Annotated in this window: 105 protein-coding genes (2 of these 105 only partly in view); 64 read left to right on the forward strand and 41 right to left on the reverse strand. The window is 42.7% G+C overall.

Annotation, left to right across the window (positions count from 1 at the left end; all coding sequences use genetic code 11):
* The 5 genes from N477_RS02540 to rph form a co-directional block, all read right to left on the reverse strand.
* Positions 1 to 42 carry the 5' portion of an ABC transporter ATP-binding protein gene (locus N477_RS02540; protein WP_063361042.1) on the reverse strand. Its footprint begins 879 nt before the window's first position, so the window shows 42 of its 921 coding nt (coding positions 1-42); the start codon lies at positions 40 to 42; its stop codon lies off the left edge, out of view.
* A 42-nt stretch (positions 43 to 84) separates the two neighbouring features.
* Positions 85 to 702, reverse strand: coding sequence for a flavin prenyltransferase UbiX (locus tag N477_RS02545; protein WP_063361043.1), 618 nt, complete (start codon positions 700 to 702; stop codon positions 85 to 87).
* Positions 703 to 706: 4 nt separating this feature from the next.
* On the reverse strand, positions 707 to 2,056 hold the full coding sequence (gene mpl, locus N477_RS02550; RefSeq protein WP_063361044.1) for a UDP-N-acetylmuramate:L-alanyl-gamma-D-glutamyl-meso-diaminopimelate ligase: 1,350 nt from the start codon (positions 2,054 to 2,056) through the stop codon (positions 707 to 709).
* Between the two features lie 146 nt (positions 2,057 to 2,202).
* On the reverse strand, positions 2,203 to 2,847 hold the full coding sequence (gene pyrE / locus N477_RS02555; RefSeq protein WP_046354198.1) for an orotate phosphoribosyltransferase: 645 nt from the start codon (positions 2,845 to 2,847) through the stop codon (positions 2,203 to 2,205).
* 14 nt (positions 2,848 to 2,861) lie between these two features.
* Positions 2,862 to 3,575: a ribonuclease PH gene (rph, locus tag N477_RS02560; protein WP_023399777.1), complete on the reverse strand. Its 714-nt coding sequence runs from the start codon at positions 3,573 to 3,575 to the stop codon at positions 2,862 to 2,864.
* A 153-nt stretch (positions 3,576 to 3,728) separates the two neighbouring features.
* On the opposite strand from rph, the gene N477_RS02565 reads away from it, so the two are divergent.
* From N477_RS02565 to N477_RS02600, 8 genes are all read left to right on the forward strand, one after another.
* Complete coding sequence (locus tag N477_RS02565; protein WP_039611914.1) at positions 3,729 to 4,589, forward strand: YicC/YloC family endoribonuclease; 861 nt, start codon at positions 3,729 to 3,731, stop codon at positions 4,587 to 4,589.
* 567 nt (positions 4,590 to 5,156) lie between these two features.
* A complete protein-coding gene (locus N477_RS02570) occupies positions 5,157 to 5,807 on the forward strand; it encodes a hypothetical protein (RefSeq protein ID WP_063361045.1) in 651 nt (216 codons plus the stop codon).
* Positions 5,808 to 6,345: 538 nt separating this feature from the next.
* Positions 6,346 to 8,358, forward strand: a complete 2,013-nt coding sequence (locus tag N477_RS02575; protein ID WP_063361046.1) for a methyl-accepting chemotaxis protein — start codon at positions 6,346 to 6,348, stop codon at positions 8,356 to 8,358.
* 99 nt (positions 8,359 to 8,457) lie between these two features.
* A complete protein-coding gene (gene gmk, locus N477_RS02580) occupies positions 8,458 to 9,081 on the forward strand; it encodes a guanylate kinase (RefSeq protein WP_063361047.1) in 624 nt (207 codons plus the stop codon).
* A 122-nt stretch (positions 9,082 to 9,203) separates the two neighbouring features.
* On the forward strand, positions 9,204 to 9,479 hold the full coding sequence (gene rpoZ / locus N477_RS02585; protein ID WP_063361048.1) for a DNA-directed RNA polymerase subunit omega: 276 nt from the start codon (positions 9,204 to 9,206) through the stop codon (positions 9,477 to 9,479).
* Between the two features lie 181 nt (positions 9,480 to 9,660).
* Positions 9,661 to 11,763 (forward strand): bifunctional GTP diphosphokinase/guanosine-3',5'-bis pyrophosphate 3'-pyrophosphohydrolase, encoded by a 2,103-nt coding sequence (spoT, locus tag N477_RS02590; protein ID WP_063361049.1) that lies wholly within the window; start codon positions 9,661 to 9,663, stop codon positions 11,761 to 11,763.
* A 10-nt stretch (positions 11,764 to 11,773) separates the two neighbouring features.
* On the forward strand, positions 11,774 to 12,166 hold the full coding sequence (locus N477_RS02595; RefSeq protein WP_063361050.1) for a RidA family protein: 393 nt from the start codon (positions 11,774 to 11,776) through the stop codon (positions 12,164 to 12,166).
* Between the two features lie 368 nt (positions 12,167 to 12,534).
* Positions 12,535 to 14,145 (forward strand): DUF342 domain-containing protein, encoded by a 1,611-nt coding sequence (locus tag N477_RS02600; RefSeq protein WP_063361051.1) that lies wholly within the window; start codon positions 12,535 to 12,537, stop codon positions 14,143 to 14,145.
* 26 nt (positions 14,146 to 14,171) lie between these two features.
* Here the strand turns inward: N477_RS02600 and asnA are convergent, their stop codons facing one another.
* Positions 14,172 to 15,167 (reverse strand): aspartate--ammonia ligase, encoded by a 996-nt coding sequence (gene asnA, locus N477_RS02605; protein WP_063361052.1) that lies wholly within the window; start codon positions 15,165 to 15,167, stop codon positions 14,172 to 14,174.
* A gap of 176 nt (positions 15,168 to 15,343) precedes the next feature.
* Here asnA and asnC point away from each other — a divergent pair, with 176 nt between their 5' ends.
* The 3 genes from asnC to recG all read left to right on the forward strand — a co-directional run bounded on the left by asnC (position 15,344) and on the right by recG (position 18,684).
* Positions 15,344 to 15,802, forward strand: a complete 459-nt coding sequence (gene asnC / locus N477_RS02610) for a transcriptional regulator AsnC (protein ID WP_063361053.1) — start codon at positions 15,344 to 15,346, stop codon at positions 15,800 to 15,802.
* Between the two features lie 93 nt (positions 15,803 to 15,895).
* On the forward strand, positions 15,896 to 16,591 hold the full coding sequence (gene trmH / locus N477_RS02615; RefSeq protein ID WP_063361054.1) for a tRNA (guanosine(18)-2'-O)-methyltransferase TrmH: 696 nt from the start codon (positions 15,896 to 15,898) through the stop codon (positions 16,589 to 16,591).
* 8 nt (positions 16,592 to 16,599) lie between these two features.
* Complete coding sequence (gene recG / locus N477_RS02620; protein WP_063361055.1) at positions 16,600 to 18,684, forward strand: ATP-dependent DNA helicase RecG; 2,085 nt, start codon at positions 16,600 to 16,602, stop codon at positions 18,682 to 18,684.
* Here recG and N477_RS02625 read toward each other — a convergent pair.
* Positions 18,681 to 19,076, reverse strand: a complete 396-nt coding sequence (locus N477_RS02625; RefSeq protein WP_063361056.1) for a VOC family protein — start codon at positions 19,074 to 19,076, stop codon at positions 18,681 to 18,683. The two genes, recG and N477_RS02625, sit on opposite strands and share 4 nt — an antisense overlap.
* A gap of 14 nt (positions 19,077 to 19,090) precedes the next feature.
* On the opposite strand from N477_RS02625, the gene N477_RS02630 reads away from it, so the two are divergent.
* Both N477_RS02630 and N477_RS02635 read left to right on the forward strand, forming a co-directional pair.
* Positions 19,091 to 19,357 carry a ribbon-helix-helix domain-containing protein gene (locus N477_RS02630; RefSeq protein WP_063379437.1) on the forward strand — a complete coding sequence of 89 codons (267 nt, stop codon included), beginning with the start codon at positions 19,091 to 19,093 and terminating at the stop codon, positions 19,355 to 19,357.
* A 126-nt stretch (positions 19,358 to 19,483) separates the two neighbouring features.
* On the forward strand, positions 19,484 to 20,161 hold the full coding sequence (locus tag N477_RS02635) for a hypothetical protein (protein ID WP_063361057.1): 678 nt from the start codon (positions 19,484 to 19,486) through the stop codon (positions 20,159 to 20,161).
* 52 nt (positions 20,162 to 20,213) lie between these two features.
* Here N477_RS02635 and galU read toward each other — a convergent pair whose 3' ends face one another.
* The 7 genes from galU to rplU form a co-directional block, all read right to left on the reverse strand.
* A complete protein-coding gene (gene galU, locus N477_RS02640; RefSeq protein ID WP_063361058.1) occupies positions 20,214 to 21,089 on the reverse strand; it encodes a UTP--glucose-1-phosphate uridylyltransferase GalU in 876 nt (291 codons plus the stop codon).
* Positions 21,090 to 21,228: 139 nt separating this feature from the next.
* Positions 21,229 to 21,585 (reverse strand): ribosome hibernation-promoting factor, HPF/YfiA family, encoded by a 357-nt coding sequence (gene hpf / locus N477_RS02645; RefSeq protein WP_063361059.1) that lies wholly within the window; start codon positions 21,583 to 21,585, stop codon positions 21,229 to 21,231.
* Between the two features lie 224 nt (positions 21,586 to 21,809).
* Positions 21,810 to 22,184, reverse strand: a complete 375-nt coding sequence (locus N477_RS02650; RefSeq protein ID WP_063361060.1) for a DUF3718 domain-containing protein — start codon at positions 22,182 to 22,184, stop codon at positions 21,810 to 21,812.
* Between the two features lie 78 nt (positions 22,185 to 22,262).
* On the reverse strand, positions 22,263 to 22,754 hold the full coding sequence (gene folA, locus N477_RS02655) for a type 3 dihydrofolate reductase (RefSeq protein WP_063361061.1): 492 nt from the start codon (positions 22,752 to 22,754) through the stop codon (positions 22,263 to 22,265).
* 51 nt (positions 22,755 to 22,805) lie between these two features.
* The gene (cgtA, locus tag N477_RS02660) at positions 22,806 to 23,951 is read right to left on the reverse strand and encodes an Obg family GTPase CgtA (protein WP_063361062.1); all 1,146 of its coding nucleotides are present in this window, start codon (positions 23,949 to 23,951) and stop codon (positions 22,806 to 22,808) included.
* A 129-nt stretch (positions 23,952 to 24,080) separates the two neighbouring features.
* Complete coding sequence (gene rpmA, locus N477_RS02665) at positions 24,081 to 24,338, reverse strand: 50S ribosomal protein L27 (RefSeq protein ID WP_063361063.1); 258 nt, start codon at positions 24,336 to 24,338, stop codon at positions 24,081 to 24,083.
* 19 nt (positions 24,339 to 24,357) lie between these two features.
* Positions 24,358 to 24,669 carry a 50S ribosomal protein L21 gene (gene rplU, locus N477_RS02670; RefSeq protein WP_023399739.1) on the reverse strand — a complete coding sequence of 104 codons (312 nt, stop codon included), beginning with the start codon at positions 24,667 to 24,669 and terminating at the stop codon, positions 24,358 to 24,360.
* Positions 24,670 to 25,048: 379 nt separating this feature from the next.
* On the opposite strand from rplU, the gene ispB reads away from it, so the two are divergent.
* Positions 25,049 to 26,023 carry an octaprenyl diphosphate synthase gene (gene ispB, locus N477_RS02675; RefSeq protein WP_063361064.1) on the forward strand — a complete coding sequence of 325 codons (975 nt, stop codon included), beginning with the start codon at positions 25,049 to 25,051 and terminating at the stop codon, positions 26,021 to 26,023.
* Positions 26,024 to 26,057: 34 nt separating this feature from the next.
* Here the strand turns inward: ispB and N477_RS02680 are convergent, their stop codons facing one another.
* Entirely contained in the window at positions 26,058 to 26,330 is a 273-nt protein-coding gene (locus N477_RS02680) for an oxidative damage protection protein (RefSeq protein ID WP_046356858.1), read from the reverse strand.
* A 37-nt stretch (positions 26,331 to 26,367) separates the two neighbouring features.
* Entirely contained in the window at positions 26,368 to 27,426 is a 1,059-nt protein-coding gene (gene mutY, locus N477_RS02685) for an A/G-specific adenine glycosylase (RefSeq protein ID WP_063361065.1), read from the reverse strand.
* A gap of 125 nt (positions 27,427 to 27,551) precedes the next feature.
* Here mutY and trmB point away from each other — a divergent pair, with 125 nt between their 5' ends.
* The 5 genes from trmB to arcA all read left to right on the forward strand — a co-directional run bounded on the left by trmB (position 27,552) and on the right by arcA (position 32,511).
* On the forward strand, positions 27,552 to 28,277 hold the full coding sequence (gene trmB / locus N477_RS02690; RefSeq protein WP_063361160.1) for a tRNA (guanosine(46)-N7)-methyltransferase TrmB: 726 nt from the start codon (positions 27,552 to 27,554) through the stop codon (positions 28,275 to 28,277).
* Between the two features lie 71 nt (positions 28,278 to 28,348).
* The gene (locus N477_RS02695; protein ID WP_063361066.1) at positions 28,349 to 29,386 is read left to right on the forward strand and encodes a methyltransferase; all 1,038 of its coding nucleotides are present in this window, start codon (positions 28,349 to 28,351) and stop codon (positions 29,384 to 29,386) included.
* Positions 29,387 to 29,531: 145 nt separating this feature from the next.
* On the forward strand, positions 29,532 to 31,151 hold the full coding sequence (locus N477_RS02700; protein WP_063361067.1) for a sensor histidine kinase: 1,620 nt from the start codon (positions 29,532 to 29,534) through the stop codon (positions 31,149 to 31,151).
* Positions 31,151 to 31,678 carry a YfiR family protein gene (locus tag N477_RS02705; RefSeq protein WP_063361068.1) on the forward strand — a complete coding sequence of 176 codons (528 nt, stop codon included), beginning with the start codon at positions 31,151 to 31,153 and terminating at the stop codon, positions 31,676 to 31,678. The genes N477_RS02700 and N477_RS02705 overlap by 1 nt, the downstream gene beginning before the upstream one ends.
* A 107-nt stretch (positions 31,679 to 31,785) precedes the next feature.
* Positions 31,786 to 32,511, forward strand: a complete 726-nt coding sequence (arcA, locus tag N477_RS02710) for a two-component system response regulator ArcA (protein WP_063361069.1) — start codon at positions 31,786 to 31,788, stop codon at positions 32,509 to 32,511.
* A gap of 4 nt (positions 32,512 to 32,515) precedes the next feature.
* Here arcA and arcB read toward each other — a convergent pair whose 3' ends face one another.
* Positions 32,516 to 34,843: an aerobic respiration two-component sensor histidine kinase ArcB gene (gene arcB / locus N477_RS02715; protein WP_063361070.1), complete on the reverse strand. Its 2,328-nt coding sequence runs from the start codon at positions 34,841 to 34,843 to the stop codon at positions 32,516 to 32,518.
* A 262-nt stretch (positions 34,844 to 35,105) separates the two neighbouring features.
* On the opposite strand from arcB, the gene folE2 reads away from it, so the two are divergent.
* The 4 genes from folE2 to N477_RS02735 all read left to right on the forward strand — a co-directional run bounded on the left by folE2 (position 35,106) and on the right by N477_RS02735 (position 38,491).
* Positions 35,106 to 36,026 (forward strand): GTP cyclohydrolase FolE2, encoded by a 921-nt coding sequence (gene folE2 / locus N477_RS02720; RefSeq protein ID WP_063361071.1) that lies wholly within the window; start codon positions 35,106 to 35,108, stop codon positions 36,024 to 36,026.
* Between the two features lie 104 nt (positions 36,027 to 36,130).
* On the forward strand, positions 36,131 to 36,721 hold the full coding sequence (locus N477_RS02725) for a DUF2726 domain-containing protein (RefSeq protein WP_063361072.1): 591 nt from the start codon (positions 36,131 to 36,133) through the stop codon (positions 36,719 to 36,721).
* Between the two features lie 117 nt (positions 36,722 to 36,838).
* On the forward strand, positions 36,839 to 37,546 hold the full coding sequence (gene mtnN / locus N477_RS02730) for a 5'-methylthioadenosine/S-adenosylhomocysteine nucleosidase (protein ID WP_063361073.1): 708 nt from the start codon (positions 36,839 to 36,841) through the stop codon (positions 37,544 to 37,546).
* Entirely contained in the window at positions 37,547 to 38,491 is a 945-nt protein-coding gene (locus tag N477_RS02735; RefSeq protein WP_063361074.1) for a cobalamin biosynthesis protein CobD/CbiB, read from the forward strand.
* 38 nt (positions 38,492 to 38,529) lie between these two features.
* Here N477_RS02735 and tyrS read toward each other — a convergent pair whose 3' ends face one another.
* The gene (tyrS, locus tag N477_RS02740) at positions 38,530 to 39,729 is read right to left on the reverse strand and encodes a tyrosine--tRNA ligase (RefSeq protein ID WP_063361161.1); all 1,200 of its coding nucleotides are present in this window, start codon (positions 39,727 to 39,729) and stop codon (positions 38,530 to 38,532) included.
* A gap of 151 nt (positions 39,730 to 39,880) precedes the next feature.
* Between tyrS and N477_RS02745 the strand changes: the two genes are divergently transcribed.
* On the forward strand, positions 39,881 to 41,218 hold the full coding sequence (locus N477_RS02745; protein ID WP_063361075.1) for a peptidoglycan DD-metalloendopeptidase family protein: 1,338 nt from the start codon (positions 39,881 to 39,883) through the stop codon (positions 41,216 to 41,218).
* A gap of 59 nt (positions 41,219 to 41,277) precedes the next feature.
* Here N477_RS02745 and N477_RS02750 read toward each other — a convergent pair whose 3' ends face one another.
* Positions 41,278 to 42,201, reverse strand: a complete 924-nt coding sequence (locus N477_RS02750) for a hypothetical protein (RefSeq protein WP_063361076.1) — start codon at positions 42,199 to 42,201, stop codon at positions 41,278 to 41,280.
* A 9-nt stretch (positions 42,202 to 42,210) separates the two neighbouring features.
* Positions 42,211 to 43,581 carry a DNA repair protein RadA gene (gene radA / locus N477_RS02755; RefSeq protein WP_039611945.1) on the reverse strand — a complete coding sequence of 457 codons (1,371 nt, stop codon included), beginning with the start codon at positions 43,579 to 43,581 and terminating at the stop codon, positions 42,211 to 42,213.
* A 140-nt stretch (positions 43,582 to 43,721) separates the two neighbouring features.
* Between radA and N477_RS02760 the strand changes: the two genes are divergently transcribed.
* Entirely contained in the window at positions 43,722 to 46,220 is a 2,499-nt protein-coding gene (locus N477_RS02760) for a PilZ domain-containing protein (protein WP_063361077.1), read from the forward strand.
* A 17-nt stretch (positions 46,221 to 46,237) separates the two neighbouring features.
* On the opposite strand, the gene ampE is transcribed toward N477_RS02760, so the two are convergent.
* Complete coding sequence (ampE, locus tag N477_RS02765; protein WP_063361078.1) at positions 46,238 to 47,122, reverse strand: beta-lactamase regulator AmpE; 885 nt, start codon at positions 47,120 to 47,122, stop codon at positions 46,238 to 46,240.
* Between the two features lie 5 nt (positions 47,123 to 47,127).
* Positions 47,128 to 47,715, reverse strand: a complete 588-nt coding sequence (gene ampD / locus N477_RS02770; protein WP_081216396.1) for a 1,6-anhydro-N-acetylmuramyl-L-alanine amidase AmpD — start codon at positions 47,713 to 47,715, stop codon at positions 47,128 to 47,130.
* Positions 47,716 to 47,857: 142 nt separating this feature from the next.
* On the opposite strand from ampD, the gene nadC reads away from it, so the two are divergent.
* From nadC to yacG, 7 genes are all read left to right on the forward strand, one after another.
* The gene (gene nadC, locus N477_RS02775) at positions 47,858 to 48,697 is read left to right on the forward strand and encodes a carboxylating nicotinate-nucleotide diphosphorylase (RefSeq protein ID WP_063361079.1); all 840 of its coding nucleotides are present in this window, start codon (positions 47,858 to 47,860) and stop codon (positions 48,695 to 48,697) included.
* 253 nt (positions 48,698 to 48,950) lie between these two features.
* Positions 48,951 to 49,424, forward strand: coding sequence for a pilin (locus tag N477_RS02780; protein WP_063361080.1), 474 nt, complete (start codon positions 48,951 to 48,953; stop codon positions 49,422 to 49,424).
* 82 nt (positions 49,425 to 49,506) lie between these two features.
* A complete protein-coding gene (locus tag N477_RS02785) occupies positions 49,507 to 50,742 on the forward strand; it encodes a type II secretion system F family protein (protein ID WP_063361081.1) in 1,236 nt (411 codons plus the stop codon).
* Positions 50,743 to 50,778: 36 nt separating this feature from the next.
* Positions 50,779 to 51,669 carry a prepilin peptidase gene (locus tag N477_RS02790; protein WP_063361082.1) on the forward strand — a complete coding sequence of 297 codons (891 nt, stop codon included), beginning with the start codon at positions 50,779 to 50,781 and terminating at the stop codon, positions 51,667 to 51,669.
* Between the two features lies 1 nt (position 51,670).
* Entirely contained in the window at positions 51,671 to 52,276 is a 606-nt protein-coding gene (gene coaE, locus N477_RS02795; protein WP_063361083.1) for a dephospho-CoA kinase, read from the forward strand.
* 123 nt (positions 52,277 to 52,399) lie between these two features.
* Positions 52,400 to 54,076 carry a type IV-A pilus assembly ATPase PilB gene (gene pilB, locus N477_RS02800; protein ID WP_063361084.1) on the forward strand — a complete coding sequence of 559 codons (1,677 nt, stop codon included), beginning with the start codon at positions 52,400 to 52,402 and terminating at the stop codon, positions 54,074 to 54,076.
* A gap of 76 nt (positions 54,077 to 54,152) precedes the next feature.
* Positions 54,153 to 54,392, forward strand: a complete 240-nt coding sequence (gene yacG / locus N477_RS02805) for a DNA gyrase inhibitor YacG (protein ID WP_063361085.1) — start codon at positions 54,153 to 54,155, stop codon at positions 54,390 to 54,392.
* A 4-nt stretch (positions 54,393 to 54,396) separates the two neighbouring features.
* On the opposite strand, the gene N477_RS02810 is transcribed toward yacG, so the two are convergent.
* A complete protein-coding gene (locus N477_RS02810; RefSeq protein ID WP_063361086.1) occupies positions 54,397 to 55,269 on the reverse strand; it encodes a LysR family transcriptional regulator in 873 nt (290 codons plus the stop codon).
* A 103-nt stretch (positions 55,270 to 55,372) separates the two neighbouring features.
* Here N477_RS02810 and N477_RS02815 point away from each other — a divergent pair, with 103 nt between their 5' ends.
* The 7 genes from N477_RS02815 to N477_RS02845 all read left to right on the forward strand — a co-directional run bounded on the left by N477_RS02815 (position 55,373) and on the right by N477_RS02845 (position 66,240).
* A complete protein-coding gene (locus N477_RS02815; RefSeq protein WP_063361087.1) occupies positions 55,373 to 56,425 on the forward strand; it encodes an alpha/beta hydrolase in 1,053 nt (350 codons plus the stop codon).
* Positions 56,426 to 56,573: 148 nt separating this feature from the next.
* Entirely contained in the window at positions 56,574 to 57,449 is an 876-nt protein-coding gene (locus tag N477_RS02820) for an AraC family transcriptional regulator (RefSeq protein WP_063361088.1), read from the forward strand.
* Between the two features lie 236 nt (positions 57,450 to 57,685).
* Positions 57,686 to 62,215, forward strand: a complete 4,530-nt coding sequence (locus tag N477_RS02825) for an alpha-2-macroglobulin family protein (RefSeq protein WP_063361089.1) — start codon at positions 57,686 to 57,688, stop codon at positions 62,213 to 62,215.
* Between the two features lie 50 nt (positions 62,216 to 62,265).
* Complete coding sequence (pbpC, locus tag N477_RS02830; RefSeq protein WP_231098072.1) at positions 62,266 to 64,422, forward strand: penicillin-binding protein 1C; 2,157 nt, start codon at positions 62,266 to 62,268, stop codon at positions 64,420 to 64,422.
* A 161-nt stretch (positions 64,423 to 64,583) separates the two neighbouring features.
* Positions 64,584 to 65,213, forward strand: a complete 630-nt coding sequence (locus N477_RS02835; protein ID WP_063361090.1) for a hypothetical protein — start codon at positions 64,584 to 64,586, stop codon at positions 65,211 to 65,213.
* 220 nt (positions 65,214 to 65,433) lie between these two features.
* Complete coding sequence (locus tag N477_RS02840; RefSeq protein WP_063361091.1) at positions 65,434 to 65,649, forward strand: hypothetical protein; 216 nt, start codon at positions 65,434 to 65,436, stop codon at positions 65,647 to 65,649.
* 234 nt (positions 65,650 to 65,883) lie between these two features.
* Complete coding sequence (locus N477_RS02845; RefSeq protein WP_063361092.1) at positions 65,884 to 66,240, forward strand: RidA family protein; 357 nt, start codon at positions 65,884 to 65,886, stop codon at positions 66,238 to 66,240.
* 34 nt (positions 66,241 to 66,274) lie between these two features.
* On the opposite strand, the gene N477_RS02850 is transcribed toward N477_RS02845, so the two are convergent.
* Positions 66,275 to 67,660 carry a PLP-dependent aminotransferase family protein gene (locus N477_RS02850; protein WP_063361093.1) on the reverse strand — a complete coding sequence of 462 codons (1,386 nt, stop codon included), beginning with the start codon at positions 67,658 to 67,660 and terminating at the stop codon, positions 66,275 to 66,277.
* A 100-nt stretch (positions 67,661 to 67,760) separates the two neighbouring features.
* On the opposite strand from N477_RS02850, the gene N477_RS02855 reads away from it, so the two are divergent.
* Complete coding sequence (locus N477_RS02855; RefSeq protein ID WP_081216385.1) at positions 67,761 to 68,381, forward strand: LysE family translocator; 621 nt, start codon at positions 67,761 to 67,763, stop codon at positions 68,379 to 68,381.
* A gap of 10 nt (positions 68,382 to 68,391) precedes the next feature.
* Positions 68,392 to 68,814 (forward strand): GNAT family N-acetyltransferase, encoded by a 423-nt coding sequence (locus N477_RS02860; protein ID WP_063361095.1) that lies wholly within the window; start codon positions 68,392 to 68,394, stop codon positions 68,812 to 68,814.
* A gap of 25 nt (positions 68,815 to 68,839) precedes the next feature.
* On the opposite strand, the gene N477_RS02865 is transcribed toward N477_RS02860, so the two are convergent.
* Complete coding sequence (locus N477_RS02865) at positions 68,840 to 69,064, reverse strand: hypothetical protein (protein ID WP_063361096.1); 225 nt, start codon at positions 69,062 to 69,064, stop codon at positions 68,840 to 68,842.
* 161 nt (positions 69,065 to 69,225) lie between these two features.
* On the opposite strand from N477_RS02865, the gene N477_RS02870 reads away from it, so the two are divergent.
* Positions 69,226 to 69,846 (forward strand): LysE family translocator, encoded by a 621-nt coding sequence (locus N477_RS02870; protein ID WP_081216386.1) that lies wholly within the window; start codon positions 69,226 to 69,228, stop codon positions 69,844 to 69,846.
* Between the two features lie 10 nt (positions 69,847 to 69,856).
* On the forward strand, positions 69,857 to 70,285 hold the full coding sequence (locus N477_RS02875) for a GNAT family N-acetyltransferase (RefSeq protein ID WP_063361098.1): 429 nt from the start codon (positions 69,857 to 69,859) through the stop codon (positions 70,283 to 70,285).
* A gap of 82 nt (positions 70,286 to 70,367) precedes the next feature.
* On the opposite strand, the gene N477_RS25870 is transcribed toward N477_RS02875, so the two are convergent.
* Complete coding sequence (locus N477_RS25870; protein WP_155731771.1) at positions 70,368 to 70,511, reverse strand: hypothetical protein; 144 nt, start codon at positions 70,509 to 70,511, stop codon at positions 70,368 to 70,370.
* Between the two features lie 396 nt (positions 70,512 to 70,907).
* On the opposite strand from N477_RS25870, the gene N477_RS02880 reads away from it, so the two are divergent.
* The gene (locus N477_RS02880) at positions 70,908 to 72,944 is read left to right on the forward strand and encodes an alpha/beta hydrolase family protein (protein WP_063361099.1); all 2,037 of its coding nucleotides are present in this window, start codon (positions 70,908 to 70,910) and stop codon (positions 72,942 to 72,944) included.
* A 131-nt stretch (positions 72,945 to 73,075) separates the two neighbouring features.
* The gene (locus N477_RS02885; protein WP_081216387.1) at positions 73,076 to 73,645 is read left to right on the forward strand and encodes a hypothetical protein; all 570 of its coding nucleotides are present in this window, start codon (positions 73,076 to 73,078) and stop codon (positions 73,643 to 73,645) included.
* Between the two features lie 76 nt (positions 73,646 to 73,721).
* Here N477_RS02885 and N477_RS02890 read toward each other — a convergent pair whose 3' ends face one another.
* The gene (locus N477_RS02890; RefSeq protein ID WP_063361100.1) at positions 73,722 to 74,828 is read right to left on the reverse strand and encodes a LamG-like jellyroll fold domain-containing protein; all 1,107 of its coding nucleotides are present in this window, start codon (positions 74,826 to 74,828) and stop codon (positions 73,722 to 73,724) included.
* A 177-nt stretch (positions 74,829 to 75,005) separates the two neighbouring features.
* On the opposite strand from N477_RS02890, the gene N477_RS02895 reads away from it, so the two are divergent.
* Positions 75,006 to 76,241: a right-handed parallel beta-helix repeat-containing protein gene (locus N477_RS02895; RefSeq protein ID WP_063361101.1), complete on the forward strand. Its 1,236-nt coding sequence runs from the start codon at positions 75,006 to 75,008 to the stop codon at positions 76,239 to 76,241.
* Positions 76,242 to 76,700: 459 nt separating this feature from the next.
* Here N477_RS02895 and N477_RS02900 read toward each other — a convergent pair whose 3' ends face one another.
* The gene (locus tag N477_RS02900; protein ID WP_063361102.1) at positions 76,701 to 82,235 is read right to left on the reverse strand and encodes a two-component regulator propeller domain-containing protein; all 5,535 of its coding nucleotides are present in this window, start codon (positions 82,233 to 82,235) and stop codon (positions 76,701 to 76,703) included.
* Between the two features lie 244 nt (positions 82,236 to 82,479).
* On the opposite strand from N477_RS02900, the gene N477_RS02905 reads away from it, so the two are divergent.
* Positions 82,480 to 84,000 (forward strand): response regulator, encoded by a 1,521-nt coding sequence (locus N477_RS02905; RefSeq protein ID WP_063361103.1) that lies wholly within the window; start codon positions 82,480 to 82,482, stop codon positions 83,998 to 84,000.
* A 4-nt stretch (positions 84,001 to 84,004) separates the two neighbouring features.
* On the opposite strand, the gene N477_RS02910 is transcribed toward N477_RS02905, so the two are convergent.
* Positions 84,005 to 85,735 carry a CocE/NonD family hydrolase gene (locus tag N477_RS02910; RefSeq protein WP_063361104.1) on the reverse strand — a complete coding sequence of 577 codons (1,731 nt, stop codon included), beginning with the start codon at positions 85,733 to 85,735 and terminating at the stop codon, positions 84,005 to 84,007.
* 208 nt (positions 85,736 to 85,943) lie between these two features.
* Here N477_RS02910 and N477_RS02915 point away from each other — a divergent pair, with 208 nt between their 5' ends.
* A complete protein-coding gene (locus N477_RS02915) occupies positions 85,944 to 88,058 on the forward strand; it encodes an alpha-amylase family glycosyl hydrolase (RefSeq protein WP_063361105.1) in 2,115 nt (704 codons plus the stop codon).
* An 18-nt stretch (positions 88,059 to 88,076) separates the two neighbouring features.
* Here N477_RS02915 and N477_RS02920 read toward each other — a convergent pair whose 3' ends face one another.
* Positions 88,077 to 88,946 carry a LysR family transcriptional regulator gene (locus tag N477_RS02920; protein WP_063361106.1) on the reverse strand — a complete coding sequence of 290 codons (870 nt, stop codon included), beginning with the start codon at positions 88,944 to 88,946 and terminating at the stop codon, positions 88,077 to 88,079.
* 101 nt (positions 88,947 to 89,047) lie between these two features.
* Between N477_RS02920 and N477_RS02925 the strand changes: the two genes are divergently transcribed.
* The gene (locus N477_RS02925) at positions 89,048 to 89,425 is read left to right on the forward strand and encodes a YybH family protein (RefSeq protein WP_063361107.1); all 378 of its coding nucleotides are present in this window, start codon (positions 89,048 to 89,050) and stop codon (positions 89,423 to 89,425) included.
* Positions 89,426 to 89,467: 42 nt separating this feature from the next.
* On the opposite strand, the gene N477_RS02930 is transcribed toward N477_RS02925, so the two are convergent.
* The gene (locus tag N477_RS02930) at positions 89,468 to 89,932 is read right to left on the reverse strand and encodes a CreA family protein (protein WP_063361108.1); all 465 of its coding nucleotides are present in this window, start codon (positions 89,930 to 89,932) and stop codon (positions 89,468 to 89,470) included.
* Positions 89,933 to 90,130: 198 nt separating this feature from the next.
* Here N477_RS02930 and N477_RS02935 point away from each other — a divergent pair, with 198 nt between their 5' ends.
* Complete coding sequence (locus N477_RS02935; RefSeq protein WP_063361109.1) at positions 90,131 to 90,883, forward strand: hypothetical protein; 753 nt, start codon at positions 90,131 to 90,133, stop codon at positions 90,881 to 90,883.
* Here the strand turns inward: N477_RS02935 and N477_RS25875 are convergent.
* Positions 90,880 to 91,032, reverse strand: coding sequence for a hypothetical protein (locus tag N477_RS25875; RefSeq protein WP_155731772.1), 153 nt, complete (start codon positions 91,030 to 91,032; stop codon positions 90,880 to 90,882). The genes N477_RS02935 and N477_RS25875 overlap by 4 nt on opposite strands.
* 152 nt (positions 91,033 to 91,184) lie before the next feature.
* Between N477_RS25875 and N477_RS02940 the strand changes: the two genes are divergently transcribed.
* Positions 91,185 to 91,940 (forward strand): hypothetical protein, encoded by a 756-nt coding sequence (locus N477_RS02940; protein ID WP_063361110.1) that lies wholly within the window; start codon positions 91,185 to 91,187, stop codon positions 91,938 to 91,940.
* Here N477_RS02940 and N477_RS02945 read toward each other — a convergent pair.
* Positions 91,937 to 93,730, reverse strand: coding sequence for an ABC transporter transmembrane domain-containing protein (locus N477_RS02945; protein WP_063361111.1), 1,794 nt, complete (start codon positions 93,728 to 93,730; stop codon positions 91,937 to 91,939). The genes N477_RS02940 and N477_RS02945 overlap by 4 nt on opposite strands.
* 265 nt (positions 93,731 to 93,995) lie before the next feature.
* Between N477_RS02945 and N477_RS02950 the strand changes: the two genes are divergently transcribed.
* Positions 93,996 to 95,042 carry a PLP-dependent cysteine synthase family protein gene (locus N477_RS02950; RefSeq protein WP_063361112.1) on the forward strand — a complete coding sequence of 349 codons (1,047 nt, stop codon included), beginning with the start codon at positions 93,996 to 93,998 and terminating at the stop codon, positions 95,040 to 95,042.
* A gap of 82 nt (positions 95,043 to 95,124) precedes the next feature.
* On the opposite strand, the gene N477_RS02955 is transcribed toward N477_RS02950, so the two are convergent.
* On the reverse strand, positions 95,125 to 96,531 hold the full coding sequence (locus tag N477_RS02955; RefSeq protein WP_063361113.1) for an alanine/glycine:cation symporter family protein: 1,407 nt from the start codon (positions 96,529 to 96,531) through the stop codon (positions 95,125 to 95,127).
* A 202-nt stretch (positions 96,532 to 96,733) separates the two neighbouring features.
* Here N477_RS02955 and N477_RS02960 point away from each other — a divergent pair, with 202 nt between their 5' ends.
* Positions 96,734 to 97,681, forward strand: a complete 948-nt coding sequence (locus N477_RS02960; RefSeq protein ID WP_063361114.1) for a bile acid:sodium symporter family protein — start codon at positions 96,734 to 96,736, stop codon at positions 97,679 to 97,681.
* On the opposite strand, the gene N477_RS02965 is transcribed toward N477_RS02960, so the two are convergent.
* Both N477_RS02965 and N477_RS02970 read right to left on the reverse strand, forming a co-directional pair.
* Entirely contained in the window at positions 97,678 to 98,112 is a 435-nt protein-coding gene (locus N477_RS02965) for a hypothetical protein (RefSeq protein WP_063361115.1), read from the reverse strand. The two genes, N477_RS02960 and N477_RS02965, sit on opposite strands and share 4 nt — an antisense overlap.
* A gap of 67 nt (positions 98,113 to 98,179) precedes the next feature.
* Positions 98,180 to 98,362, reverse strand: a complete 183-nt coding sequence (locus N477_RS02970; protein ID WP_063361116.1) for an alternative ribosome-rescue factor A — start codon at positions 98,360 to 98,362, stop codon at positions 98,180 to 98,182.
* A 190-nt stretch (positions 98,363 to 98,552) separates the two neighbouring features.
* On the opposite strand from N477_RS02970, the gene N477_RS02975 reads away from it, so the two are divergent.
* The 6 genes from N477_RS02975 to N477_RS03000 all read left to right on the forward strand — a co-directional run bounded on the left by N477_RS02975 (position 98,553) and on the right by N477_RS03000 (position 104,067).
* Positions 98,553 to 99,509 (forward strand): alpha/beta fold hydrolase, encoded by a 957-nt coding sequence (locus N477_RS02975; protein WP_063361117.1) that lies wholly within the window; start codon positions 98,553 to 98,555, stop codon positions 99,507 to 99,509.
* Positions 99,510 to 99,749: 240 nt separating this feature from the next.
* Complete coding sequence (locus N477_RS02980) at positions 99,750 to 100,658, forward strand: LysR family transcriptional regulator (RefSeq protein ID WP_063361118.1); 909 nt, start codon at positions 99,750 to 99,752, stop codon at positions 100,656 to 100,658.
* A gap of 66 nt (positions 100,659 to 100,724) precedes the next feature.
* Positions 100,725 to 101,495, forward strand: a complete 771-nt coding sequence (locus tag N477_RS02985; protein ID WP_063361119.1) for a lipoate--protein ligase family protein — start codon at positions 100,725 to 100,727, stop codon at positions 101,493 to 101,495.
* A gap of 84 nt (positions 101,496 to 101,579) precedes the next feature.
* Positions 101,580 to 102,287 carry a hypothetical protein gene (locus tag N477_RS02990; protein WP_063361120.1) on the forward strand — a complete coding sequence of 236 codons (708 nt, stop codon included), beginning with the start codon at positions 101,580 to 101,582 and terminating at the stop codon, positions 102,285 to 102,287.
* 213 nt (positions 102,288 to 102,500) lie between these two features.
* The gene (locus tag N477_RS02995) at positions 102,501 to 103,136 is read left to right on the forward strand and encodes a protocatechuate 3,4-dioxygenase (protein ID WP_063361121.1); all 636 of its coding nucleotides are present in this window, start codon (positions 102,501 to 102,503) and stop codon (positions 103,134 to 103,136) included.
* A gap of 145 nt (positions 103,137 to 103,281) precedes the next feature.
* On the forward strand, positions 103,282 to 104,067 hold the full coding sequence (locus tag N477_RS03000; RefSeq protein WP_063361122.1) for an ABC transporter permease: 786 nt from the start codon (positions 103,282 to 103,284) through the stop codon (positions 104,065 to 104,067).
* Positions 104,068 to 104,105: 38 nt separating this feature from the next.
* Here the strand turns inward: N477_RS03000 and N477_RS03005 are convergent, their stop codons facing one another.
* Positions 104,106 to 106,163, reverse strand: coding sequence for a S9 family peptidase (locus N477_RS03005; protein WP_063361123.1), 2,058 nt, complete (start codon positions 106,161 to 106,163; stop codon positions 104,106 to 104,108).
* Between the two features lie 329 nt (positions 106,164 to 106,492).
* On the opposite strand from N477_RS03005, the gene N477_RS03010 reads away from it, so the two are divergent.
* Entirely contained in the window at positions 106,493 to 106,699 is a 207-nt protein-coding gene (locus N477_RS03010) for a hypothetical protein (protein WP_063361124.1), read from the forward strand.
* An 87-nt stretch (positions 106,700 to 106,786) separates the two neighbouring features.
* Here the strand turns inward: N477_RS03010 and N477_RS03015 are convergent, their stop codons facing one another.
* The 4 genes from N477_RS03015 to N477_RS03030 form a co-directional block, all read right to left on the reverse strand.
* Positions 106,787 to 107,788: a tetratricopeptide repeat protein gene (locus N477_RS03015; protein ID WP_081216390.1), complete on the reverse strand. Its 1,002-nt coding sequence runs from the start codon at positions 107,786 to 107,788 to the stop codon at positions 106,787 to 106,789.
* A gap of 90 nt (positions 107,789 to 107,878) precedes the next feature.
* The gene (locus tag N477_RS03020) at positions 107,879 to 108,259 is read right to left on the reverse strand and encodes a DoxX-like family protein (protein ID WP_063361166.1); all 381 of its coding nucleotides are present in this window, start codon (positions 108,257 to 108,259) and stop codon (positions 107,879 to 107,881) included.
* 8 nt (positions 108,260 to 108,267) lie between these two features.
* A complete protein-coding gene (locus N477_RS03025) occupies positions 108,268 to 108,741 on the reverse strand; it encodes a DUF2269 family protein (RefSeq protein ID WP_063361125.1) in 474 nt (157 codons plus the stop codon).
* Positions 108,741 to 109,862, reverse strand: a complete 1,122-nt coding sequence (locus N477_RS03030; protein ID WP_063361167.1) for a saccharopine dehydrogenase family protein — start codon at positions 109,860 to 109,862, stop codon at positions 108,741 to 108,743. The genes N477_RS03025 and N477_RS03030 overlap by 1 nt, the downstream gene beginning before the upstream one ends.
* A 250-nt stretch (positions 109,863 to 110,112) precedes the next feature.
* Here N477_RS03030 and N477_RS03035 point away from each other — a divergent pair, with 250 nt between their 5' ends.
* From N477_RS03035 to N477_RS03050, 4 genes are all read left to right on the forward strand, one after another.
* Positions 110,113 to 110,808, forward strand: a complete 696-nt coding sequence (locus N477_RS03035; RefSeq protein ID WP_063361126.1) for a LipL32 family surface lipoprotein — start codon at positions 110,113 to 110,115, stop codon at positions 110,806 to 110,808.
* 199 nt (positions 110,809 to 111,007) lie between these two features.
* Positions 111,008 to 111,445, forward strand: a complete 438-nt coding sequence (locus N477_RS03040; RefSeq protein ID WP_063361127.1) for a nuclear transport factor 2 family protein — start codon at positions 111,008 to 111,010, stop codon at positions 111,443 to 111,445.
* Positions 111,446 to 111,997: 552 nt separating this feature from the next.
* Positions 111,998 to 114,037, forward strand: coding sequence for a bifunctional 2',3'-cyclic-nucleotide 2'-phosphodiesterase/3'-nucleotidase (locus N477_RS03045; protein ID WP_063361128.1), 2,040 nt, complete (start codon positions 111,998 to 112,000; stop codon positions 114,035 to 114,037).
* A gap of 111 nt (positions 114,038 to 114,148) precedes the next feature.
* Positions 114,149 to 115,343: the 5' portion of a DUF6359 domain-containing protein gene (locus N477_RS03050; protein WP_063361129.1), read on the forward strand. It continues 983 nt past the right edge of the window; 1,195 of the gene's 2,178 nt are visible here — the first part of the coding sequence; its start codon is at positions 114,149 to 114,151; the stop codon falls past the right edge of the window.

A 115,343-nucleotide genomic window follows, 5' to 3' on the forward strand; every position in this document is an offset into this window, starting at 1 on the left:
ATAGACTTTCTTTAAGCCTTTTATACTTAATGCAGTTGTCATGTATTTCGGATCCCCAATCCCCATAATGTGTTTTCAAACAATTTAGTCGCCATATCCCCAGCGTTTTGCCAGATTATGTTCAATGTTTAGATGGTCTAAAATCCGTGCCACCATAAAATCTACCAAATCCTCGATGGACTGTGGTTGATGATAAAATCCCGGCGCAGCAGGCATAATCGTGACGCCTAATTGACTCAGCTTGAGCATATTTTCCAAATGAATTGGGCTAAATGGCGTCTCTCGTGGCACTAATATTAACTGCCCACGCTCTTTGATCACCACGTCCGCTGCACGCTCAAGCAAGTTATCTGATGCCCCCAGTGCAATCGCTGAGACACTTCCTGCACTACACGGACACACCACCATTTTTTTCGGTGCGGCAGAACCAGATGCAACAGGACTAAACCAGTTGTCTTTCCCAAAGACTTGAATTTGACCTTCTTTGGCTTTGCATAACGCACTGAGCTGTTCAGTGGCTTTGGCTTCATTACCAGAGAGTTTAACGTTGGACTCAGTATCCAGTACAACGCGCGCGGCGCTGGAGATAAGCACAAAGACTTGATAATCCAGTGCAACCAAAACTTCTAACAAACGTAGGCCATATGGCGCACCCGATGCGCCACTAAATGCTAACGTAATTGGATCTTTAAATTGTGACATAGGTTTATGACATTACCTTTTTAAGCTCGGCAGTAAGGGCATCATGAATGCCATTAAAACCACCGTTACTCATAATTAAAATATGCTGATTTGGTTTGGCCTGCGAAGTGACGTACTTAATAATATCATCTGTACTCGCAAAACATTGGCGACCCGCTTTTTGCGCCGCTTCTTTTAAAGACCACGAAAGGCCTTGTGGCTCATAGACTAAAGCTTCATCAGCGGCGCCAAGCGCATTCATTAACGTATCTTGGTGCACGCCCATTTTCATGGTATTTGAACGCGGCTCCAAAATAGCAATAATTTCATCACTACCCACTTTGGCACGAAGCCCAGCAAGCGTCGTTTCAATCGCAGTTGGATGATGTGCAAAGTCATCATATACACTCACACCGCCAATTTCGGCTTTGAGTTCCATGCGACGTTTTGGCGACTTGAAAGTTTGCAGTGCTTCAATGCTTACCTCAACCGGGATCCCGACATGACGCGCGGCAGCAATGGCCATAATGGCGTTTTTCACATTGTGCTCACCAATGGCAGACCAGTTTACCTCACCAACTTCTTCGCCCTGCAGCAGCACGTTAAAGCGGCTGCCATCTGGCGCGATTAATTGATACGACCAATCCCCACCAAGCGATTCTTTTTGACTCCAAAAACCACGCGCTAACACCTCATTTATTGCACTATCTTGTGCTGGATAAATTGCTTTCCCCTGCCCTGGCAGGGTTCTGATCAAATGGTGGAACTGGGTCTGGATGGCATTTAAATCAGCAAAAATGTCTGCATGATCAAACTCGAGGTTATTCAAAATTAAAGTACGTGGTAAATAGTGAACAAACTTGCTGCGCTTATCAAAAAATGCGGTGTCATATTCATCGGCTTCGATAACAAAGAATGGCGTATCGGTAACCCGAGCGGATAAACCAAAATTTTGCACAATCCCACCGATTAAAAAGCCAGGTTTAAGACCTGCATATTCTAGCAACCAAGCTAACATACTGGCTGTGGTGGTTTTGCCATGTGTGCCAGCAACAGCGAGTACCCAAGCATCTTGCAATACATGCTGTTTTAACCACTCAGGTCCAGATGTATACGGCAGGCCTTTCTCTAACACATACTCTACACAGGGGTTGCCGCGACTCATTGCATTGCCTATCACAACCACATCCGGCCTTGGCTCCAACTGAGCGGGATCATAACCTTGCGTTAATTCAATACCCAAAGACTCAAGTTGGGTACTCATTGGCGGGTAAACGTTTTGGTCTGAGCCCGTGACTTTATGGCCCAAAGATTGTGCGATGGCTGCAATGCCCCCCATAAAGGTGCCGCAGATCCCAAGAATATGAATATGCATAAGTTCAGCTAGTTATGAAAATTGCCCCTAGAGTAACATACTCCAATGAGCCTAGGCTGACTTTGTACGCAAAACACTTTTGCACAGACAAAAAAATACCAGCCTGTTGGCTGGTATTTTTAATAAGTACTTAATTCAGTCACAACTTAAGCAACACCGTATTGGTCACGGTACGCTTTAACTGCAGCTAGATGCTCAGAAGCGCTACCTTGTTGCTCTAGGTAAGTAATTAGATCAGCAAGCTTAACAATCGACACCACTTCTGTGCCAAAGTCACGCTCTACTTCTTGAATTGCAGAAAGCTCACCTTTACCTTTTTCCTGGCGATCAAGGGCAATCAATACACCAGCTAAGTCTGCTTCATTCGCCTTAATAATTTCCATCGACTCACGGATTGCTGTACCAGCTGTGATCACATCATCAACCAGCATAATACGGCCTTTAAGCTCTGAACCAACGAGGTTTCCGCCTTCACCGTGCTGCTTTTTTTCTTTACGATTAAAGCAGTAAGGTACGTCTTTGTCATGGTGATCAGCCAGTGCAACCGCAGTTGTCGTCGCAATTGGAATGCCTTTATAGGCTGGGCCAAATAACACATCATAAGCAATGCCCGCATCTTCTAGTGCTGCAGCATAAAAACGACCTAAACGCGCAAGGTCACGACCCGTGTTAAATAAGCCAGCATTAAAGAAGTAAGGGCTAGTACGACCTGATTTAAGCGTAAACTCACCAAACTTTAGTACCTGCTTTTCCAGCGCAAATTCAATAAAATCTTTTTGATACTGTTTCATAACTCACCTACTGTTTACGCTAATGCTTGTTTTTGAATATCGATGATCTCGCGAATTGAATGCTTAGCGAGTGCCAGCAACTCATCAAGCTCTTCGAATGAGAAAGGTTCGCCTTCAGCAGTACCTTGCACTTCAATCAGCTTACCTGTTTCTGTCATGATCACATTCATGTCAGTTTCTGCTTCTGAGTCTTCAAGGTACTCTAAGTCACTGATCGCTTCACCGTTGTATACACCAACAGATATCGCGGCAATCATGAACTTAAGTGGATTTGCATTGATCATGCCTTTAGCACGCATGTGCGTCAGTGCGTCAACCAAAGCCACACATGCACCACTGATTGATGCTGTACGTGTACCACCATCCGCTTGCAGCACATCGCAGTCAATTGTAATGGTGTTTTCACCTAACGCAGATAGATCAACCGCAGCACGTAAAGCGCGTGCGATAAGGCGTTGAATTTCCATCGTACGACCACCTTGCTTGCCTTTTGCTGCTTCGCGGCCATTACGGGTGTGAGTAGAGCGAGGAAGCATGCCATACTCTGCAGTGATCCAACCTTTACCTTGTCCTTTCATAAAACGCGGTACGCCCGCTTCCACAGTCGCTGTACACAGCACTTTTGTATTGCCAAACTCTACAAGCACTGAACCTTCAGCATGCATTGTATAGTTACGGGTAAATGTTACAGGTCTAATCTGATTTGCAGTTCTTTCGCTTGGACGCATCCACGTTCCCCTATCATCAAAGTTTCGCAATATTATAAAGGGATCCTTTGCGCTATGCCACGCAATACCAAAAGAAATCTTAGCTTTACCTATCGAGCAGCGTTTTTCTTAGGCTATAATGGCCACGCAAACTTAATTAAATAGGAACTTTATATGATCCATAGTATGACCGCCTACGCTCGAAAAGAGGTAAAAGGCGATTGGGGCACTGGGGTTTGGGAGATCCGCTCAGTCAATCAACGTTATCTCGAAACATTTATCCGCGCGCCGGAGCAATTCAGGGCATTAGAGCCAGTAGTACGTGAACGCCTTCGTAAGCAACTACAACGAGGCAAAGTAGAAGTCTATTTAAAATTTGCAGCAAATCCAGCTCACGTTGGTCAGCTGTCTATTAACGAAACCCTAGCCAAACAAATCTTAGAAAACGCTAAATGGGTGCAATCTATCAGCGGTGGTGATATCAACCCAACTGAAATCCTGCGTTGGCCAGGCGTTATGGAAGCTGAAGAAGTCGATTTAGATGAAGTAAACAGTGCATTACTTGCCGGTTTTGACGAAGTCGTACAAGACTTTAAAGCAGCAAGAGCCTCTGAAGGTGCAAACCTTGAAAGCATGATCACCACACGCCTAGACAGTATTCTTGAACAAGTAGCCGTTGTTGAAGGCCATATGCCTGAAGTAACAAAATGGCAGCGTGACAAGCTCACACAAAAACTAGAAGAGCTGCAAACGGACATCGATGAATCGCGCTTAGAGCAAGAGCTGATTTACCTTGCACAAAAGCAAGATGTTGCAGAAGAGCTAGACCGCTTAAAATCTCACGTCAAAGAGACGCATAAAATCTTGAAAAAAGGTGGCGCATGCGGCCGTCGTTTGGACTTTATGATGCAAGAGTTTAATCGTGAGTCGAACACACTTGCCTCTAAGTCTATCAATGCAGAGATCACCAATGCCGCGGTAGAACTAAAAGTTCTGATAGAGCAAATGCGTGAGCAGATCCAGAATATTGAGTAATAATTAGGTAAATCCAAATTATTGACAAGCGCCCAGCATTGCTGGGCTTTTTTATGTAAATACAAACCAAAATACATGCATGAACCTGTGACGCAGCCTGTCTAATAGCTCAATTTAAACTCAAAATAAGCCTGATGTTTAGAGTGTTATCATCAAAAAAGCATATAAATATTTAAATTGAGAAAATATACAGCTGACAAAACTTAAGCAATCGAATAAAAACAGATACTTAAAGTTTAAAATTTTGCAGCTATCTGCCAATACGTTCTACAAACTACTCAACTGATAAAATAGTTAATAAAAGAGCTTTTAAATCATATGTTTATTCAACTCCATTCAATTGCGAAATTAAGCTGCTTGAACAACATTTAAAAAGCAATTTAATAAGGAGATATTGTTATGAAAAAAGAGCTATTTAATTCCTCTTTCCTCACTCTATTGTTACTATGTTTTATCAATATAAAAGCCCATGCTGACAGCTACATAACCTGTTCAAGTTGTTCATCGGTGACATCTATGCAGAGCAAGGCAAGGTCCTATATTTTTGACAGAACAAATGGAGACAGTATGTCGTCTGCATACACTGTTCACCTTGTTAGCATTCCGCATGGAATAGCAGGGTCATTTCACGTTACTTCCAGACCACAATTAGACCGGTTTGGCGAACTTGAAACCATTGTCATTGCCAGAAGGTCTTCGACTCCACAAAGTTTGATCGATAAAGCGAAACGTGCCCAGTCTTATATGCACTTAGCCAAGAAAACGCGTGTGCCTAGCAGTAGTGGTTATACTTCAGCTTGGGAGTTGGCCCAAAATAGTAGCAGTAGAGATAGGCTCGATGATTGGGCTGAGCAAAACGACTCTCTAACATACTGGTCAACTCAAATTATCTCAATCTTTGGCGGTTTATTCTATGACCCACTTGCAGGAATTGAGCTATTATTTGAGTTTGATGATGGCTCGCAATTAGTTATGAAAGCAGCCACTTTGAGGTCAGGGACCAAACTGCGCTTAACGTATACAAGACATAGTGCAATAGACTCTGAAGGAAACCGGATCCCAGATGCAGGATCCTCAATTCACGGTACTTATCAGTTTTCTTCACAATACAAGCTAGAGCAGTACATACAAAAAGCAGCAGAGTATGGTATTCGATTAAGAGTTATACAAACAGGAGTGAGGGGAAGAGTAATCATTACCCCAATTGACAGGACTTAAAATATGATAGAAATGCTTAGAAATGGTGAGCTACACCTTATATCCGTCGCTTTTTTTGTGCAAGTTTTTGTTTGCCTTGTAATAAACTACTTCGTCGCACACAAATATCGATATAGCAAAGTATTAGCTGTTATCACAGCAATGCTGCCACTGATCAACACCTATGCGACTTGTGTATATATCGCGTTAGTTATATTCCATTCTAGGCACCCTAGGGTGACAAACAGCGAAAGTTAGTTCACTGTACATCGCCAAGCCTAATTCAGGCTTGGCTTTTTACCAAACCTGAAAATTACTTCACAACAACAAGCATCTCACCACTTACTATCAAAAGCGAGAAAACCCAGTTTACTTTTTGAACAAGTAAACAATAGCTTGCTTTACCCGAAGTGCTTTTATGAACCTTTTTATGTCGATATAACAAACAATCAGGAAATTAATTCATAAATTCGCAATTTTCTTGTCCTTAATTAATAATTTGAAAAGGCAAATTTGATATTCCAGGGAATCGGAGTACACAACTTTCTTGGGTAACAATATGAACTTGAGTAAAAAGCTTTATTTATCCTTTGGTTGCCTCATCGCACTGATGGTTTTTTCCAGTACCGTTGTTTGGTTTAAAGTCTCCACCGAGACTGCAAGAGCTTTTGAAGTTAAAGGTGATGACCTACCCGGTATGATCTTATATAACCGCCTTCTTCATTTAGAGTATCAGCTCAATAATATTGCGCTTGAATATCTCAATGGCGATGTCAGTAAAGTGGGACAATTTAATCAGTTGTTCGAACGTTTCAAGTCCACTCAAAAAGAGCTTTACGGCTATGAGTCTGCGAAGCAATCTGACAGAGACAAAATGGCGCGTATCATGGAGTTGGCAGAGAAATTCCACCGCGATGTAAATAACGAGATTTTTGCCAAATATGACCCTCGCGCTTACGAACAAGTTAAGCAACGCGTTGATAAATTAGATCGTGACGTAGGCCAACCATTGGAAGATTTATTAGATGATTTAAAAGAGCAAGAATTTAATGGTGCCCTAAAATCAACCGATCTACAGGAATCAATAAACGATGACTTACCGGGTGTCAGATATTATTTAGAGCTAGTTGATGAGGGTGGTGACATGATCGCAGCCATCATTTCTCACACCACGGGTGCCCCAGCCGCTGAAGCGGATTTTAACGATGATGCACAAAGCTTCAGACATTACTTAGATTTATTAAAACCTTTAGAGCAAAAACCTAATGAAGTTCGTGATATTGCACGCATTGAAGAGATGTTCGCAACCATTCAATCAGAAGCACAAGAAGTCTTTCGCTCCTATGACTCAACAGCTTACGTTACTGCACAAAAAAAATTAGCTGAGCTTACAACTAACCAAATGATTGAGCTATCCGAGATTCTTGAAGTCTCTAGTGAAGAAGAAAAAGATGATGCCACTAAAGCGCTGGATTTATTGGTTGAGGGGCTTAATACCACACTTGTGATCATTATCCTCATCACGCTTGTCGCAGCCATTATCGCTATCGCCGTCGCATTTGTGATCAGTCGCTCGATTGTAACTCGTTTAAGTCAAGTACTCACCATTGCCGAGGGGATCAGTGAAGGAGATATCTCAAGACCGCTGCTGACCCATGAAGGCAAAGATGAAATTGACAGCCTCGCAGAAGCCACTAATAAGATGTCAAACTCACTCAACTCTCTACTACAAGCTATTAGTAATGTGGTGAATGATGTTAAAACATCCAGTGATGATATTGCTGAGACAAACAATCAAATTGCTTCTCGCAGCCAAGCATCCGCCGACCAATCCACACAGGTCGCCACAGCCATAGAGCAAATGAGTGCCACAGTGTCAGAGGTGGCATCTCAAAGTCAGGTTGCCGCAAGCCATGCCGACGGCGCACGAAACCTTGCATCAGAGGGCGGCTCAACAGTAACAGCCACCGTTGATAAAATTAAATCTGCTTCAAATGAGGTACAGGATACCGCTGAAAATGTCACACACCTTGGCGAGCTAAGTAGTCAAATTGGCAATGTGATTGGCGTGATTGGCAGTATTGCAGAACAAACCAACTTACTGGCGCTTAACGCCGCAATTGAAGCCGCACGAGCAGGCGAACAAGGGCGTGGTTTTGCCGTGGTTGCAGATGAAGTAAGAACACTGGCTGAGCGCACATCCAAAGCCACTGAAGAAGTTGTAAGTACCGTACAATCAATTCAATCTCAGACAGAACATGCGGTTAAATCCATGGAAAACAGCGTATCGCAAGTTAACCACAGCGTGTCTATGGCTGAAGATGCGGGTACACAACTTGAAGGGATCGTCACCGGTGCCAGTGAAATCGCGACGATGATCCAATCAATTGCCACCGCCACTGAAGAGCAATCAGTCGTAGCCAGTGAAATGGCCAGAGATATTTCACAAATTGAGCAATCGAGCCAGAGCTCTTTGCAAGATACACAAGTCGCCGCACATTCAGCACAAGAGCTGAACAAACAAGCGGAAGAGCTGGCCGTGTTGGTGAGCCGATTTAGATTACGTGGCTAGCCAAAACTGGTAAGTAGACGCACAAAGATTTAAAATAGCGCTTTTTACGGGAGTAATAAGCGCTCATACTCCCTTTTGCGTACACAAAGGTTTTTCACTATGACAATGACTCGCGGTAACTTGTTTATCTTATCTGCGCCTTCTGGGGCTGGTAAATCAAGCTTGATCAAAGCTTTATTGGACAAACAAGCCAATATTAAAGTTTCAGTATCACATACAACACGTTCACCCCGTCCTGGGGAAAACAATGGTGAGCATTATCACTTTGTTTCCGTTGATGAATTCAAAGCACTGATCGATAAAGGTGATTTTTTTGAATGGGCGCAAGTCTTTGAGAATTACTATGGTACGTCAAAGCAAGCGATTGAAGATCAGTTAAACAAGGGCATCGATGTCTTTTTAGATATAGATTGGCAGGGTGCAAGGCAAGTCAGAGCGTTAATGCCTGAAGTCAAAACCGTGTTTATCTTACCGCCTTCGCAAAGCGAATTAGAGCAGCGCTTAAATAACCGTGGCCAAGACTCACAAGAAGTGATTGCAGCTAGAATGGCTGAAGCTAAATCAGAAAGTAGCCATTACGATGAATTTGATTACGTCATAGTGAATGATAATTTTGATACTGCGCTGTGTGAATTAGAGCACATTGTTGTCGCAGCGAGATTGCAAATCAAAGCGCAGCAAACTCGTCACAAAGCACTTATCGCAGATCTACTCGCTGATTAAACACGTTAAATCTTGGATGAGATTGACATACTCGCGATAAATTTTAACCATTCACTTGGCGAACAGGGCTGATTGAAGTAAACTAGCCCTTTGCTAAATGTATAATTTTTTGGAGTGCTTCGATGGCTCGCGTAACTGTAGAAGATGCAGTAGATAAAATTGGTAACCGTTTCGATTTAATCCTTGTTGCAGCGCGTCGCGCTCGTCAGATTTCTGTTGGTGGCAAAGACCCTATGGTTGAGGCTGAAAATGACAAGCCAACCGTTATCGCGCTACGTGAAATCGAAGAAGGTCTTGTAACAACAGACTCTCTTGACGTGATCGACCGTGAAGAGCAGCAAAACCAAGAAGCAGCAGAGCTTGCAGCAGTTGCAGCTATTGTTGGTGGTAACCGCTAAATAAACTTCTAGACGGCTTAAAATGCCCTGTCTAAGTAAAGTTTTATATAACGCCAGCTCAAAGCTGGCGTTTTTTTTCATTATTTGCAAAAGCATCACGCCTTTGCGTTGGCTTCCGAGCCAATTCATCGTATATTCAATAATAACTATCTATTAACTTCACTGGAACATTGGAGTGTGAATGTATCTATTTGAAGGCCTCAAGAAAAAAATCTCAGAGTACCTAGCACCTGAAGATGTGGAATTGGTGCAAAAAGCCTATGTTGTTGCGCGCGAAGCGCACGAAGGGCAAACGCGCTCAAGTGGTGAACCCTATATCACTCACCCTGTTGAAGTGACGCAGATACTTGCCAGCATGAAGTTAGACCATGAGACGCTCATGGCTGCATTAATGCATGACGTCATTGAAGATACTGATTTTAGTCAGGCAGATCTGGCTGAAATCTTCGGTGAAACCGTTGCCGAACTTGTTGCGGGTGTAAGTAAATTAGATAAGCTCGACTTTAAAGACAAAAAAGAATTTCAAGCTGAAAACTATCGCAAAATGATCATGGCAATGACACAGGATATTCGCGTCATTCTTATCAAGCTTGCGGACAGAACACATAATATGCGCACGTTAGGGTTTTTAAGACCTGAAAAACGCCGCAGAATTGCAAGAGAGACGCTTGAAATATTCGCGCCAATTGCCAATCGCTTAGGTATCCATGACATCAAGAATGAGCTAGAGGACTTAGGTTTTCAAGCGCTCTACCCGATGCGCCACCGCGCACTTAAGTCAGAAGTCGCCAAAGCGCGTGGTAACCGCAAAGAAGTGATCAGTAATATTCAGACTGAGATAGAGTCTCGCTTAGAAGAAAGCGGGATCGCCGCTTCCGTTAAGGGACGTGAAAAGCACTTATATAGTATTTATAAAAAAATGCTCAACAAAGAGCTGTTATTCAATGAAGTCATGGATATCTATGCATTTCGCATTAATGTCGATAATATCGATACCTGTTACCGAGTCCTTGGCGTTGCGCATAACCTATACAAGCCAATTGAAACCCGCTTTAAAGACTACATCGCCGTCCCTAAAACCAATGGTTACCAATCACTACACACCTCTCTAGTCGGCCCGCACGGTATCCCTGTCGAAATTCAAATTAGAACACATGACATGGACCATATGGCAGACAAAGGGGTTGCTGCACATTGGATGTATAAAAAATCAGGTGATAGTGCAGGTCATACTGCGCAGCAACGTGCACGCCAATGGATGCAGAGCTTACTTGAACTGCAACAAAGTGCAGGCTCTTCTTTTGAGTTTGTTGAAAATGTAAAAACAGAACTTTTCCCAGAAGAAATCTATGTATTTACTCCTGATGGTCGCATCGTTGAGCTACCAATGGGCGCAACGGCTGTTGATTTTGCCTATGCCGTACATACCGATGTGGGCAACACTTGCGTCGGAGCTAGGGTAAACCGTAAACCATATCCATTAAGTAAAGCATTAGATACCGGGCAGACCGTTGAAGTTATCACCAGCTCTGGGGCACACCCGAATGCCACTTGGCTTAACTTTATTGTGACAGGTAAGGCGCGTTTAGGCGTTCGCAATTACCTCAAGAGCCAGCACCAAGAAGAGTCTATTCAATTGGGTAGGCGCTTGCTTGACTCAGCACTGGGTGAGCAAAAACTCGATGACATTCCAACCGAGCAGATTGAACGTGTTCTAGAAGAGCATAATCTTAATACACTACTAGAGCTGCTTGTGGAAATAGGTAATGGCAATATCATGAGTGTATTAATTGCCAAACGTTTACTTCAGGCTGATGACGGACTTGAAAGCCTTGCCAAGCAAGCCAAAGCTGCGATTATTGGTACTGAAGGTATGCTAGTGACTTACGCTAAGTGTTGCCGACCTGTGCCAGGTGATGCAATTGCAGCCTATGTCAGTCAAGGTAAAGGCTTGATGGTGCATAGACAAGAGTGCCGTAATATCAAAGGCTGGGAAGGTGAACGTGCGAAGTACTGCGTTGTAAAATGGGAAGACAATCCCGAGAAAGAGTACATAGCAGCACTGAGAGTAGAGATCATCAACCACCAAGGTGCGCTTGCCAAATTAACCAATGTGGTTGCCAGTGCACAAGCTAATATTGTTGAGATAGCCACAGAAGAAAAAGAAAGTAATTTATATATTATTGATTTGGGCGTGACAGTAAAAGATAGAATTCACGTCGCCAATATTATGCGCAAGATCCGCGTTATGCCTGATGTGCAGCGTGTATATAGAAAGCGCTAAGGAAGTTATTATGAATAAAGCAATTATTTCAACCGATCAGGCACCTGCTGCGATCGGTACATACAACCAAGCAATCAAAGTAGGTACTGCGGTATACCTATCGGGCCAGATCCCGCTGGTGCCAGATACAATGGAAGTTATCTCTGAAAATTTTGCAGAGCAAACACATCAGGTGTTTAAAAACTTAACCGCAGTATGTGAAGCGGCAGGCGGACAGTTGCAAGATATGGTGAAAGTGAATATTTTCATGACGGACTTAAGCAATTTTGCCACCGTAAATGAAATTATGAGTCAGTACTTCAAAACACCTTATCCTGCCAGAGCTGCTATTGGTGTGAAAGAGTTACCAAAAAATGTACAAATTGAAATTGACGGTATTATGGAGTTACCATCAATGAATTAACGGTGACTTATCACCCGCTAAAAGGCCTAACCCATTAGGCCTTTTTCATTTGCGTACAACTTATATAACGCCATACATTGAAAAATCTTCTAAAAATAGCCCATCAACTTTGATCTTAACAGCTTGACTACATAATATTAATTAAGCAAGCTGATAACGCGAACAGCAAAAATAAAATGCTTTGGGTCAGCCTAATTATAAGAAATGATGACATAAAATGGACGTTCGGAATTTATTGAACTTTTGATTGTCATACTAATACTAACTAATTCATTGCTCATAAGCGCACATGCGCTGCAATCACAGCGCAAAGGGTAAGTTTAAGTGTGAGCTCAGTTTTGAGCCGCTCGGTCTATAAGGAATAGTCTGTGTTTAAAGTCACTAAAAATGGCCAAATATTAATGGACGTTGCTTCTGCAACACCACCCAGTCAGGCATTCATTGTCGAAGCGCTTGAGTGTTCTCCCTATGCCGATTGTGAAGTCGATCATGATTCAATAGCAGCTTACTTTCAAAGTGAAGTAGCAGAGCAGCAGCTGTTAGTCGCAAAACAAAAGCACGCGCAGTTAAAAATTTCAATTTCCGAAGATAAAATGCAAGCCTCCGCCACCATTACAACGGCACAAGGCGGTAGCCTTATCAGTCTAGAGCAAGCTAAGAAAATAATTGTTAAAGCTGGGGTTTGTAGAGGGTACAAGCAAGCTTTTTTAGAAAAGCTACTCGCAAAGCAATTTGACGCACCCCCAGGTACAGAACATAGCGGTATTATTGCCCAAGGTCGTCCTCCTGAAAATGGCCTACCAGCCAAGCTAATATCACACGTTTTAACACTAAAAGAGCGTTTAAAGCAGCCCAAATTAAGAGAGGACGGTACTGTAGACATGCGAGACTTTGGCGCGCTCTCAAGTGTCTCACCTGGAACATTACTCATTACTCAGCGTCCAGCTACCCCCGGCAAAGAGGGGTTCACAGTAACAGGGGATAGCATTACACCAGTGCCTGGTGAATCGTTTCAACTGGTTGCAGGTGAAGGCACTGAAATCTCACCAACCAATCCACTCGAGCTAATTTCAACCATTGCTGGCTGCCCCTCAGATATTCAAAACGGTATGCGAGTCGACGACATATTTACCATTGCAGATGTGAATGTGAAATCTGGCCATATTGAATTTAGCGGCAGCGTCATTGTCACCCATAACGTCGAACCCGGTATGAAAGTCAAAGCCAGCGGTGACATTACTATCATGGGCACAGTCGAGTCCGGTGAAATTATCAGCGAAGGAAATATAGAAGTACGCGGCGGTGTCATTGGTCACCTTGATCACAGCGACAATGATCAAAGCTTAACCTGCAAACTCATCGCCAAAGGTAATATCAATATAGTCCACGGCCAATACACTTATTTAGAAGCCCGTAATATCTATATTCAAAAACAAGCAAACCACTGTGATATCAAGGCACTCAGAACAGTTCGTGTTGGCTTAGAAGACAATCCTCGGGGTAAATTAATTGGCGGAACCGTATTTGATGCGCAATCTGTCACAGCGGGCGAAATAGGTAGTCCTTCTGGGGCGACTATGTCCGTATACCTTGCCAATTCAGGCGTCGAAATTACCAATAAAACCGACCAATGTATACGCGACTTAGGCGACACAGACGAGCAATTAGAAAATTTACAAAAAGCGGTCGAAAAAGCCGAACAACTCAAAGATATCGAAAAAAAGAAAATGCTCATGGCCAAAATCAGTGCTACGCAAATCCATTATTGTCAGCAAGCTGAAGCACTTGAAAATAAACTCAGTGAGTTGGATCATACGCTTCATGAATTACTTGAAGGTACAGAGTTACAAGCGACGTCTGCACTACATTCCGGTGTTGAAATTCATATTTTTGACAAAACCTATACCACCAACCGGAGTTACCCACCTTGCACAGCAAAATTGGCAGATGGGCAAATAGAGATAGAATTTAAAATTTAGAGGGGAGCCCTCCCCTCTTAAGTCAATTAAAGTACGCCTTCAATATCTTGCTTAAGCGCTTCTGGCCATACACCAACTTGAACTTGCGCAATGTGCTGCTTTTGCAATAACAGCATCACTAAACGAGATTGACCTATACCACCGCCAATGGTCTGAGGTAGCTCACCTGCAAGTAGCGCTTTGTGCCAATCAAATTCAAGTCTCTCTTGCGCATCACTTATCTCTAACTGGTGTGCCAGAGAATCAGGTGACACTCTGATACCCATTGATGAAATCTCAAAAGCATCTTCAAGAACCGGGTTCCAAACAATAATATCACCGTTTAGACCTTGGTATTTTTCACATGTTGCCGTTGACCAATCGTCATAGTCCGGCGCGCGTACATCATGGATTTTACCATCACCTAGCTCGCCACCAATACCAATTAAAAATACCGCGCCATATTCTTGAGCAATCGCTTTTTCTCGCTGCTTTGCTGTAAAGTCAGGGTACATAGCTCTTAGCTCTTCGGCATGAACAAATGTGATTTTCTCAGGTAAAAACACGTCTGTACCAAACTCTTGAGAAATGCTTTTCTCAGTATGCTTGATGCACTGATACAGTGTTTGAACAGTCTCTTTCAGTGTAACAAGGTTACGTTGTGAATCACCGCAAATGACTTTTTCCCAATCCCATTGATCAACAAAAACTGAATGAATAGGCGATAAACGGTCCTCATCTGGGCGCAGTGCTTTCATGTGAGTGTATAAACCCTCACCCACCTCAAAACCATAATCTCCCAACGTTTTACGCTTCCATTTAGCTAAAGAATGAACAACTTCAAACTCACTATCAGCGAGCGTTTTCACTTTCACTGATACCGCTTTTTCTGTGCCGCTTAAGTTGTCTTGAATACCGTCCCCTACCTTTGCCAGTATCGGTGCTTGTACTTCGACTAAACCTAATTGCTCAGTTAACTGTGCTGAAAAAACGCTTTTTACGCGAGCGATTTGCTGCTGTGTTTTTAAGTATTGTGCTTTCATATTGATCCCCATTCCAAATTTTTGATGATTCTGTGTATTAATTATCTGATATATCCATCGTCAACAAATTTTAGATAAAATTCAATATTCAAAAACAAAAATACTGAAACGCAACTTCAATCAATAAAAAAAGTGATGTATATTTATTGAATCAACAATTATAGATAACAATAACCATGGAAAATTATCAGATCGATAATCTCGATAAATCTATTTTGCATGCACTAATGAATGACGCCAGAACTCCCTATGCTGAATTGGCCAAACGTTTTGCTGTGAGTGCGGGTACAATTCACGTTCGTGTCGAAAAGATGAAGCAAGCTGGGATCATCACAGGGACTAAAGTCTGCATCAATGCAAAAAAACTTGGCTATGATGTGTGTTGCTTTATCGGTATTAACCTCAAGCACGCAAGAGATTACCAAGATACCATCGCGCAGTTAGAAAGTTTTGAGGAAGTTGTCGAAGCCTATTATACAACCGGTAATTACAGTATTTTTATCAAGGTTTTAAGTCAATCTATGGACCATTTACATGATGTACTTGTCAATAAAATACAATCGATTGAGGCCATTCAATCGACCGAGACCTTGATTTCTTTGCAAGCACCCATTATGCGTGAAATCCAGCCATAAACTTTAGTCAGTTTTGAGGCCAAATAGGTGTGTACTTATACAGTAATTATTTTGGTATAATAGCCACAATATTGTATTTAAGAGCAGTCCTTGATGAAAGAAAATCGCTTTCAGCGCGTAAAACGAATATTGGAACAACGACAAACGGATTTGACTGTGTGCCTCGATGAAGTGCACAAGCACCATAACCTATCCGCTATCGTACGCACAGCTGATGCTGTTGGCTGTCACTATGTTCACGCCGTATGGCCGCAAGATCAAAGACGCTTAACCAACAACACTTCTGGTGGCAGCAAAAATTGGGTCGATACACAAATGCATGATGATATTGACCAAGCTGTTGCCAAAATCAGAGAGCAAAACCCAGGGATCCAATTACTTGCTACCAATTTAAGTGATACCGCCGTCGACTTTAGAGAAATTGACTACACCAAACCAACTGCTGTGATTGTTGGTCAAGAGCGTTTAGGTATATCCGATAGGGCGCTTGAGCATGCTGACCAGCATATCGTCATTCCAATGGCAGGCATGGTGCAGTCATTAAATGTATCTGTTGCAGCAGCGCTCATTCTCTACGAAGCGCAAAGGCAACGCGAGGAAGCCGGTATGTACCAACGTAAAGACATGTTGGACCCGAAAGTAAAGCACACGCTCCTTTTTGAAGGGTGCCACCCAATTATTGCAAACCGCTGTAATGAAAAAGGCCTTCCCTACCCTGAGTTAGATGAAGATGGCGAAATTGTCGCTGATGATGCATTTTGGAATACGCTCAAATTTAGTAAAAAGTAAGGAAACTCATGTCTGCTCCTAATTTAGCTAATTACCCCATTACAGATCTAAAAGGTGTTGGTCCTAAAGCTGCTGAGAAGTTAGCTAAATTAGGTATAGCAAGTGTTCAAGATATGTTATTTCACTTGCCATTACGATACGAAGATAGAGCGAAAACCTACTCCATCGCGACATTAATGCCGCATATGCACGTCAGTGTAGAAGGAGAAATTGAGCAAGCAAACATCACTTTTGGTAAACGCCGTATGCTTGTGTGCCAAATTAACGATGGTACAGGCAGGCTCACTCTGCGCTTTTTCAATTTCTCCGCGGCACAAAAAAATGCCATGCAACCTGGTAAAATCATGCGCTGCTTTGGTGAGGCTCGCCGTGGTCGAGTTGGCCTTGAAATGGCACACCCTGAGTATAGTATCAAGGATACACTGCAAGATAATAACGCAGCCGATGATACACTCACCCCAGTCTATCCTACGACTGAAGGGCTTAAGCAGCTCAGCATACGAGCAATTGCAGAGCAAGCAGTAAAATTACTGCAAAAATACGATATAGAAGACCATTTACCAGCTCAATTCAGACCAAATCAATTAAGCCTCAAAGAAGCGTTACTGTTATTACACTCGCCTTCACACGACGTTGATTTAAGCCAATTGGAATTAGGGCAGCACCCTGCACAGCAGCGTCTTGCTTTTGAAGAACTACTGGCACAAAACTTAAGTTTATTAAAACTCAGGAAAAAAAGCCAAGCCGTCAAAGCAATTGCACTGCCGCCTACTAACCCACTAGAAACTGAGTTTTTGGCCCAACTTCCATTTAAGCCAACCAATGCGCAAAGCAGAGTTGTTAGTGAGATAAAACAGGATTTACAAAAACCAGAGCCAATGCTTCGCTTAGTACAAGGTGATGTAGGTTCAGGTAAAACCTTAGTCGCAGCGCTCAGCGCTTTAACGGCAATATCTAAAGGCTTTCAAGTTGCATTGATGGCGCCTACAGAGATCCTATCAGAGCAACACGCGCTCAACTTCACAAACTGGTTTACTGCATTAGGCGTTGAAACATGCTGGCTGGGTGGAAAAACCAAAGGGAAAGAACGCAAAGAAACACTTGAAAAAATCGCCTCTGGACAAGCTCAAATGGTCGTAGGCACACACGCCCTATTTCAAGAACAGGTGATATTCTCAAATCTTGCGCTTATCATTATTGATGAGCAACACAGATTTGGTGTACATCAACGTCTATCTCTTAGAGAAAAAGGCAAATTTGGCGATTGCTATCCACACCAGCTGGTGATGACGGCGACACCTATCCCCCGTACGCTAGCTATGACTGCGTATGCAGACTTGGAAACTTCAGTTATAGATGAACTCCCTCCTGGTAGAACGCCTATTACAACCGTAGCAGTACCTGATACTCGCCGTGATGAAGTAATTAAACGTGTCAAAAGCGCATGTATCGAACAAAATCGGCAAGTGTATTGGGTATGCACACTTATTGATGAGTCTGAAGTACTGCAATGCCAAGCCGCGGAAGATACTGCTGAGCAGTTGACCAAATTACTGCCAGAGCTGAAAATAGCACTTGTCCACGGCCGTATGAAAGCCCAAGAAAAACAACAAATCATGGCAGACTTTAAAGCGGGTACGTATCATGTACTCGTTGCCACAACCGTGATAGAAGTGGGCGTTGATGTCCCAAATGCCAGCCTAATAATTATTGAAAACCCAGAACGACTTGGACTTGCTCAACTGCACCAACTTAGAGGTCGGGTCGGACGTGGCGATATAGCTTCTCATTGCCTACTGCTATATCACGCGCCACTGTCTAACACAGCTCAGAAAAGACTGGGCGTACTGAGAGATAGCAATGATGGGTTTGTCATTGCTGAAAAAGATTTAGAAATAAGAGGGCCTGGTGAAGTACTTGGTACCAAGCAAACAGGACTTGTTGATCTTAAAATTGCAGATTTAACTCGTGATAAACATATGCTGCCCAGTATTCGTGCACTTGCATTTTCATTACTCAATCAATACCAAGATTCTGTAGACCCTTTGATCCTGCGCTGGATGGGTAATCGAGGGGAGTTCGCGATGGCTTAAAAATATGTTTCGTTTCTTTCAATGATTTCGACTTGATAGCCATCGGGATCTGCAACAAAAAAGAATCGCGCCACTAATTTGTCCTTATGATGCAGCGATTTAATGTCTGAAGGAGCGTAGTTATGTAAACTTGCGATGCGCCATATTGACTCAATATCCTCAGTACTAAAAGCTAAATGACCATACCCATTACCCAGTTCATATGATTTTTCGTTATCATAATTATATGTTAGCTCAAGCTCAAAGCTGGTCTCTTTATTAGCTAAATAAGTGAGCGAAAAGCCTTCAAAATCTACCTGCCTTTTTACCTCTAAATCAAAAAGTTCGTGATAAAATTGTACAGATTGTGATAAGTCTCGTACTCGGATCATTGAATGTATCATTTTAGCCATGGGAGCTTCCTAATATGTGCGAACTATACGCATCTCAAACACCTGAATTATATCAAGTCACTAAAAAGTCTATTCGTATACAAGGGGTTGTCACGAGCTTAGCGCTTGAAAATAAGGTTTGGCGGATACTCGAAAAAATCGCAGCACAGGAACACACCACGCTTGCCCAATTTATTTCCACTTTGTATCAGGAATCTATTGAAAGACACGGGACAGTAACTAATCTCGCTTCGTTATTGCGAATATCTTGCCTTACCTACTTAGAAAATTGTACAGAATAGATAGGGAGCTGTGGTAGTAACCCACTACTACAGAAGGATTTACAAATAATTTTTATAGTCCTTTCACATTGCAATTAAACGCTATAGACTTGTCTACCAAATATTTAATAGCTAAAGCACTGACTTATGAAATCTCAGTTTGGCAGACGCGCCTTTACCCACATGGAACTGTATAGTCTGTTTAATGGCTATATTTACGGCGACGAAAAGCTCAAACGAGAACAGCCTAAACATTGGCATTTTTGGCTTCCATTACTCGCTTACTATACTGGCGCTTATAGCGATGAGCTCGGTAATCTCACTTTGAGTGACATAGACACCATAGAGTCAATCCACACTTTTAAATTTCATACACATGGAAAGATCCAGCCTAGAGTAGTGCCAATCCATAGTGCATTATGGCACGCGGGGCTGGAGCACTATATTCAACTTGTTAAAGAGTTAGGGCATGATAGGTTACTATTCGATCTACCATCTAAGTCAAATCGTTATAGTGAAAAAGTTCGGATTTGGTTTTCTGGGGAAGGCGAGCGTTTAGGTTACTTGCAAAAATGCGGTCTACCAAATATTGATCAACAAGGTCTTAAAACTGCAATTAGTAGCTTGAGGTTGAACTTTGAGCAACAGATATATATTTCTGCGATTCAGCTGGGAAATCGTTCTGCTATGAGCTATTTACTTGGTTTAAAAGAAAATGGGGATGTCGTTGATATACCAAGTATTGACTTGCTAGCCAAAGTCGTAAAACCCGTTAGAGTGTTAAACAGCAACATAACCTGGAAAAGGTTTACCGAACGCCACTAGCCGCAAAATGTCGTATCAAGCAGACTCTATAAGAGCCTGCTTACTTTATCATTTATAATGATTTGATGTACTGAGTGAATTCATTACCAAGCGTTTCATCTTTCATAGCATACTGAACAATCGCCTTCAGATAGCCTAACTTGTCACCACAATCGTGAGATACGCCACTCATATGAAATGCCTCAACCGTTTCAGTTTCCATTAACATATCGATGGCATCTGTAAGCTGGATCTCACTTCCTGCACCTACAGGCGTCTTCTTCAATAGCGGCCAAATTTTACTAGATAGGACATAACGCCCAACTACAGCCAAGTTTGATGGCGCGTTTTCTTGATTTGGCTTCTCAACCATGGACTTAATAGCTGTGCTTTGCCCCGGCGACAAATCAACACCATTGATATCTGCAATACCATACTTGCTGACATCTTCATGCGGAACTGGCTCTAACATAATTTGGCTACTGCCATTTTCTTGGAAGCGTTTAACCATTGCAGCTAAGTTTTCGCTTCTCTGATCAGCACTGTACTCATCTAAAATGACATCAGGAAGCACAACGATAAAATCATCATCCCCAACTATTGGTTTTGCACACAAGACTGCATGTCCAAGCCCTTTGGCCTCGCCTTGTCTTACATGCATTATTGTCACGTCTTCAGGACAAATTGAGCGGATTTCATCTAACAGTTTTCTCTTAACTCGCTTTTCTAGCGTAGCTTCCAACTCAAAGCTTGTATCAAAGTGGTTTTCAATTGCATTTTTAGAAGAGTGAGTTACCAAGACAATTTCTTTTACACCAGCAGATACACACTCCTTGACGATATATTGAATAAGTGGCTTATCTACAACCGGTAACATTTCCTTTGGGATTGCCTTTGTTGCTGGCAACATGCGGGTTCCTAAACCCGCAACAGGTATAACTGCTTTCATATGTGTTCGCTATCGAGTTCTATTTTTTAAGGTAAAACCTAATTCTATCTTACATAGCAATTGTGTGAAATGTTTTAAGTAAAATAAAAATTCTCTCAAATTACTATTGTAAAAAAGGGGTCTGTCGACCCCATATAAATCAGTTTAAGTTCATTTCTTGTATTATTTCATGTGCTATGGGCGGCGTCGTGCTCACCGGTTTTTCATGTTTATTGGCTTTTAACTGTCCTTTTCTGTGCTTCAATGATGCGTCTAGTTTTTTTGCAGCATTTGCAATGGCTGGATACATCACGTCATTTTCACCCTTTACTGAAATCCGTGAGCCAGCATAGTTTGTACTTATTTCCGTATAAAACTTTTTATGTTCTTTGCTGATTATTATATCTAGTGACAACAACGAAGGAAAATGATTGGCAATTTTAGAAAATTTTTCTTGTACGTGTTGTTTCACTGCATCTGTCATATCTACGTGATGACCAGAAAGATTAATCTTCATAGGATCTTCCTTTTTTTATTTACCCTATAAATAAGTATTGGAGCAGACCCTCCAATTCTCAAGGTCTAATTTAAGAAAAATGTCATGATGTAGTTATCTATTTGATTTAGGTCATATTAGAATTGTGGTATTCAACACTCATAGATCGTGAGATTTGAGAGGAGTTGCATATACTAAAAAAGCCCCCAAAGTGGGAGCTTTTTCACGTAAGAACAGATGTTAAATTATAAACCCGCTCTTTTCTTAATTTCTGCAATTAGCGGTGATGAACCATGTCCATTGCTTTCAGCCCAAGCAATGTCAGCACCGTCTGAAAGCGCGCTTTTAGGTAAACCTTTAACAATTAGTTTGCCAGTCTCAACTGCATTACTTGCAATTGCGTGGCGAAGAATGTTATTTCCGTTACATTGGATTGAACCAAAAATGTTACGTACTTTTACACGTGAACTTTTCAAAGCTTTACGAACACGACCTTTATCATCAACAGCGATGTACTCGCATAATGTAACAGCCAATTGATCGTTTGCTTTAGTCTCAGAACTAAAAGAAAACGCGCCCAAACCAATACAAACACTTAACAAAACAGGTACAAATTTCATTGCCAATTCACCTAGCACTTTTTTATTACATAAGGACAAACACTATTGTAGCAACACACACAACTGTTAGCAACAAAGTCATAATCCTTTATTCAAAGTTACGAACTTATAACGATATTTATTTCTATCATCAGGCTCGTGAACTTCACTTTCGACTTCCATCCAATTGCCCGAAGAGGTGTGATCAGGAAATCGAGTGTCTCCCTCAACATCCAAATCAATGTATGTCAAATACAGCTTTGTACATAATGGTAGAAACTGTTTGTAAATATTTCCACCTCCAATAATCATAACCTCGTCTATTTTATCTACCAAAGCAAGTGCTTCTTCAGTTGAAGATGCTGTTTCTATACCTTCAGCTTGATACTGAGCATTTCTGGTAATCACAATATTTCTTCTGCCAGGCAACGGGCGACCAATCGATTCAAATGTCTTACGCCCCATAATCACAGGTTTACCTAACGTAATTTTTTTAAAGTGCTGCAGATCTGCTGGTAGATGCCAAGGCATTTTATTGTCATCACCTATTATTCGATCCTTTGCCATAGCCGCTATCATTGATATAACCACAATATACTCCAATAATAATTTTGTATTAAAAAAGGGCCAAACGGCCCTTTATTATCTTTCGTAGATAACTTCTACATCATAGTCATCTTCATCCCAATCATCCCAGTCATCATTCTCTTGGGTTGCCTGACGATGATAAGTATCCCACTTGAATTCAACTTCTTCTTGCTGTTCCTCATCAAATTTATCTCTTGGTAAGGTATCCAACAAGCCTTGAATATCGTAACACAATTGCTGAGTGTTAAATTTATTTGCCGCAGAAATACGGTAGACTTCACTCGCATCAAGCTCTTGAGCGATGCGTTCACACACCTCTTCCAGCTCATCTTCAGCTAGTAAGTCAATTTTGTTAAGTACCAACCAACGAGGCTTTTCTGCAAGCTTGGGGCTATATTGATGCAACTCATTGATAATCGCAAATGCATTATCAACAGGGTCGGTCCCATCTATTGGCATCACATCTACAACGTGTAATAAGACTCTACAACGCTCCAAATGTTTTAAGAACCGAATACCCAAACCAGCTCCATCTGAAGCACCTTCGATCAGTCCCGGAATATCAGCAATAACAAACGATTTATTGGCTTCAGGTCTCACAACGCCAAGATTTGGAACTAACGTCGTAAATGGATAATCCGCAACTTTTGGTTTAGCCGCAGATACGCTACGGATAAAAGTTGATTTACCCGCGTTTGGCAAGCCAAGTAGCCCAACATCAGCTAACAGCATCAGCTCTAGTTTTAGGTTTCTGACTTCGCCTGGTGTGCCCAATGTTTTTTGTCTTGGTGCTCGGTTCGTACTTGATTTGAAACGCGTATTACCTAGACCGTGATAGCCGCCTTTAGCAACAAGTAACTTTTGTCCATGACGAGTTAGATCACCCAAACTTTCTTGCGTGTCCACATCAGTAACTCGAGTGCCCACTGGCACTTTCAATACTAAATCAGTGCCTTTTTTACCAGTACAGTTACGACCTTGCCCATTTGTTCCACGTTCTGCACGGTGGAAGCGCTCAAACTGGTAGTCAATTAAAGTATTGAGGTTTTCATCGGCTTCTAAAAATACACTGCCGCCGTCGCCACCATCACCGCCATCTGGACCACCATCTGGGACAAACTTCTCTCGACGGAACGAAACAACACCGCTTCCGCCATCACCGGCTTCAGCACGGATCTCTACTTCATCGACAAACTTCATGGTTACTCTCTTACTGGATTGGAATAGCAACAGCTATTATAGCAAGGTACGCTTAGCTGCTGATAAATAATATGTAGCTATAAAAACAAAAAACCCCGCCTAAGCGGGGTTTTTATAAATCTTTACCGATTACTCAGCAACGATGCTAACGTATTTACGGTTTAAAGGACCTTTAGTTTCGAAAACTACTTTACCATCTGCTTTTGCAAAGATAGTGTGGTCTTTACCGATACCTGCGTTAGAACCAGCGTGGAATCTAGTACCACGTTGACGAACGATGATGTTACCCGCTAAAACTGATTCGCCACCGAAACGCTTAACACCTAGGCGTTTACTTTCTGAATCGCGACCGTTACGAGTACTACCAGCTGCCTTCTTATGTGCCATCTTTCTGTACCTCTAAAAATTAAGCGCTAATGCCAGTGATTTTAACTTCAGTGAACCACTGACGGTGGCCCATCTGCTTACGAGAATGCTTACGACGTCTGAACTTAACAATCTTAATTTTCTCGCCACGACCGTGAGAAACAACTTCAGCTGTTACCTTACCGCCATTTACGAATGGTGCACCGATCTCGATCTTTTCACCATCAGCAACTAGAAGTACTGAATCAAATTCAATTGATGCACCAGTCTCAACGTCTAATTTTTCTAGACGAATTGTTTGACCTTCAGTCACACGGTGCTGTTTACCACCACTTTGGAAAACCGCGTACATAATTAACTCCGTTGTGCGCCCTCAAATCGACGCAACTTAATATTCTTCAATAGGGCGCGAAGTTTACGCTAATGTCGAACTCCACGCAATACCCTAAAGACAAAATAATGAATAAAAATTGGCTTGTTTGAGAGCATTAATTCATTTTTGCCTATTCTAGCTAAAAAGTTTGCGTTGCTAAACTATTTTTTTCTGTAAAAACTTTTAATCAAAACACTTGACAGATCATATCCGTACATAGAACACACTCAAAAATGCCCAATATTTAGACCACCTTCTATTTTTTTACCTATCAATACGCATAAAATTCGAGTCGACTGAAATTTTAATGTACAATCTGCGGCGTTTATCTCTAACTGGGGCTTTAGCACGGTATACTATGGATATTAAGACTATCCAATCACTGATTGAGCAGGATATGCTCTCTGTGAATAAACTTATTTTCGAACAAATGCAGTCTGATGTTGCGTTAGTAAATCAATTGGGTCTTTACATTGTTAACAGCGGTGGAAAACGCATTAGACCAATGTTGACTTTATTGGTTGCTAAGGCACTAGCAGCTGAAGCCCAGAATAAGCATATTACTTTAGCTACCATCATAGAGTTTATCCATACTGCAACTTTGTTACATGATGACGTCGTCGATGAATCAAATTTAAGACGCGGCGAGCCAACAGCAAACGCCGAGTTTGGTAATGCTGCAAGTGTACTTGTTGGAGACTTTATATATACGCGCTCCTTTCAGTTAATGGTTGGCCTTAACAACATGGAAGTAATGCAAATATTGGCCGATGCGACCAATATTATTGCTGAAGGTGAGGTACTGCAATTAATGAATTGCAACGACCCTGACACCACTGAGCAAAGCTATATGCAGGTAATTTATAGTAAAACTGCTAAATTATTCGAAGCTGCGACTATGCTACCCGCCGTTGTATCTGAGCAGCCACAAACTGTTAAAGATGCTTTAAAACTGTACGGGATGCATTTAGGAACGGCATTTCAATTAGTTGATGACATACTGGACTATAGTGCAAACGCTGAGCAACTGGGCAAAAATATTGGTGACGATTTAGCTGAAGGCAAACCGACACTCCCGCTTATTTATGCCATGAAATCAGGCTCAGAATCTCAGGTAGCTCAGATAAGAGAAGCGATTGAGTCAGGAAATGGCATCGACAACTTACCTGATATCTTAAACACTCTTGAAGAAACCCAAGCGCTGCAAAAGACCATGTCAAAAGCGCAACAAGAGTCGGAAAAAGCAATAGCACAACTAAATGTTTTAGCAGACTCTCAATTTAAAGATGCGCTCATTGCATTAGCAAAGCTTTCTGTAGATAGAGAGTATTAACCGCAAAATAAAAAAGCTGCCGAGGCAGCTTTTTTTACTTCTCTGGAGGCCTATAACCTTCAATTTCCACTTCTTTATTTTCAAACAAAAAGCCGACCATTTGCTCTTCTAAAAGTTGACGGTGATCAGGGTCCATCATATTCAAATGCTTTTCATTAATTAGCATTGTTTGCTTGTGTTGCCACTGCTGCCAAGCTTCTTTAGAAATATTATTGAAGATACGCTCGCCCACTTCACCTGGATATAATTGAAAATCCAAACCTGGCGCTTCTTTGTTTAATTTCTGACAAAAAACTGTACGTGCCATTTTCTCACCTATTCTCTTTCTTTTTGATGAGAACAGTTTACCCCATTGCCTTTAATACTTTAACTAACTTTTTCGTTGGTGCCGCCAGCCCTACCTCAGGAGGATGATTAACATCATACCAAAGCAATTGATTATCATGGACACAATCAGGAATTTGTTGAAGCTCAACACAAATAGGGTTTATTGTTAGCTCAAAGTGAGTAAAAATATGAACGAATGGTTCTAAAGTGCGCGTTGTCACATCAATCCCTTGCTGAATTAAAAACGCCTCCAACTCGGTTAAATCATTAAATTCAAAGAACCCAAATAACCCACCCCAAATACCACTATTAGGACGTTTTTCCATCAATACTTTATCACCGACTTTGACCATCAAATGATAAGCTGTTTTTTTAGGTTTTTCTTTTTTAGGCTTAGAATTAGGGAACTCTTTTACCCGGTTGCTTTTGTGAGCCATGCACCTATCGACCAACGGGCACTGTTCACATTGAAACCTAGAGCGAGAACAAAGGCTTGCTCCCAAGTCCATCATCGCTTGGTTAAACTCACGAACATCACCAGAGGGCGTAACCGCGTTGGTCAGATCCCATAAGTGGTTCTCAACCTTCTTAACCCCGTACCAACCTTCTACCATAAAAAAGCGTGCTAATACCCTTTTGACATTGCCATCTAATATAGAGTGATGCTGTCCCAAAGCAAGCGACAATATGGCCCCTGCAGTTGAACGTCCAATACCTGGCAAGTCTACAACTTGCTCAAAAGTTTCAGGAAACTTACCCTGATATTTATCGCGAATAATTTTAGCTGTTTTGTGTAAATTCCTAGCTCTCGCGTAATACCCCAAGCCAGTCCAATGATGCAATACTTCATCTTCATCTGCATCAGCCAAGTCAATCACTGTCGGAAACCTTGACATAAAACGTTCAAAATAGGGGATCACAGTTACAACCTGTGTTTGCTGTAACATAACTTCAGACACCCATACTTTATAAGGGGTTTTATCTATTTGCCACGGCAATGTTTTTCTGCCATGGACGTGGTACCAATCTACAACTTGTGTTGCAAACCAATTTGCTGTTTGACGGTCAACGGGCATCTTTATTCTCAATCTACTTGCTTCACGCGCCAGTGTAAGAAGGTTTTTAAAAACGTCAAGCACTTGTACTTATCGGCGTGAACAGGGATAATGTGCGCCCAATTTTTACACCGCAGATGATGACAATGAACGAATCGAGTAAACAAGCACTAGAGCAGGCTGAGCAAGAAGGTAAATACATCCGTAAAGTGCGCAGCTTTGTAAAACGTGAAGGTCGCCTAACTAAAGGTCAAGCAGCAGCGCTAGAAAAGTGCTGGCCAACTCTTGGACTTGAGCACAGCCAAGGCCTACTCAACTTCAGTGAAATATTTGGCAACGACAATGATGTAGTTGTAGAAATTGGCTTTGGTATGGGTAAATCACTAGTTGAGATGGCTAAAAATAACCCTGACCAAAACTTTATTGGTATTGAAGTTCACCGCCCAGGCGTTGGCGCTTGTCTAATGGAAGCCGATGAACATGGCCTAACTAATCTACGTGTTTATGAACACGATGCAGTAGAAGTGCTGGCTGATTGCATCCCTGATAGCAGCTTGAGTAAATTACAGCTCTTCTTCCCAGATCCTTGGCATAAAAAGCGTCACCACAAACGTCGTATTGTACAAACCGAATTTGCACAGAAGATCAGAGCTAAATTAAAAGTAGGCGGCGTCTTTCATATGGCAACTGATTGGGAAAACTATGCAGAGCATATGTTGGAAGTCATGCAACAAGCAGAAGGTTATAGTAACCAGTCTGAAAACAATGACTATGTACCTAGACCAGACTTTAGACCACTTACAAAGTTTGAACAACGCGGCCATCGACTGGGCCACGGAGTATGGGACCTAATGTTTGAGCGCACAGCCTAATAATGTTCTTCAAGGGGCTGTATTGCCCCTTTCATTTCATATCGATACTAGATAATTACCTGAGATACATAATGCAAAAACTATCAAACCCTAGCCTACTTTTACTTCGCAATGAAGAGGAACTCCATGGCGAAAAAGTTCTAGTTATTAATCATAACGATGATGGTTTTTTGTCTGAATTAGCCAAGGTCAATCCAACAGCGCAAATTTACGCTTTTAGTTATAACTTCGCCGATCACCTTGCTGCCACCAAATATCAAAACGTGACCAGCTTTGTTAACCATAGCTTGCCTAATATAGATAACTTAGATTTGGTGATTTATTACTATCCAAAATCTAAGCCTGAGGCAAATATGATGTTAACTAACATTAGGGCCAACCTTGGGAAAGCGACTCGGTTACTCGTTGTTGGAGAAAATAAAGGCGGTGTTAAATCGGTTGAAAAGCAACTTAAACCATATGCACAAGCTAGTTATAAATTAGACAGCGCTAAACATTGTATCTTATACGAATTCAACGATCTTATAGCAGAAGACAGCTTTGATATTGCCAATTACCACCATACTTTCAACGTTAAAGTAGCAGAGCAAAACTTTGATGCTATTAGCGTGCCTGGCGTCTTTAATCATGGCAAGCTTGATATTGGTACAGAGTTACTGCTTAACCATTTAACAATACCAAACAAAGGTGATGTACTCGATTTTGGCTGTGGCGCTGGTTTGATAGCAACCTTCATGTTAAATGCGCAACCCAATTTATCCCTGTACTGCTTAGATGTCAGTGCACTGGCACTTTATGCCAGTGAGCAAACTCTAAAACTAAATGGGCACAATGGACAGTTCATCCTGAGCGATGGACTAACGCAAGTAACAACTAAATTTGATATGATTGTCAGCAATCCTCCATTTCACACTGGCCTGAGCACAGATTACAGCATCGCTGAGACGTTTTTAGCAAATGCAAAGCATATGATGAAAAAAGGCGCTAATTTACAGATCGTTGCCAATAGTTTTTTAAAATATCCCCCTATCATAGAGCAGCACTTTGCGCACTTTAAAACAGAAATTAAAAATACCAAGTTCGCGGTATATCAGGCACAGAAAGTATAAAACTCTGCTATATCTGCTAACCAAATGTGCCTTCAATTTAAATGTTAGCGATAAGTTCAAGGGAATTGTCTGCTTTTTTGTTAACTTACTTAACTAAGCTGCTAAACTAAGGTTAGCTGTTAAGAGGTCCACTTATGAGCGCACAATGGGAAAACACGCAACAAAAACAAGTATAAGAAAAGTTTTGATAAGTGCTGTTATGTTAGTAACAGCTTTGTCGCTCTCACTCTCCATATCTATTTCAACCTACCTAGATGTTAAAGAGCAAAAAAAGCTGATCGTAAATAAGCTGCAAATGATTGCTGAAATCATCGCTTTTAACGCCCAGATCACCCTTATTTTTGATGACAGAAAGACAGAAGAAAAACGCCTCAAATCCTTTAACAAAGTTGAATTGGTTAAAAACATTCATATTTATGCAATTGATGATGTGACCAACAAGCCAGTCTTTTTTACCAGTTACAATGCGAGTAAAACACCACCAGTACCACTGAAAGTAAACGAAATTGAAGCATTAAAAGAGCCGAAGGTATCGACAGACTACGTTGAGCTGATCATTCCTGTTGAATACGAAGGAAAAGTCGAGGGGTATGTCTACGTAAGAGGCGGCTTGGAGCGACTATCACAATATATAAATCAAAAGATACTCGTCGACATTGCGTTAACTCTCATCGTACTCATATTGGTATTATTCGTTGCACGTGCAATCCAAAAGCGCATTGCCAATCCAATAGACTCGCTATCGATAATGCTGCAAGACGTTTCTAAAAACCATAATTATTCAGCAAGGGCAACAAAAAGCGATATTGAAGAGGTTAACATGTTGGCAAATAACCTCAATATTATGCTCGCGCGGACACAAAACCAACTTGCACGTCATCAAGCTGACAAGCTTGAAATAAAGCAGCTCAATCAAAACTTAGAAGAAAAGGTTAATCAACGGACTATCGCCCTCAGAGAGGCAAACCAAGAGCTTCTGAATACATTAGAGCGAATGCATCAGTATCAAAATCAAATTGTTGAAAATGAAAAAATGGCTTCGCTTGGCCAAATGGTCGCAGGCGTTGCCCACGAGGTAAATACGCCTATTGGCCTAGGAGTCACTGGCTCAACACTACTACGAGATAAGCTTGCGGATATAAATGCAGCTTTTGAGCAAAAAACCTTAACATCAAAGCAATTAGAACGTTTTATTCATGATGGTATTGAGAATTTAGATTTAATCTACCGTAATTTAAATCGCGCTGCAGAACTTATCTCAAGCTTTAAAAAGGTTGCGGTCAGCCAAGATGTAGAAGTCAGTTCAGAAGTTAATATCAACAAACTTTTCCAGGCTATTGTGAGCAGCATGCGCGCAGAAATCGACATAAAAAATGTCACTTGGCAACTCTCTTGCTCTGAAAAACTGACCGTTAGAACCAAAGCTGGTTTGCTGCAACAGGTTTTTGAGCAACTATTATCTAACTCACTTATTCATGGTTTTTTAGATTTAAAAGACAACCAAATTCACATTTATGTTGAGCAACATAGCCAATCTTTAGAAATTATCTACCAAGATAATGGCGTTGGCGTATCTAACGCAGTAAAAAAACGTATCTTCGATCCATTTGTCACCACCAAACGTGGAGAAGGCGGCAGTGGGTTGGGCATGCACCTAGTTTATAATTTAATCACGCAAGCTTTAGGTGGAACTATAACCCTTTCTGATGATATTAAAAAAGGTACTAAGTTTATTATAACCCTGCCTCTAAAAGGGGTAATTTAATGAAATTAATGTACCTAATAGCTACATTTATTTTTATTTTTTGTAGTTTAAATGTTGACGCAAAATCACCTCATGAAATTCGTTCAGCTTTTTTATATCAAATGGCAAAGTTAATCGATTTTCCAGAACAAAAAAATAAGCAAGTAACCCGATTTTGCTTTTATGATTTAACTCATGGACCAGGTGCTATTTTAAATAAAAATAATAACTTAAAAATACGTGGTAAACCGATAGATATAATAAAAGTTAATATTTCCGACCCGTTTAGGGAACTTTCCAAGCGCTGCGATATCACATACATTGATGAAACAATGGAAGATGATATACTATCCACTTGGACCGATACAATTACCTTAAATATGGTGACTGTAGGCGAAAGTATCGAATTTTTAGAAGGGGGTGGGATTGCTTCCTTGGTCCAAGAAGGGAGTAAAATTCGGTTATATATTAACAGGCAAGAAGTTGCACAACACAATTTTAAAGTGCTCTCTCGACTACTCGCAGTTTCTAAGTTCTATCCTAACTGATTTTACTTGTTAACAATTGAATATACTCCTATAATCGTTAACATTCGGTTTTATTATATAACACCGAAGTTTTTGTAAATAAAACATTCCGAAAAGGTTAATTAATAATGCAAACGCCAGTCATTCTAATTGTTGAGGATGAAGACGTAACTCGACTGAACCTCGTTAGTTTATTTGAAGCCGAAGGTCATAAGGTAATTGAAGCCATTGATGGCGATGATATGCATGAAAAATTGACAGCAAACGACGATGTCAACTGTGTAATCATGGATATAAACCTTCCTGGTAGAAACGGCTTAATCTTAGCTCGTGAGTTACGCCAGAAAAAAAATGTAGGCTTAATTTTCTTAACAGGTCGTGATAACGATGTCGATAGAATCTTAGGTTTAGAGATCGGTGCTGATGACTACGTCACAAAACCGTTCAACCCTCGTGAACTAACTATTCGTGTACGTAACTTAATTTCACGTACAGGTTCAACACCAGAAGAGTCGGCTATCGACAGCAATGGTGTTATCACTTTCAACGGGTGGGAACTTGATGAAAACAGTCGCTGTTTGACTTCACCAACAGGTGAATCTAAGCGCCTACCAAAAGGTGAGTATAGAGCTCTTCGCTTAATGCTTGACTCTCCGGGTCGCATTTTCAGCCGCGAACAGCTTATCAAGCACATGACAGGGCGTGAGCTACGTGCAAACGATCGTACTGTTGATGTTACTATTCGTCGTATTCGTAAGCACTTCGAAACTGACAGTAACACACCTGAGCTTATCAGCACAATTCATGGTGAAGGCTACCGTTTCATCGGTAAAATCGATAGCACTCAACCATAGTTCGCTAAGAGTTTTCAGCGAGTTTTGCAATTAATGAGTGAAGGGCAGCCTGCCCTTCTCTTATTAATTCTTCCAATTCTTCTACCCAAAGTTCACGTACTTCACCAGCCACAGCTTCACATTCAGTCTCCATGACCTTGGCATGTTGTTGAACAGACTTGAGGCCAACAGATCCCGCAGCGCCTTTTAATTTATGTGCGACCGAACCGTACTCAGCCACATCTCCCTCTTTATTTGCTTCTTTTAACTCATCGCAATATGTAGGGTTAAGCTTAGCAAAAAGCTCACAGCTGCGTTTGAAGGTATCGACTCCCATTGAGGCAACGAAGTCAGTGATCGTTTCTATATCCAGCAAGTTTCGCTCTATTTCTAACACTTCGATCGTATTCTGTTGCTGTGTATTGGCATCGTCTTTGACACTATCTATGCCAAATAGCTCAGCCAACATTTTATCAAGCTTAGTGGTGTTGATTGGCTTTGCCAGCGCCCCTTGAATACTGATCCCCTGTAGCTCTTGCTCAGCACTGCGGACATTAGCAGTTAAAGCCACGATAGGCAGCGCATCAAAATGACTATCCGCGCGGATCTGTCTTGCTACTTCGTCGCCATTCAAGTCAGGCAATTGCATATCTAATAAAATGAGATCCAAATCATCTTCTGTCTGTACCAGTGATAACGCATCTTCACCAGTCTCAGCCCAGATGACCTCATGCCCGCGTTGCTCTAAAAGGTTTGTGGCAATTTCAGCGTTAAGCGGAACATCTTCAACGAGCAGTATATATAGCTCTCTTCCGGCATAACTTTGCTGATTTGGCGCAGCACATAGCTCTAAGGGGATTTCAACATCAAAACGACTCCCCTGACCAGGCAAGCTGCTAACGGTTATAGAGCCTTTCATAGCCTGGACGAGCGCCTTGGTTACCGCCAAACCAATACCAGAACCAATCGCATTATTACCTTCTGTATCTGGTGCCTTATAATACATATCAAAGATCTTATCTTGCTGCTCAGCTGATATACCAACCCCAGTATCAATAATGCTCATAGATAGCCAAGGTCCACTTTCGCGATTTTCTCTACGACACTCTAAGGTCACATTACCACGGTGTGTAAACTTCACAGCGTTATTGATAAGATTCCATAATACTTGACGTAATCGAGTTGGATCTAAAAGCGCATAGACATCCAAAACGCCTGATCGTTGGATCTTAAATTCCAACCCTTTTTGTCCAGCGATCAAATCTGAGAAGTTAACTACATCATTGATAAAATCAGAGACATTAATGCTGTCAGTCGCAATATCTAATTGCTCTCTATCAATCTTATCTAAATCAATAATGTCATTAAAAATATTCCCAAGCGTTTCCGCGCTCGAAAAGACAGTATTACACCAACTTTTTTGCTGCTGCGTCAGCTCAGTATCTAGTAGCATTCTAGTCAAGCCAACAATACCATTGAGTGGCGTTCTAAGCTCATGACTCAAAGTGGCGATAAACTTTCCTTTATCCTTATAGGCTGTTTCTAACGCTTGTTCTGCTTCTTTACGGCTTGTTATATCACGTCCAAATGCAAGCAAGCCGATATATTCTCCCTCATTGTTGATAAAAGGAAGTTTTCGCATTTCAAACCAGCGGTTTTCATCCCTTACAGGGTACTCAACATCCAAAGACAGCGTTTGCTGAGTTGCACTCACTTGCGTATCAGTTTCAAGCACTTTAGGCGTTACTTGATCGGCAAATATTTCGTCTGCTGTTTTACCAATTAACCCTTCACTATCTATGCCGATGACTTGTTCAAACTTCTTATTACACCCAGCGAAAACACCATGCTCATCTCGGTAATAAAATAAATCTGGAGAGGAGTCTACAATTGACCTTAGTAACATACTTTGCTGCGCAAGCTCTTGCTCAGCTTTACGCCGTTCTGTTATCTCATTTCTTAGTTCTGCGATTGCACGATGCTTGGCATGTAGAGCCATTTTTCGCTCGTCGATTTCATTGTTAAGGCGATTAATATTATCTTTTAAAGTCTGATTCAAAAGTTTTTCCTGCTGTGTAGCAGACTCTAAGTATTCCTTTGAGCTTTCCAATTGACGGATGGCAAATACAGCAACAGATATCAGTAATGGCGAAGTAAGCGCAGCAAACACAACGACAGAGAGCACATTCACAAGTGTTACTGAACCTAATGCCACATAAAAGAACATACAGGATAAAACCAATGACGCGACCAGAACGAGTACATAAGCAATGGCACCCGCTTTTCGCTCACCGTATTTTCGAACCAAATTAGAAAGAATTCGAGTCCAAGACCCGAATGAAGAATCAAGCATAATAATAGTCACCTTGTTAACGCCGCTATTATACCTCAGCTGAGCACATATGCGAGCAACCTAGGAGAGTAACTTTGTTGAAAAGTCTCAGATGCTTAGCAAAAAACTGAACACAATTAACCTTACAAAAAATGTGATAATGTATCAAATACTGCACGATATATGACATTTTCTTTATTCAAAATGAGAATATCCACAGAAAAAAAACTCGTTTTAGTGTAATATAAAAGCATTTTTGATGTCGTGATTAAAGAGAGTTTAAATGCCAACTTCAATGCCGGACATTGCGCACAGTGCAGATGCGCTGCAAACAGGAACTTTAGAATGGGTAGGAATGGGGGATATCGAGCTCCCACTGCAGTTAGCGAGTAAAGACCTCAATGAGATCCCAGTTAATGCTAAGGCCGATGCCTTTGTCAGTTTAGACAAGCCTGATGCAAAGGGCATTCATATGTCTCGGTTGTTTTTAGCTTTAGATACACTTTCTTGTGAACAAACACTGACACCAACTACATTAGCAGCTGTGCTTGACCAGTTTGTGACAACGCATAAAGATCTCAGTAATGCGGCAAAAGTTGTCCTTAATTTCGAGCTGCCTTTGCGCAGAGCCTCATTATTAAGCGGCAAACAAGGCTGGAAAAGCTATCCTGTGACTATCACTGCCACCATGAAAGAGCAAGCGCTTAGCATTGAACTGGCCGTTGATGTCACCTATTCATCCACTTGCCCTTGCTCTGCAGCACTAGCAAGGCAGCTTATCCAAAATGCATTTGAGGAAAAGTTTGCTGGTCAACCACTGGACCATGAAAGTGTGCATGCTTGGCTTGGTACTACTGAGGGGATCCTTGCCACACCACACTCACAACGCTCTATTGCTAATATCAAAGTACAACTACCAGCTGATGTAAAAGAGTTTGATATTAAGGGCTTAATTGACATTGCAGAACAAGAACTTAAAACGCCTGTTCAAGCGGCAGTTAAAAGAGAAGACGAACAAGAGTTTGCAAGACTAAATGGTCAAAACTTAATGTTTTGTGAGGACGCAGCGAGAAAGCTCAAAGCACTGCTTGATAAGCAAGACTACAGAGATTTTTACGTCAAAATTAATCACTACGAATCACTGCATGCACACGATGCAGTTGCCTATGCAGTCAAAGGCGTCGAGCAAGGTTACATAGCTTAACCATCTAACTGGCGTTAAATATCGTTTTTAACGCCACCTTATCACTTTCGGCACACTCTTTGCTTATAAATTATCAAAGTCAAATTGTTGTCGTGGAGTGATTTATGGAATTAACACTTTTAGCTATTTTAGCGCTCGTAGTTATTGCCTCTATCGTAATTTCTAAATATACCGACGTGGGTGGCAATCCTTATCCGTTTAATCGAAAAGAGTCGGTTTTTACTACTGTCGAAGCGTCTTTTTTACAACTTCTCGAACGCGCAGTCGGTGATAGGTACAAAATTGTTAGCCGAGTAAAATTGGTTGATGTAATTGAATGCAAGCCTGGTCTATCTAAAAAAGCACGCCGTTCTGCAATTACAAAAGCACAGAACAAGCAACTGGACTATGTCCTAGTCGACAAAAGTACTTTAAATATTGTTGCAGCTGTAGATCTGGTAAACAATTCAAATAAAAATGGCCACAAGGCACAAAAAGACTGGTTTGTCAGTGGTGCATTAGAGTCTGCAGGCATCCCGCACATTAGGATGAAGATAAAGTCTGGCTATAAAAGCCCTGAGGTGCGTGCAGCTATCTTATTTAAACTAGGTCAAAAACCTGACAAGACCAAACCAGTACGCAATCGTAACAACAAACCTGCTGTTCTATCTCCATCTCAAGCAAAAGCAGCTAGTACACAGCTTGCTGAAATCTAACCCCCTAATCGCTGCTGGATATTTCAGCAGCGACTTTCATTGTTTTACAACCAATATAATGCTTTCAAAATAAGAATGTATATAATGAGCAATAAATAAAATACAAAGAGATTAATTATGAAGATTGGCATTATCGGTGCGATGGAGCAAGAAGTTACAATTTTACGTAACACCATGCAATCTCCTAAAACACTTACAAAAGGTGGGTTCACATTTTATACTGGTGAACTTGGTGGTCATGAAGTAACGCTTGTACAATCAGGCATAGGTAAAGTAGCCGCGACAGTAGCAACAACATTACTTATCGACAACTTTGAACCTGATTGTGTCATTAATACAGGTTCTGCCGGTGGTTTTGAGCCTTCTTTGAATGTTGGTGATGTAGTGATCTCAAGCGAAGTTCGTCATCATGATGTTGACGTCACTGCATTTGGCTATGAAATGGGACAAGTACCACAAATGCCAGCAGGCTTTGCAGCGCATCCTGCGCTAATCAAAGCATCTGAAGCAAGCATTCATGCTTTGGGTGATATTCAAACCATGGTTGGTCAAATTTGTACCGGTGATTCATTTATGTGCGACCCAGTGCGCATTGAAAAAACCCGCCAAGACTTCCCAAACATGCTTGCCGTGGAAATGGAAGGCGCAGCAATTGCACAAGCATGTCACGTACTAAATACGCCATTTGTTGTGATCCGCTCACTGTCTGATATTGCAGGCAAAGAGTCACCGCAGTCTTTTGATGAATATTTAGAAGTTGCTTCTGTGAACTCTTCAAAATTAGTTGTCGCTTTACTTGAAGAGCTACAACAGGTAACTCTGTAAGTGACACTTGCTTTATTGCAAGCCCAAGAGGGCTTGCTTATCTTTTGCCTAGCTACCTTATGTGCATTTGGCTTAAAACTATCTAAACTCTATCACCCTAATACGGTGTTTTCTCTGCTTGCAAGTAATCTAGCGAAACGCGTAGTACGGCAAAAAAATTCTGACGCTCACCACACCCTCAGCGGCGTACTGGCCTGCTCCTTACCCATTATTACGCTTGTCGTTTTACTCTATGCTTTGTCATATATTTCTTTTTACCCTCAATGGTTTGGCGGGCTCATCTTATTTTTGTGCCTAGATACTCACTTTGAAGGACGCGCCAAACGTATAGCAAAGCTTTTATCTCTAGGCCAAAAGGGCTCTGCAAAGCAACTCTTAACCAGTATAGTCAATAGAGATACAGACAAACTCTCTGAGGTCGGGATAATTAAAGCCAGCCTAGATTCTCTGGCACTAAATACAGTACGCCACTTTTATCTGATCCTCATTTTTTATATTGTTGCGGGGCCCTACCTTGCTTTAGTTTACAAACTTTTATTGCTATGCGACCACAGTTGGCGACAACAGCTCAGCATACAGCACCCGTTTATGCGACCTGTACAACGCGTAATCTATATTTTAGAATGGCTGCCACTTCGCGGCTTTACCCTTATCATGGCGCTCACACAAAACCTCTCGAAGACAAATCACTATCTAAAGCACTATGCACAGCATTATGCGAATAAAAACTCAGGATGGGTACTCGCATTATTTTCAGCCAACTTAAATGTTCAGCTTGCGGGGCCGAGGTTCTACAACCATGAGCGTTTTGACAACATCCGAATTGGTAGTGATAGACAGCCTGAGATAAATGATATACAGCAAATGATTAAGCTGCTGGGCAGTATACGGTTGTTTTGGTTGGGGTTGACAGTTTTAATTTGGTTTGCAATTAATTTGATATAACCAAGTAGCAGCCGCTACTTGGTTATCTAGCCTGACAGTTAGTTTACCGTTACTTTAGCAAACTTGCGTTTACCAACTTGGTAAATCTCACAGCTGCCTTTAGCGATTTCTAACTTCGTATCAGTGATTTTCTCTTCACCATTAAGCTTCACCGCACCTTGTTTGATCATACGCATGGCTTCTGACGTACTCGCCACAAGACCTGCTTCTTTTAATAGATTAGCGATAAATGTGGTGTCGCCTTCGATGCTAATTGATACCTCAGGGATATCGTCTGGCAATGCATTCTTCTGGAAACGCTTAATGAAATCCTGATGAGCAGCTTGCGCGTCTTCTTCACTATGAAAGCGAGCAATCATTTCTTTTGCGAAATCAATTTTGATATCACGTGGGTTACGACCAGCTGTCACTTCTTCTTTTAACGCTTCAATCTCTGACAAAGACTTAGCACTTAATAGCTCATAGTAACGCCACATTAAATCATCAGAAATCGACATGACTTTACCAAACATTTCCGTTGGTGCATCTGTGATACCAATATAGTTGCCTAGAGATTTTGACATCTTTTGCACACCATCAGTACCTTCAAGCAGAGGCATCATCAGAACTGTTTGCGGCTTTTGACCTTCTTCTTTTTGTAACTCTCGGCCCATCAATAGGTTAAAGCGTTGATCCGTACCACCAAGCTCAACATCCGCTTCTAATGCAACAGAATCCCAACCCTGAACAAGTGGGTATAAGAATTCATGGATAGCAATTGCCTGACCGCCAGCATAACGCTTTTTAAAATCATCACGCTCTAGCATACGAGCCACAGTTTGACGTGATGCAAGCTTAATCATGTCCGCACTGCTCAATTTCTCCATCCACTGAGAATTGAACGCGACCGTCGTTTTTTCAGGATTTAAAATTTTAAATACCTGCTCTTTATACGTTTCTGCATTAGCAAGTACGTCTTCACGAGTAAGTGGCTTACGAGTGACATTTTTACCAGTTGGGTCACCAATCATGCCGGTAAAATCACCAATTAAAAAAATGACCTCATGACCTAAATCTTGGAAAGTTTTTAATTTATTAATTAGTACTGTGTGGCCTAAATGCAAATCAGGCGCTGTTGGATCAAATCCTGCCTTAATACGCAGCTTTTTCCCTGACTTTAATTTCTCTTTCAGTTCATCTTCAATCAATATGTCTTCTGCACCGCGCTTAATTTCAGCAAATGCAGTTTCAATGTCCACCATTATCACTCCAACACAATATTCAGTTTATCGCTCGATTCTAGCCTATATTGCACGGAGTTTAAATGCACAAAATACTGGTATTAACGCTTTATTACGTATATGCTGCACTATTATTCATAAAATTTCTTGACAGCGAAAAAGGCACGTTATGGTACCTGCAGTAAATAAGCTTCCCAAAAAACACAAAATGCTTATTGTCGGCTTGCTAGCTGCGATGGTTGGGATAGCCTTGCTGCCCTCAGAAAAAGCCACTGCATCTAAAGATCATAAAGATGATGCATTGGAAGTTGGCAAGCGTTATGAACTTCCAATCAAAGTTGAAGAACAACAGCCTGAGCAATTAACGACGCTAAGCGCTGAGATTAAAAAGCCTGAAAAGCAAGAAAGCACAACAACTTACGATTACGCAGATCATAAAGTACGCTCGGGTGATAGCCTCGCTGTTTTATTTAAACGCGCAGGATATTCAGCCCAGACTCTACATAACTTAGTTAATACCAATGAAGAAACTCGCAAACTGACCAAAATCCACCCTGGTGAAACACTCAGCTTTGCAAGTGATGCACAGGGCAACCTTGCTCAACTCAAATACGTGTTATCAAAAACGGATACGCTTTACGTCACCCGTAACGAAAGCGGCCAGTACGCGACGCAAATTACCAGTAAAGAAATTGAAACTCGTGAAAAAACGGCAGGCGGAAAGATCCGCTCAAGCTTTTGGACTGCGGGTATTTCAGCAGGCCTAACACAAAGACAAATCATGAACTTTGCCAATATCTTTGGTTGGGATGTCGACTTTGCCAACGATATTCGTAAAGGCGACTCTTTTACGTTGGTATATGAATCTCACTATGTGGATGGTGAAGAAATTGGCAATGGAAAAATCATCGCCGCAGAATTTATGAACCAAGGTGACCGCTACACGGCTATTAGGCATACTAATGGTGAGTTTTACACACCTGAAGGCCGCAGTATGAAAAAAGCCTTCTTGCGCGCACCAGTGAATTTTAAATATATCAGTTCTAATTTTAACCCTCGCAGGCTACACCCTGTTACCAAGCAGGTACGCCCTCACAGAGGCATTGATTACGCAGCAAAAGTAGGTACCCCAGTAGTCGCAGCGGGTAATGGTCGCGTAACCAAAGCTGGCTTTAACCGCCTTAACGGTAATTATGTGTTTATTGAGCATGGTAGCCAATACACGACTAAGTATCTTCACTTGCATAAGCTACATGTAAAGTCTGGACAAAAAGTTAAACAGGGACAAAAAATTGGTACTGTGGGTGCGACAGGCCGTGTAACAGGCCCTCATTTACATTATGAATTTTTGGTTGACGGTACACACCGCAATCCAAGAACGGTTAAATTACCGAAGTCATTACCACTGCCTAAGCAAGAGCTTGCTAAGTTTAAACCACTTGCTGAACAGATGCTGGTTAGACTAGAGCGTAAACGAGAGCTCATGCTTGCTCTAAATGACAAGTAAACAAAGTTAAAACACAAAAAAGGCGAGGTATACCTCGCCTTTTTGCTTTTCGCGATTTGTTATCTTCCCACAATTTTCAGCTTAAGAAACTCTTCTAGCGCTTGTGGATTGCCAGCAAGTGGCTGAAGCTGCATCCCCAATTGCATAAAGCTGGTGTCCTCTGGAAATTGCATGCTGATCTCTAACAACGAAAGCCCAGCAACAAATGACTGGATCGCCTGCTTGGCATTTTCACTTGCAGGCACATGTGCCAATTGCATCGCAAGCGTTGCTTTAAGTTGCTCATGGTCTAAACCATTTTTCATTAATAATTCATCAACTAACGCTTTGAGCTCACCTTCATTTTTTAATGAAAAAGACATATCTACGGGTTGCAACGACTGCAATGCACTGAGCATTTTACTCTGCATTTGTAATTCGGCTTCCAATGACATCTCACCTTGGCTATGCATCTGCTGAATATCAGTTTGTAAATCCATTAAGTCTTTACTATTTGATAAAGCAATATCCATCGCAAAATTCACGACTTGGTCAGCTGACACGGCAAAATCAAATTGACTGTCGCCCGTGCTCTCCTCATAACGCATAGTCGAATTCAAATTGTATTTCGCATTGAGCAACGTACTGGGCATTACGGGGGCGGAAACCGATTTTAATTCGCGAGCCAAAGACAAGCCTGTGATTTGTAACTCTGTTAATGGGCTCACTTTTCCTTCTTCGTAGCCCTTAAGAGAAAAGCGCTCAATATCAATTAATGCGTGCTCACCGTCTTGCTCTTTAAACGAGATGTTTTCCAATACAACGGTATTGCTAAGCAAACTGTAATCAACATTTTGATAGTTTACTGCAAAGCCTGTTTGCTCTGAGAACTGCTTTACTTGCTGTGCCACAACATCGCTGGCAGTTTTGTTTGCATACCAGTTAACACCAATCACACCACCTGCAACCGCAAGTGCTACACCTGTGAGAGCCGCTTTATTCATAGTAATTCCTTAAAATAGCGCTTGTAATGCATCGTTTAAGCTGGAAACACCAATCACTTCCATACCTTCGATATCTTCTTTCGGTTTATTAGCGACTGGTACAATAGCACGTTTAAAGCCATGTTTCGCCGCTTCTCTTAACCTTTCTTGACCACTTGGCACAGGGCGGATCTCACCACCTAAGCCAACTTCGCCAAATACGACTAGCTGCTTATCCAATGCATAATTTTTAAAACTCGAGACCAATGCCGTGATCAAGGCTAAATCAGCACTTGTTTCATTCACTTTTACACCGCCTACAACATTGACGAAAACATCTTGATCTGCAACCTGCAAGCCGCCATGACGATGCAAAACAGCCAGTAGCATGGCTAGACGGTTTTGTTCTAAACCAACGGTGACACGCCTTGGATTAGCCAGCTGAGAGTAATCAACCAGTGCTTGCACCTCAACCAACAGCGGCCGAGTACCTTCCCAAATCACCATAACCAACGAGCCCGGTGTTTGCTCCTCACCTCGGTTTAAGAATATAGCCGACGGGTTATTGACTTCTTTGAGGCCCTGCCCCGTCATTGCAAAAACCCCAAGCTCATTCACCGCACCAAAGCGGTTTTTATTCCCACGCAATGTCCGAAAACGACTATCGCTGCTGCCTTCAAGTAATATTGAACAGTCAATGCAGTGCTCTAGCACTTTAGGCCCAGCCAGTGTGCCATCTTTGGTTACATGGCCAACCATAATGATTGCCACTTGGTTTTGCTTCGCAAAGCGCGTTAGATAAGCTGCACTTTCTCGTACTTGAGAGACACTACCCGGCGCTGACTGTACATCAGTCATATGCATAACCTGAATAGAGTCAATTACCATGATGGCTGGCTTCTCTCTCAATGCTAACTGACAGATCGTTTCAACATTGGTCTCCGCCAGTGTTTTCAATTTATCTGTAGGCAGCCCTAAACGCTTTGCCCGCATCGCAACTTGCTGCAATGATTCTTCACCAGTGACATATAACGTTGGCATCGACTGCGCCAACAAACACATCGTCTGCAATAACAGTGTACTTTTACCGGCCCCAGGCTCACCACCAATTAAGATGGCACTGCCAGGCACTACCCCGCCACCTAAAACGCGATCAAACTCTTTAAAACCCGTTGAAAATCTTGGTAAAGATTCTAGGTTTACTTCATCTAATGTCTGTATTTTTGCTTCTACAACGCCTGCATAACCAGTGGTCCCAGCACTGCGTGGCGCAGCTTTCACAGAAGGGACACGAAACTCTGTTACTGTGTTCCAGGCCTTACATTCAGAACATTGCCCTTGCCAACGAGCAAATTCCGCTCCACAATCACTACATACAAATGCGGTTTTCTTTTTTCCCATATAAATCAAGGCATAGTTATTGCTTAAATGGAAAACCCAGTTAAGCTTATAAGTTAAGAATGTAGCTATACTGACATAAAATTGGCGAAGGCTGAAATAATAACAAAGAGACATTGTCTACGGACAAACTGCGAACGGCTATGAGTGAAGATAAACTAGAATTACATCAAGACCTTATTAATGACCTAAAAGGAGATTTAGGCGATCCAAATTTTGATTTTATCTTCAAACAAAAAACATCTCATCTGAGCAAACCAGATCAATTTTTACTAAAAATGGAGATGACGCGTCTCTCACAACCCGTTGCGCGCTTCATTGATTTACGTGGGCAAGTATCAGGAGATGTTAAACCCTACGAACATGACGGCAAACAGCACTTCATGGATGACCTAGCGATCAGCGTATTTGAACGCGAAGTGGCTCAGCATGGGGGCTATACAATGGCGGTCTATGAAGCCGTCATGCATACTGACAACAATTACAAAGTCATGCAAAAGAATGCGCAGGAACAAGAAGATGTAAAGCCTGAAGTCGTTTATGAGCATGAAGCACAATTGATCCGCTTCGCGTCTTATGAAAGCCGCATAGAAGAGCGCATGAACTACTCAATCAAAATCACGGTTGAGTTGAAAAGCGGCACCACTATTCCCGCAAGTACTTCAGATATTTCGTTAAGCGGTGCCAAAATAAAGCTGGGTAAAAATTATCATGTACAGGCTAAAAATGTAATCACGCTTCGTCTAGTTGGGTTAGAACAAGATTTCGAACTAGGATTGAAAGAAGGTATTCAATATGAGGTCGTCGCAGTAGAAGAGTCTAATGCGGATTACAATTACGTCCGCTTAAAGCGAACTTTCGTCGAAAATAACTCTGGGTTTGATGAGTTTTTAGAAAGCTTTATTCATGGTAACAAACGACGCTACAAAATTAATTTAGACAACACCATGGACGCGGTGGTGTGCAAAGGTTATGAGCAATATTACTTACCCAGAGTAAGCTCGCTGTTTGTCTTTTTTAGTCGTATCAATAATATGCTTTTACCTAGCATGACGCTCACCAACGAAAACAATGCGTTTATTAACTATTACTTTGAGGACGAACGCAAAACCTCTTGCTTGTATAGCGTATTTAACAATAAACGCTTACAAAAGATGCTATTACAATCGGCACCTGTGAAAGAGGCTTATTGTTATACATTTACCCATTCAAATAGCGGTAAAATATACTTCTATTCGGCATTTGATTGGGAACTAGATCAGCAACCTGAACTGAAAAACTTATTCTTGGGATTTGGCAGCGAAAAAGAAAGTTGGCGTGTTTTTAAAATACAACTCATGCCCAGCCACCATGAAGATGCATTTATTCCATTATCTTTGCCAAAAAGTGCAGGGAAAAACGTTGAGAAGCTCAACAAGCGCCCGCCTCCTCGCGCTCAAGGTATGATTCAGCCTGTGCACCATTTGATGCTAATTACAGAAATTACCACCGCTGAACACAAATCACATTGCAATAAATTATCCTATCCTCAGGAGAGCATTAATCGCTTAAAAGAGTTTGGTCACGGCAAATCGAAAAACCCACCTCATCTAGAAAAAGTCGCTTTAGAATACGTCAACCTTAGATCTCACAAACGATTTTTATACCGCACAGGTGTCACCTTACACATCTCAGACACACTCTCCGTGAGCGGGAATACCAGAGATTTTTCCGTCATGGGGCTGCAAATTGAAGTCGAACAAGTTGTTGACGTGACAAAGGGCGATCTTGTTACGCTGGACTTGCCTGATCTGCAAAAAATCACCAAGCAACATGTCTTGTCTGGTCTGCGATATGAAATTATGGCAGTTAGTAAGTCCAAAACCATTATTAATCTCAAGGTAAAGCAGGTCGCGGGGGTCACACACACCGCAATGGAGTTTTTCACCGCATTAATTGAAAACAATAAAGATAAACTGCAGCCAAGCGAAGAAGCTCCTAAAATACCAGGACTCTCTACAGCTTTGAGAAATATGGTTACAAAAAGCATATGCCAGCTTCCCTTATATTTGCATAAAAAGTCATCTCACATGGAAATTGGCGCTGTGGGACACGGCTTATACCCGTCACCACTGCACAATATCTTGCTTCCTCATTTGGCACACCATAACGGTCAAGAACTACTCTTCCCTGATAAGCTGTTCCCAAGTAACTATGTTGCAGATCCTCTAAGCGAGCTTTTAAGAGAAAAGTCACGTCAAGATAAACCACTCAGATTTACCCTTTTCATTCATTTTGATGAAAAGCAAATCAATGAACCAAATCATGGGGTTAAATCTCAATGTATTCCTTTTGGAGAGCCAATTGAGCAACTGTTTTTATTTGCTAAAAAAGCGCTTAAAAATGGCATGTTGTTTATTTGCCACCTGTATGTCTCCAAGACCGGCAGACCTGATATGGACCATTTAGCCAATGAACTACGTTATGTGAGTCACTATGCTCTGCACAAAGCCAAAGGGTTGGAAGAAGCACTGTGGTCTGTTAATGGTGTGTGTGATGTCGTCGATGTGACGGATGTGATGATGCCAGTATTGGACTTGGAACCACATCTCATTGAAAAAATGCAGCAGCGCAAAAAAGAATGGCTGACTAAACACTTTTAGTCAGCCATGTCTCAAAATTAATTGAGTCCAGCGAATAGGGTCAACGCAGCGACTAAGAACAAGTAAAACAGTACATTGCGCTTAACAAGACGCATCATACAAGCGGCTTCATAGGTGCAGCCAAAGTATTGCTGTTCGATTTGCTCAGCCGCTAATGCCGTTTCGGTTACCACTTTGCGATTGCAAGTTTTAAAATCTAACAAGTATTTGAGCCAACTGCCCGTGCCTTTTGAGAAGTTGCCAATAATCAGATAACCAAACCCAGCAAGGCGAGCTGGTAACCAATTAAAACAATGAAATAACAAAGAAAAACGCTGTGCATGGGGTGACATCAGTTCGATGCATCTTTTGTCGCTGTCTGTAGGTTCACCGTTAACTTCGTCTCTTAGCACCTCAACGACCGCACGGGTAACTGCGTACATAATTGCGCCTGGTGCACCAAGCAGCACAAACCAAAACATCACCGCACAATAGTGTGTAAAGTTAATCCATGCCAATGTCTGGCCAAACGTTTCCCCATTGGGTTCATCTTCTGTTCTAGTCTGCCCCATCTTTAAGGCATACAAGGTTGCCGCTTCATTGTCATCTCGAGCAAGGGCATTAAGATACCCTTTATATGATTTACGGTATTTTGCGCAGCCAAAACACACCAATAAGACCATAACATTGAGTGCCAACTGCCATAAAACAAAATCAGACAAACTATATATAAATGCGACTAACAATGCAGGTAACATCAGCCACAGTACAGCGCCAATACTCGATTTAAATAACCAAGCACCCGCGCCTTTTTGATAACTCAGTGATTGATAATGCGCCAAATAGTAGTCAATCTGCCAACGCGTTGACTTGGCACCCAAGCGCTCAATGATCAATGCCACTAATATCGAAATTAATATCATGATTTTTACTCTATTACTCTTAATTCACGTTGTAATAAATTTAAATAGTACTGCCAATCAAATGCCTCACCGGGGTCGGTTTTGCGTGTCGGGGCAATATCACAATGTCCGACAATGCGCTGAGGCGTTATCTTTGGAAATTGCGTCATGATAGATTGGCTCACTTTTACCAATGCTTCATATTGTGCTTGGGTATACGGAATGCTATCTGTCCCTTCTAACTCAATCCCAATACTAAAATCATTACACCTTTGGCGCCCATCAAAACTCGACCCCCCCGCATGCCATGCTCTTTTCGAAAAGGGTACATATTGATTAACCGAACCATCTCTGCGAATAAAGCAATGCGCTGAAACACGAACCCCTTCTAAAGACGCAAAGCTTTCGTGCGCGTGACAATTAATACTCCCCATAAACAAATCATCAACGAAAGAAGTGCCAAAATGACCTGCTGGTAGGGAAATATTATGAATGACTAATAAATCAATATCACAATTAACGGGTCGCTCATCATAATGCGGTGAAAGCCTCTGATTGGCATAATTAAGCCATTGGTGTTGATTTTCCATATAAAAATTAATTTTAAATTGCATCGCATCTACCATAACAAGAATTTCTTCCAAGCACTATGGCAAATTTATTTTGCAAAACTATACAGACTTTTGTTAAAGAAAATTGTTTCATTGCGTTAATCAAAGTAGAATTTAAGGTAGTAAAAACAATGATGATCTACCTATGCAATCAGAACTTATTTCGCAACTTGTTAAAAGTGCACTCGATGAAGACCTTAACCATCAAACCGCTGCACAAGGTGATATCACCGCAGCATTAATTCCTGAACAACAGCAAGCTAATGCTTATGTGATCACCAGAGAAGACTGTGTATTTTGTGGTAAAGACCTTATTTTAGAAGTCTTTAAACAGGTAGATCCGAGCGTTAAAGTCACTGTTTTAGTCAATGATGGCGATGTATTAAAAGCAAACTCACGTATTTTTACCGCAACGGGATCTGCTCGCGCAATTTTGACCGCAGAGCGTACCGCTTTGAACTTTGTCCAAACCCTCTCTGGCACAGCAACAACCACAGCGCACTATGTCAAAGCGCTTGATGGCAGCCACACGCAGCTACTCGATACCAGAAAAACCATCCCAGGTTTAAGAGCATTACAAAAGTATGCGGTTACCTGTGGTGGCGGTAAAAACCATCGTATCGGTTTATTTGACGCCTTCTTAATTAAAGAAAATCACATTGCCGCATGTGGTGGTATTGATAAAGCTGTCGCACAGGCTAAAAGTACACACCCTGATAAGCCTGTCGAAGTGGAAGTGGAAAACCTAGATGAGCTTGAACAGGCCTTAAATGCAGGTAGTGACATCATTATGCTGGACAATTTTACCGTTGAGGACATTCAAAACGCCGTTAGACTAACCTCAGGTAGAGCAAAACTAGAAGTGTCGGGTAATATGACATTAGATATTTTGGCGCAGTATGCACAAGCAGGCGTCGATTATATTTCAAGTGGCGCGCTGACTAAGCACGTGCAGAGCATCGATTTATCAATGCGCTTTGAATAATATAATCGAGCATGTAATGTAAATGTAACTAAATGTGTCAATTAGATATTGACATTTATTTACAAAACTTTTTTAATAAAAAAGAATTAAATTAGTGATATAGATTAATTCTTTACAATTACAAAAAGTACATACTGCATTTAGCCTGTACTTTAAATTAAGTCAAATTAGGCCAATGCCATTAAACTAATTTAAAAAATCCTGGTGTAAGTAAACACGGCCACCGGGTCTAACATCCCTTAGGAGACACATCATGACGCAACAACGACAGGGTGGTTTTACCCTTATAGAACTAATGATTGTAATTGCAATCATCGGTATTTTAGCAGCAGTAGCCCTGCCAGCTTACACAGATTATGTTAACCGGGCAAAAGTCACTGAAATGCTAGCATCTTCTACCATGCCAAAAGCATGTATAGAAGAAAGAGCACAGCTGGCGACAGCACCTGGAACATGTGACGATATTTCCGATAAATCAAAAAGCACTTATGTTGCATCAATAGCTGTAAGTGCTGTGGGTAAAATCACGATCGCGGGAGCTAGTGATTTAGCAGACATCACATTGACGTTAACACCAAATTCAGCAGCAAGTACAGAAGCTGATGCAGACGATTTCACTGCGGGCTTTTCCATTCACTCTTGGGATTGTGCTGCAACCTACACAGGTAGTACAGTAAATCCGAATTGGTTCCCTGCGACATGCTCGGCATCAGCAGCAACTAACTAGCGGCTAAACTTAACAAGGTTTACCACGCTTATGGGTCTGGCTTTTTCGCCAGCCCCTTTTTTCATTTTATGAAACAGGTTTTATGGCTCTCTCCTCTAAAGATAATTCAGCAAAAATAGATACCTTTGTCTGGGTAGGTGTCAGTGCCCGTGGCAAAAAGCTCGAAGGCGAGATGACCGGTACCAGTGTTGCTCTCGTCAAAGCCCAATTGCGTAAACAAGGCATTACTCCCTCAAAAGTAAAACGCAAGCCAAAGCCCCTGTTTGGCATGAAGAGCGTACAAAAGATTACCGCAAAAGATATCTCGATTGTGACTCGGCAAATTGCGACCATGCTGACAGCGGGTGTGTCTTTGGTACAATCTCTGGATATGATTGCCTCTGGTGCAAAAAATAAGAGTGTCAGCAAGCTCGTCGGCTCTATTGCTGATGAAGTCAAAGCGGGGCAGCCTTTAGCAAAAAGCTTACGTGCCCATCCACGTTATTTTGATGAATTATATTGTGATTTGATTCAATCTGGTGAGCAATCAGGTGCCTTGGACCGGATTTTTGACCGCGTCGCCCTCTATAAAGAAAAAGCAGAAGCGTTAAAATCAAAAATCAAAAAAGCCATGTTTTACCCTGTCGCGGTCATCACTGTGGCATTAATTGTCACCTCTATCCTACTCATTTTTGTGGTACCGCAGTTTGAAGACATCTTCAACGGATTTGGTGCTGAGCTCCCTGCATTTACACGTTTAGTGATCAGTATTTCAGAGTTTATGCAGGAGTATTGGTGGATCATGTTAATCGCCATTGGCGGTGGCGGATACATATATAAAGAGATGCTCATTCGCAATAAAAACGTCAAACACGCCAACGACCGCATGATTTTGCGACTCCCAGTGATTGGCGAAATCTTAAGAAAAGCTGCCGTTGCACGATATGCGCGCACGCTTTCAACGACCTTTGCAGCAGGTGTTCCCCTCGTCGATGCACTTGATTCGGCAGCTGGTGCCGCTGGTAATGTAATATATAAAAACGCCATTTTAGATATTAAAGGTGAAGTCAGCTCAGGTAATCAAATGAACTGGGCGATGCGTAACTCTAAAATCTTCCCAGATATGGTGGTACAAATGGTTGCCATTGGTGAAGAGTCTGGCGCACTTGATAGCATGCTTGGCAAGGTAGCCAGTATTTATGAACAAGAAGTGGATGATGCTGTTGATGGCTTATCTACCTTGCTTGAGCCTCTCATTATGGCCATACTAGGCGTTTTAGTAGGTGGTTTAATCATCGCCATGTACCTACCTATATTCCAATTAGGTAGCGTTATCTAATCAAACTCACTGTTTAACAATAATAAGAGTATTCCTATGCAAGATGTTTGGCATTTAATGCAGCAACAACCTTGGTTTTTTTTGTTGTCGGTTGGCTTAGTAAGCACCTGTATTGGCAGCTTTTTAAATGTCGTCATTTATCGCCTTCCAGTCATGATGGAAACCGAGTGGAAAACCGAATGTAAGGTCATTCTTGGGCAGCACGAGTCCGATGACAACAGTGCACAAGCCAACTCTAAATCATTTAATTTAATCACCCCAAGGTCGACCTGCCCCAGTTGTAACACGCAAATTAAAGTACAGCACAATATTCCAATACTGAGCTGGCTATTTTTAAAAGGCCGCTGTGCATACTGCGATACGCCGATTTCAGTGAGATACCCAAGTATAGAAATGCTGACTGCCATCTCTTCACTGTGGGTCGCTTGGCATTTTGGTGCCACTTCTATCTCGCTGTTATATATCCTTATCACTTGGGGCTTGATTGCGCTGATCTTCATTGATATTGATAAAATGTTGCTCCCAGATCAAATCACCCAGCCCATGTTGTGGCTCGCCTTATTAAGTGCTGCTCTGGGTTATACCATAGCCCCTGTCGACGCTTTATGGGGCGCAGCCCTCGGGTACTTAAGTTTATGGAGTGTGTACTGGCTCTTTAAATTACTCACCGGTAAAGAAGGTATGGGTTATGGCGACTTTAAACTGTTGGCCATTTTTGGTGCGTTACTTGGCTGGGAAGCAATTATTACCATTATTTTGCTTTCTAGTGTCGTCGGTGCTGTTATAGGCAGCGTTCAATTAAGTTTGCAAGGCAAAAACAAAGCCACCCCTATTCCATTTGGACCTTACTTAGCCATTGCTGGTTGGTTATGTCTATTTTATGGTGAATCGTTAAAAATCTGGTACTTGAATTTATTAGGGGTATAACATGTCATCTTGGATATTGGGCCTCACTGGTGGCATTGGTGCTGGAAAAACAGCTGCGACTCGCCATTTTGAAAGTTTAGGCATTGATGTAGTTGATGCCGATATTGTGGCAAGAGAAGTCGTGATGCCGGGAACGACGGGATTAAAAAGCATTGTAGAGCGATTTGGCAGCAATATTTTATCATCTGAAGGTACCCTAGATAGAGCGAAACTTCGCAATATCATTTTTAATGATGAAACAGAAAAAACCTGGCTCAACGAGTTATTACACCCTCTGATCCGAGCACAGATGCTCTCAGAGTTGGCAAACGCTGCAAGCCCGTACTGCATTTTATGCGCCCCTTTATTGTTTGAAAATGGTTTAGAAAAGCTATGTCATAAAACATTATTAATTGATGTACCTAATGACGTTCAAATTGCACGTACTAGTGCTAGAGATAAGGTCTCACAAGAGCAAGTCAAAAATATCATTGCCGCACAAATGAGCCGGGAAGATAAGTGCCTTAAAGCTGATTATATTATCGATAACAACCGACCGTTAACCGAGGTTCAAGTTGAGCTGGATAACTTACACCAAACTTTTTTAACCGCATCCAAAACCAATTAAACACTTTATTTGTTGAATTTTATATCATTCTCTAGAATGATTATAATTGCGTTTGCTTTGTGTGAGCGCAGTCGCTGATTATTTGCTACATTTGTGTAAGCTGTTGAAGTATTAAAGGACATTATGGAACATCACTCTCCATTACTGAGAAAATTCATTACCTTAGGTAGAATTACGCCAGATCAGATAAAGGCGAAGCAATCCGAGGCAACAACCACTGCTGAGCTAATTTGCTTATGTAGCGGTATGTCTGGGCAAGAATTAGCTGAACAATGCCTTGATTTGTTCCGTGTGCCATACTTTGATCTCAATGGTTTTGATGTAGCAAATGTGCCTAAAGATCTGATCAAAGAAAAGTTGATCAGGCAACACTACCTCCTTCCTTTAGTCAAAAAAGATCGCAAACTGTTTATCGCGACCTCAGATCCAACCGATTATGGTGCGTTTGAAAACTTTGAGTTCAGCACGGGATTACAGTGCGAAATCGTGGTTGTTGATCACAAGCTATTAGAACAAAAAATAGATCAGCTCTTTGACTCCAGCTCTGGCCTGTCACTCAGTGACGACGAGTTTAAAGAGTTTGCCAGTTTAGATATAGAAGATGAATCGCCGTCACAGCAGCAAGATGAAGAAAAAGACGATGCGCCGATTATTGTCTACATCAATAAAATTCTCATGGATGCAATTAAAAAAGGGGCATCAGACTTACACTTTGAACCCTATGAGAAAAAATATCGGGTGCGCTTTCGTATCGATGGTATTTTGCATGAGATGGCAAGTCCACCCAATACCTTAGCTAGCCGTTTATCTGCTCGTATCAAGGTTATGTCTCATCTTGATATTGCTGAGAAACGAAAGCCGCAAGATGGCCGTATTAAGCTCAAAATATCCGAGCGTAAAAGCATCGATTTTCGTGTCAGTACCCTGCCCACCATGTGGGGTGAAAAAATCGTAATGCGGATACTAGACTCCTCTGCCGCTAAATTGGGGATTGATGTATTAGGTTATGAACCTGAACAAAAAGATTTGTATTTAAATGCCCTTGAGCAGCCACAAGGCATGATATTAGTGACTGGCCCCACAGGCTCTGGTAAAACCGTATCGCTTTATACTGGCCTCAATATTTTAAATAAGCCCGAGCGTAATATCAGTACCGCGGAAGATCCGGTTGAGATTAACCTTGAAGGGATCAACCAGGTTCAGATAAACACAAAAGCAGATATGACTTTTGCCAACGCGCTTAAAGCATTTTTACGACAAGATCCTGACGTGGTCATGGTGGGTGAGATCCGAGATCTGGAAACAGCAGAGATCTCCATCAAAGCAGCCCAAACAGGTCACTTAGTAATGAGTACCCTGCACACCAACTCAGCGCCAGAAACACTCACACGATTGCTTAATATGGGTGTACCAGCCTATAACGTAGCCAGCTCTGTAAGCTTAATTATCGCCCAGCGTCTAGCAAGACGCCTGTGTCCAAAGTGCAAGGAGCCCGAAGAGTTACCAAAAGAAGAATTACTCAAACAAGGCTTTACTGAAGAACAAGTTAAAGACCTTACGCTATATGCACCCAAAGGCTGCGACCACTGCACAGACGGATATAAAGGCCGTGTCGGGGTATATGAAGTGGTAAAAATTACCCCTGACATGTCGCACAAAATTATGGAGGGGGCGAACTCTTTGGAGATTGCAGCACTCGCTGACAAATTAGGGTTTGATAATCTACGTAAATCTGGTTTGAGAAAAGCGGCATCCGGCGTGACTTCTTTAGCTGAGATCAACCGCGTCACAAACTACTAATTGCGTTCAGACTCACTGGTATAGTTTACTGCAAAGCAGTAAACTATACGGGTCTATCACACCATGAGTATCCATTATGCCAACAGCTGTCCAATGCCCAACATGTCAAAAAGAGGTGATCTGGTCGGCACAAAGCCCGCACCGTCCATTTTGCTCTAAGCGCTGTCAACTTATCGACTTAGGTGAGTGGTCTGAAGAAAACAATAAAATTTCTAGTCCCGTGCAAAGCACAGATCTTGCTCAGCCCGATCCACAAGCGCTCATTGAGGACATCGAGGCAATGCTTGCGAAAAACGAAGATGACTTTTTTAAATAATGCATTAAGTCCTGAGCAGTTCATATAAACAGGTCATTCGCTCATGCACTTGCCAATCTTGGCAATAGAGAAAGTAGTCCACACTCGGCAAGTGCTCAGTTATCTCAATAAAATCAACTTGAGATGCATATTTTCCCTGCATAGATTGAGGCACTATCGCAAACCCCATCCCCGCCGCCACCAAAGACAGCGTCGTTGACTTGGTTTTGACTTCTTGTACAACATTCATTGTTGCCTTTGCCTGAGTGAATGCCGCCGCTATCGTCTCATATAATTTAGGCTGTAATGCCTTTGGGTAGTGAACAAATGGCTTGCCACTAAAGGTTTTTATCGATGTCTTAGTCAAGTTTAGCTGCCACTGCTTGGGACAGGCAAAGACATATTGCTCACTACATAAGTAGTGAATATCACTTGCAGGTAATTCCGGATCAAATAAGCGAATAATCGCCCCGTGTAGTTGTCCTGATTGGCATCGCGCTACCAACTCTGCACTTGTACCCTCTTCCAATGCCAAATTTAATTTAGGGGATTGAGCAGATAGCACAGCCATCTTACTAGCCACCAAGGCTTCAAACGCTAAGCCAATACAACCCAGCTTAATCGGCTGCTGCTTACCCGTTTGAAAGCTTTGCACACACTCACCGAGCTCAGCATGCGCTGCGAGTACCCGCTGGGCTTTTTTAACAAATGTCACCCCAAAAGGCGTCAAGCTCACCGAACGGGTTGAACGCTCAAATAAAGCCATGCCTAAATGGCTTTCTATTTGCCGGATCTGTTGACTCAAAGGGGGTTGAGACATATGCAATTTCAATGCTGCTCGGCTAAAACTGAGCTCCTGTGCCACAGTCACTACATAGTGGAGCTTTTTTATATCCATCCAATTTATATTCATTACATATAAATCAATCTATTTTTATATTTGTTATTAATTTAGGCACATTGTAACTTAACTGCAAGCTTTATCAGCAGGAGTCATAACAATGAAAACACTAATATTTTTACTGCTTATTTTTACCAGTAGTACACTTAAAGCCGAAATCATCAACGTACCTTTTCACTCAAAAGCATTGGAAAACAGCTTAATTGGTACCAAAAGTACCCGTGATATTCATATCTATTTGCCTGACGGCTACCACGAGAGCGACAAACGCTACCCTGTTTTATATTTATTAGGCGCCTATAGTTGGCCAGTAAAATACAGTGCGCGCATTGAGCCCATGCTAGAAAACCATAAAAAAAATGGCCAAAACATGGAGATGATCATTGTTATGTTAGAAGGTAACACACCGCTCAGAGGCAGCTTTTACGTCAACTCAGAAGTCCATGGTAATTTTAGCGACTACGTCATCAAAGAAGTATTACCTTGGGTAGATCGTACCTATCGCACAAAAGCCCAAGCTAAGCATCGCGGTATCGCAGGATTTTCAATGGGCGGTACAGGTGCACTTCGATTTGCAGCAAAATACCCTGACTTGTTCTCACATGTATACGCATTGAGCCCTGGCATGTTTGATGAAAAAGGCATGGCTAAATCATACCTAACTTCAGAAGCAGCAATTAAACGCTACCAAGCATTTAAGCAAAAACTCGCGACCACAAAAGATCCAAAAGCACTGATGGACGCTGAGTTTGCCTCTTTCCAAGGTCGTGAGATTTGGAACAATGGTCAAGAAAATAGCTACAGCGCTTACTTAATGGCTTATTCAGGCGCCTTTGCAGGCCATTCAGGGCAACCTTTTGGTGTGCATTACAGCGTTGACGCATCTCAAAAGCCGCTTTGGTTCAAAGGGTTTGGAGAGCTAGTAGAGTTGTATTCAACCCCTGCTGTTGTTGAGCAGCTCAGCTCTGTACGCATCGATGTGGGCGACAAAGATGATTATATCTGGATCACTGAAGGTGTCCTTGCACTCAAAGAAAAAGCACAGGCTAACAAGGTGCCCATTCACTTTGAAGTGTTCCCGGGTGGTCACAGTGATAAAGCACTTGAGCGTCTAGAGCACCATATGCTGCCGTTTTTCAACACACGTTTGTAATCCTTCCTGAGGGGTTCCCATGTCGGGCCCCTATTTTTCCTCATCGCCAAAATTCGCAAACATTATCAATCCAACTTGCGCTACTTTAGCCATGTCGTCAAAATCAACTAGACGCATTGCAACACTTAACCGTAACGAGTAGCGACAGATGAAACACAAGTTAAGTACACAACATTACTACGAAGACCGAATGCTCCGAGTTATCGACTATCTATACGAGCATGCAGGTTCAGAACTTGATGTGAATACATTGGCAGATATAGCCTGTATGTCTGCTTATCACTTTCATCGTATTTATCGTGAGTATGCGGGAGAGACAATCAATGTCACAGTGAGAAGAATGCGTATGCTGAAGGCGGCAACTTATCTAGTTCGCAGCGACTTAAACCAACAGCAAATCGCCAAGCAAGTTTGCTATGGCAGCGTTGAGGCATTTAACCGAGCCTTTACTAAGCACTATGGCGAAACACCGAATCAATATCGCCAGCGACGTGCTTATACCACGCCTGAGGTTACTGCGTTGTATCCAACGTCTTCGAAGGAGTATCTCCCCATGTACACAGTTGAACAACAAAATATTGAATCTATTGAATTAATTGGCTTAAATCATCACGGTGATTACATGCAAATTGGCCAAGCATTCGAAAAGCTTTCTGTGATGGCCGCAAAAGCAAATTTAATTGACCAAGATACGCGCTTTTTTGGCATTTACTTTGATGATCCTGAGTCTGTGCCTCATGCCAACCTCAAATCTATGGCCTGCATTGCGGTCGATAAAACTAAGCTGCCAGAGCAGCATGATTTTGAGCGCCTGACTATCCCTGCAGGAAAAACTGTCAGCATTCTCTTTAAAGGTGATTACACTGAACTGGAAAAACCTTACAACTGGTTATACGGCCAATGGCTACCCCAGAGCCAATTTGAGCTCGCTAACTTCCCGCCATTTGAAGAGTATTTAAACGATTTAAAAGACACTGCACCGCAAGAGTTACTTACTCGCATTAACTTTTTAGTCGCTGCATAAAACGTATCAGCATATCAGCCAGTTGTACATGTGGCTGATATGCATTCTTTCTTATGATTTAGACGCACGGGCACCAGTATTTTCGCTATACAGCATATAGTTTGCGCTAAAAGTCACTAAATTACTGATAACTTTGTACTAATCCTTTACTCGTATACGATATTAATACGATAATCACGCTATATTCATGTAAGTTACGTAAACTTATTTAATATCAGTATTGTTAGGGGAAAGTCATGAACGCAAGGAGTGTGTATACCAGCTGGTTAATCATCTCTTTATTATTTGTCACTATTGGCTGGCATCACGCCGCTGTAGCCGAGTCTAAAAAACGACAAACACCTCAAATTGCAATTGTTGGTTCGGGACCATTGGTGCCAAAAAGTAGCACACAAGCTATCCCTATTAGTTACAAAAATACCCGTGAAGTCGATATCGAAATTTTACATATCACCAGCGCCCATGATTTTTTACAAAGTTACTATTTGAACGACAAAATCTATCCAAGTTCATTAGATAGGTTGAGTTACAGTTACGAAAGTGTCTTTGCTGACCGCTATACCCTACCAGCAGGACAAGAAGATAAAATACACTCAGCGAAATTGCCTGTTCCAACAAACTTACCATCGGGATGGTATATTGTGACACTCAAAGCCGCTGGTCAATTTGGTGACTTGCAAGCAAAGCATATGCTCCTGACAGAGCTAGGTATTCAAGCAAGAGTACAAAAGCATCATGCCACATTCAGCGTCAATTATTTACAAAGTGGCCGCAGCGCGAAAGGTGCCAAAGTCAGTATTTATCGTAAACACGAACTCATACGTCAAGGCACAACAAATGCACAAGGCAACATCGACTTTACGGTCACCTTAGAGCAAAACGACATCGTTATTGCTGAATTAGAACAAGAAGACAGCACTCCTCACTTGGCCATTTTACCACTTAAAGAAGTGCCACTTGATCTGTCGGCCTATCAACTTGGCGGTCGTTTATATCAAGAAACCGAAGCCTTTATTTATAGTAACCGAGATCTCGTAAGGCCTGGAGACAGCCTGCCTATCAATATCTTACTGCGCGACTTTGATGGCCATAAAACCAGTATTGAGACACTGACCCTATCGGTCAAAAATTCACGCCAAGAGCAAATCCTCACAGAAACTTTGCAAGCTCAAGAAGCTGGTTTTTTCAGCAAATCACTCAAAACCGCCAATGACTGGCCAACAGGTCGTTACACGGTTGGCGTTAAACTTGACCCAAGTGCCCGCAACTTTATCGCTGAGATGACCTTTCAATTGGAAGAGTTCGTGCCTGAGCGTATGGATCTTAAGGTAACAGAACAGGCCCCCTTTGTTTTCGCTGGACAAGAAAATACCCTCACATTAAATGGTAAATATTTATTTGGCAGTCCAGCTGCGGGAAATACATTTAAAACAGACGTAAGCCATCAGCCAATAAGGCACTTTACCGGCCCTTACAAAGCCTTTGTTGTCGGCCAAGATTTTTATTTATCTGGTCGTTATAAGTCGCTGGAAAATAAACGGCTCTCTGAGCAAGGCGAGGCACAAGTTAAAATAAGCCCCCCCCGTGCGGAACAAATTAAAAGCCCTGTAAAGACCCAAGTATTTATTGCGCTGCAAGAAGCCGGTGGCGCAGCTGTGCAGCGCACAAGCACATTCACTAGCTGGCGAAAAAGTACAATTCCAGGGATCAAACCGCTAAGCAAAAATGTTAAATACAGCTCTGATGCAGGCTTTGAAATCGCTCTACTCTCCGCAGATGGCCAAACTCTTTCTACTGGTAGCGTCAAATTAGAGCTTTACTATGATCAAGGCAACTACTACTGGATGTACGAAGAAGGCATCGGGTGGCAGCGCAAAAAGCAAGATAGGTGGCGACAGGAGCAACAAAGTGTTATTGATTTAAATGCCGATATCGCTCACATCGAACTACCGGTTAAATGGGGAAATTACCGCCTTGAAGCCACAGATCTAAATACAGGGAGTAAAACTCACTATGAATTCTATGCAGGCTGGTATCGCGGTTATGGCCAATATGCTGTTAAGCCAGAGCATCTGCAACTCACTCTCAATAAAAAAGCTTACAATACAGGTGAACAAGCTGCACTGACTCTGAGCTCACCCATCAGTGGCGAACTCATGGTGACCCTTGAGTCCGATAAAGTCATTTGGTCACAAAAGCTTGCAGTAAAAAAAGGCCAAAGCCAAGTTGCCATTCCACTTAACAAGCTACCGAGTCGCCATGATCTCTATGTCACTGCCACCGTATTTGGTCAGCAGCAAGGAGCACCTAAACGCTATTTAGGCGTAATACCACTTCCTCTAGAAAGAAGTGCGCGTCAGATCCAGTTAAAAGTCGACCTCCCAGATCATGTTGAGCCACTGCAAAAATTACAAATCCCAGTGACAGCAAAAGGATTAACAGATCATGGGGCAACTTGGGTAACCGTCTCTATGGTTGACAAAGGGATCATTAACCTCAGTCGCTTTAAGCCAGAAAACCCGTTTGATTACTTTTTCGCACAGCGCCGCTACAGTGGCGACATAATCGATCTCTACTCTCGGCAATACGATCCGCGCCCTAACCCGTTTGCACAATCCAGATTTGGTAGTGACAGTGTTGAAAACAATACCAACCGGAACGATGACTTAGTCGAAAGTAAAACCATTCAATTGATGTCACGACCTGTGCGATTAGAACAAGGTAAAGCCCTCGTTGAGCTCACACTGCCAGACTATAACGGACAAGCGCAACTTATTGTTACCGCATTTAACGACAGCCAAGTAGGTCAGCTAGTACAAGATCAAATCATCCGAATGCCACTGGTGGCAGAGCTCAGTGTGCCACGTTTTTTGGTGCCAGGTGATGCGTCATCGGTCACATTGGATATTCATAACCTCACTGGTCAGGCTCAAACATTTGATGTGGCGCTCAGCGTTGATAATCATGTGACAATTGCAGAGCAAACGACGCATACTGTGACATTAGATGAGGGGCAACATTGGAGCAAAACAGCGACCATTCATACCCAAGCTAATAATCCAGATGGCATCGCGACATTTACCCTCCATGTCACTGGGGGCAACTTAGATGTGACGCGCAGTTGGCGCGTGCCTGTTGGCTACATCGAGCCCTGGGTAACCCAAGCTAAAAACACGCAATTACAGCCGAATGAGACCTTAACGGCAGATATATCCAATTGGGATGGCCTCAAAGTCATTGGCGGCAAAGAAGGAAAACTGCTCATCAGCCATACCCCCATTCTTAATATTGCGCAATTTGCATCAGGTCTGCATAGCTACCCATACGGATGCGCTGAGCAAACCACCAGTAAGGCATGGCCCTTTATTTTACAGAACCCGCAGCTTGATAAATTTCAGCAAAGCGCGCTGCAACAAAGTAGCAAATTAACCAATAGCAAAGACTACCTCAGTGCCGCTGTGAGCCGATTAAAAACCATGCAGAAGACCACTGGCGGATTTGGCACGTGGGGCAGCTACAGCCAAGAGTCTCCTTGGCTGAGCGTTTATATCACTGATTTTCTTACTCAAGTTAGTGCACAATACCCAGAAATTGTGCCAAGAGACATGCTTCAAGAAGCCCAATATCGCGTATTACGCTACGCAAGGGGCGATTTTGTAAATACTTTGACCTCAAAACCCGAGGCCGCCATAGCCGCAACGACTTACGCGGCCTACCTATCGAGTAGCCTTGGAAAACTCAGTTACAGTGACCTCGAAGCACTGCAAATCAGTACATTCCCATCAAAATTGAGTTTGATACAATTTGCCGCTGCACTAGCCAATACTGGCGCTATTGCACAAGCATCTGCACTACTCAACCAATTTGATACGCAAACCAGAGTCGACGACTATATTTACGATTATGGCAGCCAAGTGCGTGATGATGCCATGGCTATTATCGCTTTGAATCAGATAGCGCAATTAAGAGGTATACAAAGCAAAGCACGTCGTATTGCAAATACACTGGCAACCTCTTTACCTGTGCTCGCCATCGATAAGCAATGGCTCAGTACACAGGAACAAGCGGCATTATTACGCTCGGCGATTGCCATTGATGAGCAAAATAAACAACCACTGAGCGTCGTGATCAATGACAATACAATTGAGCATCAAGGTCTATTAACGCACCCACTTACAGCCGGGCTCGTGTTAGAAAATACCACCGATAGCCCTTTACATGTGCAGCAGTTGCATACCGGTTACCTAGATTTTAACCCTGCAATCGCCAACCAAATTAACCCTTTTAATACCGTTAAAATGAAACATTTCTTAAGGCGCTGGTTTACGCTTGAAGGCAAGCCTATTGATGAGCAAGTGTCTTTAAAAGTAGGTGATCGAGTCCTAGTGGTACTCGATGTGGAAAGTAAAGAACGCATTCATGATGCCATGATTGTAGATAGGATCCCTGCAGGATTTGTACTTGAAAACCCCGCTTTGCTGCAAGATTTAGATATTCAAAAATTGCTCCCTGAAGGCGTAGTACTGAGCCACATTGAGCACCAAGAATATCGCCATGATAGATATGTCGCAGTCACGGATTTAAAACCACGCCAGCAGTATCATAGGTACAGTGATGATAGACCAAGGCAGCAATTTGCCTACTTGTTGCGTGCAGAAGTACCGGGCACTTATGCCAACCCGCCAAGTTTCATGGAATCAATGTACAGACCGCAAAAACATGTGCTCTATAGTCAATTCCCATCTACACTCACTATCGAAAGATAACTTCAAGCGCCCTGATATGGGCGCTTACCACTACCAACTAATGATGCCAAATGACCTTTAAAAAAACATTACTCATTGCAGCCTATACTTGCCTACTTATTGTGATGAGTGCGATTGTTTGGCATACCAATAACCCATTACCCCCTATTTACCCAGATGGTCCTGCAACCCTCATCACGGCAAGCAACCAGCAAACTTTGCGCTCTTTTGGCGACAAGCAAGGTGTGCATCGCTATCACATCACGCCCAAAGAGGTTCACCCATTTTATTTACAAGCTTTACTACACTATGAAGACCGCTGGTTTTATCGTCACTATGGCGTGAATCCGTTTTCATTATTACGCGCAGCTGGGCAATGGATCCGATATGGTCGGGTGATATCAGGTGGCTCAACTTTGACCATGCAGGTTGCACGCCTTATCGACCCACATTCAAGAACCATTACAGGAAAGCTGAACCAAATCGCCAGAGCAATACAACTTGAGTGGCATTACAGCAAAGAGGAGATACTCACCTTTTACCTCAATTTAGCCCCATTTGGCGGCAATATTGAGGGCGTTGCAGCAGCGGCCAATAAGTATTTTGGAAAATCTCCACGGTTACTCACGAAAAATGAGGCCGCCTTGCTGGTTGTACTACCGCAAAAGCCCTCACAATACCGTCCTGATAAATATCCTATACGTGCAATCGCGATGCGCAATAAAGTACTAACACGCCTCTATCAAGGAGGCTTAATCAATACTGAGCAGCACAGCCTAATGGTAAAGGAGCAGATGAATCTTCAACCGAATAGGCCTGTAGCGCTTGCTCCTCTGCTAAGCCGCTATTTAAAAGTGCGCTATCCAAATGCGCATAAACTGCACACCACAATAGATTATGCCTTACAAAAACGTTTGTCATCGCTGCTGCAACAAACCAGTCAACGCTTACCGCATAAAGCATCTGCCGCATTGGTCATTTTGCATAATCCCAGTGCTGAGATCCGCGCATACCAAGGCTCCGTTGATTTCAGCGATATGAGCCGCTTTGCCCACGTTGATATGGCACGTGCAACACGCTCTCCAGGGTCAACTCTGAAACCCTTTATCTATGCGCAAGCGTTAGATTTAGGCCTTATTCATAGTCAAAGCTTATTAAGTGACATTCCTGCTGATTTTGATGGTTATAAGCCGCAAAACCTAAATGGCACTTTTAGTGGACCTATCAGTGCTCAGCGCGCATTGCAGCAATCGTTAAATGTGCCAGCAATTCAACTTCTCAATCGCATCACGCCTGCGCGCTTTGAGCAAAATCTTGCCAGTGCAGGCATTCACCTCGCCCATAAACATGCTAACTTATCTGTTGGATTAGGGGGGACGGGCACGCAATTATTAACACTGGCCAAATTATATCGTGCATTGGCCAGTCAAGGGCACGTCGCCCCATTAAAAATACTCAGCAATGAGCCAAACGACATAACCAGCAAGCAAATATTAAGCCCGCAAAGTAGCTGGATAACGTTTCAAATGCTCAGTGCACAGAGCGCGCCTGATCGTGTCGTACCATCAGTACGCCGTAAAATAGCATGGAAAACTGGTACCAGTTACGGCTATCGCGACTTTTGGGCTGTTGGCGTGAGCCATGATTATACCGTGGCGGTCTGGGTTGGTCGCCCAGATGCAAGCCCCATGCTTGGCTACTTAGGTGCCACACAAGCCGCGCCTTTGATGTTCGACGCATTTGACTTGTTGCCCCCTGACCGCCAACAGCTCGCCCAACCTAGCTCTGTCACCCACACGCTGATTTGCTGGCCTAGTGGTTTAGCGCTTGCACATATTCCACAAGAGCAATGTGACTCGCAACATCAAGCAATGACCATTGACCACATGACCCCGCCAAGTATGGATATTTATGGCGACTTCACGACCACACTCAGCTGGCCAGAAAAACTCAACCACTGGCTGGGCAGTAAACACTCTCACCGTTTAGATTCAGCTTCACACCAAACCATTGCCATCACATCAGTTCGCAGCGGCCAGCATTACTATCGTTCGCAGATCGGTGCGCTACCATTAGAGTCAACGCACACAGATCAGGTAAGCTGGTTTATCAACCATAAGCCCATCGCGAAACCAGAAATCACACTCGACCAATATTTGGGCGAGACAACAATATCGGCTTGTGTGCGGTCACAATGTGACAAGCAAACCATCTATATTCACCCCTAATTTAACGCTCGTTTTGTGGTTTTACCGAAAATCACCACACAACCCATCGCCTCTAGTTTAGAAAAGTAAGGTGAGTCTGCTACACTCAGCTCATGACTGTAGTCTTAATGTCATAAATTATGACAGCGTAAACTAACAGATTGATAAAGGTGAGCTAAACCGTGTCGACAGATCCTTGGAATGAATTAGAATTGGCGCCCACTTCAGATAAACAAGCTATTGAAGCGGCGTATCAACAAAAACTTGAAAACTTAAGTACTGAATCAGATGACATTCGCGCTGAGCGAGAATCTGCGCTCCATGCTGCATACCAGTCAATTTTAAACAGCCTTGTAGCGCCTTTTACTCCATCTGATCACAGCTTAGCCAATCCGTTGTTTAACGAATTTAATGATGAACTCACGGATTTACTTGGCAATGCACATCGACATACTCAGGTATCTTCATGGCAATTACTGGTTGACCATCCTGCCTGCGGGGTTGTGTCTTTGAGAAATGACCTAGCAGCGCTGGTATTTGATAAAGTATTGAATCACCAAAAAACCTGCCAAAATGATAAAGAGATGGTCTCCAGTGAAGTGCTGGTTTTTCTGACTGAGCAACTTGAATGGACTACACGAGAAGATTTAAAAGCACATTATGGTGAAGGGTTTTACTACCGGATGACGCAGCAAGACATTCCCCAACCTGAATTTGTCCCTGAACCGATAGCTGATACAGGTAACCTCGCCAATATTTTTATCTGCTTGACTATTATCTGTGCCATTGGCTTATTAATGATTTCTGTATAAACATACCTTTAAAACATTTGACCAGCCGAAAATAGCTGGTCACCCCTTGTCCCCGCATTACATATTCACGCCTTCTAGATAACGACTTATTCTGTGCCTAAGCCTCGTAAAATGAAATAAAAATGAAATAAATCATTGTAAATTTATTACTTACACGATAGCTTAATGCCGTCTAAATATTAGACAAACCAATCATTTAAACTAAGGAAAAGGTCAAAAAATGAAATTGAAGCTTAATAAGAAAAAGATCAAATCACTAACTGCAGATACAAAGTCACTGCCTGTAAAGGCAACGCCCGCGATTGCTGGCGGTTATCAATACACACATGATCAATTTTGCAGAGACTTTTCATTTGGTCCATATTTGTGTCTAACGGATGAACCGAAATGCAAAACAACGGCAACCACCAATATCCCTACCTGTTACTGCGGATAAAACAGTAATAGAATGAGACCAAACAGCGCACTCCGTTTGGTCTTGATAGCACCTCTTTTTATAACTTCCTAACAATATTCAATTTCTAGTGCTTAAATAACTCTCTGACATACCATATAATCATAGCCATATAAACCGCTAGGTGGCTAATAGTTGTTTACTCCTTAAACCTTGCCACCTCGCAACAGTCAGTAAATTAGGGCGGCTAGTCTGCCCGTTACCGAGGGTAAAAACATGAGCATTACTCGCAAACACACCAACCAGCGAATGAGTCGAATTGTGGTACATAATGATACGATTTATCTGTGTGGCCAAGTGTGTAAAGACGCAACGCAAGGGATCAAAGAGCAAACACAAACCATGTTAGACAAGGTTGATACACTTCTTGAAGAAGCGAACAGTGACAGAAAACATATTTTAAGCGCCACAGTTTATATCAGTGACATGCAATATTTTGCACAAATGAATGAAGTATGGGATGCATGGGTGCCTGAGGGACACGCACCAGCAAGAGCCTGTGTACAAGCAGCCATGGCAAGACCTGAGTTATTGGTAGAAGTCTCTGTAATTGCAGCCGTAAAACAAGACTAGCCTTGGTAAGTTAGCCGATATGTCGGCTAACTTTTTATATCACCACATCATTACGAATCAGCAGCTCTTTTAGTACGGTATCAATGCGAGTTATCGCAACATCAAAGGCGGCTCTTGTCGTTGGTCCACCCAGTGTAAAGCGAATACCATTTATCTCACACACCTCATTTGGCGAGGCAAATACATCCAGTGTACGCACCTCAACTAGCTGAGCTTTAAACTGCGCCGCGACATAATGCATGTTCAGATGTGCTGGTAGATACCAACACACATTCAAACCAAAAAACACCGCTTCAAAGCCATAACGGTTCAGGGTCTTTTCAAGCGCTGCTTGTCTGTAACGGATCTCATCTTCTAATTTAACTTGCACATACTGATACTCTTTACTTTGCAGTGCGCGCATCATCAACTCAAAGTTTGTCATAGACACAGACCAGCATTGGGCATGCACAGTTGCAATGATCTGCTGTTGCCACAGTAGAGGTGCCAACATATAACCTGTTCTCAGGCCGCCACTAAAATATTTTGAGAAGCTAGCTAAATAAAACACACGATCCGGTGCTTGTTGCCACAATGGCAAGCGCCAGTTTTCTGATAAGCAATAGTTCACATCATCTTCGAGAATAAAAAAATGATATTTACGACTCAATGCCAGTATCGCTTGCAATGTTTCGTCACTGTATTGCACATTAGTTGGGTTTTGACAATTTGGGGTAATATAAATCGCTTTGACCATGTTGCTTTGACAAATAGACTCAAGCTTGTCCAAATCAATGCCTTGCGAATTGACAGGCACCCCTTGTGATTGCAACTTTAAGCTTTTGCATGCTCTAAAAAAACCAGGATACGTGAGCGATTCATGTAAGATGAGATCCCCAGGTTCACACAAGGCTGATAAACAGCTGTAAATCCCCTGCTGCGCGCCTTGGGTGAAGATAACTTCGTGTTGCTCACAGGCAACGCCGCGTTGCAATAGCCAATCCCGATAAAATTTTTGATGCCTAGGTAGACCATTCAATTTGTATGTCAGTAGCTCCCCAAGCTCCGTTTGGCTTTGCGACAGAGACTGCATTGCTCTCGCTATGATGCTTTCTTGACCCATTAAAGGCTGAACACTGGCTGCCAAATCGCTTATCTGCATGTCGTGGTGCAAGCTGTTATTTTTTGACACATAAGTGCCTGCCCCTAATTTTGCTCGAACATATCCACGCTGCTCCAATAAATCATAAGCTCTTGTCACCGTGCCATGGGTGATATGCAAGAGATCAGCAAGGACTCTTTGCGCAGGAAGACGCTGATCATATGCGAGCTGTTTATGCTCAATCGCCTGCTCAATGAGTTCAGCTAACGCCATGTATTTTGGTTGCGAAGCAGCTAAGCGTAGGAATTGATCTTTACTAGAGTGCCAAATTGTATCCATAACAATAAATAAATTGATGCCTATTTGTAGTTATGACAATAATTAAATACGGAAAAAAAAGCAACTATTGTATCAATACAATTAAAGGGGGGGGGTTATTTTGCCATTGATTGAACTATCAACACTGTTACCTGCGCTGATACTCTTCAGTTTCACCGCTACAATTACACCCGGGCCAAATACTATTTTACTGACATATTCTGGATCAAAATTTGGCATTAAAAAGACACTCCCTCATATTGTTGGGCTCCTAGCAGGGATGACCATCATTCACATTATGATGCTATTGGGGTTGGGTCACTTGGTGCTGACCATACCGCCTTTACACTTTATCTTTAAACTGTTGGCGAGTGGCTATATCGTATATCTGGCCTATAAAATTGCATTTAAGCACACCAAATCTTCACAAAAACAACAGCAAGCACACCCGCTTACATTTATACAAGGTGCACTCTTTCAGCTTATTAACCCAAAATCGATAGCAACCATACTATCATTGACGACGGCTTTGACACTTCCTGGTGATTATTATTGGCACTCAGCCATACTCGGTGTTGTGGTGTTCAACATCGTGGCCCTTGGCAGTGGTTTAAGCTGGATCTATTTTGGCAAAGTGCTCAGTAAAAAATTACAAAACCCCACTCATATGCAGCGTTTTAACTATGCAATGGCCAGCCTGTTACTCGCTTGCCTTCCACTTATCCACTTAAGTTCTCAATAGGAGTTTAAAGATGCAGCTCATCAATCAACTTTCGCAATCACAATTCAAACAAGTTCATGCATTTTTGTCAGAGCGGAGCTATTGGAGTAAGGGCATAACCGCAGAAAGGTTACAAGCAGCCATCGATAATTCGCTGTGTTTTGCACTGGTACAAAAAAATCAGCTCATTGCATTTGCCCGTGTCGTCACAGACTACGCAACATTTGCAAATCTGCTCGATGTTTTTGTTTTGGAGCCATTTAGAGGAATGGGTCATGGCAAACAGCTGCTAGACGCTGTGGTAACACATCCTAAATTACAAGGACTTAGACGCTTTACACTGGTAACGCATGATGCGCATACGCTTTATAGACAATTTGGGTTTGATGATGTGCAATCTCCTGAGTACTTAATGGAGCGCCACCCCCCTGCTGCGTACAAGGCAACCTCATAAATAAGTGCGCACAGCGCACCTCAATTTAATGCGTGTCAATCGGCACGCGCTTATTTTCCTGTAACACATAAGTGCCAGAGACTAATTTTGCTCGAACATATCCGCGCAGCTCCAATAAATCATAAGCGCTTGTCACCGCGTCATGGGTGATCTGCAAGAGAGCAGCAAAGACTCTTTGCGCAAGAAGACGCTGATCATATGCGAGCTGTTTATGCTCAATCGCCTGCTCAATCAGTTCAGCTGACGCCATGTATCTTGGCTTCGAAGCAGCTAAGCGTAGGTACTACTCTTTGCTAAGGAGCATAATTGTACCCATAACAATAAATAAATTGATGCCTATCTGTAGTTATGACAATACTTGTACATAGAACAAAAAGCAATAATTGTATCAATACAATCTAGGAGGTTATTTTGCCATTAATTGAACTATCAACACTGTTACCTGCGCTGATACTCTTCAGTTTCACCGCTTCAATTACACCCGGGCCAAATACTATTTTACTGACATATTCTGGGTCAAAATTTGGCATTAAAAAAACACTTCCTCATATTGTCGGGATCCGAGCAGGAATGACCATCATTCACATTATGATGCTGATGGGGCTGGGTCACTTGGTGCTGGCCATACCGCCTTTACACTTTACTTTTAAGCTGTTGGCGAGTGGCTATATCGTATATCTGGCCTGTAAAATTGCATTTAAGCACACCAAATCCTCACAAAAACAACAGCAAGCACAGCCGCTTTCATTTATGCAAGGTGCGCTCTTTCAGCTTATTAACCCAAAATCGATGGCGACCTTACTATCATTGACGACCGCTTTGACACTCCCTGGAGAATATTATTGGCACTCAGCCATACTCGGTGTTGTGGTGTTCAACATCGTGGCCCTTGGCAGTGGTTTAAGCTGGATTTATTTTGGCAAAGTACTCAGTAACAAATTACAAAACCCCGCTCATATGCAGCGTTTTAACTATGCAATGGCCAGTCTATTACTCGCTTGCCTTCCACTTATCCACCTCAGTGCGCAATAGGAGTTTAAAGATGCAGCTCGTCAATCGACTTTCGCCATCACAATTCAAACAAGCTCACGCATTTTTGTCAGAGCGAAGCTACTGGAGTAAGGGCATAACCGCAGAAAGGCTACAAACAGCCATCGACAATTCGCTGTGTTTTGCACTGGTACAAAACAACCAGCTCATTGCATTTGCCCGTGTCGTCACAGATTGCGCAACATTTGCAAATCTACTCGATGTTTTTGTTTTGGAGCCGTTTAGAGGAATTGGGCATAGCAAACAGCTGCTAGACGCTGTAGTAACACATCCTAAATTACAAGGACTTAGACGCTTTACACTGGTAACGCATGATGCGCATACGCTTTATAGACAATTTGGGTTTAATGATGTGCAATCTCCCGAATTTTTAATGGAACGCCACATCCCTGCGGTCTACATATCACAAGAGCTGCGTTAAAGTTATATGGCGCGAACAAGGCATCCTCATAAATAGGTGCGCACAGCGCACCTCACTTTAATGCGTGTTGATCAGCACGCGCTTATTTGCCTGTATTCGTTTGTGGTTTGCATGGAAAGTAACAACCTGTTACGGCCGCACCACCTGCGACTTTCTCTGTCAGTTGCAGAGTTACGACTTTATTAGATAAATTAGCTAGCTTTTTAGTTTTAAGATTAAGTTTCATAATAATTTCCTTATTTAATTAAATTAATACACCATCTAAATGGTGGGAATAAAATACCCCAAAAAAACCAAAAATCAATAAATAAATTAACCCCTTATTTTACCCATCACGGAATAATTGATTAATTAAAAAACAAAAAAGTGTGGTATTTTTAATAGTGATAAAAGGTTCAGTGTGTTCCTCTTTCAACTATCACCTAGGTTTTGATGAGATCAGAGCTAGTGAATCACATAACCAATACTTTAGAATTAGCAATAATCCAAAGTGTAATGTTATTGATTTAAATCATCCCATCTCCTCCATTCGACCACAGGCTAGGTCAGCCCATCTCATAATACTTGTTAATCAAACGATTCAAATTTACTGTAGAGAAAATTAAAAATAAAAGTTCTACTTATGAAGCCAATCACTTCTCTCGCCCTCAGTGGCGTGATGCTTGCCTTAGCAGCTACAGACAGCTCAGCAAGCACAACATTTAAGTCTGATGATATTTTTGCCCTTGAATATGCAGCAAGCACACAAATCAGCCCAGATGGCAAAAAAATTGTTTATGAGCGCAGCAGCTATGACATCATGCGTGATGTGCCAAAACGTACTTTATGGTTATATGACATAGCGAAAAAAAGTCACTATCCACTATTCGCGGATCAATATAGCTACAGCCAAGCTCGCTGGTCACCTGATAGTAGTAAAATAGCATTTACCAGTAATAGCAGCGGCTCTCGCCAATTACATGTGTATTGGGTAGAACAAGATAAGCAAGCTGTACTCACTCAGCTGCCTAAAGCCATCAGTGATATAACATGGTCATCTGACGGGGAGCAAATTGCGTTCACCATGAATGTTCCCCAAGGCAAATCTAAGTTTGCAAAATCGGTTAAACTACCAAGTAAACCAAAGGGTGCCCAGTGGTCTGAGCCGGTTAAAATTTTCGAAAAAGCCAGGTACCAAGCTGATGGACGAGGCTACCTTGAACCTGCTTTCAGACATGTCTTTGTCTTACCAGCTAATGGCGGTACGCCAAGACAGCTTACCAAAGGGGACTTTCAACATCGAGGGCCTTTAGCTTGGAGTCCAAATAACCAAAACATCGTTTTCTCATCAGATCAACACCCTGAATGGGAATACCGAACTACAGAAACAGATTTATACCAGGTTAACCTAGCGAGCCAAGCACTAACGCAGCTAACAGACTTGCCGGGATATGAATATAGCCCTACCTTCTCTGCTAAAGGTGATAAATTAGCGTTTATTAGTCGCGGTAACGCACCAGTACCATACGTCAATAACCAATTAACCTTACTGTCTATCAAAGATAAAAAGCTTAAGTCATTGACCGCGGGCTTAGACCGCTCCGTTGCGGATTACCGCTGGGCTGGCAAAGGTGACTTTGTTATCCAATATGATGACCTCGGTAAGCGCGTGTTAGCAAAAGTGTCTTCACGCGGCAAAGTTAAGCCTCTGGTAGATGATGTATCAGGCACAACATTGGGTCGCCCCTATGTCAGCGGCAGCTTTACCATGGCTAACAATGGTACATTGGCTTACACCCAAGGCAACAGTCAAGCTCCCGCAGATGTGGCATACTGGCGAAAAGGGAAAACAACAACACTGACACAATTAAACCAAGATCTATTAGCCCATCGCACATTAGGTGAAGTACATGAACTCAATTACCAATCAGCGTTTGATGGTGAGCAGATCCAAGGTTGGTATATCACACCACCTAACTTTGATAAGTCAAAAAAATACCCGCTATTAGTAGAAATTCATGGCGGTCCACATTTAGCATATGGCCCTCACTTTAGTGCAGAATTGCAACGTTATGCAGCTGAAGGTTACGTTGTGGTTTACGTCAACTATCGTGGCTCAACCAGCTATGGCGAGCGCTTTGCATTGTTACTGGACGGCAAATATAGCTCTAAAGAAGACTTTGCAGATCACAACTCTGCCGTAGATGCCTTGATCGAAAAAGGCTTTATCGATGAAAACAACTTGTTCATTGCTGGTGGTTCTGCAGGCGGCATCGCAACAGCCTATGCAGTTGGTCTAACAGACAGATTCAATGCAGCGGCCATCACAAAACCAGTGATTAACTGGATCAGTAAAGTGCTTACGGCAGACAGCTACCTTGGCCAAATTCGCAACCAATTCCCAGGCCTACCTTGGGAAAACCTTGCGCATTATTGGCAGCGCTCACCGCTATCTCTGGTGGGTAATGTCACTACGCCATCGTTAATTATGACAGGTGAATTAGACCGACGTACTCCGATGTCCGAATCAGAGCAGTTTTACCAAGCATTAAAACTGCGCAAAGTAGACACTGTACTTATTCGTGTTCCTGGCGCACCGCACGGTATTGCAGGTCGACCATCTCGTATGATTTCAAAAATTGAGCACACCCTTGCTTGGTTTGAGATGTATAAAAAATAAAACAAGGTAAAATATAAATTGCCGGAGATATCCGGCAATTTTTTTGATAAATATCAACTTATTCGACTTTATAAAAAGGATAGCCAGCCGATAGATACTAGAGGTACATAACACAGAGATAAGGAATCATCATGTTATCTAAAATCCTGCATCACACTCATATTACTGAGCCCAAAGTCATTGAAAAAAAAGCATCTCATCCCTATGTTCCGAGTCATAAAAGAACCAGCGAGCTACCTGAAAATGTCCTAAAGCCCACACCACGTGAAAAATCAGCGTATCGACAAGACGAAAAAGACGATGAGGAAAAGCAACCTCTCGTTAGTAAGGAACTAGACAAAGAAGCCGCGGCCTATAAAAGGCGCAACCCTGTTTTCAAAGAGCAATATGAAAACCTTGAAAAGGTTGTGGAGCTTGTACAAGAAAAAATCCGCAACCTACAAAAAGAAATCAACGAGTTAAAAAAGCCACCATTGCAGCGAACTTTAACCATACACGCCCCCACGGCTGACTCAGCCCCCGATACACCAAAAAGCAGTGAAGCTCCAGAGCATATAGGCAGCAAAGCATACAAGAACACACAAGAAGAAGACTTGATTGAAGTGCTGGAGCAGCAACTGAATGACCTTAAAACCCAAGAAGCTGAGATCCGTACCGAAATGATTAACCTCATTTTAGAAGAACGCAAAAAGTCCAAATAACGCAGTTTGTTTGGCTGTAAGCTTATCCCGAGTGAACAGCTTTTCTTGATCTAAAGCAGTTCACTTTAAAGGTTCACTAAATGCCGCCTTTACTGCCTGAGCCACTACAGTTACGCGAATTCCCTTTGTTATACTGCTGTCGTATCTCTGATGGAGTTAGAACTCGATGATAGAGCTGTATTTCGCCTATTGAACCATGGAACAAACCAGTTTTGAACGATGAACGACTGCCAATGCGCAGCGGCTTTTCATTACTTAGCGAGCCTTGGCGACCTGTTGGGTCAAAAGCGCTATTGAGCTGCCCATTGAGATAAAAACGAAGCCCTTTACTACGGTCCCTATCTATACTCACAGCAACATGGTGCCACTGTCCGTCGGAGACAAATGCTTTAGAGTCATAAAAGGTACAAGAAGAATCGGGCTCTTGACAATACCAACTACCATCACCATCGGCAAGTTGCAGTGCCAAGTACCCTTCATCGATATAAAAAGCATACCCTTGGACATCAGATACTTGATCTTCATAGCGCTTATCCACAATGATGTGCTGACCTTGCGATGACGTTTTAACCCAAGTCGACAGCGAAAAATCACCGGTACTCACGTCAAGTTCAGAATCAAACACCTCGACATAATCGTCGAAGCCATCTAAGCAAAAAGCCAAATTTGATTTTTTATTCGCAAGTCTTATGCTGTCACCCGTTTCAACATACAATTGATACTGCTCACTTTTTAGCACTTTCGATGTTGAAGAATTATGCCAAAGCACTCCAATAATGATGAAAAGTGCCAAAATGATACTTGCAACAGTAATAGGCCAGATATTGACACTTTTATCTGCATAATCTAGCTTCACAGGCTGTACAAGTAGGTACCCTTTACCTCGGATATTTTTGATATGTTCTAGGTCATCTAGGGCAGAAAAAGCTTTCCTTAGAATACTTATTCGCTGTTTTACATTTTCATTACCTGTGACAACACCTTGCCATACCATATTTTGCAGCTGTTCAGCAGGTAAAGGCATACTTTGATACTCGACCAAAGTCAAAAGAAGTGAGAAGGACAGCTCTGACAAAGGCTGACTCAGACTATCTTTATGTAAAGATTTAGTGTTTAAATCGGCATAAACATCACCTATCCACAAACCTTTACATTTTTCTAAACTACACTTTTTTTCATCCATAAAAAATTTATCCATAAATATCAACAAGTAACACTTACCCAAATCCGGTAAAAGTAATTTTACTCTTTATTTACCCTGTTTTTCTAGTGTTTTCTGCATCTTGTTACCAATATAAACGCAATTTCTTATTCACTTAGAATCAACAATAAATTCAAACATTTGATAATGGAGTGTCCAATGACGAATACAAAAAAGCCTAACCGCAAAGCCATTTTGCTAATAAATATACTTATAACTGCGCCAAGTTTTGCAAGTATCACCACGCAAAACAACCTCTCAGCACAAACAAATAATTTACACTGTGATCATTACATTCGCAGCGCACAACACTTGATTGATGGCCAAAACATGGTAGTTAAAGCTGGTGAGACGTTATGCTTAGAAGCCGGCACACGTGGGCCACTGAGAGTACGCAATATGCAAGGAACAGCAACTGCGCCTATCACAATACGAAACCAAAATGGTGTCGTGACTTTTTCCCCCTATGAATACAGCATCGCGATTGAAAATAGTCAATGGCTAAGGGTTACCTCAACCCCTGTAGAGGGTGAGTCAGAGTATGGATTGAGACTTGGCGGTACATTGGGGGTTGGCGGATTGAGCGAACAAATTGAAATCGATCACCTCGAAATCTATCGCGCTCGTTTTGCTGGCATGTTAATCAAAACAGATCCAACTTGCGATGCCAATACATGGGCTGAGAATTTTAGCATGACAGGCCTGCGTATTCATAATAACTATATTCACAGCACCGAAAGCGGCGAAGGCATGTACATCGGATATACGGGTAAATCCCGTAACTTGGTGTGTGACAATGCACTGACTACAGTCTTCCCACACAAAATTCAAGATGTACATATTTTTGATAATAAACTTGAGAACATCGCTGCTGACGGTATACAGCTTAACTCAGTGCAAGGTAACGCATTTATCACCAATAACACCCTATATCGCACAGGGGTCAGTCCATTTGATCCTCACTGGCAAAACACAGGTATTCAAGTTGGCGGTGATGGTGTGGAAGTAAGAGATAACTTGATTTATCGCAGTGGTGGTAACGGCATGATGATAGATGGAGATGGGATTAAGGTGCTTAATAATCATATTATTTATGCAGGTGAAAATGGCATATTTGCACGCAATGCAGCACAACAAGATAGTTCTATCAGCAATGGCTTACCACATGCTTATAAAGGAAATTTAATCGTTCATCCCGGCAGCTATGCATTGAAACTATATGCCGTCAACACCAATTCAGCGCATTTAATCATTGAAAACAGCATAGAAAATGATGGCACATTAGATTCGGCAGGAAGGCCTAAGACCTTTTCTTATTTAAATGACGCAGTAATGCGCTATGAATTGAATAACCACCACTATGTCACTCAATCAGCATACCAGCAGGCACAGTGACGCATGAATGACCCCATATCGTCTCGCTGAGTGTGCCGCTGTGTCAATCCTTGCCTATAACCTTGACTGGCACACTCAGCATTTTTAATAGAGATGACGCAAAAACAATTTAAACGCACTTTTTAGCTGGGCGTACACCTCGTCAATCCTTGCCAACATACCTTGACCAGTACGCCCAGCATTTTTAACAAAGATGCATTAATTACAATTTAAACGCGCTTTTAGCTGGGCGTACACCTCGTCAATCCTTGCCAACATACCTTGACCAGTACGCCCAGCATTTTTAACAAAGATGCATTAATTACAATTTAAACGCGCTTTTAGCTGGGCGTACACCTCGTCAATCCTTGCCAACATACCTTGACCAGTACGCCCAGCATTTTTCATAAATATCCGTCAATTTGACAATTCAAGATACGCATAGTTTTCCAATTTAGCGTCATTCCACTCGAGTTAGTCTTATACTTGCTCTGATACCATCAATTCAGGTTGAATTTTGGCCAATAGCGCCTTGGCAGCATCAAAGTCGTAATCATCAATTAAGCTCACCAGTTGCTGGAACGCATCAACAAATTTTGTACCTTCATACACAGGTAGCAATTCACTAACTAAATCAATGGCATCAGTATCATAATCTTCAAGTAATACTGTTAGTTGTTCCAACATCTGTGCGACTTGTTGCTCCGTTAAGGCACTCGATTGAGGTGATGGTGATTTAACCTCATTGGACTGATTATTTAACACCTGCTGAATCGCAAAGATTAAGGGCTCCAATTTTTCATGTACTTGATTCAACGCAGATGCATGTGGCTGTTTATCGGCACACAACTGTTCCAACTCACCTGCTGCGGCCTGTACCTGCGTCGCACCTATATTGCCTGCCGTCCCTTTTAAGGTGTGGGCACAACGCATCGGTGCATCAGGATCGGTATGTTGTTGCTCCAACGCCTCTTCAAAGTGCGCATGAAAATGCTGCTGACGATCAACAAAACGCTTGAGTAAGCGTTTAAATAGGGCTGAATCGCCTTGTGATATAGACTTGGCAATACCTGTGTCGATGCCTTCAATATTGGGATAATCCGTATCGTCCATCGCGATTTGAGGCTGTTCCGTATCAGTTTTAGGTGGCTTGGAAACTGAAATCCACTTTCGCAAAGTTGCAAACATTTTTTCGATATTGAGCGGTTTGCTAATAATGTCATTCATGCCACAAGCCAGCGCTGCATCTTGATTATCCATCATAACACTGGCGGTCATCGCGATTACCGGCAAAGACTCAAATTGGCTTTGCTCACGTATTTTGCGCGTCGCCGTATACCCATCCATCACCGGCATCTGGCAATCCATCAATACACCGTCGAACGTACTTTTCTCCAACATCTCCAACGCTTGCTGCCCATGTTCCGCCACATCAACTTCGATACCTTTGCTTGTCAATAAGGTTACTGCTAGCTCTTGATTTAAATCATTATCCTCTACTAATAACAGTCGAGCACCAGCCAGCTGATGTGCTTGCTCGTCGTGCTCGTGACTTTGCTCAGCTGGCTGTTCGATAAACCCAAACGCTCGCTGCATCGCACTATACACATCATCTGCTAAAAATGGCTTGAGTAAATAGCTCCCCCGCTCAATATGCTTCAAATAAGCGTCAACATTTTGCGCCTCATATAGAGGCATCAAAATACAAGGCATTGCGGGCTTGGCCTGCTGTACTTGCTGAAGGTAACCATCGGCCTGTTCAACACGCATATCAATGAACACCATGTCTACGGGCAATAATAAGTCACCTAAATCCGTCATATCGGCAGACGATACACTGCGTGATTCAATTTCAAAACGGGATAAGCAAGAGCCTAGATAACGGCTTGAACTGAAGTTATCATCAATGATCAGCGCTTGTGTCGCTGGTAACTTCTCTAGCGCTACAGGTTCACACAGCGCATCATCAAGTACCAGTGTAAAACTAAAAGTACTGCCCACGCCCTGCGCACTTTGACAATGGATCTCACCTTGCATTAACTCCACTAGCTTTTTACAAATGGCCAGCCCAAGTCCTGTACCACCATATTTTCTCGTCGTCGACGTATCGGCTTGAGAGAAAGAACTGAATAATTTCGCTTGCTGCTCTTGTGTCATGCCAATACCCGAGTCAACCACAGCAAACTTTAAGGTTAACTCTCCGGCCAATTGCTGCTCCACACGCACATCCACCAGCACTTCGCCACCCTGCTCGGTGAACTTCACCGCATTACTACCGAGATTAAGCAGTATTTGCGACAAACGCAGTGGATCGCCAATTAACTTACTAGGCACGTTGGGGTCAATATGCGCACATAGCTCCAACCCCTTCTCTTTTGCCTTCACTGCAATTAAATCTAAGCAGCTGCGCAAGGTCTCTTCTATTGAAAATTCTACTTGCTCAATATCTAGTTTTCCGGCTTCAATTTTAGAAAAGTCCAAAATATCATTGATGATGCCAAGTAAAGACTCTGCACTACGGTGAATTTTCTCCACATAGTTACGCTGCTTAAAATTCAGTTCTGTTTCCAATGCTAAATAGCTCATGCCAATAATGGCATTCATTGGTGTGCGTATTTCATGAGACATATTCGACAGAAAATCTGACTTCGCTTGGGTGGCACTTTCTGCGCGCTCTTTGGCTTGCTTTAGTGCAGCTTCTAGCCCTTTCGAGTCTGAGATATCCATATGAATACCAAACATTTCTTTGCGCCTGTTATCTTGGTTCACAAATACACTTTGTCCCATACTCAAAATCCATTTCCACTCTCCACTGGCGGTTTTCATGCGCAGTTCACAGCGGTAAGTGTCTGACTGCTTGCTAAGATGTGCCTGAAGTGCACTTTCTACCACTGCCACATCATCTGGATGAATAAGCTCCCGCCAACGCTTGATGGTGTTGCCATAGCGCAGCTCAAGCTCCCCTTCTTGATACCCCAGCATGGTCGACCAAATACCATTGGTGACGAGTAAATCACTTTGGCAATCCCACTCCCATGTGCCTGCATTGGCGCCTTGCATGGCCAAATCTAGCCTCTGCTCCGCCTCTTTGAGTTCGCTGTACGACAATGAATTAGCAAGTGCCACCGCGATATGGTTGGCAACAGAGCGCAAAACATTTAAATGCACTTCTTTATATGCTCGCGGTTTGTTTGACTGTACGGTAAATACCCCAATCACCTTGCCATCGACAATCAGTGGCGCACAAAATACAGATTTAGTCTGCTCACCATAGAGGTTATTACAGGCTTTGAGCCCCACTTTTTGCCAGCTCTCATCGCTTGCAGCATAAAACTCTTGACCACTAGATACGCAATAAACATCGGCACTGCTCACTACCTTGGTATGGCTTTCCAATGCCTCATAGAGCTCTCCTTGTTGCATGGCATAAATGTAATCTATGTAGCTTTTCTCAGGGTAAAACACACCAACGGCAAAAAACTCACAATGCAAGATATCGCTTAGGTGCGTGTAAATGGTTTCGCTGATCACATGCATATCGTAAGTAGCGGCAACTTCTTTGCCTACTTCGCCTAGAACTACAATGTCGCGCGTACGCTTTGCAATTTTACGCTCTAACTCAATGCTATTTTCACGTAACTGCCTAACTCTCAGCCAAAACCCAAGCAGTAAAGCAATCACGACTATGACCGGCATAGAAACTTGAAACCACAGGGTTTGATACCATGCTGGCACGCTTATCACCTTAAGCTCAATCCCAACCTGATTCCAAACACCATGATTATTGCTCCCCTGCACCCTAAAGCGATATTCTCCAGGGGGAAGCTCTCGGTAGTTAACAATATGCTCTGGTGTAATATCACTCCATTTATCATGATACCCCACCAACCAAGTACGATATCGGTTATCATCTGTTGCTTGAAAGTCCAGTGCAGCAAAGTGAATTGATAAATTTTTATCTTGATGGCCTAAGCGAATTTCGCCACTGTCAATTTCGATAGGATTACCATCGACAAAAGCCTGTGTAAATGCAACTGGGGGTGCACTGGTATTGACTTTGACATCTTTTGGGTTAAATCCCGTGATACCATCAATGCTGCCAAACAAAATTTGCTCGTCAGAGATGATAAAGGAGCGCGCCAAAAAGTGATGGTTTATCAAACCATCATTGGTGGTAAATTGATGAAAAATGCCGTAAATCGGATCGAACTTAAATACACCGCTGGCGCTGGCAAACCATAAAAAACCCTCTTTATCTTGGGCTATCGATTGCACGGCAAAATTTACCTGTGAGGCGGTATTGTCGTACTGTTTAAATTGTTGGGTCGCAATATCAAAACGCGTGATCCCTAAATTAGTAGCCAGCCAAATATAGTCGCCTTGCTGCATGACATGACTGACATAATTTCCATTGGGTCCTACTTGTTCGCCATGGGCGGTATATTGTTCGAAGTTGGAGGTAGCAGGATTAAGCCTAAACACCCCCTCTCCATCGCTACCTGCCCATATGTACCCTTCACTGTCATGAAATGTAAACTCTAGATCTTGCCCTTCGAGAAAATGTACGATTGCGTTATTACCCGCTTCCAGCTTTGTTAAGCCACTTCGTCCAGATAGGACTAACCACATACTGCCCTGCTTATCAAAACTAATGTGCTCTACAGAGCGGCGAGAATCCTCTAGCCATGACAGTGGAACTATGCTCAAAGATTTATTATCTTCATCAACACGATACACACCAAAACTTGTCGCAGCAAACAGTTGCCCATTAAGATCTCGAGCCATACTGTGTACACGTAATCGGTAGTTTCCCTGTAAGGTTTTTTCATCTGCAAATGGCGTGAACTGAGACTGACCATCAAAATGCACCAAGCCACGGCCTGTGCCAAGCCACACACCGCCCGTTTTGGCCTGTTCGATTGTCAGAACTTGATTGAATAGCCCTGAGAGTAACTGCTCACTTAAGAAATTTTGCCACGAAATAAACGCTGGAGGATTTGGAAAAACTTTTTGCACGCCGGAGTAGCGCGTAGCTGCCCATAATAAGCCGCTGTCATCAATCAAGATTTGTCTCACATCTCGATTTTGTAATAAGGTGAGCTCACCGTTTTCAATCACAGGCACAAATTGATTTTCTCGGGGCGCAAAACGATAAACTCCGGCAAAAGTCGCCAATAATATATCTTCATTAAAATGATGTAAGCGCGTCACGCTTGGCAATGCACCTGATGGAATATTATAAATTCGATACTCGGCGGTTTCCGGATTGAACAAGCCAAAACTGGTGCGAGTCGCTACCCATACCCTTCCTAAGGTATCGACTGATACCTGACGCACCTCTGCATGATCCAAAGAATTAGCTGCCACGCCAAAACCCTTAAATTGGCCAGTATCTCTGTCTAATCGGTACAAACCATTGGAGGTCCCTACCCAAATACCGCCTTTATTGTCTTCACTGATACTCCAAACCCGATCACTGCCCAAGCTATATGGATTATCTTGCTGCATCACGAAGCGCTCAAAACTTTGCTGATCTTCTTTTAAACGGTTGAGGCCACCGCCATTTGTGCCCACCCACAAGGTACCGTCTCGGCTTTCGAATAGCGTTTGTACTTTATTTGCGCCCAGTGAATGTGGGTTTGCCTCATCATATTTAAAATGGACAAATTGCTGCTTATCCCGATTAAATAAGTTTAACCCGCCGCCCCAAGTACCCGCCCAAAGCCGTCCCTGTTTATCAAACAAAAGCGCCCCAACACTGTTTGCAGAGAGGGAACTGTTGTCATTCGGATCATGGTTAAAACTGACAAATTGATAGCCGTCGTAGCGCTTTACTCCATCTGCACTGCCAAACCACATAAACCCTTGGGGATCTTTTGATACCGCGTAAATCTGCGGGTTAGCCAACCCGTTATAAGCGGAGATAGCCTCTACTTTAACCTCAGTGGTGCCTCTGGCACTTCCTACAAACACACATAAAACTAGCAAAACAAAATACAGCCGCCAAAGGCGCATATCTGACTCCTTGAATCATCTGAATGACACACTAAATCTTAAGGTTTCACCACGCCCAATTAGCATAGTGCGTACTTTTCAAATTGGGTAAGTGTATGCATAATTATTAGACACTTTTCGATAACATGTGCAAAATAAGAAGAAGTTAATTTTTGTCTATCAATCACTCAGTTATGCAGTCGCGTGCTAAGGACAGTCAATTAGCCAGTAATTCTCATTAAGCAAATTTGACGCGGAGAGCTCAATGACTTGGAGTGATAACCCTCAACCACTGACTGTGTTAATTGTGGAACCTCATGAAACCATCCGTTCCATGATAGCCAGTACGGCAAAAAAACTGGCGCCAAGCGTCACCGTTGTGCAAAGCTCTAACGGCGTAGATGCGAGAGAAAAACTCAATTACAACGACATACAACTAATCATCTCAGAGTGGAAACTGCCAAAGCTCGATGGCATTTCATTATTGCAATATGTGCGTAGTAACCCGCGCACAGCCCAGATCCCATTTGTTATGACGTCCGCCACCATAGATCAAGGCAATGTAATGCAAGCGATTCAATGCGGCGTATCCGAGTACATAGTCAAACCCTTCTCAAGTCAAATTCTGCTATCCCGTTTACAACGTGCATTGAGTAAGCCTGTTCGTCCCATGAAAGCCGAGGCGACTGAGCAAACAGAACAAAAAGAACACATTACACAAGTCTTAGTGGTTGATGATGTTGCTGATAACATTAAAGTGATCAGTGATATTTTGCGTAAAGATTACAAAGTAAAAGCGGCACTGAACGGTAAAAAAGCACTTCAAATATGCGCAATGGAGCCGCAGCCTGATTTGGTACTGCTGGATATTATGATGCCAGATATGGATGGTATTGAAGTGTGCAAACGCCTTAAAGCCGATCCTAATACGCAACATATTACGGTGATATTTTTATCTGCATTAGAGCAAACAGAGCATATCGTAAAAGGATTAGAATTAGGGGCTGTTGATTACATTACCAAACCTGCCAATCCCTCTATTGTTCGTTCTCGGGTAAAAGCCCACTGCCGTGCCATCGACTCTAATCGCCTCATGCGTGCACAAATTGATACCATGATGGAAAATGCAAAACTGAGAGATCAATTTGATACGGTAAACCAACAAGAAGTCGTTAACCCCATTAAAGAAATCCAAACCGCCAGCAACGCGCTATCAACCCATTTAAATGACCCGCAAAAAGCACAGCAATATTTAGACTTTATTCAGCAAAACTGCCAGCAATTGCAGTCACACCTAGATAATATGCAAGCGCTGCAAAAAATTGAACGTAACGAATATCCTTACAACCCGTCGTCACTGTCAGTCAATAGCATTCTCGATAAAGTGATATTGGGATTAAGTCACATCATCTCCAAGCAGCAAATAAAAATAGCCAATACCGTGCCTGATGGCTTGCAAGTAAAAGCGGAGCAGTCATTGTTGTTCGCTGTATTTACCCACCTGCTACAAAATGCACTCGAAGCCTCATCAAAAGACAAAGCAGTCACAGTCAGTGCACAAAGTGACAATCAATTTCATACCATCGAAATACACAACTCAGATGCGATTGCTCAGCCGATTCGACAAAACTTTTTAGACAAGTTTGTATCTCATGGTAAGGGAGCTCGTTCAGGCCTAGGTACATACACCGCCAAACTGCTCACTGAGCAGCAAAAAGGCTACATCGAGTATCGCAGCGATGAGCAATCAGGCACCTCTGTCTTTGTCAGTATCCCCATGGCGTAATCGTTTATTGACCAAGTGGCAGATTTAAAGGCTTTACCACATCGGCGCTTGAGTCTAACCATGGGATCTGAATATGGCTGGGAAAGTCATCGCTATGTAATATGCGTATCTCAGCGGCTTGCGCATTTGCCATGGTATGAAAGGCGACGGGTAATCCACTATTAAAGTGTTTTTGTTGATGCCACTTTGATGAGCGAACGAGAAACCGTAATTTACACCCCTGATTAATCTCTCTTGCGACCCAATCAAAATCATCAAATTTGACCGTGAAAGGCACATTGATAGGGGTTGAAACAGGTGAGGATAGCGTATCTCTATACTTAATGCGCCGCTGTGCTTGGCTCAAAAAACGCATTGCGCTATCTGGGCAGGCTTCAAAAGCCTCTAGATATACATCGGTATCGGCAACATTTATGCTAAGCCAAATGTGCGCCTCAAATTGACCAAATAGTACTTTATTTTGCTCCAGTGCCGGAGTTTCAAACGCTGCATAACTGCGTTGCTCGCTCGGTAAGTCCACCGAGCCTGTCATATCAAATTCCTTAGGCAAAGTAATCTCTTTTTTTGGATCATAGTTATAACTGCTGTATGGTACTGGACTAACGCTATGTTCCCCCTGATTTATTAGCATGCTTTGTAAAGAGACAAGTTCTATATTGGAGCCGGATCCCAGGCTATGCTGACCAAGCCACTGTCCTTTACTTTGTATGTACTGGATCACCGGCAGGTTTAAGTAATCAGGCTTGTTTTTCCCTTTCAATGCCCAATTAAACCAATCTAAATAAACCTTTGGCATATCAAGCATAGATTGGGGCTTAAACTGCGCTTGATGTACCTGCCTTTTAGGCATTCTCGTGCCACTATGATCCCAAGGCCCCATGATTAAAGAGTGTTGCTCAAACGCCTGTTGTTTTGCCCATTGCTGATGGTTTTTATAATATTTTAAAGTGCCTCGCTGATCGCCATCATAATGACCTGTTATCGACAAAATCGGCATTGATATTTCAGTATAATCACTCCGCTCTGGCACCATATTTTGCCAATATTTATCGTAATTTGGGCGCGCTAGCCAAGCTTGATAGACCTTGGATAAATGACTGTTATATTTATCTAAATCTTTAAATGCTGTGCCATTATTTTTTTGCTGTAAATATGCATTGCTCCAACCATCTCCTGAGCCATAGCGCTTACTCTCATCTTTGGATAGCACAAAGTCCAACCACGATATCGCGTAATCAGAAAAGATATTGTTTCTTATGGGAAAATCATATCCCGGATACACAGATGCAATGGCAACCATAGAGTGTAGTGAAGGCGGTCGGTATTTCTGTATCGCCCACTGCGCAAAACCTCGATATGAACCACCTAAAGTCCCGACTTTACCATTACTTAGTGGGTACTGAGCCAAATACTCAATGACATCGTAACCATCGTTCCCTTCATCAATAAAAGGCACAAATTGTCCAGTAGAATCGCCCAAACCTCTGCTATCTACCGCAACAAATATATAGTCATGTTGACTAAAGTATTCACCTCTCGACTTAGCTTCAGCTCGTCCATAAGGGGTAAATTGCACAATGACTGGAAACTTCTTAACTTGATCTTGGCCTTGTTCAGGCAAATATAGCGTGGCCGCCAATTGGGTGTTATCACGAAGCGGGATGAAAATATCTGTGGCAGCTAAAGGCGAAAATTGAACGCCCATAAAAAGAATAAACAATGCCAAAGCTCTCATAATCAGTCCCTAAAAAACACCCTAATAGATATGATATAACACATCAAAAATAACGAGGCAAATTTATCCGAATAGACTGAAACATCAAACTTTACGCCCACCAATGTGACTTTTGCATACGTATTCAGCACAGTTCTTCGCCAAACATGCTAGGTTAAAATTAAACTGGACAAAAAACACCCCAAGTGAACCTGCAAGGACATGCGATATGATAAAAAACATTCAACCCCAAACCTTTTACTCTCCAACTGCTGCACAATATCTGCTTGGCGGCGCGCTACTCTGCTGTACGCCAACGTTATGTTTGGCAACCGATGATGTGATGTTACAAGGCTTTTATTGGGATGTGCCTGTAGATGAAAAAAACAAAAATGGCATTTGGTGGGATCATTTAACTGAGCAGGCACCCAGCTTATCCCGTGCGGGTTTTTCCAGCATTTGGATCCCGCCACCTTCTAAAGGTAATTGGGGGATCATCGATATGGGCTATGGTGTATACGACCATTATGATCTTGGCCGTTACTTGCAAAAAGGCAGTATTGAAACGCGTTTTGGCAGCCAAAGTGAGCTAACAAATATGATCAATACCATGCAACACCATCAAATCGAAGTCTATGCAGATGTGGTACTCAATCATATCTACAGCAATGAACAAGACAGTGAAATTAACCCTGCGGTCAAAGCATATGCCATGAGCAAAGCCCACCAACATCAGCACGTTGCTTACCCTAGTAATGAAATTAGCTGGCAACTCAAAGGTGTACATGGGCGAATTTATATTAAGATTCAAGGCTATGGCTCTACCATGCCATGGACGCAACACATCAGCTCCAGAGGGTATAACCTGAGTATCACCGAGGCTAAAAATACCGTCACATCAACTACGATTTACATAGAGCAAGAACCAAATGACGGTAATTATGCAACTACCCGTCCTGGCAGTAACGCTTTTTCTGGTTTAAACACCACACTACGTGGGCGCATTATTGACCAAGCTGATATCGATGAATACTGGTTGGATGTACCACACAAAGCGGATTTATATATCAAGCTTAGCGCAAAGCAAGGAGACATAAATAGCCCCACAGCTTGGTTTGATGCGCCACAAAATAATGGCTTTTTACCAATCGAAGTGTGGCAACAAGACGCGCCCAATCAAACGGCCCAAAACATCACGCATACACATTTGTATGCTTATACCAATACTCGGATAACCCCACCAGCAAGACATACCGACGGTAATTACCCCAGTAGCGATGATGGCTGGCAATATGATGACTTTCACCCAGTGAATGGTGATGACTGGTTAGGAGAGCTGGGCAACGATGAAGTCATCACCAATACCAAGTTTTTTGGTAATGATACCAATACCTTTTCGCCACGCGTGCAGCAGAAGTTAATTGATTGGGGGAAATGGCTCAAAACACAGCATAAATTTGATGGCTTTCGACTCGATTTTGTACGCGGTTTTCAGCCAGAGTTTGCAGCAAAATGGGTCAATAGCTTGCCAAAAAGTCATGGTAAGCAGCCATTTGTCGTCGCTGAATATTGGGGCGGCGATAGCAGTATTAAGTCATGGATAGAGTCAGTACAAAGCGCGGGGGCAGATATCGATGCGTTTGATTTCCCTCTAAAATCAGTGCTTACGCAAATGAGCAATCAAGACCAAAGTTTTGATATGCGCGCACTCAATCATGCTGGGCTTGTACGAAATAATCGCGGTAATCATCTAGCGGGGACATCAGTGGTCACCTTTGTTGAAAACCACGATACAGGCAAAGAGCATGACAAATGGGTGCATAAAGATCATAAATTGGCCTATGCCTATATTTTAACTCATGAGGGAAAGCCCACGGTATTCTACTCCCATTATTTTGCGGTGAAACAGCACGACTATCATGACCCAACCCATACAACGACCGCACCTGTGAGTTTGCAACAAGATATCAAGCAATTGATGTTCGCTCGTAACACCTATATGGATGGCGGCTTAGTGGTACTTTCCGAGCAAGGTGCCCCGTATGGTGATGTGCAGCATGTCTATGTTGCAAGACGATTTGGAAAATACAACAAACAAGGTGCCATTGTTGTATTAAACAATCATGACGCCGAACGAAAAGGCGTATGGGTGACAACCCATGCAACCGGGTTTAGTGATTTAGTGGGTCAAACGCTCGTGAATGCATTCGATACGAATGACAGAGTCACCATCTACGATGATGGCAGAGGGTATTTTACGGCGCCCAGCCGAGGTTACACTGTTTATGTGCCGCAGCGAGACTTTGAAGCTTATAGCAACGCACAATCTCGCATCACCGATTAAAGATAATAAAATAACAGACTAGTCCATGCTCTGGGCTAGTTTGTTTTCAATCGCTTGCAAACATACTTTGATACTCATTGGTATTTGCTTATCAAATGTGTGCAGTGCAAATATCGGATTTGCCTTTAGACTATACTCTGGAAACACTTCACATATTTGCGCTGTGTACTCAGGCAACTTAAAATCCGGCACCAAGCCAATGCCAGCCCCTTGCGCTATCATGGCGAAGCACGTTTCAAACGTATTTACCTGGCAGCTAGCGCGAGTTGAAAATACTTTTTCCTGCCCTGTGGAAGAGGTAAAAACATGCTCTATGTGCTGATCTTGCCAAATATTAGCAATATAACGTAATGCTTCAGGAGGCTGCGTTTTTAAGAGTGCTGACGAGCCACACAACACATCTTTAAATTCCCCCACCCAACGTTGCTTCGCATCGCTGCTTTTCGACCGCCCAACACGAATTGCCAAATCGATATTTTGCGCTTGCAGGTCTAGTTGTTGATCATCAGCAACCAGCTCAAGTTCAAGCGCTGGATACTCAATACATACCCCAACCAGAGCGGGCGCGACTAAGGTCGTCATTAGCACGTTCGGTGCGGTTATTTTGACCTTGCCTTTGGGCACATCATTAAATTGTGCCGTCTCTAGCCAAGCTAACTGAGCAGTTTGATTAATTAACTTACATTGCTCATAAAACCCCTGTCCAGCAACAGTTAGGCTTTGCTTACGCGTTGTGCGTCGCAGTAGCATTACCCCAAGCGATTGCTCAAGCTCTTTTAAATGCTGGCTCAATACAGATTTGGATAACCCGAGGGCATTGGCGGCAGCTGTAATCGATCCACTTTCAACAATCTGTGCAAACAAAGACATATGCCGCAACTTATTCATTAATTGTTCTCCCAGACTAAACTGTGCGTTCTTTTTACCTTGTTTTTTAAATCTAATTAAATCGCTATGCTAAAACAAGTTTAATTTATCGGAGCAATCGAATGAACACTCACACAACGCAACTGGCACTTTGTAAAGCAGGTATTAGCGCATGGCAACAAGCTTTTAACCGTCAAGATGCACAAGCGTGTGCACAGCAATATACAAAACACGCCACGATGAAAGCACTGCCATTTGGAGAATTCACTGGTCGTGAGCAAATTGCACAGTTTTGGCAAGATATCATGGATCAAGGTTTTCACAGTGTCGACTACAGCGACGTTGATTGGCAACCGTCTCCTGAGGGTGGCTATATTCTGACTTCAAAATGGACCATGAACAAAGCCTATGGGGTGGTGCATAAAGAGCATTGGGTCATTGAAGAAGATGGCCATGCACGCCTGATATATGACGAGTTTGAAGTATTAGGCGAAAAGTAGTTGCTTTGTCATGGTCGAACTCAGTTCGACCATGACATCAATTTATTGCTCTGTCTTTGCAGTGATATAGGCGGAAGTGCCCCATAACGGCACCGTCGATAGACTGTGCTTAAAACTGCCAGATGTTTCTTTTGTGCTATATGATAAGTACATCAGCGTCTGACTTTTTGCATCATAAATTCGACGCACCTTCATGCTTTTTAAAAAAATGCTCTTGGACTTTTTAAATACCACTTCTCCAGATTTCGATTTACCAATACTGGCTATCATGGCAGCTGTGATCTCACCCGTTTGACGACATGAGATAGAACTATCACTTGGGTCCGATAAGCTTAAGTCAGCCTCAACACTGGCAACATGGCATGTAACACCTGTCACCACAGGGTCAATCATAGAGTCTAATTTAATGTCTTTTAGCGTAAATAACCCCAAAGAAACGTCACCAACCTCACTGTCTGAACACCCTGTGAGGAGTAGCCCCATTGCTAACACCATGTACTTTTTCATTGCCTTTCCTTTTTTGATAAGTCATCAACAAGCTGACTCTATGATTGCATCTAACCTCAACCTTCTCAACCTTGATGAAATGACGTGTTTCATTAAATCGCATATTTTCATTTCATTATGTTGCTATTACAGGAAAGTTCGATACCATCCACAATCGCGATAATTATCATTTAAAATCTCAAAATGGATCAGAAGTATATGAAAAGATGTGCTGCAGCTTTGACCTCCTTAATCGTATTAACTGGTTGCCAATCGACACCACCAGAAGCGGACCCAGGTTCTGTGCGCTTAGATAGTCCAGAAGTCCATAGCCAGCCCTTCAATGTAAAATTGGCAATCGGCACAGATAAAGGTCGCCCCATTCCAATCGGTGATGCCCCGCTTGAGTCAAATGAATCAGATTTTTATGCCAGTGCAGAGATGTCTCTAGGAGGCGGCTTTTCTGCAAAATATCAAGTGGGCAAAGCAGTCAAATGGTCTGTAAAATACCAATTTTCCGGACAACATGCAGAAACAGCACAAGCTGGCAATATCTCTCATGCAATAGCTGTAGGATACTTATCCGATCAAGAGTCAGGTTATGGAGAATATAAGAATCACAACTCCGCTACAATTCGTGGAGATTGGGAACTTGACCATGACTTTATTGATATTGCATGGATAACGGGTTATCGCTTCTCAGAAGACGCGCTTATATATGGCAGCGCATTTTATCAATTTGGCGAAATCGATGGTGCTTTTTATAACAGCTGTAGCGGACCACATACGCCTGAGTGCGCCCAAAACCACTTTTCAGATGATGGCTCTGCATATGGCCTCAGCGTGGCCGTAGAATATGCATTAACTAGGTATTTTCTGTACTCAATGGAAGTAAGTCACAGCCGCTTTAATTGGTTTAATCGCAACGAAAATGACACCCTCGTTAATGGTAATTTTATCTACCAATTTTAAGCAGTAATTCGCTCAATACTCTGTACTTTATCAAGCTGCAACTCACATACACTCAGATAAAGTACAGAGCTTTCAACTAGCCCCTGATGTGTGCCCATATCAACCATTTGACCCTTATCTATTACCACAACCACACGCGCATGGGTCACCACCTTACCTCAATCGGCACAACCTGACTAAATAGATGTAGTTTTTCATTAAATGAGCTATTTTCAATTCACTTTGTTGCTATTAAAGGAAAAAAAGATACTATCCACACCGTGATAAATATCATTAAAAATCTCAATAGGAATTAAAAAATATGCAAAAATGCACAGCAGCTTTGGCATCTTTATTCATACTCACAGGCTGTAACTCAACGCCTGAAGCTGATACTGGCTCGGTGCGACTAGATAGCCCAGAAGTGCATAGCGAACCTTTCCATTTTAAATTAGCTTTAGGATTAGACAAAGGCCAGCCAATTCCAAAAGGGGATGCCCCGCTGGGTTCAAATGATACAGGTCTCTTTATTAATGCTGAAACCACTTTAGGGGGCGGCTTTTCAGCCAAGTACCAAATCGGAAAAGCGATTAAAGCAACATTGAAGTACCAGCTATTTGGGCAACATGCTGAAACAGCACAAACGGGCAATATCTCCCATGCTGTTACGCTTGGATATCTGACAGACACAGAAACCGGTCTCGAGACAAAATACCCTAACAAATACACACCAGAATTAGACAAAGACTGGAAACTTACACAGGATCTGATTGATATTGCTTGGATAACAGGGTACCGCCTATCTCCTGATGCATTATTATATGGCAGTATTTTTTATCAAACCGGCGACATCGATGGTGCGTATTATAACACTCGCTGTAAAGACAACTACGCACCTGAATGCGCTCAAAGCTATTTTATCGATGACGGTTCTGCTTTTGGACTAAGCATCAGCTTGGAGTATGCGTTTACTAAATACTTTCTCGGCTCGATAGAAGCTGTTCACAGTCGCTCAAATTGGTTCAATCGTAACGAGGACGACACACTAGTTAACGGTAAACTGACCTTCCAGTTCTAAATAGTGTGACTCTCAATACTCTGTGCTTTATCAAACTGTAATTCGCATAACTTTTGATAAAGCGCGGAGCTCTCAAGTAACCCTTGATGCGTCCCCATATCAACAATTTGACCTTTATCCATCACCACGATCACATCTGCATGAGTCACAGTTGCCAAGCGGTGGGCAATAATCAGAGTTGTCCTGTTTTGCATTAATTCATTGAGTGCTGCTTGCACATGAAATTCACTCTGCGCATCCAATGCACTGGTGGCTTCGTCTAATAACAAAACATCTGGATCTTTTAAAATAGCACGCGCAATAGCGATGCGCTGTTTTTGACCACCAGATAATCTAACACCTTGCTCCCCTAAGAAGCTGCCATAGCCATCTGGTAATTGCTCGATGAAGTCATGAGCATGGGCGCGCTTCGCAGCCTCTATCACTTGCACATCAGATGCGTCAGGGTTACCGTAACGAATGTTATGCCAAACGTCAGAGCTAAAGAGCACAGGGTGCTGTGGCACCATGCCCATTGAGTGGCGTAATTCGGTCAGTGATACTTGCGTTATCACTTCATTGTTAAACTCAATTGCCCCTTGCTGAGGATCGTAAAAACGCTGTAATAGCTCAAACAAAGTGGTTTTACCTGCACCAGATGGGCCAACCAAAGCCACGACTTTTCCTTTCAAAATAGATAAATTAATATCTTTGAGTGCAGGTGTATCTGGCCTTGAGGGATAGTAAAAATCCACATTTTTAAATGCAATACTCACCTCATTTCCATGATGCATTGACTTTGGCTCGGCCACATCTTTAATTGCACTATCAATTTGCAATAGTTCCAATAAGCGACTGGCTGCGCCCGCTGCGCGTTGCAACTCGCCGTACACTTCTGCAATGGTTGCTACCGACATCGCCACCATAATGGCATAAAAGATAAAAGCGCCTAACTCACCGCCTGTCATGCGCCCTTCAAGCACATCCATGCCACCGACCCACAGCATCACACTGATGGCACCAAAAGTCAGGAAAATCACCGCCGCGATTAAAAAAGAACGCTGCTTAATACTTTGCCTTGCGACATTAAACGCTTTCTCTACCTCACCGCCAAAAGCGTGTTTTTCTTTTTCTTCGTGGGTGTAACTTTGCACCACCTTGATATGTTGAATGATCTCACCTGCATAGGTACTAATATCCGCGATGGCACTTTGATTGTTCTCCGACAGCTTGCGTACCCGTTTACCAAAAATCATAATAGGTACTAGTGTCAATGGCACACAAGCAACCACCAACAAAGTCAGTTTAATATTGGTGACAAGTAACATGATTAAGCCGCCGAGCAACACCAAAGCACTGCGCAGCGCCATCGAAAAAGAAGACCCGACGATGGATTGCAGCAAAGTCGTATCTGTTGTCAAACGTGACATCATCTCGCCACTGCGGTTTTCTTCAAAATAACTCGGATGTAAATGCACAATTTGATTAAATACCGCTTTGCGAATATCCGCACTGACACGCTCGCCAAGCCAGCTCATCAAATAAAAACGACAAAATGTACCTACAGCAACTAACGAGATCAAAACCACTAATCCAGAAATGGCTTGTGTTAATTGCTCTTTAGAGCCAGCGATAAAACCGCTATCAATGACAAATTTCACCCCCTGACCAATGGACAAGTTAAGACCTGCGGTAATTAACAAGACCAGCAGTGCTAACAAAGCAACCCACTTATACGGCTTAATAAACGCAACTATGGGTAGCAAGCTCGTAATGGCTTTTTGCTGTTTTTTTGGGGGGACATCGCTCAATTTATTTCCTTAACCTAGATGAATACGCAGGCAGACACGTCAACTTATGGTGCTCAGTGTGCCATATTCACGGCATGATTAAAAAGCACCCGAGGCTTGGGTGGATATTAATTTGCTACAAAAAGTAACAAGGGAAACAACAAGCCTATCTTTGCATGCAAAAATAAAGCTTAAATTATCTCCAAATTAGATATAGAATAAGTTATAACCAAAAAGAATAAATAAGATTTTTCATCTGGGTAACGCACTATAGGAGTTCATAAATATGAAAAACTGGGTAAAGCAAAGCATTGCGAAAATAGAAGCCGATCAAAATCGTTCTGCAGACACGCATTTGTTCAAGTATCCACTACCACAGTTCAACGATATTTATTTATACCTTAAAGACGAAAGCACCCACCCTACTGGTAGCTTAAAACACCGCCTTGCCCGCTCATTATTTTTGTATGCGCTGTGCAATGGAAAAATAAAAGAGGGCACCACCGTCATCGAAGCGTCCTCTGGCAGCACTGCAGTGTCCGAAGCCTACTTTGCACAAATGATAGGCGTGCCTTTTATTGCCGTGATGCCGGCATCAACGGCACAAAGTAAAATAGATCAAATTCAATTTTATGGCGGGCAATGCCATTTTGTTGATTGCGCCACACAAATGCATGATACCGCCGCCGCGCTTGCAAAGCAGTGCGATGGCTATTTTATGGATCAATTCATGTACGCCGAACGGGCGACAGACTGGCGTGGTAATAACAACATTGCAGAAAGTATTTTTAATCAAATGAAATGCGAACCCTACCCAGTGCCCAGTCTAGTTGTCATGGGTGCAGGCACAGGCGGTACCTCTGCAACACTTGGCCGCTACATTCTGTACAAAGGCTATGATACCGAGCTCATGGTCGTCGATCCGGAGTTTTCCGCATTTTATCAAGGCTATACGGCACATGATGACACCATTTGTACAGGCCGCTCTAGTCGTATCGAAGGCATTGGCCGACCCAAAGTTGAAAAATCTTTTCAGCCCGATGTCATAGACCATATGATGCAGGTGCCGGATGCCGCCAGTATTGCAGCGATGTTATGGCTTGAACAATTTACGGGGCGTAAAGCTGGGCCATCCACAGGCACCAACTTGTGGGGTGCTTTAACAAGTGCAGAAAAAATGAAAAATCAAAATAAAGGCGGTGCCATCGTCACTTTAATTTGCGACAGTGGCGAGCGCTATTTAGATACCTATTACAATCCAGAGTGGGTTAAAAATAACATTGGTGATATTACGCCGTATCAGCAACAACTCGCTGCGTGGTTCAACACTTAACGACTTTTAGCAGCGGGCAAGGCTACCGCTGCTAGCTAACTTGCGTTAATACGCTTTGCTAGCTAACTTGCGTTAATACGCTTTAATCCCAAACCCCGGGCGCAGTGTTACCTTGTATGGTTGCATCACCACGGTGGAATTCGGGTTTCACACCCGCTCGCTTTTTATCCAAATAGTCCTGAGTCAGACTTTTTATTGTTGGCGTGAGTAACACAACAGCATAAACATTTACCAAGGTCATCAACCCTAAAGACATATCTGCCAAATTCCATACCTGCTGCAAACTGGCATTTGCTCCCCACACCACCATAGCAAGATAAATACCTGTATAGCTTAACCTACCCAAGGTATTGTCGAGTTTAAAAAAGTGGAGATTACTCTCAGCATAGGCATAATTAGCGACCACAGAAGTGAATGCAAATAGCGTAATAGCCAAAGCAATAAAATCATCTCCATATTCACCAAAATGCACCGCCATCGCTTGCTGCGTCACACTGATCCCCGCAATCTCTCCACTGACGCCCCCCCCAGCAAGTAATACGATCACAGCAGTACAGCTGCAAAGTACAATGGTGTCCACAAACACGCCCAGCATTTGGATATAACCTTGTACGACCGGGTGGTTTGGGGTCGGAGCAGCCCCGGCTGCTGCATGGGGGACACTTCCAGCGCCCGCCTCATTAGAATACATGCCACGTTGGATGCCACTTTTGATTGCAGCTCCCAAGGCCCCTGCAGAGGCTTCAGTTAGCCCAAACGCAGACAGTACAATATCTGCAAAAAGCCCAGGCAGTAGATTAAAATTGATAATGCTGATGAGAATGGTCGTGAATATAAATGCAGCCCCCATCCAAGGCACTATTATCTCTGCAAAACGGGCTATTCGCTTGAGGCCACCCAGCACAATAACGCCCGCAATACCTGCTATAATTAACCCGCTAAGATAAGTTGGTATGGCAAATGTGTTATTTAATGCCTCCGCCATGGTATTTGCCTGCATCGCACTAAAGCTGGCGCCATAACCCAAAAATAAGCACAGCGAAAACAACACTGCGAGCCATGTTTTACCAAGCCCAGATCGAATATAGTAAGCTGGCCCACCTCGAAACTCTTTGTGATTATCTTTTACCTTATAAAGCTGCCCTAACACACTTTCGGCAAACCCAGTTGCCATCCCAAGTAGTGCAATCACCCACATCCAAAAAACGGCACCACTGCCGCCTAAAGAAATAGCCATCGCAACACCTGCCAAATTCCCAGTCCCCACACGGGCACTTAGCCCAGTACACAGAGCTTGAAATGAACTGATCCCGTTGGGGTTTGCACTGCCACTGTCTCTTGTAAGCGAAAACATATGTTTAAAACCCGTGAATTGAACTGCACGCAATTTATATGTAAACCAAAAACCTGCAAACAGAAGCACATAAACCAGGAGCTGCCATTCCCCCCATAACAATTTGATTATGAATGCCACAATCTGCTCGACCATAGAGTTTCCTATCACTGTAAGTGCCATCCAATACACATCAAATTTAATGAAGTCGAATGAACATGATTGACTAAGGTTTACTGCTTGTTAACATAACAGCGGAGTGAAAAATATACAAATGTACAAATAGTTGCGCTGCAACACACTCATTCCACAATTTCGCGATTCAATGATCAAATTAATCAGTTCAAATGAGAGCTCTATGTTAAATCGAGTCATTCAACTTTTCCCTCTGTGGGCACTCTTGCTCAGTGCCATTGCCTATGTCAGCCCAGATTCCTTTACTCCCTTTAAATCTGCCATCATTCCACTGTTAACTGTGATCATGCTCAGCATGGGTCTCACACTCACTTGGTCAGATTTTAGTAACGTGATTAAAGCACCAAAAGCCATTATGCTGGGTGTGCTACTGCAATATTTAGTCATGCCCTTAGTGGCATTGGCCATTGTTTATGCGTTTGGATTAGATGATACATTGAGTCTTGGCATTATTCTGGTGGGCTGTGTAGCGGGTGGCACAGCAAGTAACGTGATGTGTTTTTTGGCCAAAGGAGACGTTGCTTTATCCATCACGATGACGGCCACCAGCACCTTATTAGGTGTTTTAGTCACGCCATTTTTAATCTCATTGTATGCCCAGCAGCTAGTGGATATTCCCATCCAAGCGATGATTTTAAACCTACTTAAGATAGTACTTGCGCCTGTGCTCATTGGCTTGCTGCTCAATACCTTGTTGCGAAAACAAGTGGCAAAAATACAAGCTGCTTTACCACTTCTATCCATGTTGGCCATCGTCTTTATCATCGCCATCATTGTGGCGCTCAATCAAGCACAACTTTCTTCGGTGGGACCTGTGATTTTATGTGCAGTTATTGTGCATAATGGCATTGGCTTGTTAAGTGGCTATTGGGCAGCAAGGTGGTGTGGATTTCAAGAAGTCGTCTGCCGAACCATTGCCTTTGAAGTTGGCCTACAAAACTCGGGACTAGCAGTGGCTTTAGCAATGAAGTTTTTCTCACCGGCAGCGGCCATTGCGGGAACTATTTTTTCAATTTGGCATAATATCAGTGGGTCGATGCTAGCAAGTTTCTGGAGCAAACAAGCCTTGCCTGACACAACCCTATCGGAGCAAATTCGAAGCAAGGATTAATCAGCTAGCTGCTCCAGCTTGAGTGCAACATGCGTTGAGACCGCAAACCCCAGTGTGTGGCGGTCTTTTTTCGGTTCACAAAATAAGCGATAGTTGTTGGCTGGCTCAAAATTAAAAATCCCTTCCACACTGCCCTTATATTGCTTATTGGCACAGGATGCTTGGATACGATAGACCCCAGGTGAGACCTTCATGCTATCAAACTTGGCACTCACATAAGGCAGCCGCCCGCTGAGTTCCTCGCCTTGTTCATTCCAAATGAATTCAATTTTAGCGAGATAATCATGTGCATACTGACGAGGGCCTTGTTCTAAAACGATGTATGCTAAACGCGCCTGCTCTGTCCCTTTTGGATTATAAGTAAAAGGCGCTGCTTGGCATCCGACAAGTCCAATAGCGATAATAGCCAGTGCACACGTCCTTTTTCGCATTTTACCTCCAAAATTTCATGCCATGAATACGATTTAAAAAGCCTTATTTTATGGCTCGCCGCGTATATTACGCTGCCATAAAATAAGGCTCTTGGCCTTGATGCTTCGCTTTGCGACGAAAGCTCCCTTTGCCTTTTTTCGCTTTCTCAACTTTGCTCTTAAATACTGGACTAGTTACCAAAGCTTTCAAGGCATTATCTTTAATCTCGCCACGATGATGTTCATGGCTATGATGTACTTTTTTATTCATCATTCATCCTATTAATACGGTTGTAAAATAACAATTGATATTCACAATAGCTGCCAATTTCTACCGCCTGATATGTACCATAGTCGGCGCTATCAGCATCCAGTATACACCCTTCTAAAACAAATTAGTTCATAGGCATTTGCTATTTTTACGCCTAAACTGCACTCAGGGCTTTTGCAATTATATCACTATGAAATCAATCTCTATCAGCAGCAATATTTCTATTAGCTATCAAGATGAAGGGGATAAAAACAGGCCTGCTATTGTCTTGATCATGGGGCTTGGTGCGCAGATGACACTCTGGCCCGATGCACTCTTTTATGGCTTGGTTGAGCAAGGCTTTAGAGTCGTTCGATTCGATAACCGAGATGCAGGCCTTTCAACCCAGTTAGAGCAATATGGTACCCCTAACTTATTTAAAACCTGGATTAGCGCGCGGTTGCCGATGCGCACTAAAGTCCCCTACACGTTAGAAGAAATGGCCGAAGATACCTTGGCATTAATGAAAGCCTTAAAAATAAAAAAAGCCCACCTTGTCGGTGCCTCCATGGGCGGTATGATTGCCCAGCTTATTGCCGCAAAGCAGAAGAAAAAGGTGCTTAGTCTCACTTCTATTATGTCTTCTTCTTCCTCTCTAAAGTTGACTCATTCCAACCTAAAAGTCTTCTTGCAGCTCGCTAAAATGCGCCCTAACAAACCGAATAGAGATGCCGCAATTCGCTACAATATCCGCCTTAATCAGTTGATCGGCAGCCCAGCTTACCCCCAAGATGAAAAAACACTGAAAAGTCAGGCAATTGATACCGTTGAGCGCGCAAACAACCCTCACGGCTTTCATCGCCAATTTGCCGCGATGGCTGCAAGCGGTAGTCGTCAGGATCTGATGGCCAAAGTTAAGGCACCGACCTTAGTGATACACGGTGAGTCAGACCCCATAATTCCGAGCCAAGAAGGGGTGAAAACGGCACAGCAGATCCGGAAATCAAAACTAAAAATCGTCCCAGGAATGGGTCACAACATTCCGCCAGAGTTGGCGCCCAAAATGATCAAATGGATAACGAAGCACGTGCGTAAAAGTGAGCTTAAACGCGCTAAAAAACAGGCTGAAAAAAGGCAAAAAGCGCATTGGGGATCAGCGCCCTTCTAGCAATAAAAAAAGCCCATTCACGAACGAATGAGCCTCACTGCTTGGGAGCACCTAAATTACGCGAGAGAAAGTTTACTGTACCTGAATACTAGAAAGCTTTTCCGCTAAAGTACTCAAAAAAATGAAAATAAGCGCTTTAGAGCAGCGCTATTAATTTTGTCTGAACAATATGAACCTGATGCTTTTTTTGTGTAATATGCTTATCACTCAATCCTTATACATACAGCAAATAGGTGGCTCATGCTTAAAGTAACGCTCGAGCAGTGGCGTATGTTTAAAGCCGTCGTCGAGCATGGCGGTTTTAACCAAGCTTCGGCTCAAATTCATAAGAGCCAATCAAGTATTCACAACGCCGTGAATAAAATTGAAACCTCTCTTGGCGTCAAGCTATTTCGTGTCGAAGGCCGTAAAACGCTCTTAACGCCTGCCGGTGAATTAATGCTGCGCCGAGTTGATTACCTGTTAGAGGAAGCTTCAAAAGTCGAAACCATCGCAGAGACGCTCGCAGAAGGCATTGAGACTAAACTGCGTATCGCCATCGATGCCATTTTCCCATCGCACTTACTGTATAAGGTGCTTGATAAAGTATCACAAGAATTCCCATTTCTGCGCATCGAACTTGTCGAGTCTGTACTCAATGGGGCCAATGAGCAGTTACAAGGTGGCTTAGTTGATATCGCCGTCTCTGCTTTTACCCTTGAAGGTCTATTTAGTGAAGAGTTATGCCAAATTGAGTTTATTGCCGTTGCAAGTCCCGAGCACACACTCAATCAAACTGAAAAAGCACTGACCTTAGAAGATTTAAAGTCTCATCGCCAGATTGTCGTAAGGGACTCTGCGGTATCAAAAAGTCATGACTCAGGCTGGCTGCAGGCCTCTCAGCGCTGGACAGTAAGCCATATGCGCACTTCTATTGATATGATAAAAAATGGCTTTGGTTTTGCGTGGCTGCCAGTGCCTTTAATTGCAAAAGAACTGCAAAATGATGAGCTTGTCCCACTCAACCTGCACTCGGGTCAGACACGAAAAGTACAGCTGCATCTCACCTTTGTCGATGGTGATAGCCTAGGCCCAGCAGCCAGAGCATTTTTAGGTGAATTGCGTTATCAAAGTATGATGATGCCAACGGCAGAGACATCAAACTCATAGTAAATCACCATGCCATATCGGCGTCTATACTAGAGAAGGTGTCATGATAATTAGGGACAAGTACATATGAATGAAAAAGAATTAGCAACCCAGCTGTATAGCGCCTATTCATGGTCTGTCCTTAATGAGCCCATTGAAACATCTACTGAGCGCGCACTAGAGCAAGACTCAATACTACTGATGCAAATTGCTAAAGGCACACAGCCTGCCACAATTAGGTTATGGGAGTGCCCTCAATCATTGATAGTCAGTCGTAAAGAAGCCAAGTTGCCGATGTTTAACGATGCCTGCGATACTCTCGCACAATTAGATTGGCCAGTGTCAGTTAGGCAAAGCGGTGGGACTGCCGTCCCTCATGGTCCCGGCATTTTAAACTTCTCAGTGATTTTTGCGCAAACAAAGTCACAGCCCCTGGACTTGGATGCCATTTATATCGCTTTATGTGAACCCATTCGCAGCGCACTGCGCAGTCTTGGCTTACAAAGCGAATATGGTGAAACACCTGGCGCGTATTGCGATGGTCGCTTTAATCTCAATATAGATGCATTGAAAGTCACAGGTACTGCGCAGCGAGTCGCCCTATCGCCAAAGAATGAACAGGGTTTATACCGCGCAGTTTTGGCACAAGCAATGATCATGATAGAGGCGGACCCCCATGACACAACCGCCGTCGTCAATCAATTTTATCAACTTGCAGGTGCTGATAACCGCTACGACCCACATGCTTCAACCAGTGTAGATAGGCACCTAGCTGGCCACTATCCAAATGGGCAGCTCACTGAGGTTTTAAGAAAAGAGATCCTCTTAGCACTCGAAGAGTTTACAACGCCTTTATAAACTTATAAGGCAAATTCGCCTTTCATCTTCACGACTATTTCACGCTACGGCCTGCAAAGTAATACGCAAAAAGGAGGCCGTTTTATGTTTCAACCGTTCAGATGCATTGCCATCATTTGCTCACTTATTGTATTCACCAAACCTGCCATGTCTGCATCCAGCGAACATATTCAGTTAGTGGAGTCTGCACTTGAGCATTTTTCTCAAACCAACAAGCAACACTGGTCTTACACAATTCATAGTATTGAAATTGAAGAAGGTAACAAAACCGAAATTCATGCCAAACACCAGCCCAACAACGCCCCCTATCTGCGCTGGCAACTACTTCAGCTTAATGGCCAGCAGCCATCACCAAAACAAGCCAAAGAGTTTGCACAAAAACGTGAAAATGAAGGCTTTTCGATCAGCATTAAGGAGCTGGTGAAAACGCACTCTCTCACCCTTGTTCAAGAAACCCCCAACAGTATCACCTTAAGCTACCCTGTTGAGCTGGCCGATCTCGGCAGTGATGCCATTGGCAAGCTAACCGGTCACATTAAAATTGATAAAAGCAATCAGCATATTGAGCAAATTTCTGTACACAATACCGCCTCATTCAGCCCTGTTGCACTGGCAGAGATCAGCGAGTTTAACCTTGATATGCAATTTATGACGGTGAGTGATGCTGTTCTTATACAGCAAACTCAAATGGACATGCGGGGGACTTTTTCCTTCTTTATTGACATAGAGGAAACATCCACCGTGACCTTTGACAACTACCAATACCAACCACAGTCTTTAAATAAAAAATAAGTTTAAATTTCAACATACTAAAGCTCTATTAAAACTCTATGATTTAAAATAATAGAGAAATACTAAGACACGGCTGACCTCAGCATCTAATACTCCATTTGCTTTTTGCACCCAATTTACATTTGCACGCGACAATGGTCATTACTGGCCAATTGCGTGGGCATGACGTAACGTCTGTAAGGGTGCTTTAACCATCTTGCAGAAGGATTAATAATGACAACACTCAATCGCCGTCACTTTATTCGCAATTTAACGCTCGGTTCACTTGCGGGCCTTGTTGGAACACATGTACAAGCACGCGCCATAACACCAAAAGAGATGGAGGGGCCTTACTACCCGATTACGCCACAAAAAGACAAAGACGCTGACTTAACGCAAGTTGCCGGTAAAAAAGGTAAAGCAAACGGCACCGTCATAGACATATTTGGCCAAGTATTCGATGACCAAGGCAATGCCATAGAGGATGTCACCATTGATCTGTGGCAAGCCAACAGCTTTGGAAAATACCATCACCCCCATGACAACAGTGATGCCCCAGTTGATGCCCACTTTCAAGCTTGGGCAATTATACAAACCAAAGCACAAGGGCACTTTCGTTTTAAAACTGTGTTCCCAGGGGCTTACCCGCTCAATGCAGCGCAGCAGAGAACACCCCATATTCATCTAAAAATATCAAAAAGAGGCTATCACTCGCTCCTTACGCAAATGTATTTTCCCAATCACCCACTCAACCAACAAGATGGCTTATTCAGACGTAAAACGCCTGAAGAGCAAGCCTTAATGACCGCAAAAACCACCGAAATCGCCAATCAATATCGCTACGATATTGTGTTAGCCAAAGTGGTGTAATTTAATACCCTGCAGACTACATAACCAGATAAAATCAATGCATATGCCTGTATGACACTTAAAATAAAAGTGTCATACAGGCATGTTAGCGTGAGCGCTCAGTTAATTAATTCCTGTATTAGGCTCAGACAAAGTAGTTGGCAGTATGCAAAGCGTCATAGATATTCAATGGTGGCAGTTGGCTCTTTTCAGCCTCACGTTGATCATCCCTTATTACATAAATAGGTACTATCAGCTGGGCTTATTAAAAGAAACCATAATCAGCCTGAGTAGAATGACATTACAGCTCATCTTAATCGGCCTATACCTAGAGTTACTTTTCGATCTCAACAGTGTTTGGGTAAACCTCGCCTGGATGATGGCCATGGTACTTGTCGGCAGCAGTGCCATTATCAACAAGGTGCCTTTTCCAAAATCTATGATTTTATTTCCTGTGGCAATTAGCTTAGTTGCAGGACTCTTGCCGCTAATGGCAATCCTTGCCTTGGGCATTATTCAGCCAGAGCCTTTTTACCACGCTCGTTACGTTATCCCTTTGGCAGGTATGCTCCTTGGCAACAGCATTTCCAGCAATATCATCTGTCTACAAAGTTACTTTAGTGCACTGCAAGAACGCTGGCCCGAGTATCAAGCCGCATTGGCGCTGGGCGCATCACCAAGCGATGCGACGACACCTTTTGTACAGGATGCTTTGACCAAGGCGATGTCACCCATTCTCGCCACAATGGCAACGACGGGACTGGTGACAATTCCAGGTATGATGACAGGTCAAATTCTCGGTGGGGCATCGCCTATGGTGGCGATTAAATATCAGCTGATGATTATGTTGGCTATTTTTGTCATGATGAGCATCACCATCACCGTCAGCTTATGGCTAGTTGCCAAACGCAGTGTGTCTGTAGAGGGTAAGCCACAAGTGAGTCTGACTTAACTAAAGTTAGGGCAGCAAAACACTGCCCTATTATATTTTTATTTATCCGCTTCGCGGTATTTTTCAAACCATGCCACAATATGACCCACTTTTTGGATCAAGTTACTTGGCCTTGCAGCAATACCATGACCTGCTTTAGGAATACGTACCATGGCGGTTTCCACATTGCGTAACTGCAATGCTTGATAGTATTGCTCTGTTTCGCTCATCGGAGTGCGGTAGTCATTCTCACCCGTTAACAACATGGTTGGTGTTTTCACATTACCCACCAGCGACAAAGGTGAATGCTTCCATAAATGCTCTGTTGCTTCCCATGGCATGCCCGGCATCCAATATTTCGCATAGTAGTTGTAGGCATCTGCGGTTAAAGCAAAGCTTATCCAGTTAATCACAGGCTTGGCAACCACCGCCGCTTTAAAGCGATCTGTATTACCAATGATCCACGCTGTTAACACACCGCCGCCTGAACCACCTGTGACAAATAAATTATCTTCATCAACAAACTTTTTAGCCACCATACCATCTACAACATCTATCAAGTCATTGTAATCCTTTGATGGGTAATCGTGATGAATTAGGTTTGCAAACTCCTGACCATAAGACGTACTGCCTCGTGGGTTTGCCCACACTACAACATAGCCCTTAGATGCCATCAGCTGTACTTCTGTACTGTAGTTTGGCCCATATGCCGTATGTGGCCCGCCATGGATCTCTAAAATCATCGGGTACTTTTTAGTGGCATCAAAGTTAGGCGGTAATGCATACCAAGCTTGAATATCACGACCATCCACAGATGACTTTACAGTGATAGGCTCAACTTTTGCGATATTTTTGTGATCTAGTAAGTCAGCATTTAAATCTGTAAGCTGAGTGACCTTTTGGCGCTTATCAACCAAGGCCAGATCAGCTGGACGCTCTGTATCATCGGTTGTTACTACCAAGCGACTACTGCCAGCAACGGCAAATTGACCAGATGTGTATGGACGCCCTAAAGACTGCCCGCCTAGTTTAGCCAGTTTTTCCGTCACTTTGCCTTTTAAAGTCACGTGACCCACATACTTTTGACCATGGTCATCATAGCTAAAATAAAGCCCGCGCCCTTTTTTATCCCACTGATGTGAGCTAATTGGGCGGTCCAACGATGCGGTTAGGTTAACTGATTTTTCGCCATCTAAATCCATCATGTAAATATCAAAGTTTTGGCTTGATAAGTGCTTATTTTCATAACCTAAATAAGCAATCTTATCTCTTTGATAACTAATTTTGGGGCGATATTCTGGGCCATTCACATCCGTGATTTGTGTGATCTGACGATCGTGAATATCCACGCGGTATATGTCTGACTGGCGCGGTTTATTTTGCCAATCATCGTGTCGGTTAGCGTTAAAATAGAGTGATTTACCATCCTCACTCCAAGTGAGGTATGAGCGATGATGGAACGCACCTTGCGTTAATTGACGTGGCGTCCCCCCTTCAGCTGGCACCACGTACACATGATGATAACCCGGTTTAACAAAGCCGCCGCCATCACGCTTATAAATCATCTCATCGATATAAGTTGCATTCCCAGCCCATTGCGCGCCTTTCGGCTTTTTAGGCATATCCTTAAACAGGCCACTTTTGCTCTCGGGCTTAAACATGGTAAATGCTATCCACTTACCGTCTGGTGACCAACTTATGTTACCAACACTTTGATGTACATTGGTGACACGTGCGGTTTGCCCCGAATCTAACCAGCGTACATATAATTGATTATCGCCTTCAGCATTGGTGATATAAGCGAGTCGCTTACCATCCGGTGAATATTTGGCACTACGGTACTGGTTTTTACCAGATAAAACCGGCTGATGTGTATTGGTTTTTAAATCCACTTCCCATAAGTTTATGCGAGTGCTGTCAGCCATAATATCCATGGCTCTGCGCTCATAAATGACCTTGTAACCATCAGGGTGTACTTGTGGCGCCGCTGCGTATTCGATATTGAATACATCTTCATACTGCCACGTCTTGTCAGTATTGATATCACTTGCCAGCGCGGGCAAAGCAAGCATTTGAGCGCCAAGCAATGTCAGTGATAGTTTGTTGTTATTTTTCATAATCAAACTCTTAATTTTATATTCACCGCCTGAATACCTAAGGCATCCCTCTTAAGGCGATTGGTTTTGTTATGTTATATCAATTTTATCGTCAATTCTAAGATGCCTTAAACTGAACTGCGATTCAAAGCAACTGCGACTAATCACTACCACACCCGATGACTGAGTGTATTTGTGTCATTTCATGGTCACATCATCAACAATTAAACGCTAGCAATCCACATACCAACTAAGCTAAAAGTACGATTATCAAAAAATTGCAATTGACTGATATTGGGTAAATTGTGACTCTTATTGCGCAGTACAAAAAACAAACAAAAGGATATAGCATGAAATTAAAATTAAATAAAAAAGGCATTAAGCAACTTAGCCAAAAACAAATTAACTCCGATGCGACAAAGCAAGTAGGGGGCGGTGCCATTGAATCTAAAGATTATTGGTGTCAGTCTGGTCAAATGCCATGTTGGACGAATGGGCCATGTATCACAACGCCATACAAAGGCTGTAATACACGTGGCTGGTGTCAAGATTATTAATCTCTAGCCGATTCCCCTGTTAATGAATGCCGCGTTTGCTGTACGGCATTGATAAGTATGTTAGCCCAGCCAAAAATAAACATTCAATTACCATTCACAGCGCTTTACTTTTTCGAACCAGGGGCGATTAAAACGTTTGATTTTCGGCTTCTCAATCACTGGGACTGATATATCCATGCCTGAGGTTAAATGTAGCAATACCAAGGCTCTAATTCTATCGTCATCTAATTGGTTATACGCACTGATAAGCTGCGCTTTTTCTTCTCGAGATAAAGGCTCTCCATGCATATGTTTAAAACGGGTATTAAGCCATAATAATAATGCCTGTTTAGCTTTGTTGGGAAAAGCCTGTGCCAAGGTTTCAGTCGGGCTATACAGCCTTTGGAAATTCACCCACTGCTGCTGAACAGCAAAAACAAACAATAAATTAATACCCGCTGATATTTGACCTGAACGCTTATCTATATTTTGATACCCAGCTAACGCGATTCTAAAGTGCTGTTCAGCTTGCCCAATATTTCCCTCCTCTAACGCTATCATGCCTTGGTTATTCTCTATGATTGCCAGTAAATTTTTCCTATCCGCGATACGTGCAAGGCGTTTCGCTTTGACATATAACGACTTGGCTTTTTCTAACTCATCAAGCTGCCGTGCAAGCAACGCGAGGCTATTAGTTATCGTCAGTTTTTGACGATCATTGATGGCATGCTTGTAAGAACATTCAAGGCTGGCTTGCGCATCATTGATATAGTGATTTTTTCGCAGCCAAATACCTGTCGCACTGGTGATAGAAACCAGTTTATCAATAAAATAAGGGTGTTTTTGGTGGTGAAAGATCACCTCTAAAGAATCTATTAGCTGCGTCATATCTCCCGTGGGTACTGACGCTCGCATGGCCGCTATATGCCACCTCAATTGCTGGATGTCCGTTAACGAATGCACATGTGGTATCGCGTTGAGTAGCTTTAATGAGCGGGAAGGTTCGACACGCAAGTAATCCTCCGCCTCTTTGATTATCTCATCAAGCGGTGCCGCAACCACTGAACTGGATAACAGTCCAACCAAGATAAACTGAGCAGCTGTTCGCACACCACCTCCTCACTGTTCCGATACTTATAAAATATAGATAGATGGCGGATAATATTCAAAACATCGAATATACCGAACACATAAATCGTGCTACTTCTCACTTTCAGCGGCATTGTGATAAACACACATAATAAGTACGATGATAGGGAAGTTTTTAGTCACTGGACCAAAAGGGTGCAACCAAAATGAAGCATCAATAAGAGTCAAAAGAGCACTGTACATGAGGATCACACTCACCTGCACCAAGCAACATAGTCTGACGTAGCGACGTGTCAAAACCCACAGCCCGAGCGCAACGTCCAGTGCGCCACCGCCATACACAGCCGCCTGTGCAACAAGCCCAGTAATATCTGCGCTTGCCAAAATATCAAAACCAACCTCTGGGGCAAAAAATACCGATGTAAGACCGGTAAACACCCAAACAAACGCCAAGCTATAACTCGCATACAAGTCAAGTTTATGGGCTTTCATTATCATAATCACACGACCGATAAAGGCTTAAATACCATCAAGGCAAGTAAAATCAAAATGGCTGCAAATGCAGGAATACCCAATAACGTCCACCGTCGCATCAGTTTTTTAAACTCGGCGGAGACTTCACCTTTTTGCACTTCGATCTGTGCCAACGCACGCAGGCGATACTGTATTTTCAACACTGGAAGCCAGCACAAGCCTATGAACGCAAACAGCCCTGCAACCGTTAAAAACCAAGGAGAGTCAAAAGCGTAACCGAGCAAATGCATCAAGTATAGGCCACTGATTATTTGCGTGATCACCGCTGGGGTTGTGAATAACCAATCTCCTAAAACAACATGCTGAGTTGTCACATAAATTGCTTGAGGATTATTGGAGCGATTCGCCATAAACATAAAAAAAGCAATGCCCGCGCCTGTCCCCATCACCACTATCGCGGCCAAAATATGAATAAACTTTGCGATAAAGTACGGTTCCATCACTCCTCCACTTGCGTCTTTTGATATATTTCAAATGTTTCAAAATACGGCTCAAATTCAGATAACTCTAACAACCCTGAACAGGGAAGCGCCCCCGTTTTATCCAGTGTTTCATTGAGGAGCTTTTTTGCAATAATAATGGTGGAAAGTGTTGGAATATAAGGCCCTTGTCCATTTGGAGCATACAGACGCCAAATCACTTTACGCGGTTTTTCACTCTCTGCTAGCCCTGATATAGATACTTCCATAGCACCAATATCACTACCAAAATGTAAAAAGCAATTACTCAGTTTATCTAACTGTTTTGCAAGTGGAGACCAATTTTTTACTATGCCCCACTTAGCTAATGCAGCCATCCCCACCATGCCCCAATGCAACAATGGCAGCTCCAACCCGGCTTGAAAGCTCACTCGATCAGCGACAGCATACCGCTTAGGGAAAAGTGCCAAATCTGGCACATCGACATTGGCTAAAAGTCGGCGTTTGGCGATACCTCCAAAGTCATGACTCTTTGCATCCATCCAACCATGGATTGATTGCCACCGTCCCTCTTTAAACACCTCAAATGGATGACCTGTATAGGTTAAAATGGCTGCAATTGTCGCCACACCTCTTTGCGCTTGGTTTCCCGGAGCAATGGCAATATCGATACTTTGAATACTCTTGAAAGCAATTGAGTATTTATCAATGACAGCTGAGGATAACCCAGGTACTGAGCTGGCACCGCTGACAATCAACACCCCTTTAGTGCTCGCAGCCCTATCAAGAGCGCTAATATCGCACACATACCGTCTATCATCGGCCAAATCTATGTAATGAGCACCAGAAGCAATACACGCTTGCGGCACTGTATAATTCTGACCTTGGTAAGGTCCACTGGTATGGATCACCATAAAAGGATTCTGGGCAGCAAGTCGCTCGGTAAAGTCATCTGCGTGAATATCCACTTGCCAAGGTTTGAGCACTGCACGTGATTGGTTTTGCAGCTGTGCAATACATTGCTGTGCCTTAGCCTCGTTTCTTCCTGCTATCAGCAAAGTAATGTCATGATGTGATAATGACTCAGCAATGCGTTTACCAAAATTACCATACCCACCAAGTATGATGACTACCTTTGACATGATTGCTTCTCCACAGCTAAATAGTGCATTGACACATTGCAGATCTACTTGCATCAAATCCACTAAGTGATTGGTATTTATCCCTTTTGATTTATATTCAATGTACCTAAAACACCTGTCCGAATAAAGCATTTAATCACGTAAAATACCGGCATCCTCTCTGTAAGAAAAAAACCACCCAATTCACATTGCAATGCCTTAAAACACAACTATGCTTGCTTTGATTTTAATCAGAACAAGGAGTTATTTAATGACGCTTAAATCCACTGGAAAGGTAATTGCTGTACTTTCTCTCACTACTTTAACTGCATGTATGAGTACTTCATCGTCACCCTATTTAAAAAGCTCTATTTCTGAAGGGGTTGGACCACTGGAAGTGCGCGCTCCTTATGCCAATTACGTGAATTATTTTGGCTACGTTGATGCCACTGTACAGCCTGAGGGCGTGTATAAAGGCAAAGATACCTATTACTTATATGCTTGGGTACCAGCGGCTGTAGATGAAATTGGTATTTCAATGCAATCTCCCGTTGAATCACAGCCAACGGATAAGGACTTTGTCCATACCAACTTTGCACCGGGTATGGAAAAAGACAAAGCAAAGTTTTTCGATACTTACATTGTGTTTGATCGTATGAATATCATCGATAGTAAAAGCATTGCTCAGGGCGGAAAAGTGCTGCAACCGCTGGGGTACAATGATGACACGCGAGAATTACCCGCTAACCCAAGTGGGGCATACTACAACTCACTGTTAAGACAAACCACAAACTTAAACAACCCTACGGAATCACTTGTTCGTGGCGTCTACCGCATTTCTTTTACCTCATTTCGCTCACAAGTTGAGGGGTCATTTGAAGCAACCATCGGTACTAATGTCCCGGGCGTAAAAATTGCGGCTTCACTTGAGGAGCTTCATCAATTGGTTAATGACGGTAATTTATAGCCCGAAAAAACCATTGGATGACCTATTTTCGGTCATCCACTTCAAGTTTATCACGTCCATGCCTCTTTTAATTTATCGTTAGACTGCCTATTTTTTGAGCCAGCGCGACTTGTTCCTTATATATTAACAGTCTAGGCTATTAAAGATGCCCCTAAAGCATCATAAGATGATACTAACTATAAAGAAGAAGGATTTATACATGAAAACTGCAACGCGATATTGCTTATTATTCCTCACGCTACTTCATACCTCTATTAGCTGGGCTAAAACCGACGATGAAGTAGAAATCAGAGAAGTTATCCATACCTATTTCCAAGCATTTTCCGAAGCAAAAGCGGAAAATTTACACAACGTTTTTTTGCCGAATATGGATATGATAGGTAATGTCAGAGGGAAACCTTGGAAATTTGAAGGCAGTAAATTAGCGGAAGGGTTAAAATCTCGTGAGCCAGAAAAGTTAAAAACAAAAATCTACTTTATTGACATCACTCGCGACTCTGCAATCGCAAAAGTTTATAACGTCAATATTGAAACAGGTATCGCCTATACAGACTATTTATTTTTTCTCGAGGTAGAAGGCAAGTGGAAAATAGCGCACAAAGGGTATACCCGATTTAATGAGAAAGTGAGCAAATAACGTATCTATTCTACAAAAGGCAGGTAACTAGATGCGTTTAGCCTGCCCCAGACAAAATGTTTCAAAGAAATCATGCATAAACATCGCCCATACTTACCCAGTAAATTTATGTGCTTTAAATTGATAAACAGTATTGCTCGATTCTGATATTCAGTGAAAAAAGCGCACGAACGTCGGCTGGAACATTCACTAGCGCATTAAAAACACAAACGGCTCCGTACCTAACCAAAGTCACCAAAACCTTGGCACAACGCTTTTGATATCGACTTCACAAAGCCACACCAATGCTTATTAAACGGTTTATTCGAGCTGATATCTGCTCAATCAGAACCGCGTAACCCCATACATACCGAGTTGACTTTTGGTGATGAAAAATATGAAAAAAGTCATTAAAATTAAAGAAATAACAAACTTTACCTGCATCTAGCCAATGCATAGCAGCCTCTCATTATTTTGTCATAATTTTGGAACCAACTTGCCATTTTTCCTTAGCCTATTTGTCTTTTTCGCTCTCTATAGTAGCGGCACTAAAACCGATAAATGGAAAGGAATATGAAAACAAGATTACTGCCGCTGGCAATTTTATGTGGTGCAAGCTCATTACTGACCGGGTGTTTTGATTCAAATGATAATGATGTTAAAGCACAAGCAAAAACGCCAAATCAAGAAGTGATTGCGGGCACCGCTATCGAGCTGCGTTTACTTGAAACCACAGATTTACATGCCAATGTTTTAAACTTTAACTACTTTTCTGACAGCCAAGATGACAAGGTTGGCTTGGTTAAAACTGCGGCATTAATTCACAAAGCAAGAAATGCAGTGCAAAACTCTGTACTGGTAGACAATGGAGACTTAATTCAGGGTAGTCCACTGGGTGACTACATGGCGAAAATTAAAAACCTTCAAGACGGTGAAGTGCATCCAGTGTACAAAGCCATGAATACCTTAGACTATGACGTTGCAAACATCGGTAATCATGAGTTCAATTTTGGTTTAGAATTTTTACAAGAAGCCATCGATGATGCCAACTTCCCATACATCTCAGCCAACGTCTTTAAATACGATGGCGATGAGGATGAAAGTAACGACGAACCGCTTTTCTCGCCCTACCTTATTCAAGATAAAGCATTTGTAGATAATGACGGAAACACACACACCATAAAGGTCGGTTACATCGGATTTGTACCGCCACAGATCATGCAGTGGGATAAGGCCAACCTTGAAGGTAAAGTTATCGCCAAAGACATCATTGCTATGGCCAATAAATATGTGCCAGAAATGAAAGAAAAAGGCGCGGATATTATTATTGCGATTCCACATTCAGGATTGGATACCTCAGCACACACGGATAAAAAAGAGAACGCCAGTTATCATCTATCAAAAGTGGAAGGCATAGATGCAATCATGTTTGGTCACGCTCATGCAAACTTCCCAAGCTCGCGCTACGAGGGGATGGAAGATAAAGGCATCGATCTAGAAAAAGGCACCATCAATGGTGTGGCAGCGGTCATGCCGGGCTTTTGGGGTAATCACTTAGGAGTAATTGATGTCACCCTGACCTATCAAGCAGGTGCTTGGCAAGTGACTGATTCTCAATCTTCTTTGATGCCGATTTTTGAGCAAGATGCCGATAGAAACATCACTGCATTAGTTGATAATGACGCTGATGTTGAAGCCGCTGTGCACCATGAGCACGAAGAAACCCGCACTTGGGTCAACAAGCCTTTTGCAAAAGTGACCAATCAAGTTAACAGCTTCTTTGCGCTGGTCAATGATGACCCTTCAATTCAAATCGTCACCGATGCACAAGCTTGGTACACGCAAAAAATAGTGCAAGGCACTGAATTAGAAGGCCTGCCAATTCTCTCTGCAGGTGCGCCATTTAGAGCAGGCCGTGGCGGCGCAGACGACTATACTTACATCGCCACAGGTGACATTGCCTATCGTAACGTAGCAGACCTTTATATTTACCCTAACATCCTAAAAGTGCTAAAACTAAACGGCACTCAGGTGAAAGAGTGGCTAGAAATGTCTGCTGGGCAATTTAATCAAATCAACCCAGACTCTGCGGATATGCAGTCTTTAATCAATCCAGATTTCCCGTCTTACAACTTTGATGTTATCGATGGTGTGACCTACCAAATCGACCTCACTCAGCCTGCAAGATACAACAGTAAAGGTGAGAAAGTCTCTGATGGTCAGCGTATTGTGGCGCTATCTTACCAAGATAAGCCCGTTGCTGATGGGCAAGAGTTTCTTGTTGTCACTAATAACTATCGAGCTTCCGGCGGTGGTAACTTCCCAGCGATTGGTGCAGATAAAATCGTGGTCGACTCACCAGATGAAAACCGCCAAGTGGTCGCAAACTATATTACGCATCAAAGTGAGGCAAATGATGGTAAAGGTCTTGATCCATCAGCTGATATGAACTGGTCATTCACGGCGATTGAAAACGTCCAGATCCAATTCACAACCTCTAACAGTGACAATGCAAAAGCTTACAGTGAACAGTTTGGTCATATCCAACCACTGGAGAAAACCAATGAAGACGGCTTTGCTCTGTACCTATTGAACTTATCTCAAAACCAATAATAAAACCCAGAAAAAGACCCAATTGAGGTATGTCCAAACGCATACCTCTCCTCTTCTACAGCTATTTGGAAGTTGGCTGTAACAACAAACCAAACCAACGGGAATTGAAAAATGACTGTAAATAAACTGACCCTTTCGGTATTGCTCGGTGCAGGCTTGCTTGTACATTCTGGCTTTACCATGGCAGCCGCCTATGATTGGAATAATACTGCACCAGTCAAAGTACCGAGTGCCGCAAACAGCAACGGTAAAACCGTATACTTTGACGTATCCCACGGCGGTGTCGAAGGCAATGCAGACTGGGTTATCGATGGTGCGTTTTCAGATTTTGCAGATGCACTGGTCCAGCAAGGCTACACGGTAAAAGAGTATCGCGGTGTTGACCTAAATAACGATGGTCGTATTCGCTTTTTTGACGACCGCACAGGCAATCAAAACAACGAAGCCATCATTACTTATGATGCAATTAAAGACTCGGACGTCTTTGTCCTCGCAGAAACAAACAGGCCTTTTACGCTTGCAGAGCAGGCCGCGCTTGAGCAATACGTTGCAAGCGGCAAAGGGATATTTTTCGTCGCCGATCATTATGATGCTGACCGCAATCTCAATACATGGGATGCCACTGAAGTCTTCAATGGTTATAACCGCTCAGACTTAAGCAAATACAACATGGGTGGCGCTTATGGTGATTGGCGTAATCCAAAATCAGCCTATGCTGGTTGGTTAGTCGAAAACTTCGGGATCCGTTTTCGCTTCAATGGCGTAGACTACAAGCAAGGCGTCAGTGGTGTAGAGCCAAGCACACAAACTGAAGGGATCACCCAAGGCGTTGATCCTATTCTTATGGCCGCAGGTGCGACACTTGCGATTGTCGACCCACAAAAAGCCAAAGGCTTAGTTTATTTTTCAGAAACAGATACCCCCGTGAAGTGGCGACATGCCAAAGATGACGGATTATATTTTGGTGGCAAAGCCGAAGGGCCTTATGTCGCGATTGCAAAATCTGGTGCGGGTAAAGCAGCCTTTATCGGCGACTCCTCTCCAATTGAAGATGCCACGCCTAAATATCGTCGCCAAGACAGCGGCAGTACCAAAAAGACCTACCCGGGATGGACAGACCCGGGTCACGCCTCAGTGCTTGCCGTCAACATCATAAACTGGCTTGCAACGCCAGAAAGCTACCAGTACTTTGATGGACAAAATGGCCATACTAGCGGTTTTGCGACACCGACACCGATGGATCCCCAAGAAATGTCCGATCCAAACAATGGACAGCCTTGGGGCACCCCAGCAAATGGCTTTAATC

Origin of the sequence: Pseudoalteromonas luteoviolacea H33-S, from assembly GCF_001625695.1 — a bacterium.
Taxonomy (GTDB): Bacteria; Pseudomonadota; Gammaproteobacteria; order Enterobacterales; family Alteromonadaceae; genus Pseudoalteromonas; species Pseudoalteromonas luteoviolacea_B.

Bases quoted from the DNA above. Each gene is read 5' to 3' on its own strand.
- N477_RS02565 (WP_039611914.1), top strand. From the start codon at position 3,729: ATGATCCATAGTATGACCGCCTACGCTCGAAAAGAGGTAAAAGGCGAT.
- asnA (WP_063361052.1), bottom strand. From the start codon at position 15,167: ATGAAAGCACAATACTTAAAAACACAGCAGCAAATCGCTCGCGTAAAA.
- N477_RS02750 (WP_063361076.1), bottom strand. From the start codon at position 42,201: ATGAATAAAGCGGCTCTCACAGGTGTAGCACTTGCGGTTGCAGGTGGT.
- pilB (WP_063361084.1), top strand. From the start codon at position 52,400: ATGGAACATCACTCTCCATTACTGAGAAAATTCATTACCTTAGGTAGA.
- cgtA (WP_063361062.1), bottom strand. From the start codon at position 23,951: ATGAAGTTTGTCGATGAAGTAGAGATCCGTGCTGAAGCCGGTGATGGC.
- N477_RS02960 (WP_063361114.1), top strand. From the start codon at position 96,734: ATGTTAAATCGAGTCATTCAACTTTTCCCTCTGTGGGCACTCTTGCTC.
- N477_RS02920 (WP_063361106.1), bottom strand. From the start codon at position 88,946: ATGAATAAGTTGCGGCATATGTCTTTGTTTGCACAGATTGTTGAAAGT.
- rpmA (WP_063361063.1), bottom strand. From the start codon at position 24,338: ATGGCACATAAGAAGGCAGCTGGTAGTACTCGTAACGGTCGCGATTCA.
- asnC (WP_063361053.1), top strand. From the start codon at position 15,344: ATGGAAAATTATCAGATCGATAATCTCGATAAATCTATTTTGCATGCA.
- N477_RS02840 (WP_063361091.1), top strand. From the start codon at position 65,434: ATGAAATTGAAGCTTAATAAGAAAAAGATCAAATCACTAACTGCAGAT.
- N477_RS02630 (WP_063379437.1), top strand. From the start codon at position 19,091: ATGTGCGAACTATACGCATCTCAAACACCTGAATTATATCAAGTCACT.
- N477_RS02850 (WP_063361093.1), bottom strand. From the start codon at position 67,660: ATGGATACAATTTGGCACTCTAGTAAAGATCAATTCCTACGCTTAGCT.
- hpf (WP_063361059.1), bottom strand. From the start codon at position 21,585: ATGAAGATTAATCTTTCTGGTCATCACGTAGATATGACAGATGCAGTG.
- N477_RS02895 (WP_063361101.1), top strand. From the start codon at position 75,006: ATGACGAATACAAAAAAGCCTAACCGCAAAGCCATTTTGCTAATAAAT.
- N477_RS02570 (WP_063361045.1), top strand. From the start codon at position 5,157: ATGTCGTCTGCATACACTGTTCACCTTGTTAGCATTCCGCATGGAATA.
- mpl (WP_063361044.1), bottom strand. From the start codon at position 2,056: ATGCATATTCATATTCTTGGGATCTGCGGCACCTTTATGGGGGGCATT.
- N477_RS03020 (WP_063361166.1), bottom strand. From the start codon at position 108,259: ATGAAAGCCCATAAACTTGACTTGTATGCGAGTTATAGCTTGGCGTTT.
- mutY (WP_063361065.1), bottom strand. From the start codon at position 27,426: ATGCCCGTTGACCGTCAAACAGCAAATTGGTTTGCAACACAAGTTGTA.
- N477_RS02880 (WP_063361099.1), top strand. From the start codon at position 70,908: ATGAAGCCAATCACTTCTCTCGCCCTCAGTGGCGTGATGCTTGCCTTA.
- N477_RS02635 (WP_063361057.1), top strand. From the start codon at position 19,484: ATGAAATCTCAGTTTGGCAGACGCGCCTTTACCCACATGGAACTGTAT.
- N477_RS03010 (WP_063361124.1), top strand. From the start codon at position 106,493: ATGAAATTAAAATTAAATAAAAAAGGCATTAAGCAACTTAGCCAAAAA.
- N477_RS02875 (WP_063361098.1), top strand. From the start codon at position 69,857: ATGCAGCTCGTCAATCGACTTTCGCCATCACAATTCAAACAAGCTCAC.
- N477_RS02595 (WP_063361050.1), top strand. From the start codon at position 11,774: ATGAATAAAGCAATTATTTCAACCGATCAGGCACCTGCTGCGATCGGT.
- arcA (WP_063361069.1), top strand. From the start codon at position 31,786: ATGCAAACGCCAGTCATTCTAATTGTTGAGGATGAAGACGTAACTCGA.
- N477_RS02575 (WP_063361046.1), top strand. From the start codon at position 6,346: ATGAACTTGAGTAAAAAGCTTTATTTATCCTTTGGTTGCCTCATCGCA.
- N477_RS02790 (WP_063361082.1), top strand. From the start codon at position 50,779: ATGCAAGATGTTTGGCATTTAATGCAGCAACAACCTTGGTTTTTTTTG.
- N477_RS03040 (WP_063361127.1), top strand. From the start codon at position 111,008: ATGAAAACTGCAACGCGATATTGCTTATTATTCCTCACGCTACTTCAT.
- N477_RS02980 (WP_063361118.1), top strand. From the start codon at position 99,750: ATGCTTAAAGTAACGCTCGAGCAGTGGCGTATGTTTAAAGCCGTCGTC.
- radA (WP_039611945.1), bottom strand. From the start codon at position 43,581: ATGGGAAAAAAGAAAACCGCATTTGTATGTAGTGATTGTGGAGCGGAA.
- N477_RS25870 (WP_155731771.1), bottom strand. From the start codon at position 70,511: ATGAAACTTAATCTTAAAACTAAAAAGCTAGCTAATTTATCTAATAAA.
- nadC (WP_063361079.1), top strand. From the start codon at position 47,858: ATGCAATCAGAACTTATTTCGCAACTTGTTAAAAGTGCACTCGATGAA.
- N477_RS02905 (WP_063361103.1), top strand. From the start codon at position 82,480: ATGACTTGGAGTGATAACCCTCAACCACTGACTGTGTTAATTGTGGAA.
- N477_RS02700 (WP_063361067.1), top strand. From the start codon at position 29,532: ATGGGAAAACACGCAACAAAAACAAGTATAAGAAAAGTTTTGATAAGT.
- mtnN (WP_063361073.1), top strand. From the start codon at position 36,839: ATGAAGATTGGCATTATCGGTGCGATGGAGCAAGAAGTTACAATTTTA.
- N477_RS02650 (WP_063361060.1), bottom strand. From the start codon at position 22,184: ATGAAATTTGTACCTGTTTTGTTAAGTGTTTGTATTGGTTTGGGCGCG.
- N477_RS02785 (WP_063361081.1), top strand. From the start codon at position 49,507: ATGGCTCTCTCCTCTAAAGATAATTCAGCAAAAATAGATACCTTTGTC.
- N477_RS02995 (WP_063361121.1), top strand. From the start codon at position 102,501: ATGACAACACTCAATCGCCGTCACTTTATTCGCAATTTAACGCTCGGT.
- N477_RS03025 (WP_063361125.1), bottom strand. From the start codon at position 108,741: ATGGAACCGTACTTTATCGCAAAGTTTATTCATATTTTGGCCGCGATA.
- N477_RS02985 (WP_063361119.1), top strand. From the start codon at position 100,725: ATGAATGAAAAAGAATTAGCAACCCAGCTGTATAGCGCCTATTCATGG.
- recG (WP_063361055.1), top strand. From the start codon at position 16,600: ATGTCTGCTCCTAATTTAGCTAATTACCCCATTACAGATCTAAAAGGT.
- N477_RS02825 (WP_063361089.1), top strand. From the start codon at position 57,686: ATGAACGCAAGGAGTGTGTATACCAGCTGGTTAATCATCTCTTTATTA.
- N477_RS02625 (WP_063361056.1), bottom strand. From the start codon at position 19,076: ATGGCTAAAATGATACATTCAATGATCCGAGTACGAGACTTATCACAA.
- N477_RS02990 (WP_063361120.1), top strand. From the start codon at position 101,580: ATGTTTCAACCGTTCAGATGCATTGCCATCATTTGCTCACTTATTGTA.
- N477_RS02680 (WP_046356858.1), bottom strand. From the start codon at position 26,330: ATGGCACGTACAGTTTTTTGTCAGAAATTAAACAAAGAAGCGCCAGGT.
- trmB (WP_063361160.1), top strand. From the start codon at position 27,552: ATGAACGAATCGAGTAAACAAGCACTAGAGCAGGCTGAGCAAGAAGGT.
- N477_RS02950 (WP_063361112.1), top strand. From the start codon at position 93,996: ATGAAAAACTGGGTAAAGCAAAGCATTGCGAAAATAGAAGCCGATCAA.
- N477_RS02820 (WP_063361088.1), top strand. From the start codon at position 56,574: ATGAAACACAAGTTAAGTACACAACATTACTACGAAGACCGAATGCTC.
- N477_RS02725 (WP_063361072.1), top strand. From the start codon at position 36,131: ATGGAATTAACACTTTTAGCTATTTTAGCGCTCGTAGTTATTGCCTCT.
- gmk (WP_063361047.1), top strand. From the start codon at position 8,458: ATGACAATGACTCGCGGTAACTTGTTTATCTTATCTGCGCCTTCTGGG.
- N477_RS03030 (WP_063361167.1), bottom strand. From the start codon at position 109,862: ATGTCAAAGGTAGTCATCATACTTGGTGGGTATGGTAATTTTGGTAAA.
- N477_RS02935 (WP_063361109.1), top strand. From the start codon at position 90,131: ATGAAAAGATGTGCTGCAGCTTTGACCTCCTTAATCGTATTAACTGGT.
- N477_RS02925 (WP_063361107.1), top strand. From the start codon at position 89,048: ATGAACACTCACACAACGCAACTGGCACTTTGTAAAGCAGGTATTAGC.
- N477_RS02810 (WP_063361086.1), bottom strand. From the start codon at position 55,269: ATGGATATAAAAAAGCTCCACTATGTAGTGACTGTGGCACAGGAGCTC.
- N477_RS03000 (WP_063361122.1), top strand. From the start codon at position 103,282: ATGCAAAGCGTCATAGATATTCAATGGTGGCAGTTGGCTCTTTTCAGC.
- folE2 (WP_063361071.1), top strand. From the start codon at position 35,106: ATGCCAACTTCAATGCCGGACATTGCGCACAGTGCAGATGCGCTGCAA.
- spoT (WP_063361049.1), top strand. From the start codon at position 9,661: ATGTATCTATTTGAAGGCCTCAAGAAAAAAATCTCAGAGTACCTAGCA.
- N477_RS02815 (WP_063361087.1), top strand. From the start codon at position 55,373: ATGAAAACACTAATATTTTTACTGCTTATTTTTACCAGTAGTACACTT.
- rpoZ (WP_063361048.1), top strand. From the start codon at position 9,204: ATGGCTCGCGTAACTGTAGAAGATGCAGTAGATAAAATTGGTAACCGT.
- rph (WP_023399777.1), bottom strand. From the start codon at position 3,575: ATGCGTCCAAGCGAAAGAACTGCAAATCAGATTAGACCTGTAACATTT.
- N477_RS02780 (WP_063361080.1), top strand. From the start codon at position 48,951: ATGACGCAACAACGACAGGGTGGTTTTACCCTTATAGAACTAATGATT.
- trmH (WP_063361054.1), top strand. From the start codon at position 15,896: ATGAAAGAAAATCGCTTTCAGCGCGTAAAACGAATATTGGAACAACGA.
- ampD (WP_081216396.1), bottom strand. From the start codon at position 47,715: ATGCAATTTAAAATTAATTTTTATATGGAAAATCAACACCAATGGCTT.
- N477_RS02865 (WP_063361096.1), bottom strand. From the start codon at position 69,064: ATGGCGTCAGCTGAACTGATTGAGCAGGCGATTGAGCATAAACAGCTC.
- N477_RS02915 (WP_063361105.1), top strand. From the start codon at position 85,944: ATGATAAAAAACATTCAACCCCAAACCTTTTACTCTCCAACTGCTGCA.
- yacG (WP_063361085.1), top strand. From the start codon at position 54,153: ATGCCAACAGCTGTCCAATGCCCAACATGTCAAAAAGAGGTGATCTGG.
- rplU (WP_023399739.1), bottom strand. From the start codon at position 24,669: ATGTACGCGGTTTTCCAAAGTGGTGGTAAACAGCACCGTGTGACTGAA.
- N477_RS02705 (WP_063361068.1), top strand. From the start codon at position 31,151: ATGAAATTAATGTACCTAATAGCTACATTTATTTTTATTTTTTGTAGT.
- coaE (WP_063361083.1), top strand. From the start codon at position 51,671: ATGTCATCTTGGATATTGGGCCTCACTGGTGGCATTGGTGCTGGAAAA.
- ispB (WP_063361064.1), top strand. From the start codon at position 25,049: ATGGATATTAAGACTATCCAATCACTGATTGAGCAGGATATGCTCTCT.
- N477_RS02970 (WP_063361116.1), bottom strand. From the start codon at position 98,362: ATGAATAAAAAAGTACATCATAGCCATGAACATCATCGTGGCGAGATT.
- N477_RS03045 (WP_063361128.1), top strand. From the start codon at position 111,998: ATGAAAACAAGATTACTGCCGCTGGCAATTTTATGTGGTGCAAGCTCA.
- N477_RS02930 (WP_063361108.1), bottom strand. From the start codon at position 89,932: ATGAAAAAGTACATGGTGTTAGCAATGGGGCTACTCCTCACAGGGTGT.
- N477_RS02890 (WP_063361100.1), bottom strand. From the start codon at position 74,828: ATGGATGAAAAAAAGTGTAGTTTAGAAAAATGTAAAGGTTTGTGGATA.
- pyrE (WP_046354198.1), bottom strand. From the start codon at position 2,847: ATGAAACAGTATCAAAAAGATTTTATTGAATTTGCGCTGGAAAAGCAG.
- N477_RS02910 (WP_063361104.1), bottom strand. From the start codon at position 85,735: ATGAGAGCTTTGGCATTGTTTATTCTTTTTATGGGCGTTCAATTTTCG.
- N477_RS02940 (WP_063361110.1), top strand. From the start codon at position 91,185: ATGCAAAAATGCACAGCAGCTTTGGCATCTTTATTCATACTCACAGGC.
- N477_RS03035 (WP_063361126.1), top strand. From the start codon at position 110,113: ATGACGCTTAAATCCACTGGAAAGGTAATTGCTGTACTTTCTCTCACT.
- arcB (WP_063361070.1), bottom strand. From the start codon at position 34,843: ATGCTTGATTCTTCATTCGGGTCTTGGACTCGAATTCTTTCTAATTTG.
- N477_RS02695 (WP_063361066.1), top strand. From the start codon at position 28,349: ATGCAAAAACTATCAAACCCTAGCCTACTTTTACTTCGCAATGAAGAG.
- N477_RS03005 (WP_063361123.1), bottom strand. From the start codon at position 106,163: ATGAAAAATAACAACAAACTATCACTGACATTGCTTGGCGCTCAAATG.
- N477_RS02955 (WP_063361113.1), bottom strand. From the start codon at position 96,531: ATGGTCGAGCAGATTGTGGCATTCATAATCAAATTGTTATGGGGGGAA.
- N477_RS02860 (WP_063361095.1), top strand. From the start codon at position 68,392: ATGCAGCTCATCAATCAACTTTCGCAATCACAATTCAAACAAGTTCAT.
- N477_RS02545 (WP_063361043.1), bottom strand. From the start codon at position 702: ATGTCACAATTTAAAGATCCAATTACGTTAGCATTTAGTGGCGCATCG.
- N477_RS02885 (WP_081216387.1), top strand. From the start codon at position 73,076: ATGTTATCTAAAATCCTGCATCACACTCATATTACTGAGCCCAAAGTC.
- N477_RS02965 (WP_063361115.1), bottom strand. From the start codon at position 98,112: ATGCGAAAAAGGACGTGTGCACTGGCTATTATCGCTATTGGACTTGTC.
- pbpC (WP_231098072.1), top strand. From the start codon at position 62,266: ATGACCTTTAAAAAAACATTACTCATTGCAGCCTATACTTGCCTACTT.
- N477_RS02900 (WP_063361102.1), bottom strand. From the start codon at position 82,235: ATGCGCCTTTGGCGGCTGTATTTTGTTTTGCTAGTTTTATGTGTGTTT.
- ampE (WP_063361078.1), bottom strand. From the start codon at position 47,122: ATGATATTAATTTCGATATTAGTGGCATTGATCATTGAGCGCTTGGGT.
- N477_RS02760 (WP_063361077.1), top strand. From the start codon at position 43,722: ATGAGTGAAGATAAACTAGAATTACATCAAGACCTTATTAATGACCTA.
- galU (WP_063361058.1), bottom strand. From the start codon at position 21,089: ATGAAAGCAGTTATACCTGTTGCGGGTTTAGGAACCCGCATGTTGCCA.
- N477_RS02975 (WP_063361117.1), top strand. From the start codon at position 98,553: ATGAAATCAATCTCTATCAGCAGCAATATTTCTATTAGCTATCAAGAT.
- N477_RS02745 (WP_063361075.1), top strand. From the start codon at position 39,881: ATGGTACCTGCAGTAAATAAGCTTCCCAAAAAACACAAAATGCTTATT.
- N477_RS02845 (WP_063361092.1), top strand. From the start codon at position 65,884: ATGAGCATTACTCGCAAACACACCAACCAGCGAATGAGTCGAATTGTG.